Genomic DNA, 115,343 nt, shown 5'->3' with positions numbered 1-115,343 from the left:
CTCTATCAGCAAACTCAATCCATTTCTTAGGCTGATTTGCCTGATTGAAAAGGGTTAAACCCAGATCGTAAGGTACAACTTCATCCAATTTTCCATGCAACATTAAGACAGGAGCATGAATTTTTTGAATACGCGATAAAGAATCATACTTATCAATTACAGGCATGGGCACCCAGGAATAATGAAATCGAGCCATAGCAGTTAATGAGGTATAAGGGGATTGCAAAACTAAAGAGCAAACAGGAAACTCTGTTGCAATTTGCGTAGCTACCCCGGTCCCCAATGATTCCCCATAAAGCACAATATTTTTTTGAACACCCTGTTGATGTAAAAACTTAATTGCCGCGCGAGCATCCTGATATAATCCTGATTCAGTAGGCTTTCCTGGATTTCCCCCATACCCTCGATATTCAAGTAATAACACGCCAAAGCCTTCTGCAAGGAAATGACGAGCCAAATACATACGATAACCAATATGTCCTGCATTTCCATGTAAATAGAGTATCGTCGGTTTATTATCCACAGCGGGTTTATACCAAGAACTTAAAATCAATCCATCTGCAACAGGTATCTTAATGATTTGCATGTCTTCAGCCTGAAAATCGCGCAAATTTGGTTTTTCAGGAGACGGAAAATAAATGAAATGTCGTTGAAAAAAATACGCCAGAGTAACAATTAAAATAAAAAGAAAAAGAACCAGTAACAATTGTTTATGCATCATCTTATTTATCTTCATTCATTCGATTACTGTAAAAGGGATAATCAGTGTAACCTTTTGTACCCCCTCCTTGTCTACAGACCTTAGGTTTCATTCTAGATTATAGGTAAGATATTCCAGAACGTGGAGTTTATTACTTTCATAAGGAAATAATAATGTAACGCCATTCTCAACTTGTTATGGTTTGCCCAGTTCAAATTGAACTAAAGTGTTGACATTTTTTATTCTTAAAAGTGTACGATGAATGTGCCAACATCATGACCTGCGATGGGATTAAAAATCTTCGGTACACTATGTTATACTATGCACACATTAAACAAATAAAACCCAATTATCATGAGGTTGCCTCTAAAAGAACCTTTATCTGCCCGTTATCTGTACCTAAGCCCCGAGAACATAGTCTACATTTTCATGCCCATCGTCAGTGGCACGGCCATTGGTTTGGACAACACTTGCAAAGCGGTTTATGCATTACAAGAATTTTTTGACAAAGGCAGCAATTCAAATAAAAAAGCCAGCCTCAAGGTGGAGTTATTAGCCTACAAAGAGGCATTAGAAAGCGATATGAGCTTACTTGGAGCAACGTCTCCACTCATGCAACAAAAACAAGAAAGGCTAACTCAAATTGATGCGTATTTAACGCTGCTCGCTTCTGTGGAAAAACATCCGGAACTGAATTGCCTCAATACAGGATTTCCAAGCTATCCAAGACCATTAGAAGGCATGATGCAAGACAGAGCCACATCGAATTTGTACAGCATGGTGTTACACCCAAGTGAGCAAGATGGCTATCTTCGCACAGAAGGAACCAACCCTGTATTTCGTGTGGCGCACAAGAGCGTATCAAGAAACATAGAACACGCCGAATCCAATTTACAAAAAGCCCTTATCAAAGCGTACAGTCCATTAATCTTTACAGTACAGAATGTAAAAGCCGAAGTAAGGCATCAGGTATTAGCCCAATTTAAGGCACAAAATATGCCTTGTTCTGTTGACATCATAGCAAGCCTTCTACAAGAAACGATACAAAGACAAATGCATGTCACTGTTGATTTTAGTAAAACCGCTAAAGGTGAGCCAATCACCCAAGATTTCATAGCCAAGGCCATGCTCTTTGATAAAGAGACATCGCCTGAGGAGTACGTAGATGCCCTATTAGGCTTCTGTGCCAATGATTTGTTCACCACTGTCCCGATATCACCTTTTAAGTACCTAACCAATTTTGAGTCCTGGTCCATAGCCACCCAATTTTTATTAGGTCTGACCAACATCTATGCCGTGGTGCAAGGCAAAACCAGCCAGGACACGAATTTTGGGGAAATTCTGGATAAGCGCCCGGACTTAAGTACTGAATTAGCTCAAATCCTGGCTAAAGCGCAACAAGACAACGCAAACATCGAAGAGGCCTGTTTGTTATGGATTAATAAGCGGACTCACGAATTAAAATTAATGACTGCATTCACCCCTGAGGACCTCAAAACCATCAAACAAAACTTTGCGCAGCAATACGTCCAAATCAAAGACTCACCGCATTTTGATGAATTTTTCGTATTGGACACCGAAAAGGAAGGTGCCTTTGTCATGCATCAGGGGTCTATCTGCACCAGTTTTGCCAAGTTTGTGAGTTCTCCTTTATTGGATGTACCTCAAGAATTAATCCAACCTTTTGAGAAAGTACAGCAGCAAGCAAGCCGCCTGGGCGTCAACATCCCTCATAAAAACACTCTGATGCAAAATGAGGTGGAGATAAATACCTCCACCCTGGATAAGGCGGCATTACAGGCGCTATACGAACAAATAGACAGCTACAACGACCCAAAACTTAAAGAGAAACTTTTTGCTCAACTCAAAACAGAGCGCCCTGATTTCAAACCGCAAATCAACGTCAAGCAATTCTTACAGCATGTGGCCTATGGCCAACAAAATGAGGCCGAAAACCTACTCAAAAAAGATGCGGCACTGGCGCAAGAACTCCTCACCGCCCGAGACATCCCCTTCACCGACTACTCAGGCCGCACCTTTACATGCAGTGCCTACGAGTATGCTTGGTGGGCCAAAGACTCGCATATGCGCTTTATGCTTGAACGCTACATGGATGAGGGCAGCAAAAAAGAACTATTAAAGCGTGTGCAACAGATAGATGAGCCCATAGACACAGGAACACTGTTTAAAGCACCCAGAGGACTTGTCTATACGCAAAAGGGAAAAGAATACCGCAGTGCTCATTTTGATTTAACGCCTTTAAAGAGTGCATTAAGAACGTATATTAAGGCCTACGAGCAAAGTCCCAATACTACCAATGCAGATTGGGAAGCCCTTGACGCAGTCTGAATAAAGGTGGGCTTACCCCAACGAGAGGTACCTGCTCATGTTGCTCAGGAATATTGTCATCCCAAGCGGTCATTTGAAGATGTAGTCAAAAACTTAAGCCTATTGGATGCATCTAATCCAGCCAATCTGGAGCGACAGCTTAAGTTTTATAACTGGAATACCAATTCTTATGATGATTGGTTTCCGTTGGCGGCTTTTGGGGATTCCGGTTTGGGTTCTTCATTTGCGATATTACGCCAGGGGCGGCGTCCGTGCCGGGGCGGTGGCGGGTGCGGGGTATCGCCGCGCGTTGATTTATCGGCTATAGATGCCATCGATGGGGCGAGAACAAAAGACCTTAAACAGTCTCTTGAGCGTCTTGCGGTACCACCAAGCTCACAGGCACCCAACCCTCACGGTAGTTAACCCATAGCAGCTCTATTGCAATACCCGCTATGCGCGTATCATAACAACTATGAATGAATTGGGATAATAAGAATTGAGGGTTCCAGCTTTGACTCGTTCTCACCCACCACCGCAACCACGCGCTCAAATAGCTTCTGATTCGTGGGGTAGAAAACCCATCAATAACCATAAGCCGAACTTGTTCGCGCGCATTTCTAATTGTTCTTGCATGAGGAACAATGCAGATTTGCTCAGGATGGTTCTGGTTTGACGAGGTTAAACTGTTCTTACCCCCCCCCGGTTTGGCCAACTAATAAACACTCATTATCAGCAAATGATTCATTTGCTGCCAAACCATGACTATCCTGTGTGACTTTGGTGCTATCTGAAGCTTGTGTTTTCCAGATAGTTGATGCCTAAAAAATGAAAACCGCCCGCTATGTTGCCAATACGTGTTTTTTTACGGGATAGCTGCAGATGTCTTTCTTTTAAAATCGTCATCATCCGTCTTTTGCAACGTTCTAATTGGCGTTTGCTGTGGCATAAGATAATCAGGTCGTCCTGATACCGTAGATAGGTCACATCCATTGTATCAAATGCATCATCCAGCGGTTTTAAATACAGTGCACTAAGAAATTGGGACAAGGGGCCTCTGAGGGCTATGCCATTATCGGGTTTTTTATATCCCCTGGGTGTTTCAATAGGATTTCTGACAATCTGTTCCAGCATTGCCTGAACTTTGGTATCGGTGTAATAGCGTTTGATGTAGTCAATCAATACATGATGCTGTATGGATTTATAGTACGATTTGATGTCTGCCCGGATAATGTACTTGGGTTTTTCTGTTGCCAGTGGTTCTCGAATTCTTTGTGTCGCTAATTGAACTCCGGTTGGGCCATGCAAGTGATAACAGTTTGGGTTCATCACATAAGGAAATGTAGGTTTTAATTACTGAAGTAATAAATATTGCACTACTCTATCTGCCAAATAAAGCTGGTCGAGCATTTCGTCCTTGAAGTAATATCGCTTGAGAAACCTTGGCGTGTATGTACCCCCAATCAGTGATTGGATGCCTCGGGGCAGCAATTCATTGATTGAGCGGGCTAGAAGATGTACGTCATGGTTAGATGAAGCCATACGTTTTCTTCTGTGAATACTTTTAAAAAGCTTTTGGCCTACATGCAGCATCTGTGCAAAATCCCAACGTTTGTTCATGAGGTCCTTTGTTATTTTTTGTGCCGCTGTATGGGAACAAAGTAGCCTATTGAAGGACAAAGGCAATTCCAGTAACTTGCTGTTTGCAAAAAAGAAACCACAAGGAAAGGGCTATGTCAGTAGAAGATTTTATCATTGCTGTGTATTGTTTGGTAGATGATGTCATGAAAGAGCTATTAAAAGACAAAAATTTGCGGCAAAGGGGTTTTAATCCTGCACTAACAGATAGCGAGATGATCACAATGGAATTGGTTGCTGAGTATCAAAGAATTGATACAGATAAAGGTGCTTGGGAATACTTCTGTAACCATTGGCACGGCCTATTTCCAAATTTAGGTTCACGGGCAAATTTTGCAAGCATGCAGCAAACTTGTGGAACATGAAACAACAAATTCAAATAGCATTAGCAGGACAAGTGGGAGTCTTTAGTGACTCACTGCATATTTCAGATGGTTTCCCCGTACCAGTGTGTCATTTTAGACGAGCGAAATTTAGTCAGGTATTTTCCGGTGAGGCTACTTATGGTTATTGTGCATCTAAGGGGGAAACATACTATGGCTTTAAAGGTAACTTATTGATCAATTCAGAAGGTATCATTACAGGAATTACTCTGTCACAAGCTCATGTTGATGAACGGGAATCATTATGGGATTTAGTCGATGGGATACATGGAATGCTTATTGCGGACAAAGGATTAATCGGTGCTGATTTTCGAAATGAGTTGCGAGAATATTCAGGAATTGATTTACAAACTGCGGTACGTTCTAATATGGAAGAGAAACGAGCGAAAAACTTTATTAAGTGGTTAACATCTACCAGACGTCTTGTCGAAACAGTTATAGGGCAATTAGCAGATCGGTTCCAGATTGAAAAAGTACGAGCTCGTAAGCTTTGGTATTTAACCAATCGCATTGCAAGAAAGGTATTGGCGCATACAGTTTGTGTATGCATTAACAAAAAAATCGGTAACCCCCTCTTCAATTTGAGTTATTGGTCAAATCATAAAAGTTGAGAATGGCGTTAATGTATCATAATATCTTAGTTGCAATTGATGACAGTACATCAATGCAAGCCTTCCATGAAGCCGTTAATCTGAGCAAAGTGCATCAGGCAAAAAAATTCATAAACAATAAATCACACGATCTTCTAACTCAAAAGATGTCTTAAAATCCTGAGAGCACTGAATAAGATTTTTAATCATCCATTCACACTCTTCACTTCATTACTTGCATAGTGCAATTTGAAATTTTGAAGATCAGGGTTTCTTAATTTTAACTCTACTAAACCATCTCCCCATACATATTCTCCTTTGTTACCAAGTGGAATCTTGCCATTGACTCTTTCAGCAAGCCAAACATAATCACGTGCATCTTTCACATAAAATTCATAAAATTGCGGCTCGCAAGGATGAGTTAAGATTTGATCAATCCCTCTCCCAGTCATGACATCACCACATAAAAAAATATGGAATTGGGTAATACTGATAACATGATCATTCATCCTTAATTAATCTGTAAAGTAGTTCATTTTTTCTACTAATAGTCGTCGTAAATTAAAAAGCATGTGGGAATAAACGATGCCTATTTCGTGCTGAGAGTTGATTCTGTTCGCACGTTCTTTATTGCTCAAAATACAATTTTTTGGTTTTAGATTCATCCTGCGACAGTGATGCTTCAAGCTCAGCTTTTCTTTTTTTGCTATCGTCTAAAGTACTTAGCACTCCCAAGCCACTGCTAGATATAATTGGTGTGGTTGTTTTTTTTCTCCAATCAAAAACATCTCTTTTTAGATCCTTTTGTAAATCTTGAGAAATCTCAAATTTGACAAAATGATGAGAAGCTTTTTTACAATGATTTTCAAAGGCTCCGCGACAAAACTGATCTGTTAAATCCATTGTAAGGTACTCTGAAGGCTCATCTTGCAACTGATCAAGCCTTTCTTCATCCATCTTTTTGAACCAATTTTTTAATAACTCTTTATCTCCATCAAATTCTGGTGGATAAAAACCAAACTTATTATAAATGGCAAGTGCTTCTGCTGAGGGGCTAACTGCCATATTTTTCTGACTGCTATTTACGAAAAAATCCATAGCATGGACCATCATTAAATTACCAAGTCCTTTATGACGATATTTCTCACTTACAAATAAACTAAATAACTGAGATATTTTCCCTGGATCTTTAGTTAGTCTTAATTCAATAAAGCCAATGATTTTTCCATTGTCTCGCACAACAAGCATTAAATTACATCTATTGCTCTCATTATGTAACAATTTTCCATTCTTGTGAAATAACTGAATCGTTTCATCATCTAATTTTTCAACATCATTTTCAAAATAAATTTCCGCCATTGCATCTTCGTGCCGGACATAATTTAAAAAGTCAGATAAATCATTTTTATTAGGATAGTCAAGAACATAGGATTCGTTAGGAAGTGTATTAGTCGTACTCTCTACAGCTTGATACATGCATTAATGCCTATTACGGGTCGATAGCTTAATTATAATTACAAATGAACTAATATTCAACAATATGCGCATTTTTAGAAAACAAACAATCCTGAAGAGCGTAAAGCAGGAGCATATCATGAAATGGGGTACACCTTCGTGGCACTCTCCTTCTAACTACTTCATTAGTGACAAATTACTCTTCACCTAAAGGCTGTAAAGCACTTGTTTTATCAAAATGAATCATCCCATCAAATTGATAAGGCAAATGTGTAAAAAAATAATGGCTAAAACGTTCAGTCTCTGGAAGATAAACCACACCTATAGCCCGTTGTAAGCGGGGAATATTTAAATAATGCTCCAATTTTTCGTTACCTAATAAATTCAAGAAAAAATTCTTGTGTCTTAGATGATGAAATAACTCTTCATAACTTCCTGGCATACCCGGCCGTACATGCTTTTTCTCTCCAGGCCTTCCCCAATCGGATGCAGCCATTACGGTTCCTTCATAAGTAGAAAAACCAAGAGAATAAGAATGCTGACCATATTGCTCGCGTACTAATTGCCCCAAATTAAATTCATTACGCTCCCCCATCTCCGTAGCACGTGAATCCCCCAGATGTGAGTTATGCGCCCAAATAATAATTTTAGCCGGTTGATTGAATCGCATTTCCAAATGATCAGCGAGTACATTGAGTGTTTCCATCATATGACTATCCCGAATATTCCATGTAGAAACCCTTCCCTCTAACATGGAGCGGTAATAATTCTCCGCATTTTTTACCAAGCGGGCATTTTGAGTTGCAAAAAAATATTCATCTTCAACTGCGATTCCATCACGATGAAGGTACTCAAAAGCACGATGCTGTAATTCAACTAATTGAGCTACGGCCTCATGAACACAGGCCTTTTTAATTCCGGAATTAATTAGGTAACCATACATTTGCGGATCCTGATTTAAATGATCAAAACAGGCATAGCGCTGTGCAGCGCGTTGTGCAGCTTCAGGATCTATTTTATTTAAAAAATCAATTACTGCTTGCATGGACGAGTTTAAGCTGTATAAATCAAGACCATAAAATCCAATCTTTTGTACTGCAGGTAAATTATCATTGTGTTGACGTAACCAACTCAAGAATGGTGGAAGGGTTGAATTACGCCACATCCAGGTTGGAAACCGCTGAAAACCATCCAAAGCTTGCTCACTGCCAGTCACATTGCCTTCCCCTTGTAAATAACGATGAACACGATGTGCATCAGGCCAATCCCCTTCAATTGCAATAGCCATAAATCCATGCTCTTTAATAAGACGTTGCGATATTTCGATGCGTGTTTGATAAAATTCGTGGGTTCCATGAGTTGCTTCGCCAATCAACACAAATCGAGCATTCCCAATTTGTTTGAGTATTGCATCATAATCTTCATCATGAGGTTTAAATGAAACTATTGTACCGTTGAGTTCATCTATTAGCTTTTGCAAAGCATCCTTATTCATAAAAGCCTCCTTGCTATCCAGCACAATACTGGTCAAACCATTTTTTAGCTAAGTTTGAAACCTCATGTAATTTTCCAGGCTCCTCAAATAAATGAGTTGCTCCAGGAACTATTTCCAATTGTGTTGTACAACTCATTTGCGATATCGCTTGCTGATTGAGTCCAATCACCACTTCATCATCACCGCCCACAATAAGTAAAGTGGGCGTCTTGACCTGAGGCAAATAGTTTCCAGCCAAATCCGGCCTGCCGCCACGTGATACAATCGCATTGACTGAATTAGGCTCCTGTGTCGCAGCTACAAGTGCGGCGCCCCCGCCTGTACTCGACCCAAACAAACCGATTGGAAAATGAAATTCTACAAATTCTTTTGTACACCAATGAATTACATCAATTAGTCGAGAAGCCAATAAATGAATATCAAAACGATATTCACGAGTGACATTATCAATAACATCTTCTTGTGAAGTAAGCAGATCAAAGAGCAATGTTGCATATTTCCCTTCATTCAGGATGCTTGCCACATATTGATTGCGACTACTGAATCGACTGCTTCCACTTCCATGCACGAAAATTACCATTCCTTTCGCTTTTTCAGGTATAAATAAAAAACCGTTGAGATAAACATTTTTACTGGGAATAGAGACGGGATGTTCAATGTCTGGTGTATAGGTATTCATGACATTCCTTTTTTCCTGAGCCTATCATTCTTCCAAGTATAGACTTATTCCTGGAGTTATAGCCAAATCTTGGTCCTATTGCATAATTTAGCAACATGATTTTGGGATAGTTGCATAGTAAAAAAAGAGCCTATATGATTAAATTGCCTTAAAATCATATCAATTTGATGTGGTATAGGTTTACCCACTAAGCTTTAGGCAAGGGCGCAAGTGAATGAGGCGAAGGAGTGTATAGAGATAATATATGACTGAAACCGAGTGAGCTTCAACGCAGTATAAAAATTAGAGGGTACAGCTATATATGAATAACTTAGGGATAAGGAATTACAATGGGCAAAAAAAATCAGCAGACAACTTCAATTGAAGAAAGTAACAATTTTGGTATTCCTAAAGGGTTAGTTGCTCAAAGAAGAGAGGAGTTAATTGCCGCAAAAGAGCGGTCTCGTTTGAGAGCTGCATCTCTTAATACAATTTCTCTTAATGCAACGCCTCTTTATACGATACCTCCTGATACTAATGCTATATCTCATAATCCGATACCCCTTAATACAACACTTATTAACACGGCACCTTCGAGAAAATCATCTCTTACTCATCTTACCAAGATAAGACCAAAAATTGAACACAGAAACCCTTCGAAACGCAAATCAAACTCATTATCGCATGATTTTTTTAAGAAAAACGAGCCAAACGGTGAAGCAACGGATCTAGACTTAAATGGAGACTGGCTCAACACATTGAAGAAAACAATTAGCGGGGCATGGACTACTTACAAAAAATACTATGAACAGGGTATCAATACTCGTCAACCTAATGGATGGTTTAGTTGGTGGCGCCATGGAGATGAGGGACAAAAAAAAGCGGAAACGATTAAAAATAAAGCAGAGGCAAGTGACTATCCTGAGATGATTATGCTACAGATGGATAACTTTTTTGCGGCCCCTTCTACTCGATATGAAAACCACTCTTTTGCCTCTTATTTATTCGAAGAATTCAATCGCCTATTGCAAGGAGATAAATATAAGCCACAAGAAGGAACAACCTATGGGAAAGAGTACTGGTATGTAATTGCGGAACAATTGCGCCTATTAATGGCTAAAGAAGAATGTGAGCAAAGCTCATCTATACCAGAGCTGTGATATATAGTTTAAAAATTCAGGTAATAACTCAGTTCCCCATGTTAGGTTTATTCAAACATTTGGGATTAAAGTCCTGATAGGTCTGAGCATTTACAAAATAAGAGTGCTATTCATGCATAATAGAGATCCCTGGGCTTTAAATCTCCCCATTGATACCTTTTTCTTCGATTGTGACGGGACACTCTCCCTTATTGAGGGCATTAATGAGTTAGCGACAATGAATGGGGTTGCCCAACAAGTGCATCAAATTACTGAACGATGTATGGGACAAACCGGCATGACCCCTAATGATTATCACCAACGTTTGACCTATGTTCAACCTACACGAGAACAAATAGAAGAGCTGGCCGAGCGCTATAAGCGCAATATTGCCCCCGGAGCACAAGAACTCTTTCATTTATTGCATCATTTGAATAAAAAAATCTATATCATTTCAGCTGGGATAAAAATGGCCGTAGTCCCCTTTGCTCAGGATCTAGGAGTTCCCCCAAGTAATGTGCTTGCTGTGGAGATATATTTTGATGAACAAGGTAACTATCAAGAGTTTGATAGACAAAGCAACATGACTCAAGGTAATGGTAAAACAGTGGAAATTGCCTCAATTCTTAAACCAGGTGAACGCTCCTTACTGGTAGGTGATGGAGTAAGCGACTGGGAGGCTCGAGAGATAGTAACACGATTTATTGGTTTTGCTGGTTTAAATCCTAAAGAATGGGTGAAAAACCATTCTGATTTTTATATCACCAATACCAGCTTTTACTCAATAATCCCTTTGGGATTAACTCAGGATGAGTTAAAACAATTGCCCTCACAATATTATGCTTATTATGAGCAAGGACTTAAAGAAATTTATAATTCTGTTGTTTTGATCAAGGGAGATGCCCATGTTCACCATTCAAATTATTGATAATATATCACCTCAGAGCTTGAGCTTGTTTCACCCCGACGTTTATCAATTAGGTCTTAACCCCATCGACCCAGATGTTATTTTGGTGCGCTCGCATAAATTACATAATCATCTGTTTTCAAAAAACTTAAAAGCAGTAGCACGAGTTGGAACGGGTATTGATAATATTCCCATCGATGTGCTTACCAATATGGGTATCCCAGTATTTTATGCACCTGGAGCAAATGCCAATGCAGTAAAAGAGTTGGTGATGGCAGCCATGATAATGGGCTATAGACATCTCGATGAAACCCGCTCTTTCATTACTGAACTGTCAAAAGAAGATAGCCAACTATTTAATCGAGAAATTGAAACGAAAAAAAAGAAATTTGTTGGCCATGAAATTTCAGGTAAAACTTTAGGGGTTATAGGCTTAGGCAATATAGGCGTTAAAGTGGCTAACGCTGGATTAGCCTTAGGAATGAAAGTATTAGGTTTTGATACCAATATGACTCTGACGAATGCTCTTGCATTGATGCCCGGAGTTGAAAAAGTCATTGATATGAATGTATTGCTTGCCCACGCAGATATTATTACGCTGCATATTCCTTTAAATGCAGAAACCAACCATTTAATCAATGAAGAAAATATTACTCTAGTGAAATCCCATACTCTGTTACTGAATTTTTCACGTGAACAAATAGTAAGTGAAACAGCTATTTTACAGCAATTAAATAATCAGCAAATCATGGGTTATATCACAGATTTTCCAACAATTAATTTAGCTGATCACCCTAATGTTTTGAGCTTTCCTCATTTGGGGGCAAGTACTCAGGAAGCAGAGCAGACTGCAGCAGAAATGGTAATTCGCAATATTTGTAATTATCTAGAGCATGGAGTCATTGAGTATTCTGTTAATTTTCCAAATATCTCTCTTTCTACCACTCAAGTTCCTAATTGTTACCGTATACTGGTTATCAATAAAAACACCCCAGGATCCATAGGTAAAATCACACAGAACATATCAAAATTAAAATACAATATCGAACAAATGGAAAATAAATCACGTGGAATAATTGCCGTGAATCTTATTGATATACGCGGTCCTAAAGAGTTGCTGCCCCAGCTTTGTGAGCAATTAAAAGATATCTCCAATTTAATGGCTGTGCGGCTGATTTCGAATCATCAAAAACAATAGAGTACGTTTTTTTTGAAAAATTTTATTTTACGTCGTGGATGAGAACAGAATTCACCAAGGGCACTTCCATCAAAAAAATCTCTTAACGCCACTATAATTTATTGTTTTAAAAGCTAATGGATCTGTTTGAGTTAAAGTTTTGGTTGAGCATTTTTAAAAAGTTGCCAGACTAATAAAATACTTCTTGGCTAAATTTTATGCTTTTGATTGGCACTCTAGTTACTTGCCATCCTCCATCAAAAAACAAATGACACGGTAAATTTGAAAAACTTGTACGACACCATTTCATAGATAAAAATAATAGTAAAGGCTCACATTTTAACTGTGATAGAGTATAGTATGTAAAAATTTTATGCAGCAAAGGATAAGTAGATGTTTGGTCTGAACGACAAAGTAGGAAAATCTTTTTTTAAAAAAGCAAAGCCTGACGAGCTTTTTATTACCAGTCGCTTTTTTACTTTGCAAGGAGAAGGACCTTTTCGTGGCCATCCAGCCTATTTTATTCGTTTGGCCAAATGCAATTTGGCCTGTTCCTTTTGCGATACTTACTTTGATGTCGGTGAATGGAGAAGCTTTAACTCCTTACTCGAAGAAACAGATAGCGTCATTGCAGCGTTTTTTCAGCGTTGTAATCTTCCTACGCCTTCCTGGGCAAAAGGTCTGGCCAAAAAAATGGTTCTCGTAATTACAGGGGGAGAACCTTCATTACAACAAAATTTGTCGGCATTTTTAGAAAAAGCCAAGCCGTATTTCCAATACACCCAAATTGAATCGAATGGTATTACCCTCCTACCCAACCTTCCACAAAACATCACATTGGTAGTAAGCCCTAAATGTCTGGAAAAAGATGGAAAAGCCATTCGTTATTTGAAACCTAATACAAAAATACTTGAACGAGCTGATTGTTTGAAGTTTGTTATGTCAGCTCCCGAGGAAGATCGGTATATCCCTTATAGCGAAATACCCGCATGGGCCCATGAGTGGGCTGAAAAAACAAATAAACAGGTATTTGTGAGTCCTATGAATAGATATCAAAAAGAGCCTCAACGTGTTAGCGCGATCCGTGATAAAGGACGTGATCTTACTTTAGCAGAACGCTCTGAAATCAATGAAGTAGTCAGCTTCTGGGAAGCAGACCTTTTAGATATGGAAAAAAATCAACGTAATCATGAATATGCAGCAGAATATTGCATGAAATATGGATTTATTCTTAACTTACAAATCCATCTGTTTGCAAGCTTGCCATAGAGTTATTTGTCAGAGACAAAGTGGCTTTATGCCTGAAAATTCCTCACAAAATTTAGTCAGGAAAGCAGGTATTCTATATCCTACAGCGAGACCTAAAAGACTGTCATCCCTGCGCAGGAAGGGAGTCATTTAGAACGTAGGGGATAGTCTGTTTTCAAGTAAACAGCTACAAAAACTCCATTAGTCCGAGCTTACCATATCATGACCACAACATGTTGGTGATTTAATTTTTCCGCATCCATTAGGACATTTTGCGACTTGAACATTGCCACTCTCGATTTTAACAACATCACTAATCAGTAGTGCATTGCATTTGCTACATGTTAAGTTTTTCACTCCCATTCCACATTTATGACACTTGTATTCCATTATCTTTTTCTCCTTGTAAGAATTTAATCTGTTTCAACCTGCAATAAAGGTGCTGAAGATGTTGGTTAAATATAAGCACAAATTATGGACTTGTAAATTGCAGTTTATTAAGGGTTTACCTTAGTGCAGTACGCAATACCACAGCAATATGATTTTTTCATCAAATATTTGAATATCATACTCCATTAAAGAGGATGGGTTTCGCAAACACTCCCCTCCATCATAATGAAGTTTTTGGCCAAGTAGACAAGCGCTCATGAATATTTAGACACAAAAATCTTTGTATCAACCAAACAAAAACGAGACTATAGTTTATAGCACCTATTAAGCAGTCTTATAGCTTAATTCGCCTTAATCTAAGTGCATTAATAATTACCGAAACAGAACTTAATGCCATCGCGGTTGCGGCGATAATGGGACTCAGCAATAATCCTATCACTGGATACAACACTCCGGCAGCTAAGGGTACCCCTAACCCGTTATAAATAAAGGCAAAAAATAAATTCTGACGTATGTTGCTCATTGTTGCGCGGGATAGATGATGTGCTTTGACGATGCCGCGCAAATCACCATGCAGTAAAGTAATACCCGCACTCTCAATTGCAACGTCAGTTCCTGTACCCATTGCAATACCGATATCGGCGATTGCCAAAGCAGGGGCATCATTCACCCCATCCCCTGCCATTGCCACAATAAAACCCTTATCTTTCAACTCACTCACTATACGACGCTTATCCTCAGGCATAATTTCAGCAATCACATTTTTTATACCTAAACGACTTGCCACTGACTCTGCAGTTCTTTGACTGTCCCCAGTGAGCATATATACTTCAATCTCATTTTTTTGCAATTCGAGAATGGCATCAGGCGTACTCGATTTAATTGGATCTTCAACTGCCAGGATGCCAATGATTTCATCGTCGACAGCCACAAACATTACAGTTGCTCCCTGAGCTCGTAATTCATCAGCACTCTCGTCGAGTGATGTATTATTTGCCCCATATTCTTTCATTAATTGCCGATTCCCAAGTGCAACTTTTGAACCACTAACCTTACCTATAATACCTTTCCCTGCAATTGCTTTAAAATCCGTTGCTGTAGCAAATGACAGCTGTTTCTCTTTTGCTGCGGTCATGATTGCATTGGCAAGCGGATGCTCGCTCTGCTGTTCCAATGCAGCGGCTAAAGCAAGCAGTTCATCAGCTTCATATTCTTTTTCAGAAATAATTTGAGTTAGTTTTGGATGACCGAGCGTTAGAGTACCTGTTTTATCTACAACGAGTATTTTAACTTTCTCCATGAGTTCCAGTGCTTCGGCATTTTTAACTAGCACTCCATTCTGAGCACCTTTACCAACACCAACCATAATGGACATAGGTGTTGCCAAACCTAATGCACAAGGACAAGCAATAATCAGCACGGATACCGCCGCAAGCAAACCATAACTGAATGAAGGTTGTGGACCTAAGAAAAACCAGGCAATAAACGTCGCTACTGCAATCAAGATCACCGCGGGTACAAACCATCCTGAAACCGTATCGGCTAATCGTTGAATGGGGGCGCGACTTCGTTGTGCTTCACTCACCATTTGTACAATATGTGATAGCATGGTGTCACTACCCACATGCTCAGCTTTCATTATAAAACTGCCATTCTGGTTTATTGTAGCTCCAATCACTTTTGAGCCAGCCACTTTATTTATTGGCATTGATTCCCCAGTAACCATGGACTCATCCACATTACTGCCTCCTTCGAGTACCTCACCATCCACAGGAATTTTTTCGCCCGGACGTACACGAAGCATATCCCCTACCTGGACTTCATCCAGTGTTACGTCTTCTTCATTGCCATCCTGATCAATTCGACGGGCGCTTTCAGGAGCTAAATTCAATAAAGCACGAATAGCCCCGCCCGTTTGCTCTCGTGCTTTTAATTCCAGAACTTGTCCGAGCAAAACCAGAGTAGTGATGACTGCAGCTGCTTCAAAATAAACATTGATTACTCCTTGATTACGGAAAGCAGCAGGAAAGAGTCCAGGAAACAATAGAGCGATGGTACTATAAACCCAGGCGACCCCTATCCCCATAGCAATCAGTGTAAACATATTCAGTTGGCGGGTTTTCAGTGAAAGGAAGCCGCGCTGGAAAAAAGGCAAACCACACCATAAAACTACAGGAGTTGCTAATACAAACTGTATCCAAGCAGAGGTATTGGCCGAAATAAAATGGAACAGATGACCACCCATTTCCAATACAACTACCGGTATACTCAAAATCAATGCCAACCAAAACCGGTATTTCATGCTTTTGTATTCAGGATTTTCTTTTTCTGCGGAAACGGTTTCCGGTTCTAAAGCCATACCACAAATAGGGCAATTTCCTGAACCCGACTGACGAATCTCTGGATGCATAGGACATGTATAGATTCCAGTCGCAGTTCGATGATCATCCGAATGACTAGGAAGCTGTCTATGCATCTGATGATGTTGATGACAGGTATTATCCCCATTCATTGGTTCTGATGGCTTTTTTTTATTCTGTTCGTGATCACAATGCCCATGTTTCATAATTTACTAATCCCTATAGTTTCGTAACGTTACACGACCTGTCTTAGATTGAAATTGAAGGGTAATGGATTCTTTTCAATCCAGATCAACGCAATTAATAAACATATTATATAAAAATTATACTTTTTTTTCGAAGAAAGTCCACTCTTAATTGTCTATAGGATTGGCATGTTATTGAATTAATTCATCAACTGTATACTCATCACTTTCTAGTACCTTAGCAAGCATCTGATTAAATTCATGAGCAATTAAATCCTTGCACTGGGTTGTTACTGGTCCATTAATTGAAATTAAATACTCACCTTCCTGATTTTTTGAAAACAAAACCCATAAAGAGCGACTGTTTACCGGACGATCCTCGCTTCCAAAATGATTGGCATATTGAAATTTAAGATGTGTAACACTCATATCCCGTACTGCTTTACTGAAAAAAGAAGGGGTAATATTCACAAGAACTCTTAATCGCTCTGGCTTTTGCAGAGGTATATTTAATTTAAATAATTTATTAAATGTTCTTTTGAGTGACGTATTGAAACCTAGTGCTTCTGCCCAACTTAAGTACTTGAGATAAAAATCAATAATCACTGAATTAAGCTTGCTCTTTCTAAATTGCTTTGTTAACCAAAGCTTATTCCACCTATAAAACAAATAATGGCTCACTGTGAATCCCGAATCTTTAAACTCACTGTTTTTAATCACATGAGAACATTTTTGAAAAGAAGCTGTTTTTAATTGCTGCTCATCAATGGCCTTAATAAAATCAATGAAAGTATATTGATTATCTAAAGTAATATTGAGTCGTTTGTATTCTGAAAACAAACCGACAATAGAATTATATTGGCTGCCTTCTCTGCCACTATGAATCTGAATAAATGGTATTTTCTTTTGTCGACTGAGTTTGTAAAAAACAAGATGGCATGCAGCAATTAATCCAGTACTTACATTGATATTTTTAGCTCTATGCCATTCAATGAATTGTTCTGCTCGCTGCGAATCAATAGGATAATGAAATAAATATTTTTTTTGTCGCTCTATGGACATAAAGTATTTACGTCCGAGATACAGCATTTTAAAACCTTTATTATAATTCTGCCAAAATTTAATTTTATGTTTTAAATTCGCTGAATAAAGATGATTATTTTTTTTGACAAAGTTAAGAAATGAATCTTTTTCTGGTTCAAGAATCAATTGATTACCTTGAACCAGCGTTTCGTAGAATTTTTTAAATTGGCTTAATATAAGATCACATGAAGGGCCATCAACGATGATATGAGGAATAACCATATGCAATTCGTGCAGATCACTATTTATCTTATAAAGAGATACTCTGATGAGCGGCTGTTGTGTTAATGAAATCTCACTCATCATATTATTTTGAAACTCTTGATTGAGCATCTTCTCTTCGTTATTTAAGGAGAAGTCTTTATAGATTAATTCAAATTGACCTTTTTTCTTCAACACTTGAATTGGTACTTCCTTCTCGAAGCTCAACCAAAAAGCACTATTTTGTTTTACTACTGCATCAAATGCCTGAGCTACATAATCCTTATTCAACTTGCCTTGAATCTGTAACTGCGTTCCAATATTATACGGATATTCCTGTCTGTTGAGCACCCAAAAAACATATTGAAAATCACATAAAGGAACTTCTTCTCCAACTATGTTTATCGCTGCCTGATTTGCAGTTTTATGATCAAAATCAAATAAATTGTGTAATTCATTCGTGATGTTTTTAGCAATCTTGCTAATACTTGGCTCATTAATAAAATATTCTATTGATAAGTTCAGGGTGGGGCTTTGCAATTTATCATGAATGCGATTACGAATTTCTATAGCCATCAGTGAATCCAGGCCCAAAGAGAATAAACCATCATCCAACATAATCTGCTCTACATCATCTAACCCTAAAACATCTACGGCAATTTCACGTAAAACCTGACTCAGTATGGTGATACACTCTTCCTTGGTATGTTGGCGAAGAGAATTTAAAAAGTGCTGATCGGCTGGAAGTGTATGTTTCATAAGTTCCACTAACCATGCCTGTTTCGGTGAATACTTGAAATAAATATCCCAGTTAATAGAGCATACAGCAATTTGCGCCAACTGAACTCTTAACAAAACATCAAGAACATCAATGCTGTCCTTATCTAACAAAGTAAAGCCGCGTTGTTGAATTACCTGGCTCAGATTTGCAGTCATTCCCATTGAATGAAAAGGTCCCCAATTGATTGACAATGCGGGTAGTCCTTCGTGTTGACGCAGATAGGCTAATCCATCCAAAAATCCATTGGCTGCAACATAGTTTGCTTGTCCTCTAGCACCTAATACAGAAGCTGAAGATGAAAATAAAACAAACAGATCCAGTGGAATATTTTTGGTTAACTGATGCAGAATCAATGCACTTTCCATTTTTGCACTTAATACACTTTGCATCTCTTCGTCGTTTAAATTGATCAATAAACCATCTTGCACAATGCCGGCGAGATGAAATACACCTTGGAGCGCCTCGGAACTCTGTTCAATTTCTGTAATAATATGTTCCATTTGCTGATAATTACTGGCATCGGCCTGATAATGTTTAATGAATACGTGTTTTTTCCGAGCGAGATCAATCAGAGCTTTAGTATCCTCAGAGCATTCAGACCTACTCGTAATCACAATATGGTGTACTCCTCGGTGAATAAGGTACTCAATTAATGTTTTTGCCAAACCGCCTGTACCACCAGTGATCAGATAAGTTGCATCACTTTTAAATAACATCTCTTGTTGTGCAAGAGTTGCAGAGAGCTGTGTTTTCTTTAATCTGGGAATATAAATCACATCTCTGATGGCAAATTGATTCTCAACACAGTTGGCAGCAAACAAGTACTTTAAAATCTCTGATAAGGCACTGTGTGTACTCAAATCGATTGTATAGTTATTGGCAAGTTCAAGCTCATTGCTAAAGGTTTTCCAAAAAGCACATGCCATAGTGTGGTAAGGATTTACCTTATCTGAATTCTGAATCGCATATGCATTTTCTGTGACCAATATGAAGCAATTAGGTCGAGACTTAAACATTTTTTGACAACAATGGAATAACTCGTTAAGTTGACCCTGGCTGTATAAAAAAATTATATTTTTATTTTCAATATGTTCCAACTCATCCAGATCGCGTATCAGTCGATAATCCACATCACCCAATACTGTTTTTGCCTTATCCGGTTCATTTGATATCACAAACAACTCAGGCAACTGCTTTTGAGTGAATAAGTTCAACTTGAATGGGATCCAGCGAATTTGATACAGATGTTGGAGATAAGATTCATAAGGTATGAAATGACTTTGAGTCACTCTTCTTAGCTTCAACTTCTCAATTGTACCAATCAACAACCCTGAATTATCATAAAATTTAACATCAAAACACAGTTCACTCTCATGCTCTGAAATTCTTTGAGTTAAATGAACCCATACACTTCGTGGGGCTTCCTGAATTGTAGCCATCCGTGCAAATGTATAAGGTACATAAGTAGAATGTTCAACCTGATTGATTCTAAATAACAAAATACTTTGCATCACACCATCAAGCAAAATAGGAGGATAATAATAGCTAATGCTCTGACTGCTTTTAGTCATTACCTTCGATAGAACGCTGTCGGCATGAATATAACTCTCTTGCAACACTTGGAATTCCGCGCCATAAAATAGAGCCTGTCTTTTAAAATGTTCATAAATTTGTGATAAATCAAATCGACGTATAGAGGTCGATTTTAAATGATCAATATCAATAGATTCAGCTATTGAAGGTGATTGTGAATTAATTTCCATTTCAGAATACAATTGCCAATTATCATCTTGTTTTGCAAAAATATTGATTTTGTATTGCTCTTCATTTTTCGGTTTGACTTGAACCTGAAGCTCTTGACCTTGTTTCGGATAAAACGGCCGTTCAATATGAAATTTTTCAATAGAAAAAGTATTGCGCTTCAATACAAGTTTGGCGACCGCCAAACCTGACTCAATAAATGCTGTTGCAGGAAAAATAACCTTATTAAAAACAAAGTTCTGATTGATATAAGTTAAATTTTCTAAATCCAGCTTATTACTAAATAAAAATTCATTGCCAGGCAGTGAAAACATTTGTCCTAAAAGAGGATGCACAACATCTTCAGGTGTCCGAGTAGAAGTTTTTTTATCAATCCAAAATTCAATGGGATCAAATACATAATGAGGTATATTGACTTTGTTAAATTCAAGACCACTGTTTTTATAGTATAAGCTCCAATCAACCTGTTTTCCTTGCATATAGACTGCCAATACTGACTTAAGCGCGGGATCATTTTGTATCTCAAGTGTATTCATTTTTCCATGAGATAATGCAAACTGCCCTGTTCCTAATAGTTGGGATGCCTCTTGAGCATCGTGAGCAATTAAAGCCAATCTATAAGCATAGTGCTCGCGACAGGTGGCTGCAGTAAAACAAATATCTCCAAAATCATCAGACGCTGTTGCCAAATATTGTTGATAACTTTGAGCTAAATGTTCTAGGGCTGTTTGCGAATTCGCAGAGAGAATCAACAGTTGAATTTTAGAGGGTTTAGTTGGCTTGTGCTCTTCAAGTTTGGGAAACTCTTGTAAAAGAAGATGAGCATTAGTGCCACTAAAGCCAAAGGCATTAATACCGGCACATCTTAATTTGGAGTTGGTGTTCCAATCAATTTTTTGCTCAGCCAGGCGAGTATCTCCCAGATGAATATGGGGATTTAATTTCTTGAAATGAAGCAGCTTATAAATTTTTTTCTTTTGCAAACTGATAACCGTTTTAATGACACTTGCTACTCCAGCAGCACTTTCAAGATGGCCGATGTTGGTTTTGACTGCACCAACATATAAAGGATTATCCTGTGTACGCCCCCTTCCATAGATTTGATTGATTGCATAAACTTCTATCGGGTCACCCAAAGGTGTACCTGTTCCATGTGCTTCAATATAACTAATGTCATTACTGGATAAATCGGTTTGGCTTAAAGCCTTCTGCATCACCTCTTCCTGGCTTTTACCATTGGGGACGGTCAAACCCGCTGATTTCCCATCACTATTTACCGCGGAAGCTTTAATGACTGCTAAAATAGTGTCTTTATCGCGTAGTGCATCGGATAATCTTTTAAGAAAGAGTACGCCGCAGCCTTCTGCTCGCGCATATCCATCTGCTCGCTCATCGAATGTTTTGCAGTAACCATCTGGCGCTAAAGCTTTGGCTTTGCATAAAGTAATATTTGCTTCAGGCAATAACAGTACATTGACACCGCCAGCCAAGGCATAATCAATTTCTCGATTTTTTAAACTTTGACAAGCATAATGAATGGCAACCAGAGAAGAAGAACAGGCAGTATCTACACTAATTGAGGGGCCTTTAAAGTCAAAAGTATATGCTACACGACCAGGAATAAGATTGGACACATTTCCAGTAATCGAATAGATGCTGAGCTCTTCGTTAGAAAAACCGGACTTCTCCAGTTGCGCATAGTATTCATTGGGACCTACACCCGCAAAAACTCCCGTCAAACTACCTCGTAATGACTCAGGCAAATAATTTGCATTCTCTAATGCCTTATAGGAGCACTCTAAAAATATTCGTTGCTGAGGTTCCATCAATTTTGCTTCACGAGGACTAATACCAAAGAAGTTCGCATCGAAACATTTAATATTTTCGATTAATCCAAGCTTATTTATATAAGATTTTCCTGGAGCGTCCATATCAGGATCATAATATTTTCGATTATCCCATCGGTCGCTTGGAATATCCTTTATGCCACTTTTGCCTTCTTCAAGCAGTATTTCAAAAGCAGCAACATTGGGAGCATTAGGAAAAGTACAACTCATACCAATAATAGCAATTGAATCATCAGTCTTTTCTGCAACTGGTTTTGGCGATTGCTTGATAACTAAATGTTTATCCAATTCAGACTCTATATACCGGGCCAGTTTGTTAATTGATGGGTAATCAAAACCTATGGTGGCGGTCACTTTAATCATTGGTGCCAGCTTTTCTTTAAGTTTGGTTGCCATTTCAGTGATCATCAATGAATCAAAACCAAGTTCAAAAAATCCTTCATCTTCATCCAGATCCTCTGCATCGGTTAGTTCAAGGATCTCTTTACAAATAGCGCACACCATATCTTTGCAAGCTTGGAATCGATTCCCTTCGTCAGTATCCAGGTAATCATTAAGCCATGATGACAAATGCTTATCAGCAACTTGTTCTGTTATTGCCAGATCATCTGCTAAATATTTATGAAAAGCAGGTACAGGTTTAGGAACAAAATCGAGCATGAATTTGAGGTATTCCGGTGAAATAATGGCTGCATGGCTTAATTGATCATTGATAAGAATTTTAATAAATGTATGGCCTTGTTCATTACTGACTAAAGATTGTTTCAAACCTTGGTCTTGAGATCTTTTTTTAGCCATCCCAACCTCACCCCAAGGCCCCCACTCAATCGCGGTTCCAACTAAGCCCAAACGTTGACGCTCAGCAATTAAAGCATCTAAGAAACTGTTTGTACCACTGTAAACTGACTCTTTATTACTTCCAAAAACGGAAGAAATCGAAGAATAGACAACAAAGAAATCCAGATCGAAATTTTTACTTAACTCATGCAAATACCAACTGCCTTGGACTTTGGCAGAAAATAAATAATCTACATCCTCGTCTGTATGTTCCAATAATGGGGCTTTAATCGCTGTACCTGCTGCATGAATAATGCCTTTTAACAACCCATCAGCATTCAATTCAAGAAGCAAGTGACGTAATTTTTCTTTGTCAGTAACATCCAAGCTCACAGGGCTAACGGTTCTGCCAGTATAATTATATTGAATTTTTTTAATTGCTTCTTTTACTGCGGGTTTATCCACATTTCTGGAAGTGAGGATAACTTCTCTGGCACCTGCTGAAAGCAAAGCTTGTGCAGTGACTAAACCTAAACCACCGCAACCACCGGTAATTAGATACCGACCTTCACCATATAGAGAGCACCTCCTATCCAACAGTTTGGCTTTCTTCAACCTTGCAATGAAGCGTTTCCCTTTACGATAAGCAACTATATGTTCATAACATTGATCAAAGTTATGCCTGATTTCATCCACGATTTGCCCAGCATAGTCTTCATCTTCCGTTTTTTCCGTATCAATCAAAATGGTATTTAATTGCGGCAGCTCTAAAACCAAAGTTCGGCAAAATCCAATAAGCGGGCTATTACTCAGATTGAGTTCACCTGCAGCAAGTTCAGCGATTGCATTTACAGTAAGCACGATTAATTGCAATTTAATGGCTTTATTATCCAGTTCTTTAACCAGAGCTAATAATTTCTTGAGTGTTTTCTTTTGAAAATCGATGCTGGATTCAATATCTGTTGCTAAAGGGTACTCGAGTCCCATTGCAAAAATAATTCCATCCAGTTGTCCTAATGGATAGCTCTCACTGTCTAAAACAATATCTAATCCCTGAGCACTTAGCCGGGGAGCTAAATGTTGGGCTCCTATGAGTAGCCAATTATTACCCTGCGTTTTGCGATTATTTCGAGTGCAAAGTTGCTGCTGCCATTGCAATTGAAAACACCAATCTTTAGGTAAAGGGACATCTTTGAGTTTATCTTTCGACTCAAACCAATGTTCTTCACGAGCAAACTCATATAAAGGAAGTTTAACTTTTATAAACTGAGTATTGAGCGACTGATAAAAATCGTTCCAATTAATAATAAGTCCCGCTTGATATTCCTCCTGTAATTGCACCAATGATCTAGGTTGTTGCAAAGACATAGGATTATTTTTTTCTTTTTTAATCTGATAGATCGTATATTTATTCTTTTCAATAACTGCAGCGGCTTCTTTTGCTGTATGCGCCTTAATCGTTACTCGAAATAAGAAATGACTTCGGCAGGTTGCGGCGGTATAGCAGATATCTGCAAATTCCTCCAGCGTGTTCGCTAAATACTTTTGATAACTTGTCACAAGTAATTCAAGAGCAGTTTTACTTTTTGCTGAAAGTACTAATAAGGATTCTTGTGGTAATGTGCGTGTTTCTGTTTTTCTTATAGGTGGCGCTTCTTGTAATACGACATGCGCATTGGCCCCACTAAACCCGAATGAACTAACGCCAGCACATCGCAACCCCTCGCCTTTAGACCACTCCATAGTGCTCAAAGGAATAACTGTATTTTTTAACTCGATCGCAGGATTTAATTTTTTGAAATTAAGATGCTTAAATAATTGATGTGTTTGTAAGCTTAAAACGGCTTTAATTAAACCCGATACCCCCGAAGCACTTTCGGAATGGCCTATATTCGTTTTTACCGAGCTGATATACAGGGGCTTCTCTGCACTGTGATATTCACTAAAAATTTTAGTCAGCGTATTTACTTCGATTGGGTCAGCTAGTGGTGTGCCTGTGCCATGTGCTTCGATGTAATCAATATCCTCGGGCAATAATTTTGCTTTGGCAAGTGCGCTGCGAATTACTTCCTCTTGAGCAATACCATTAGGAACAGTAAAACCACCGCTTTTACCGTCACTATTAATTGAAGTGCCTTTGATTACCGCAAGAATCGTATCATTGTCTTTTAAAGCAGTACTTAACCGTTTTAAAACAACAACACCACATCCCTCGCTTCGTGCATAACCGTCAGCATCTTCACTAAATGTCTTACAGCGACTTTCGGGGGATAACATTCTGGCTTTTGAAAGTGTGATATTAGAATCTGGGGCCAACAAGATATTCACTCCCCCAGCGAGTGCCATATCACAATCGCCATTTTGCAAACTCAAACACGCATCATGAATAGCGGTCATCGATGAAGAACATGCTGTATCAATTGCTTGTATTGGTCCATGGAAATCAAATGCATAAGCCACTCGGCCAGGTATCGCATTTAGCACATTTCCCGTTGCAAAATAAATATTGAGATCATCTAAACTTACGCCAAGACCCGCTAATAATCGCGGATACTCATTCGTTCCGCAACCTACAAAAACCCCGGTTTTACTGTCTTTAATCGAAGTCAGAGGCAGATTTGCATCTTCCAGGGCGTGATAGCTTGTCTCCAGAAACACCCGTAATTGCGGCGACATGAGCTTGGCCTCACGGGGACTAATATTAAAAAAATCTGCATCAAAATTTTTTATATTTTCAATTAATCCAAGTTGTTTGATATAGAGTCGTCCCAAAGCATTCACATCAGGATCATAAAATTTCTCATTATCCCATCGCTCTAAAGGAATATCAGCCATACCGCTTTCGCCGCACTCCAATAAGGATAAAAACTCATTGATATTCTCTGCTTTGGGAAAACGACAACTCATTCCAATGATTGCAATGGGTTCATTGTTGAGTACATTGACTGTAGGTTGTCGATAAACCGGTTCTGGCATTTGGATTTGCTGTAGATGTCTGGCCAACTTGTCCAAAGTTAGAAAAGTGGGAATTGTCATTTTATAGGAAAACACTTTATAAATTCCCTGCTCAAGCTCAGCTAATGACTCTTGGTTGAACCCTAAGGAACCAAGATCTTGATGCTCCGTAATCTGTTTATTTTTTAAAAGAGATTTTATTTGCACGACTAGCTTTTCTTTGATTGCTTCTACTTGTTGCTCTTTTGTTTGTTGGCATAAAGTATCCAAAAAATTCTTCTTTCTGGCTTCATGCCAATAAGGCTTCCTATCAAAATAATAAAATGGTAAATCTGCTTGATTAAATGAAATACTGCTTGGGTCTATTTTGATATTAAATCCTGTCATATACACTTCATAAATCTGATGTGCATCAGCAGTTATTTTTTTTATCTCTTTTTTTACCGCGATTTTTTGCAACTCATATTCTTTAGACTCAATTTTTTTGATCAATGTTTCTTTATCTTGGGCCAAGATAGCACAGCGATATTTGTAATGATCACGACAATTGATAAGCGTATAACAGATATCATGCAAACTCGCAGAAGTTTCTCGAAGGTATAATACATAATTTGCCAACATTTGCCTTAATGAATACTCGCTATTGGCTGAAACGACAAAACATTTTTCTTGATGATCATTTAACGTTACTGGCATTAAGGTACTATTATCTGGTTCTTCAATAATGGCACTTACATTGGTACCGCTAAAGCCAAAATTAGATATTTGCACATATCTCTTTTTATCTTTGTGCTTTTTAAAAGTAACCGCTTGCACCGGAAAAAGTGCGGGAATACTTTCAGGATTTATGGATTTGTTCGGCTTGACATAATGCAAATTCGGGGGAATTGCTTCATGTTTCAAGGCACCAATTGCTTTAATTAGTGATGCAACTCCTGATGATGCGATACTATGTCCTATATTACTTTTTACTGCGCCGATAATTAGTGGTTTCTCTTGAGTATGATGGCCTTTGTGTATGTGTTGAATTGCATTAAATTCAACCGAATCACCAACAATCGTACCTGTCCCATGTGCTTCGATATAGTCAATATCACTAGGAGTTAAATGAGCTTTTGCCAGTACTTCCTGATGCATTGCAATTTGTGCTCTAATATTTGGAGCAACCAAAACAGTTCCATCATCCCCATCCTGATTCATGACAATACTTTTGAGCACCGCATGGATCATGTCTCGATCTTTTATGGCATCGCTTAAGCGTTTTACAATAACAACACCACAACCTTCACTACGAACAAAACCATCGGCATTCATATCAAAACTGCTGCATTGATCCTGAGCAGATAACATATTTGCTTTAGTTAAACCGATAAAGTTTTCAGGACAAAGATTAAGATGAACTCCACCGACAATTGCCATAGAACATTGCTTCGTTCTTAACGAAGTTGCCGCAAGATAAAGCGCAGCCAATGAAGAAGAACAGGCTGTATCCACAGCCATGCATGGTCCTTTTAAACTGAGGAAGTGTGAAAGTCTTCCTGCTGCGGCGCTACTGGCTGCGCCAATTTGGGTATATGCATTAAATTCAATATGGTCTTTATAATTGAGTTGACTGTAATCTTGGGCTGAAGTGCCATAGAATACCCCAGTATTTGAATCATTTAATGAGTTCAATGTGATATTGGCATGATTTAATGCACGAACTGCTACCTCTAAAAAAAGACGATGTTGCGGATCCATTTGTTTGGCTTCAACTGCAGAGATTTTAAAAAAGGAGGCATCGAATAATTGAGGATTATTTAAAAATCCCCCCTTACGACCAATTACTTTATCGGCTTTTTCGCGATCAGGATCGAAATATTCATCAACATCCCAGCGATTTTTGGGCACTTCCCTAATAGGCGAATGTCCTTTAAGCAACATCGCATAAAATGCCTCAGCATCCTCTACATCTGAATCAATTCCAGGAAACTGGCAACTCATTCCAATGATTGCAAGAGGCTCATTAAGAATCTCTCTTAAATTATTTTCCTGGTTTTTTTTCACCACTTAAAATACTCCTATACCACCAGAAGCAGTACACAAAGAAAAATAAAAATAACAATAATAAGGACTTATAACAAGACACTAAATTTTTTCATGATAGGGCAAACACATTTTATTAGACTTCTTCGAAAACTCGCTACAGAGCGAGAAATGCGAGGGGTAACGGAGCTCAGAACTGGGTATACACAAAGATTCGAACACCGTATCGACGAAGCAGTTCTCCTCTGGAGTGAAGTTCCCGAAGAAGTCTATTGATTGCTGTATATCAATTTCTTTTATATGCTTATTTAACATATCCCCACTATATTTATTTTATATGAAAAAAATAAGATCATGGCTCAAAACATTATTTACAAAGCGCCGCGAAATAGAGCACTATGACGCTCATACTTATTTAATAGCACAAAAAGATCCAATAGGACAAAAAAATACAGAATATACGATCAATTTTTATGAAAATTATTTTTCCTTAATTGCAGCGGGTGCGCGACTTAAGTTAGTAGAGGCAATGTTTAATCTCAATCTATTTTCTTTATTTGAAAATAAGAAATTTGTTTTAGAGCAAGAAATCATTGAAAAATTGGGATTAATGCCAATCAGAGCTCAAAAATGGCTGCATCTTCTCAGTTGTGAATATTTTTTAATAAAAGATAAGGTAAACGGAGAGACAGCTTATAAATTAACTGATGAATTTAACCAACTGATCCGCAGTGAAAGATGGTGGAATATGCAATTCTTTTTTAATAGCTGGAATGTGGCTGCTGAAGAAAATCTAACTGACGTATTACGCTATGGGAAGGTCAAAACAAGCGTTTCTTGGCCTCCCAAAAAAGATACAGAGGTCATTTGGTTGGAAGATTGGATGATGAATACAGCGGAGCAACCCATTCGTTGTATCTTAGAACACATCGATTTTAAAAAAGTCAAAGCCCTTTTAGATGTAGGTGGCGGAGATGGCACTATGGCATGTGCTTTTGTTACGGAGCATCCTCATCTAAAAGCCGCGGTTTATAACTTGCCTAAATCGGCTCAAATAGCAAGAAAAACTATTGCTGAAAAGAAAATAGAAGATCGAGTCACTGTCATTGAAGGTGATTTTATTAAAGAAGATATCTTTCCCACAGGGTTTGACTTAATTTTATTTACACGAGTTCTATTTGACTGGAATGAGCAGGTTGATAGAAAACTATTAAAAATGGCATATAAGGCTTTACCCAAAAATGGACTTGTTGGCATTTGTGAATTTTATAAAGAAGAGAATAACGATCGATGTCTTTCTGCGGAATACCGTTATCTTTTTCATGATGATTTTACCCCACACGTGATGAAAACTGCGGCAGATTATCGCCGTATCTTAAAAGAAATCGGTTTTACCATTATCCAGCCTAATTTTAAAGAAAAACCAGTTTTCTCTTATTGTTCACTCATATTGGCTCAAAAATAAATTATAACCAAATTATTAATGTAGCCTGGGTGAAGTGTAGCGGAACCCGGGATCTGGGACAAATTCTTCCCGCTTTCATCCAGACTACATTGTATTTTTTACTAATTGGCAAAATACATTCATCATCGCAATTTGCTCGACATTCGTAGGAATAGTTTCAAGCAAGAAAGGGGAATAAACAACAATTGCCAGACACTGAGCTCGTGAAACCGCAACGTTTATTCTGTTTTTATCAAAAAGAAAGTTAAGCCCTCGAGGAGATTCATCTGCATTGCTCGCACACATGCTCAAAAAAACAATGGGCGCTTCCTGTCCTTGAAATTTATCAACGCTTCCTACTTTAGCCTGTTCACCAAGTGCAATCTTCAATTTATTCACCTGATGATTGTATGGGGCAACAAAAAGGATGTCATCCCAACTGATTGCTTTATGCGAACCATTTTTTGCCTTAAAAGTCCTACCTAAAAGCTTCCTGGCTAATAATACAATTTGTTCTACTTCCTCATCGCTGGATTGCGTATTTCCCTCATGCATGACGGGTATAGATATAATTCCGGCTTCTTTATTCAGCACACCTTGATATCCCTTTGGAATGCTTATTACTTGATGTGCATTTTCAGGAGCAGTTTCCAGCTTTCCCTCATAAATCGCATCACTAATCAATTGATTTACCGCAGGATGCATTCTATAGGTAGTACCTAGAAAAACCCCCATAGAATCTGGAATTGTTGGTGTTGTGTGTAACAAGTATTCTAAGATAGATAAACCACTTTCTTCTGGATGGCTTCCTTGGGAGGGTTGACCCAACTGCATTTGATCACCCATGAGTATAATATTGCGGGTTGAACGACTCATGGCAATTAAGTTTGCAACACTGACTTGTCCTGCCTCATCAATAAAAAGATAATCAAAAGCACCAGCGAGTTCTTCTCTGGCAAATCCCCAAGCAGTAGCTCCTACAACACATCCCGGTTGAATAAAATCAACAATTTTTTTGTTTTCCAAAACTGTAATATTTAAAGCTTCAATTTCTCCATCTGTATTACGAGTGCATGCAAAATGTCCCTTAATTCCTTCCTTATGGCAATAGGCAACTGTACTCAGCAATAAGTTATTGATTGCTTTATGACTATTGGACGAGATACCTATTTTTTTTCCTCTCTGAATGAGCTCTGCAATTAAATGCTTTCCAGTGTAGGTTTTACCTGCACCGGGAGGACCTTGAAGAGTAAGATAACTATTATTTAAATTTAAAACAGCGCGAATAATTTCGGTTAATCGTTCTTCAGGATGATGACTTTGTGCAATCGCTAATCCTTGGGGATGATCTTTAATTCGCGGAGATGATTTGTTCAGAAAATCCAATATCGCAGTATGTTCAAGCACGCCTTGCTCAAATAATGCAGCCTGTTTTGCAATCGCATCAGGAATCGAATGAGGATCTACATATTCATTAGGAATTAAAGTAATTGGATCAGCCAATTCATTTTTCATTTGCAAAACAATAATCCCATGCTCCAAATCGCTGTCTTCTTCATAATAATTTGCTGTAACCGGCTTACCGTCTTCTGTTTCATTATCTAAAATGAAATATTGCTTGGCAGCCCCTTTAAACTCCTGTTCCGGATCGAAAAAATACTCATAGGCCATATTGCGTGATTTTGGCGAGGGTTTATAGGGTGGTTTAGCGGTTCGTCGGCAATAGGCCAAACAATCAATATCATCGAGTAGATCTTCTCCAGTTAGCCCCAAGCGCTCAAACATACGCCAAAACACGGGTTTCGCTTCACGTCGATGAAATTCTATAGACCATGCAAAAATCAAATGTATTTTGGCTAACTCTGTGTTTCCCTCAGATTTTAAACGTTCTGCTTGTGCCAATAATCGATCACGTAACTGAATACGCTCACCTAATCCTTCCTTAATCTCAAGTTCAACACGCTCTGTTTTACCTAAGTAATATATACCTTGTTCCTTTTGCCGCACTCTAAGCCAATCCACCAGCTCCTGAGTGGAATTACAATCATCCATATTATAAGCGCGGATGTCATTTAATATTTTGGACGTGTGCCAACTTGCTCCATCTGGATTTTCTCTCCAGTGTTCATAAACAACGACTGAGTCGCCTCCAGACCCCACTTCAGTATCTCGTTTCCCTCGATATAAATGCTCTATATTTTTGATGGAATAGCGTGGCTCGCCAATAATTAGAGATGTTTTAACAATTTTATATAAATCAACAAAAACTTCATTACGTAAGAGCTGATCAACTTCATCCTCACAAACACCATACCGTCCCATTAATTTGCGGCAAGCAGAAATTTCATAATTGGCATAATGATAAATATGCATTTTCGGATCTTCTTGCCAACGCTGATAAACCCACTTCACAAAAGCTTGAAAGCTCTCTTTTTCCTGCGCCGAATTATGAGCCCAAAAATCTTTATACTGGCGCTGGCCTTTTTCATCAAAATAAGCAATACCCCAAAGATATTCCAGCCCCCCTTCCTCAAGAGGAAAACCTTCAATATCAAAAAATATATCTAGCGATGATGGAGGAGGCAACAGCGCCAAACCTTGCTTTTGTCCCGGGACATGAGGGAGCACTTGATATAAGGGAACATCCTTACCGCTACTTTTCTTTTGGATTTTAGCTTGTGTTTGCAAACGTGCAAAACGTTCCGGTTTAATCCCTTTAACCCAGGAACAGTTTGCATGAGCCAATGCAGTCATGGTTTTAATTCCTGCTTGATGCAGTTTTTTAATTTGTCCGGAGGTAATGGTTGCAACCTGGCTCAAATGATCTTCTTTAGCCAATAACTCTTCAGCATAAGTACTCCATCTTCCCCAATTTTTAGATGCAGCGGGATCAGGACAGGCATTAGGATCAAAATTTTGATGTGCCACTAAAAACTGTTGTTTCAGATTTTGATAAAAATAAAAATAATCTGCAGTACGAAAGCGCCGATGCTCCTTATTGCCTAAAACTATCGTGATATATTCTGTTCTACTGCCCTGCATTGCTTCAAGCATTTCCGCATAGCAGCATAATTGCAGCAGAAAACCCGGTTTTACAGATCGGGCAAGCTTGGTATCCCAAACTTCATAGCAATAATCACCCAATCGACTTTTACCTGTTTTCTTTATTAGAAAATCAGCGTATCCCTGAAATGGAGGCAATTGCAAATGCGCCTGATAAATCACATCTACTCCATCATTCATAGCAGTTAGGGTTGCATCATAAGAATTGGGCTGTCGATGCAAATTGGCAACAGATAATCCTTGCTCTGCAAATAATGCCAAAAGTTCCAATTCGTGCTGGTTTCCCAAATGTTGCAATACATCAATTAATTCATCTTTTTCATCGGGTTCAGGCAATAAATCAGGGCGCACCACTGCAAGATGTTCTATCCAAGATACAAAAGGACTCTCCATAAATTGGGTAAGATCGGATGGCGAGAAAATTAATTGGCCGGATTTGATGTACATTTCACACAGATTTAATATTGGCTTCATCTAAAAGTATATCAAAACATTTGTTCTATGAAATAGATTAGCCTCTCTGATCCCAAGCCTACATGCAATGACAAATAATAAATTGAAATTAATATAAATTTTATTCATAATGCCAATTTTATTTATTAACTGGATACTAATAATGAAATTTGAAAGAATTGAAGCTTTTCTTAATAAGGCAGGGTTCATGTTTATAAATCAAGGAACAGGAGTTGGAGTAGTAGAAGGACGTCCTTCTTATCTATACCAAAAGAATATTACAGGAAGCAGATCGCAAATGATTCAGTTAGCTGTTTCAAGAGGAAATAAAGATGACATACACCTAATCTTTAGTAAAAACGTGCCTAAACAAGTTCGTGACTCACTATATAAGATTATCAATGAGAATACATTAGACAGCGAAAATGCAGTAAACATCAGCCTTTAAATACTTGGTTAAAATGAACTCCAGCAACGAGCCAGATGAAATAAAATCAAAAAATTTGCAAACAGACCTTATCCTTTAATACAAACAATGGGTGCTAGCCTTGCTACTTTTTGGCTTAAACCGGATGCTTGCGCGGCATCCACAACGAAATCGACATTCTTATACGCCTCAGGAGCTTCTTCTGCCACACCACGGTAGGAACTGCTGCGAATGAGAATCCCTTGTTGCGCCAGTTGCTTAATGATGTCACTACCACGCCATTTCTTGGTTGCTTGATGTCGGCTCATCGCACGTCCAGCACCATGACAGGCAGAGCCAAATGATTTATTTTCAGCACTCGCGGTACCTACCAGAATATAAGAAGCTGTTCCCATACTGCCGCCAATAATTACAGGTTGACCTACCTGTCTAAAATCTTTTGTTAATTGAGGGTGACCTGGGCCAAAAGCTCGTGTTGCACCTTTACGATGCACAAATAAACGCATTGTCTTACCATCTACCTGATGCGTTTCTTCTTTGCAGGTATTATGGGATACATCATAAATGAGTTTTATTTGGGTTCCTGGCATTTCACTCTGAAAAACTTCACGCATAAAATGGGTAATGATTTCACGATTTGCCAGAGCGCAATTTATTCCTGAGCGCATGGCACCTAAATAGCTTTCGCCCATTGGCGAACAAATAGGCGCACAAGCTAATTCACGGTCAACAAGTTGGATACCATGCTGCTGAGCATAAATTAACATGGAGCGCAAAAAATCAGTTCCTATTTGATGGCCTAAACCACGCGAACCGCAATGGATACTCACAACCACGTCGCCCTGTGCTAAACCAAATGTGGCAGCGGTTTTTTCACAATATATCTGGAGTACTTCTTGAATTTCCAAGTAATGATTACCTGAACCTAAAGTACCCATTTCATTTTTTTGTCGTTTTTTTGCATGTTCTGAAACATGCTCGGGTAATGCCCCTTCTACACGACCATTATCTTCAATTCGCTCCAAATCTTCCCGCTCACCATATCCTTGTTTTACAGCCCAGACAGCGCCGCTACGCAGCATATCATCCATTTGCTTCATGGTAAGGTTAATACGACTTTTGCTGCCTACGCCTGCTGGAATATGAGTAAACAGAGCATCCGCAAGTTGTTCCTTATAAGGTTCAATTTCTTCACGTTTAAGCCCTGTTGATAACAATCTTACTCCACATGAAATATCAAAACCAACACCGCCTGCTGAGACAACTCCTTCATTGTCAGGATCAAACGCCGCAACACCTCCGATAGGGAACCCATATCCCCAATGCGCATCAGGCATGGCAAACGAGCCCTGAACAATACCAGGTAAAGTTGCCACATTAGTGATTTGCTCATAGACTTTCATATCCATATTGAGTATTAATTCCTCTGAAGCAAAGAGTACCCCAGGTACGCGCATCTTCCCATGCTTGGGGATTTGCCATTCAAAATCACTCATTTTTTCTAAGCGGTTCAAGTCCATTGATTTTCTGCCTTCTCTCCTATGAGTTTATTATACATCAACCACGCATTGTGCGATCCAAATGCCATTGCCTTGATAAACTTTTAATTCGGTAAACGTAGCACCTTTGATCTCTACTGCCGGTTGATGCCGTTTGATATCCACTTGCTCTCCTGCAATTAGAGCAGTTAACCTCTTCTCCTTTATGGAAACTTCGAACTGGCTAAAAAGCATATTATAAATTGCCATGTTATAAATAATGGCATTTAACCAATCGACAAATAAAATCTCCTGATTCGGTGCCTCGCACGTTATATGAAGCGTCTTACAGGGTTGGATTGATTGCGAATTGGTAATCACATTGGTCAGAGCCAATGCCCCCATTGCAAAGGCCTCAGCTAAATTAAGTCCATACCCTCTTACCCCTATATCTGATTCATGAGAGAAATGCTCCCATTTTTTTTCTGCACTCATTACAGTCCTATTTTTTTACTTGAATAGCCATTTTTTTGACGTTATCACTCTAATGACTCATTAAAATGATGATATCTACCGCTTAGCATATACAGCGATAGAGAGAATAACCATTCCCATACCTATAGTTTGTCCTAACGTTAAACGTTCGCCAAGCAACATCCATGCTATGAGTACTGTAGCTAATGGCATCACAGCGGTTGATAATGAAGCCATTACACCATCCACTTTTTGACATCCAGAATTCCAAAAAACATAAAAAAGACCCGAGCTCAAACCTAAAATGATCAAAATAAGCCAATCTAAAGGCGAGGTGGTTAAACCTTTCCAGGCGCTAAAGATCAGGCTAAGTAGTAATAATAAAATAGCATTAATCGCATTGAGTAAAGAAGAAATGAGAAATACTGGAAGCGAATTTGTATGCATTTTACTTAAAATATAATAAGTTGCTTCGGGTAAAAGGGAAATTAAAACAAGCACATCCCCCCAAAATGAATGGCTCACTTGTGAGCCGCCGAGCCTATCGCATGCGATAACAATTAATCCCAGCGTAGCAAAACCCACACAAATGGCTTTTTTGCCTGAAATTTTTTCACCAAGAATAATCCAGGACATCATCGCGATGATTGCAGGTAAAGCACTGGTAATAATGCCAGCTACATTAGCATCAGTGTAATTTAATCCCCATAAAATAAGGAAATTAAACAACACTCCTGCAGAGATTGCCTGAGCACCAATAAAAAGCCAATCTTTTTGCTTTAGTTGTGAAAAATAATAACTAACCGATTTGCTTTTGGCAGGTGTGAGCCAATGTAAGGGTAATAAAATGAGGGCAGCCAAAGTAAACCGAAGCGTTAATAGAAACAGGACAGGAATTGAGGAAAGCACATACTTGGAAAAAACAATATTCACTCCTACCATAATTTGCGCGAGGATAAGAAAAAGCATGCCATGCAGAAAATAAGTGTTGGATTTTTTCATTATAAATCACTTCTCTAAATCGAAAAACGAATCAGTAGTGTATCAATTTTAAAATCAGTATCAGTTATCTATTTCACGTATTTTATTTGCTGATAACGCTTTTGCTCTCCATTGAGAAGGCGACTCACCAAATACTTTGCTAAATCGTCGACTAAATGCAGGTAAATTTTCATAACCCACTGCAAAAGCTATAGCTTCAATTGAACGATTTTTTGAAGACAGCAGTTGCTTAGCCCTGTGTAATTTTTTAAATCGCCAATACTCGGCCATGCTACACCCCAAAGCGTGTTTGAATCGACGTTGTAATTGACTTACGCTCAAATGACAGTGTTGTGCAACTTTACTTACATCTACAGCACCCGCAAAATACAAATCAATCCAGTTTTTTGCCTTAATTGCTATTGGATCCAACTCCGGCGAAAAAGATTTTGCAGCAAAATGAATAATTAATTGATTAATTAAAGAATCAGTGAAGAGATCTCCTTCTTTAGCTGCTAGATAATGATGTGTAAAATGTAAAAGTTTTTTAACGCTCGCCGTTAAATTAAAAGCATGTGATCTGCGATCTTCAACTAGATGATTTTGGGCGGTCATATCAATCACTAAAAAAAGATTTTCCTGACTTCCTGCAAAACAATGACGTTCATTAGATGCAATAAATACACCTACATGCTTATCAACAACACCCGAATAAAGACCTGATTCTAATTCCATGGAGCCTGCGAGAGGTAAAACCAATTGCGCAAAGTCATGAACATGACTGCAACTTTCGGTATGATAAGAACGAAGATCGATACGATTAGGAATCAATTTAACTACTCGCTCGGAAAACAATAGAAATAATCTAATTATACCACATGGAGTGAAGCATATTGCAGTTGGTTTCTCTCCTCTTTAATTTTGAAAAAACCTTTACAATTGATTAAAATAATCACATAATGGTCAATTATTTTTGTTCAAGGGAATTTTAAAGCAAACTATCCATTTAATCCTATTTTTGGAGGCCACTGTGCAAAAAAAAATTGATGTAACCAATCAACCTGTGTTTTCTTTAGATGCTTTATTTGCAGAGGAAGCAGAAGCTGCAGATATTCCCCAAGTCAGCTCCACAGCTGCCTCTGCCATGAAAATATTAATGCTACGCAATCAACAAAGTTATATCAATGAAATCAATAAATTGGCGGATATATGTGCTCAGTTACTAAAGCAAGGAACTTCTGTTGACTCAGTAGTACAAGCGATCAAATCGGGTATAGCCGATTCATATCAACAAACACTGGATAAAGTAACCAGTGAAATCGGACTAGGGCAATTTCAATTGAATCATACTAATCCTCAAACAGTTGCTGGACAGAGTTTGGAAAAACACGTTAAATCCATGAGACGCTATAAAGAAACCCCTTTAATCGACATTATGGAAGCCATTACTACGGATACCTTGGTGCAAGCAAGTGCAAAATTTGATGCTGATCTTGGGGATATCGACTTTTTAAACTTTAAATCTCGGCTTGTAACGTTATAAAGCGTTCAATTGTCTATCCTGAGTGTAACATCCGCGTAACCCAGGTTATACAGCGCTGAAAAACCAGGCCAGCTCTACTCCGACGTCCCGCAGGCTTGTCCGGGATCCAAAAGATCTGCACTAAAACACAGGATCCCAAAGAGTTTTATAATGCTTCGCTAGAAAATAGATAGGATTTTATAACTTTCTTGCCTTTCTTGTTATCCCTATTTTAGGCATAACCATTTTGTACGTTTTAGTTCGTATTTTTTGGATAAATGTGTGAAGCCTTAGATAATGCCCCATAGTTTTAGCTATGAGGCTATTTAGAACTATTTGGCTTGTTCAACTTTTATTGATCGCACACCTGATTTGGATTCTATTTTTTTAGGTAAATCAACCCAAAGCATTCCTTTTTTAAATGTTGCTTTTGCTTTAGCGAGATCAACGGTTGAAGGTAAAGAAATAGAACGTTCATATTTTCCATAGCTAATTTCTCGAGAAATAAATTTTTTACCTTCATTTTTTTTTGCACTGGACTTTTCACCACGAATAGTGAGTACATTGTCAGCTATAGACACTTTAACATCTTTTTCATCCATGCCAGGCATTTCTAACTGAACACAAAAATGCTCTTTATCCTCAACAACATCCATTGAAGGAGAAAGATCCAGCTTTTCAAATTGCCCTAAATTGAATTTAGATGTAGGTAAAAACTCATTAAAGTCTCTAAATAATCTATCTACTTCATTTTGCAGACTTAAAAAAGGATTTTGCGAACGATTAATTTGAATGAAAGATCCTTTAGAAGGAGATCCTTTCTTAAATTGAGTTACTTTGCTCATAATACACCTCCATATAATACTATGGGTATCTATAAATTTTGGTATATAAAAAGCCACTTTGTCAAATGAACGCATCTCATGGAAAAAGATAATATGAAGAGTGTCTACCTAAATCCACGCACCTATCGGACAAGCGGGTTTCGATAATGTAACCAGAGTAATAGAAAAGCAATCGCGGGTATTAGAATATCAGTCCAAAATACGGTACCCGCATTGCCTGGTTCGAAATTATGGGTAGCGATCATTTGGTAAAGATGAACGCCCGCAGCCCCCCACAAAAACATGGCAGGAACGATAATCGTTGCCGCACGAAAAGCAATTTTGCTTCTAAAACTAATTATCCCATTCACAGCAACTCCCAAACTTGCAAATCCAACCTCCATTTGAAACGGGCTTTGTGGCCAGCCTATAAATTGTGCTGTAAAATCACCGAAGAAGACATGCATTACAAAATTAAATAAATAGGCCACACCAATATTAAATAATAAAAACCAGGAAAATAGAATTTCAATAATCTTGGCTTTTTTTATCGGTCTTGAGCGCACCAACCATTCTATAAAAGAAAACAATAATCCTAAAATAAAGCAGGTCAATGTAAAATTACGAATTGCCAAAATAATTATGTTGGCCATAATCCATTCCATAGGTAAGAATCTGTTTTGTATATCAAATTACCTGAAAAAAATAGCAAATACAATGCATGATAATACAGCAAAGACTGAATCAATTAAAAGCTGCAATCTGGAACATACTAAAAAGCTACACGGTTGGGTTTAGTTTATTTTTTTCCTCGTTGATGAAATATAAAGTATAAACCTGGTAAAACCAGCAATGTTAAAAAAGTAGAAGAAATAATTCCACCAATAACTACAGTGGCTAAAGGTCTTTGCACCTCTGAACCAGTGCCTGTTGCCAATGCCATAGGCACAAACCCCAAAGAAGCAACCAATGCGGTCATCAGCACGGGTCTAAGTCTTGCCAAAGAACCGTGTAATACTGCATCTTTTAAATAGAATTTTTTCTGCTCGTATAACTTATTGATAAAGGTAATCATCACCAGACCATTTAAAACCGCCACCCCCGATAAAGCAATGAACCCCACCCCTGCAGAAATGGACAATGGAATACCGCGCAGGTACAAAGCAAATACGCCGCCAGTTAGCGCAAGAGGAATACCAGAAAAAACCAAAAGTGCATCACGGATATTACCTAAACTCATAAAGAGTAATAAAAAAATGCCTAATAAGGTAACAGGTACCACAATTTGTAAGCGTTGCGATGCAGATTGCAATTGTTCAAACTGGCCTCCCCAAGTAATCCAATAGCCACTAGGTAATTTAACATTTTGTTCAATGCGTTCTTTGGCTTCATTAACAAACGAATTTAAGTCTCGATTTCTCACATTTGCACTAACCACCACACGACGCTTGCCACTTTCACGACTAATTTGGTTCGGACTTTCACTTCGAATCGTTTCAGCTACTTCACTCAATGGGATGAAATGGAGTTCTCCATCCTTTGCCGGCGGTAAGGGAACAAACACATTTCTTAATACATCTGGGCTTGAACGCAAAGATTCTGGTAAGCGCACAATTAAATCAAATCGTTTATCTCCTTCAAAAAGCGCTCCTCCTTTCTTGCCTCCTGTTGCAATAACAATAGCATCTTGAACTGCACCTGCTTGCAAGCCATAACGAGCGAGTGTATCTCGATTTATTTCAATGGTAAGCAGAGGCAAACCGCTCACCTGCTCTACCTTCACATCAGCAGCACCTGGCACCTCTTTAAGTTGCGTGCTGATTGATTCAGCAATTTCTCTTAAGGTATTCATATCATCTCCAAATACCTTCACCGCTACATCGCTGCGAACTCCTGAAATTAATTCATTAAAACGCATTTGAATTGGTTGGGTAAATTCATAATTATTTCCTGGAATCTTTGTTACAGCCTGCTCGATTTCTTGCATAAGCTCTGGTTTGGTTTTTTTAGGATTAGGCCATTCCTTCCGTGGTCTAAGCATAATAAACGTATCAGCCACATTCGGCGGCATAGGATCAGTAGCCACTTCAGCCGTACCTAACTTGGAAAAAACGACGCTCACTTCAGGAAACTTTCTGATTCTTTGTTCGACTAAAACTTGCATAGCAATCGCCTGCGTTAGACTGGTTCCCGGGATACGCATAGCATGCATAGCAATATCACCCTCATCAAGGTTTGGAATAAATTCACCACCTAATCGAAAAGCAATCAGAAGACTGATGAGCACCAAAACTGCTGCCGCACAAATTATCCCATATCGAGCATGAAAACAATGACGCAAAACTCGTGCATATCCTAATGAAATACTATGCACTAACCTATTTTCTTTCTCTTGAATCCGACCTCTTAGAAAGATAGCCACTGCAGCCGGTACAAAAGTTAGAGCGAATAACATCGAAGCCATTAGGGCAATAATTACCGTTTCAGCCATAGGCAAAAACATTTTCCCTTCCACACCGGTTAAGGTTAAAATCGGAAGATAAACAACAGTAATAATGAACACGCCAAAAATACTGGGTCTGATAACTTCGGTCGCAGCATAGGTAATAACTTTTAAACGTTCTTCATGGGTTAAAATACGCTGTAATTCGTGCTGTTGCTGACCTAAATGTTTTATACAATTTTCAACAATAATTACAGCACCATCAACAATCAAACCAAAATCAAGCGCCCCTAAACTCATCAGATTAGCGCTGATTTGATTACTGACCATCCCCGTAATAGTGAGCAGCATCGATAAAGGAATAACCATAGCAGTAATCAAAGCTGCTCGAATGTTTCCCAAAAATAAAAATAGGATAACGCAAACGAGCAAAGCGCCTTCAAGTAAATTGTTCGTGACAGTGTTAATGGTGGCATGAACGAGCGCGGTTCGGTTGTAAACCGTAACGGCCTCAACCCCCTCAGGAAGAGATTTATTAATTTCCTTCATTTTAGCAGCAACACGCTCAGATACAGTGCGACTGTTTTCCCCCATTAGCATGAACACTGTACCTAAAACTATTTCCTTACCGTTTTCAGTAGCAGCCCCTGTACGCAACTCTTTCCCTAATGCTACTTCCGCCACATCACGGATATGAACAGGAGTGCCTTCAAAACTGGCAATGACAATATTTTCAATATCCGCTATATTGTGTACTCGCCCTGGAACACGTATGAGATTTTGCTCGCCATTGTGCTCAATATATCCTGCTCCCACATTATTATTGTTGCGCTGCAAAGCCTCAACTACATTATTTAAACTCAAACCATAGCGAACCAATTTGCTTGGATCAGGTGTAATATGAAATTGTTTTTCATAACCCCCTATCGTATTGACCTCCGCTACTCCCTCTTCATTACGTAATTGCGGTTTAATGATCCAATCTTGAAGCGTACGAAGTTCTGTAGAGTTATAGCGTTGTGTCACAGGAACATCCAGCTTATTCTTCACAACGTACATGAATATCTCACCAAGTCCTGTAGAAATAGGTCCTAATGTCATTTCTGCCTCTGCAGGGAGTTTATTTTTAACCTCTTGTAAACGTTCATTAATCAACTGACGTGCAAAATAAATATTCGTCCCATCTTTAAACACTACGGTAACTTGGGATAACCCATAACGTGATAAAGAACGGGTATAATCTAAATTTGGCAAACCACTCATTGCCAATTCAACGGGAAAAGTAATTCGCTGTTCTACCTCAAAAGGAGAATACCCTGAAGCTTGAGTATTAATTTGCACTTGGACATTCGTAATATCTGGTACAGCATCAATTGGGAGGCGCTGAAAATTATATACACCAAGCACTGCGATAATCAGCGTGAATAAAAGGACAAACCAACGATGTTTTAAAGAGAAGCGTATAATTTTTTCAAGCATCTTTGTCCTTAATCCTCATGACTTGCGCCTTCCTTCCCCAGTTCTGCTTTGATATAGAAACTGTTTTTACTGACATAGCGTTGTCCTGCATCAAGTCCCGAAATCACCTCTACCCACTGATCGTCCTTCTCCCCTAAAAGCACAGGAGTTGCCTCAAAAGAATCCCCTTGCTGAACAAAAACCACATCTTTTTTATTCATTTTCTGGATTGCAGACAGAAGAACAGTGACAGGAGCCATTTTCTTATTGATAATGATTGCTCCATTGATGTACATACCTGGCAACCAGGAGCGCTCTTCATTAGGAAGAATGGCGCGGGCTAAATTAGTCTGACTGTCTTCAATGCCTAAAGAAGAGATATAAGAAATGGTACTCAAGGATTTAGGTTTTCCTTCATCCCCTGTTACAATGACTTCCATTCCTTGTTTTACAAGAGGAGCATCTTTACGATACAAGGTAAAATCTGCCCATACGTTCGCTAAGTTCGCTACTTCGTAAATCGGTTTGGTACTTTGCGTCAATTCACCATTCGTAGCATTTTTTTGCACAATAGTTCCGGTAATCGGTGTGGTAATCGTGTAGTTTTGTAAACTTTCATTACTTTCTACCGTGGCTAATACTTCTCCTTTCGTGATCTCCTCACCAAGATTTTTAGTCAAGGACTTAATGATGCCAGGATAACGTGCATAAATCGGTGCCATTGTATCGTGGTTAGGAAGAATTTTTCCTACTACGTTTAATTGAGTCTTGATCTCATGACTTTGCGCTATTGCAGTGTGTATCTTTGCAGCATTAAGTACTGTTGTGCTAATTTGAACTCGCCCCTCGTACGAAGCATAATGCCAATGCATCTGCTTTCCTAAGTACCCTAATTGAACGGTAACATCAAAAGAGTGAGGCTCTTTAATCACTTCATTACTCTGCAAAAAATGTTTGGCGGGAATAAAGGAAATCATCTCTTTTTTATTATTGAGTCGTGTTAATAAAAGAGTTAACTGCACTTTATCTGGAGAAATAATCTTCCCATTCTCATAAAAATAAGCACGGAAATGGGGAGGCATTGCACGTTCAAATATTAAAAGCTCAAGACTCAGGCCACCTTTCTTAAATAAACGACCGCCGTGGGGCCCTTTTTCTAAAGTCTCTTGGTAACCTCCATCATCAGTCGCATGCGGATTCTTACCAGCCCAGAAAATCAAACTAAAACCAAATAAAAGAATAAATAATAATAGAAAAGAAACCCATGGCCTTGGAAATTTCATTTACTCTCCTTAGTGGGACGAAGTCCTAAAAGCCCGGTAAGCTGAATTAATGCTTTGTGATAATCTGCATGAGCTTGTTGATAGTGCCGTTCCTCTTCATACAATGTATTTAAGGCAAGAGATAACTCAATATAAGTGTATCGTCCCATTTGGTATCCATCTTCCGCAAGTTTTATTGATTTACGGGCTAAAGGTAAAAGTGATTCAGTAACTAAATTGGCTTCGTACTGACTTTGTTGCGCTTGTAAAAAAACATTATAGACATTTTGCCGTACATCAAGCCTCGTTCCTTGGTATGCATGCGCTGTTTGTGTAAATTGCGCCTCTGCGGTCAGTATCTTTCCCTGATTTCGATCAAAAACAGGAGCTTGCGCAAAAGCAGAAATTACTGCTGCATTGCTTCCATCATCGGAAAAATGGCGCCCTCCCAGTTGAATATTTAAATCAGGCCAAACTGATTTTTTAACTGCGGTAATCGTTGCCCGCTTTGCTCGAAGTTGCAGTTGCATTTGCATTAATTGCGGACTTTGAGGCAATTTTTTCAAGAGGAATGACCAATCTAATACGACATCAGGTAAACCTTTATCCACCAAAGGCCTATCGATTCTTAATCCATCACCTAATAAACGAGCAAGCTTTGCTCGTTGAGAAAGCGCATCGCGCATCGCTTTTTGTTCTTGAATACGCGCTTCACCTAAACGTCCTTGCGCTAATCGTAAATCCAATTCCGTACCCACCCCAGCTTTTACCCTCCGTTCGATCGCTGCGACAATATTTTCATTCAGATGGATTAACTTTTTAGTCACTTGATGCCATTGACCTACGTATAAAGCATCAACATAGGCCACACCAACCGATACATAAAGTGCTGCTTTTTGAACTTTAATCTGAGCCAAAGCTGCCAGATAATCTGCATGAGTTGCTTTTTTCAGATAAGCAAGACGATGTCCTAAAGGAATAGGCTGAGTTACAGATGCCGTGGTTTCTGCAGCCTCATAACTAGAATAGCTGCCTGAGCCGCCAAAATTTTCAGCGGTTAAAGTCAGTTGTGGGTTGGGGTAGAGTCCGCTTTGGATAAAATAACCACGCATTGCATGTGCTTTATCCACTTCTGCTTGCAAATCAGGATTATTACGATAGGCAATCTCTAATGCCTCTTTAAAAGTAAGGGGAGCAACTGCGAGTGCCTCATCACTCATGAAGCTCATCAATAAAACAATGATGAAACTAATATAACGCATTCCTTACCTTTAACTGTTCCATGATACTTTTCAAAAGTGTAACCTGATTCGCTGTCGTTTTATACTACCTCCTAGAATCCTTTAGAATCATTAATACGATTACTTTGTGATTAAATCCGCATCACTACTATTAAACTAGGATTTCAAATACACATGCAAACTATATTATCAAGAACGATTATTTTGGCTGACTTTTTTTCAGGAATTTTCATCAATTCAACATATGCACATTCACACCATGAAACAAGTTTCATTAGCTAGTGATTTCCAATTAGAAATTGGAAATCAATGTCATCCCTATTTTCCTTAATTTTATAAGTAAGACCACGATTGTTAAAAAAAGTATATGGAAATTAAAATTGCCAATTCCTAATTAAAAAATTCAGTAAGGTCTTTTTCAGAAAACTAGAAAAAAAGGTTCTACAGGATCTGTTTACAATTCGCTGTATTTTGGCCAAGAGGGTAGAATTGTAAAAAGACCCTGGAAATATTTTCATATGTGTAATATATCTCGAGGAATAATCGGAGTAATCTAATAAATGGAGTTGTTATGGATAATAAAAACATAGGGCCGTTGCTTGAAGCAATAGATGAACAAATAGATGGAATTGTAATTCATCTATTAAAAAAGTATTCTCAAAGACATGAATTTTCACTAAAGTTTGATGCTCATTTGCATGAAGAAAATGAAGCAGAAACTTTGACCTCATCGATTTAGTTCTTCTGCTAAGAAACCTTTTTGTCCTTTTGCTTGCTTAAATAAAACGGACTCTCCTGCTTTGGGTGTCTTAAAACCACCTTGAATGGAGCTGAAATGTACAAAATAATCCTGACCATCACTTTGGATAAATCCAAATCCTTTGCGTTCGTTAAACCATTATACAGTTCCTTTTATCTTTTCTGACATTGCCATTATTCCTTTATTAGCAGTTAAGAAGACTTGATGAAACTAATTTTTCAAACACTTCAAATGACCATAAGTCAAGGATAACTCATCTTAATTTCCAGATGTTTTTTATGCAATTGAGGGTTTTACTTATAACTAAGGGAAATGGGCATTAATAATGATAAATTGATAAGAAGTGATTTTTTTGTAGAAACTTTGAACTACAAATTTAAAAAAATCCGATGCTGAGTAAAGCATCGGATTTCAAAATAATTACCTTATTCTGCTGGTTCTGTTTGCAGTTCACAAGTAATTTTTGTGCAATCACGGCAATTTTTTAAGGCAAAATCAAATGCAGAATTTCCATTGTCTGCGTTTTTAGCCATTGTCTGATCAGCCTGCTCATCAGTCGAACCTGATGTCGGACTACTCGCATTGGTAGTGCATATCCACATGCCTGTATGCGTCGTTGCTGCTGGCTGAGCAGTAGTTGGGCTCGTAGTTTCTGGTTGAGTAGAAATAGCATTATCAGCCATTACCTGGCTTGATATCAAAAACATGCTGCTTAAAACAATCATTTTCATTATTCCTTTCATGATCTTCTCCTTGTTAGATAAACTTTTCAGGAAATATAAACAAACAAATCATATTATAGACAATTTTTTAAAAATAAAGTCAGATTTCTTGTAGCCCTGGACTAGTTTATTTTTGTGGATTCAATTTTAAAGCATCTCTTATTCGATATTTGAATAGGAGATGCTTTAATACCAATAGATTGTTTGAGCTAACATTATTACTGATTTCCAGCAGTAATACTTTTTCCATATTCCAGATAAGTTTTTGCTAAATAATCCTTTAAACCATCTGGAATTGCATCGTTCAGATCATTTTTGTTAATAAAATCAACTAACGTCTCATCTTTATCTTTTTCAACGTTTTTATTTTCAATAACTCTTTCTAATAATTTACCAAGCTTGCTTCCTTTATAAATCTTACCTTCTTTACCAAACATTTCTGTCTTAATAATTTTATCATGAACTAAACGTATTGCTTGGAGTCGAATCGACTCATTACACTGGGGATGTTTTGATATTTGATTTAAAAATTCAATTTCTTTGGTTCTATCGCTCTTTATAAACCGATTTTTAATCCATCGCCAAAACGGATTATGCGCATCATGATATGCTCTATCGTAGACTGCTTTGATATGAGGAATGACCTCATCAAGGCTTACTTTCTCTCCTTTATTGATATTTCTTAATTGATGGTCTGCTACTTCCAGTGCAACTGACTCTACAGTATTGTGATACGAATCAATATCTTTTTTAAGTTTTTCATGCAGCGTTTCTACCCTTATCATTATTGTCCTTTTCTGTTGTATGCGCATTTGTTCTGCTATATGCAATTGACATCCAGAAACAACCTGTAACGCTGTGTAATAATGCATGGCTCGTTCTTCAAATTTTTCCTTTGATGTATCGGTGCAATTTCCTTCCAATATTGCTTTTGCGGCATTTTCAAAGTGTAACTTGATTTCTCCAAACGCCCGTATTAGTTTTGTATACTCACCCTCCATTTCTCCTATCTCTTTTTTATCCTTCAAATCTGCACCTATTTTGTTGATAGGATTTTTTTCGGAGGAATCAAAGAATTGTTGTACTACCCTTTGTGGAGGTTTCATTTTTTCAAGAGAAGTTATTGTTTCTTGAATTTCGCTTTCTAATTTAGACAAGGCCATGTATTTTCTCCTCTTTGATTGGAATATCATCAAAACCCCACTGATATGCTTATTCAGTGAATAGAAAAGATAAAAACTGACAACGTTAATATTTTAATTATATGTTATTTTTTGTTTTTTAATAAAACATCATGAATCTTATTACATCTAAAAGATTGAATTTGGTGTGTCCCTTGCTTTTTCACCAGTATAAAACATTGCTGCTTAAGAATTGATTAACAAATCATTTTTCAGAAACAAAAGGAGGAATTTCGAGAATTAAAAGCAGGATTCAATCGAAGACAATAGTTAATATCAGTGCTAAGCAAAACCGCCAGTATGTGTCAAAGCAGTACATGATGCAACCGGCGTTACCCAAGAGACTATAACTGTAACTGGTTGCGCCGTAGTATCAATACAATTTCGGTACTGCAAGAGTTAGGATTTCTTTACCACATTGATGATTTAAGTCGTGATGAGCCATTTGCAGTAGTTCCCTATACCATTCGATGCAATAACATTGTACTCATCGAAGTGCGTCATTTTTCACCCGATGCGTTCCTGAGCACCTTGAAACATGAGTTTGATCAATTATATGCTGAAAGTGAATTTCGCCGACGCCAAATGTCAATTAGTACGCATGATCGTATTGGTGGCACACCGGCTGTCAGCGTGCTCGAGCAGTTTTTAGATTTTTTTATGATGCGCTCATTTTTTTCATAATCATAATAATCAATAGGACTAACAAAATAACCGGGGTAATAAAAAGCATCATTAACGGCCACAAATTAGAGCCTGCAAATAAAGCAAAAACAGTATAAATCAATAAAGGAATACTAATAAATAGAGGGATACAAGCGATTTTCTGCCAGGTTCCAGACCATTTCCATAGTACGATGAGCTGCAAAATCCAATAGATAGGAACGGACCAATAAAGGAGTTGTATGAATAAAATATCCCCTGTTGAAAGAGGTTGTTGCATTGCGGTCACGCTGGCCTGTTGCTGCTGATTCAGCTCATTGACCCAAGGCGCTTTTGGATGAGTCACATTGCTGCGATCATCCTGCCAAGTCACTGAAAGCGAAAGAGATTTAGTTTCTAAAGCCCGCCAATTGGCATTATATACAGTAACCTTCACCGAGTCGATTTCTGTTGCCTTATAATAAGATACCCAAGCAATAGCCTCCCCGTCTCCCGCCGGGTATGCTTGAGAAGGATTCATACGAGCATAGTTCTTGATCTCCTTTCCAAGGTAGGTCCCTATAGCCTGGAAGCGTAAGGGCTGCTCACTTTTATAACGAATAAGAACATAGAGTGCTTCATCTTGATGCAAGAGTGCAGGTGATTCTGGGCTTGTTTCACTTAATTCCACATCCAATGCAGCAGCTAATGTGGTATAGGATAACAAAAATCCGATTAGAAAAAAGAAACGTCTCCATGTCATGTGCATGTACCTGAATAAAATGAAACACTTAATCTCTTAGCTTGACGGCTATGGGCTCCTACCATGCTAAGAAAAATTGAATAACACTAAACCATTATTATCGTGACCGTTACTAATCCTGCAAAACCAATCCACAACGAATTTTTGCTTATGCAAAACGGGATCAAAGAAATCCACATGCAGTGTGGCAGTGTTATCTTCAAAAACACTTAAACGACCAGAGAATGTTAATAATTCTCCTGTGGGTTTCTTTATAAAAATTTTCATGGACGTAGTCACGGTATCGGTTAATTGATCATCAATATCCTCTTTACTATGGAAAAATTGGGTAAAATTAAATCGAGTTGTGGCCCCATTTAATCTTCTTTTTACTTGAGTCGAAAGTTCAGGACCTGTAACCTGACAGTTATCAAAATGAATAATCGCACGAACATCACTACCACTCTCAACAGCACGTACGAGGTCAGAAAAATCAGTGATATTATTCGTCAGTGAATTAGCATGACTTAAGGGAAACATCAAAAAAGTTGCAACTACAATTGATTGCCAAATTCTCATGAATGTCCTCCATAACTCTTTTCCTCATTTGGAGCTTCTCTAACCCGCAATAAATTGTATTGAGCTAATTAATTATCAGGCCCCAGATACCTTAATTGTAGAACGACTTATCATTTTTTCCATTTTTTGTCTATAACTTAAAAAAGCTTTAATGTTGGTTATTTACACAATATTGGGCAAGGGATCTAAGTTGCTTTCGTTTGCGGATTATGATTTGATTTAGTAAAGGAATAACTAATTCGTAAAATGGAATATGTACTCTATGTGCTTCTCTTAGCCTTTCTACTGATTGTAGTAATGCACCAGCTTAAGCTCATATCGTTGAATCGGTTAATCCCTGTTTTGTCAAAACAGAATGCTTTAGAGCATGAAGATTTATTGACTCTTTTTGATAAATTTAATTACAAACATGAAGACGGTGTTTGCCATGGCTTTACATTAACCTGGGCTCAAGAAGCAGCGCTTGGATTAGATTATCAATTTTATAATCGGCTCAATCTGATTAAGCGAGAAAAAAGGACATTACCCGATACGTTACAGGCTATTAGTGAAAAAATAAGAGCAAGTCAAACTCTATCCAGAAAAGAACAAAATCGAAATGAAATCAGACCTTTTCTTGAAGCTATATGCCTTGCTCAATCCCCCGATGATTATCATGAGATTTATGCGCAAGTGATTCAGCAATCTAATATTGATATTATCTACAAGATGATCCAACTTAATCTCTGCAGAAATCAAAACACCGTTAAGAACCTGTTTAGTAAAACAATAAGCTTGGCATCCTCTCAAAACGTAAAGGAATTTTTACAGCAACTGCATATTATCCTCCCCGCTAAAAGTCATGTTGCAGTGGTTTGCAGTAGTGAAGAACATACTGTGGGTTTTAAAAAGCATAAGGACAATACATGGTTATTCATGGATATCAATCACTTATATGAACAAAGTGAAGAATACCCTTATCAACTATTAACCAGCGAGGAGCTCTGTCCCATACTTTATAAATCTCTTTTTGAGTCCAGTAAGAGTTTGGTATTTCACTGCTCTTTCATTGCAAAGTCGGGAAAACGGAATCTAACACAGAAAATTCGGACAATTGATGATTTATATCCTATCAGTTCAGAAAGAATCCAAATCAGTAATTGTCGTGGCTATGGTGCGCTTGCTCTGGCAGTTCAGAATGATGATAGAAGTACAGTATGGAAAATACTACGATTACATAATAGATCACCGGTTATCAGCCAATCCGAATTAGAGCATGCACTTTTTTATGCGGCTGCCTGCAATCGGTCGAGCATTATGAATCAACTAATAAATATTCTAAAAATCGATATCAACAGACCTTGTAATCATGATGACTCTCCTCTGGGAGTGGCTTGCAGGTACGGCAATGAAAGTGTTGTGCAATTATTGCTTCGCGATGCCAATATTAGTGTAAATATGCAAAACTCCAAAGGAATGACTCCCTTAATGCTGGCCTGTAAATCATCTTATACACAAAAAAATCCAGCATTATTTAAGCTGCTTTTAGCAGCCAAAGCCAGTGTAACACTCATTAACGACAATGGTGCAACAGCGCTTGATATCGCAAAGAAACACGATAATCAGGCGGCATTGAATGTTATGGCGTCTTCTAGTTCCAAAACCACCCCTAAATCCACATCTGATTTATCACATGGCCACTCTTCTGAAACAATACCCACATCAGGTACCATTTTAAATCACTCTTTTTTTGATAAACCCGATAAGTCTACGGATAGGCCTGCCCAAGGAACGTTTCAAATTGCTAGAAATTCAAAAATTAAATGAAAGCCAGCTGGCAGTGTAATAGCAGCGAAGTAGTAATATCTGCTGAAAAAAGTTTTCAATTGATACTTAAGCATATTTTGCGTTATAACACAGAATGGATCAATTTAGCAGAGTCTTCATTATTTTTAGGCGACGCAACACACACAACTTATTTTCATTTTTAATGGCGAAAATACAAAATAGGAGAATGATAAGGATATGAATTCCAAAGAAAATAGATTCAAAAATACTGAAAAAAGATGTAAGTCCCAAAATAATTCAACAAGGATTTGAAGTAAAAGAAGTTTGCAAAAGCTCTTTATTTACAAGTTCAAGTCTTCACAAATACAAAAGGAAATAACCCTCATGAATGAGAGTAATAATCAAAAGCAACTGCGCTCAAATGAAGAGCTTATTAATTTCAGAAAAAAACACTTTTTACCTACCGCTGCTTTTTACCATAAAGAACCAATTCAGCTTGTCAAAGCACAAGATGCCTATGTATGGGACTCTGAAGGAAGGCGTTACCTTGATGCCATAGGCGGAATTGTTTGCATCTCAGCAGGACATAATCATCCCAAAATCAAAAAAGCACTTATTGAAGCAATAGAAAATGATGTAATTCAACACACAACCCTTCTTTATTTAAACCAGGCACCCGTTGAAACCGCGGAGTGTTTACTTGAAGAAGCACCCAATGGTATGGACAAAGTATCGTTTACTAACTCGGGTTCAGAGGCCAATGAACTTGCCATAATGGCAGCTCGTCATGCAACTGGAGAAACAATGGTAGTGAATGTGCGTCATTCTTATCATGGAGGAACTTCTGCTGCACTTGCCTCATGCGGCCATTCACTCTGGAGATTCAAAGGACAACCAGTTGCCGGTGTAACCTCTGCGCTTGAACCTTATTGTTACCGTTGTCCGTTTAATCAAAAGCCAGACAGCTGCGATTTATCTTGTGCAAAAAATGTTGAAACAACCATTCAGAATTCAACTCATGGAAAGATTGCTGCATTTATACTGGAACCTGTAATGGGAGTAGGTGGTTTTATTACACCTCCTGATGATTATTTTAGTGAAGTTACCCGTATTGTCCATAATTATGGCGGCAAATACATTAGTGATGAAGTACAAACAGGAGCTGGTCGTGGTGGTGGTGATCTGTTACTTACCAAAACCCTAAATATCGATGCCGATATGGTGACTATGGCTAAAGGATTTGGTAACGGCGCTCCAGTGGGGGCAGTTCTTATGAAAACTGAAGTAGCTGAAACAATGACAGGCAAAACGTATTTTAATACCTTTGCTGGTGACCCCTTACAAATGATTCAATCCAAGCTCACATTGGAAATTATTAAAGAAGAAGGGCTGGTTGAAAATGCACGTATCATGGGCGAACTACTCAAAGACGGATTCCTGCAACTTCAAAAGAAATATCCCCTCATTGGAGATGTTCGCGGTCGCGGTTTGCTTTTAGGGATTGAACTGGTCAAAGATCCAAAAACAAAAACACCCGCGTCTGATGAAACATTTCAATTAATGGATCTGTGTAAGGATAAAGGATTATTAGTTGGAAAAGGAGGTCAGTTTGGTAACGTCTTCCGAATAGCACCACCTTTGACAATTAATCGAGAACAAGTCAATTTCATCCTGGAAACACTCGAACAGTCCTTATCTGAACTGGAACGATTGCATACTCTATAACAAGCAATAACGATGTTGGGTCATTTTGACTCAACATAAAGTTAATTTTTCACGAAGGATTTTCAACCATTCCTGGGGTCTGCATGTACTTCACGTACTAATGCCAACCATGCTTTTGCAGCATCAGAAAGATACGCATTACGGCGCCAGGTCATAGCCATATTCCACTGAAACTCATCTCCTTCAAGTAAAGGAGAACAAACTTGGGGAGTTGAGCGTTCATGAGCGATCATTCGTGGAAAAAATGCAACACCAAGGCCTGCAGCAACAAGTTCGACCATAAAATCAATCTGACTGCTTTGGGCAACTACTTTGGGTTCGAAACCTGCTTGACGCCCCGCATCCAGTATCATTCGATATAAGGCAAAATCACGATTAAATAAGATGAATGGTGTATCTTTAAGCTCTAACAAGGAAATTGAGCGTCGAGTTGCCAAAGGATGACCCGACGCCAAAAGTGCAACAAGAGGTTCACTACGGATTAGTTGACAATTAAACTCTTCAGAACTTGATAATAATGTTCCAGCAAAATCTATTTCACCTGCTCGTAAACATTCCGCAAGCTTAACACTTCCATGTTCAATAAGCTCTACCTCTATACCTGGATAGCGCTGATTATATTGAGCAAAAAGAGGGGCAAATAAAGTGCTGCTCCCCACCGGAGCAATACCCAAACGCAGTTGTCCTTGCTTCAAACCGCGGATTGCATCAAGCTCTTTGAGAAGATCGTCACGATCAGCAAGTAGCTTAATGCCGCGGCGATAGACAATTTCACCCGCGGTAGTCGGTACATTCCGTTTCTTAAATCGCTCAATAAGAGGAACTCCCAGTTCATCTTCAAGCTGCTTTATCGCTTTACTTACTGTTGACTGAGTAGCAAAAAGAGTTTCCGCAGCTTTGGAAAAACTTCCTTGGCGCACAACCTCCACGAAAGCACGGAGTAGTTTAAATTCCATAATTATTCCATTTTAGAATGATTATTAGTCTATAAATTCATTTTATTCATATTGTAAAAAAGTGTAAACTTTATTGAAAAATGAGCAATCATAATGATCAAATATTTTACATCAAAAATTCAGCACAATTCGTTTCTCCAAGTTGGATTAGTATGTCTATTTTGGCTTACTAGTGAACTTATTGTTCACCTCCTAAGGCTTCCATTTTCTGGTGGAATCTTTGGTCTAGGAATGGTTTTGTTGCTTTTAGCAACAAAACGCCTAACACTGAATCTCATAAAAAATGGAGCTGAATTGATCCTTGGAGATATGTTGCTTTTTTTTATTCCAGCCACACTTGCGGTACTCGAGCATCATGAGCTTATCGGTCTCTTAGGCCTTAAAATTCTCTTTGTTATTTTGCTCAGCACACTATGTGTGATGCTTGTTACTGCAATTGTTGTGGATTATTTTTATCGGAGAAATAGTGCTAAGCCCCATTCTCTTTAAACCAGTAGGACAAGCAATTTTCTGGTCTTTCATAACGATAGGTCTGTATTTTATTACCAAAAAATTATATAGAAGGTGGGTATTTTGGTGGTTAATGCCACTTATTTTAACACCAGTAATTGTTGGTGGTCTTATTCTTTTGCTGCATGTAAGTTATCAAGATTATGTTCAGGGAACAAAATGGCTCGTTCAATTAATTGGACCAGTAACTGTCTCTTTCGCAATTCCCATTTATGAAAAACGTGCACTCATTCGCCAGCATTGGCGAGTACTTTTGATTGGTGTAATTGCCGGTAGTTTCACTGCAATCCTATCGAGTTGGTCATTAGCAATACTAGTAGGCCTTGATGAAAAGATACAATTAAGTCTGCTGCCCCGATCGATTAGCACACCCTTTGCTCTTGAAGTATCACACAGTATTGGCGGTCTCCCTGAACTGACGGCCATATTCGTAATTATCACAGGTATATTGGGAGCGATTATGGGAGAATCCATTATAAAACGCTTATCGTTTCTTTCAACCCTAGCTCGGGGTGCGCTTTTAGGTGCTGGAGCACATGCTGCAGGTACTGCACAAGCCCATAAAATAGGTCATGCTGAAGGAGCAATTGCGAGCCTAATCATGATCTTAGCGGGTCTTTTAAATGTGCTGCTTCTCCCTCTAGTGATCCATCTGCTGAAATAAAATGAATTATCAAGGGCGCATTTGCTTGATTTTGAAACTGCTTGATACTCTAAAAATGTGAACTGTGAAAATTTTTTTGACGAACAAGTCATTGATAGCAAAAAAAGTTTAAGTAGTGAGTAAAAATAGATTCCATTAATATGAAAAAAGTTTTAAATTCTATTTTCCTTTCATAATAAGAACTATTTCACTATGCGTTTAAGATTGCTTTTTCTATTATTATTTTTTGCTCATACTGCACTTGCAAGTCCATGGTTCACAGGACCTTTGCTCGCGCCAGCTGGAAAAACAATACCAGCAGGCCATATAAATTTTGAACCTTATGCATTCTATAGCGGCTATCCCAAAGGATTTAGAAATTTTGAAGTCATTCCTGTTTTAAGTGTGGGGATTCTCAGTTTTGTAGATTTACAAACTTCTCTGCCTTATGACTACAGTTGGGACGACAGGCAACATGGAAATGGCATTGGTGATTATAGTTTGGGTTTAGGGGCTCAAGTCCTGCGACAAAAAGAAAATTCATGGCTCCCTGATCTCCGTGTGGTGGTGCAAGAAGTTTTTCCCACGGGACGCTTTGAAAACCTGGATCCTCAAAGATTGGGTACCGATCAAACAGGTTTAGGCGCTTACCAAACCTATCTTGGCTTTAACTTCCAAAAATTGATTCAGCTCCATAATGGACGTTACTTACGAACACGTTTGAGTTTAGTTGGTGCGAAGTTTAGTGATATCACCGTTCATAACATGAGCGTTTTTGGCGGCACCTCCGGAACCAGAGGTAAAGTGAGGCTGGATAATAGTTACTCTGCTGATTTAGCATTTGAGTACACGCTAACGCAAAACTGGGTCCCCGTTTTTGAAGCGCTATTTGTACATAGTCCGGGAAGCCACTTCGATGGTAATCCAGGATTTACTCCAGGCGGAACTGTTGCAGGTATAGGAGGAAGAGCAAATGAACAGGTTTCTCTGGCCCCCGCCCTCGAATATAATTTTAATTCCAATATCGGTCTTATTGGCGGTGTTTGGTTTTCAGTAACCGGACCGCATGCAGCCAAATTCGTGACTGGAGCCCTCGCGCTGAATTGCTATTTTTAGATATCTTGAGCTCGACTGCTCCTTTTGCTTATGCAGCAGGAGCAGCCATTATTTGAGCGTTACTCTCATCTTCCGGTAACTCTTTAACAAGCCACTTATCTTTTAATTCTACTTCTCTATCAGTTTTTGCATCACTGAAAAATAAAGTCTTGCCTAAAGCTAAACGCCCCAGCCCTATACAAATCCCTACAAGAGCGAAGGCACTAATGACCATAGCTACATCAGCAGCGAAACGAAGTCTGTCATTGCGATGACTAAATTCAGTATTTGCAGTTTCAAGTATATCTTTAACTTGCTTTTGCAGTGAGTCGTCTGATAAACGTATATCTAAGGCTTTGCTATAAAATTGATTAACTGATTTATCATAGTCGCTATCATAATTTTCTCTTTTGCTTAGAGCAATTTTTTCGTCTCGGAATTTTTTTAAGGTTAACAAATCTTGAATTGATTCCGAAGTAAACTTTGTGTGTGCTTCTTTTTTTAGGATTGCCTGTTTTTTCTTTAAAATCGCTTGTTTCAGTGTTTCATCTTGAAGCACTGCTGCTATCAATTTGCTTTGCAGATCACTGTCAATAAGGTTATCAAGCACAGGCTCCAGTTCCTTTAGAAGTACATCCACAGATTGAGATGAAGATTCCGGTTCAATGGCCTTGCCATCAATAAGATTTTTATAAATCGCTTTGGCTCTTGTTATTCGTTTATGAACCTTTTTGGCACATTCAGAGGTGAGCTCGCTCTTTATGTTTTTAAAATCCCGAATGATGGTAGAGAACAACTCATCTTCAAATATGTGCTGCTTAGCATTTACACTAGGTGCTCGTTCTAAATGGCCATGTAATACATACAAATTTTCTTCTCTTTGTTTTGCTTCATGTTCATCCTTGAATTGTTCTTGTGATTCAACCGGCAGTTTTTCAAATAATTGATGGAAGACATTAAAATGTGCTCTCCTCTCACCAATTGTTTTTGATGCATTGATTTTCTCAAGATAAAACTGACATACACTCTCCTTGGCCCCAAGCAATTGAGGTGTATAATACTTTCGCTCATTTTCCGTAATCTTCTGATATTCTTGCTCCAATATTTGAAGTGCTGCGTATTTATCTACCTTATTTGCTAAATCTCCCAACTGTAATAAGAATTCTTGCAACAGTTCGAACTCGGTTTGAGCTTCTTTAATCGCTTCCTCAACCCCAAAAATAAAGGGGCATTCTTTCGATAAAAGTTGCATTTCCCCCAGAAGTCTCTCTTTAATGTGCAGCTCAGTACTCTCTTTAAACTGATTCACTGATTCCCAGAAACCGCGAATTTGATCCAATGTAGTAATTTTTTGCCCAACATTTTCTTTGCGCCTTTTGAAATCCTCTATTTCAGTTTCTAGTGCCTCTTTCATACTTTGCCATAATTCTTGATTACTCGTGATACGTTTCACCAAAATGCTCGGTGTTTTTGCATTCAACTCCTCCAGACATAGAGTAACAAGTTGCACACCTTTCATTGTTTTTAATGCTTCATCGCTGATGGGGTAGAAAAATGGACTTTCAAAAACTGCCTTAGGGGCTTCTTCTGAAATGTTGCAGTGATGTTTCGCTACCGCTTCACGTGCTTTTTCAAATCGCTCTACTGCCTCTTTCAATAAAGTTGCTGTACGACTCATATCTTCCCATGAAACTTTAAGTGTTTGCAGGTTTTTTAAAGTTCGAAGCATCGCAATCACATCAGATCCTGCTGTAAGAAGTGTGCTGACTTTGCCCCAATATGATTCAGGTAGTTGCTCCCTACATTGTGTATTAGGTCCTTCATAGGGTCTAAAACGGTGAGTACAAAGATCAGAAGTGTCTAAAGCAAATAAACGCCTCAGAATTGTACTCTCACGGTATTGCGCTATAAAAGCATGGCCATGGGCAAGCTCAGGATTTTCATCGGAGTACTTAACCAGGAGATTCTTGGTTTGCGACGGCTCGCGTTCCCAGAGATTAAGAATTTCCGCTTGCTGTGCTAAAAAATCCACATATTCATTAAATTGCTTCGCCAAATCATTTAAGTTTAATTCCGTGTAATCAATAAGATTGATTTGAGACAATGGTACAAGTATTTCTTGCCATCCTGATAGTACTTGGGGGAAAGAAACTCCTTCCCTTCCTGTTAAAGGGTTTTGCTTAGTAAGTGCTTTAGCTCGCTCTGTTGTTTGTCTCAATTTTTCAATAGAATCCGTATTAATGGAAACAGGAAAGTCACACATCACCCAACTTGATTCTAAATCAACTGGCTCTTTTGAAGCAAATGGGTTTTCTAGCTCCTTAATTTGCATGTCGAGTTGCAGAAGAAAAACTCGTAGTTCATTTTGTTCTTCTGTAGGAGGTTGCTCTTGGAAATATCTTTGAATTTCCAAGAGCTTTTCCAAGATAACTTTACTTTCTTCCTGCAAATCATCATATTGGTTTCTTAGTAAGAGCTCTTCATGTGTTTGATTCAGTTTCGGATCGATTTTAAGTTGTAATTCAAATAACTGTTGAATACGAATTATCGCCTTTCGGTACTCAGGTGGAATATTTCTTATTCCAATTATTTCTGCAATCTGTTCCTTAAAAAACTCATAACTCTCAATTTGGCCTTGTTGTAATTTTTTGATAGTAGCTAATAAATTAGACTGTAATGTGTAGAAGCGCAATTGACTCTCCGAATCCAACTCCTCTTCACTAATAAAAACTTGATAGACGCGTTTTAAATAACTTTGGAAATCAAGTGCAATATAACTTTTGTAGTCTTCTTTAGCTGGCTTTGCCGTAGAAGGCTTGGTTTTTAGCAGTAAATCTAACAGTTGCTCCTTATGCATTTCATCAGACAGTGCCCTCAATTGCTCTAGAAATTCTTTGATTTTCGGCCAATTTGCGTCGGTAACCTTGACTTGCATTGCCCCGTATTTATCCGGCGGAAAAACCCCTTTTTCCAATAAGAGTTTTGCTTGATAAACGGGATCACTAAAATATAAAGATCCTGCAGCAGTATAAATATCAGAAGCACCTGTCAATGAGTGTCCCTGACCAAATTGATCATGATTTTGTTGTACATCATCAGGATATTTTTCTGTCCCCCAAACAAACGCTAAGGGAGAAGCTGCCGGGGCTGATTGTTCCAACCCAAGCATGAGTAAGTTATCTTGGTCATTGCGGTGAAAATAAAAATGACCACTGCAGCCATTGGTTGATATTTTTTTACCATAAAAATTCTTTTGCCCTTCTCCCCCCATGGCGATGTTAATCCCAAAATCCAGGGCTAATTTGATCATTTCGGGCAATTGTCCTATTACCCCCAACAAAAAGCCCTTCCCTTCTACAATTTCTCCCTTTCCGCCGCGATACACATTATGAGTAGCTGAGCGAGCAAAAATTTTATTGTCTCCTCCGGGAACAGGGAAAAACTTTAATAATTCCTTTTTATTCGCTTCCGATAGTTCTTGATAATCAAGAATCACGCGGCTCGCATGAGATATATAATCAACAATGCTTAGAAGATTAGATGGGGCTTGTAATTCAGGAGATTTGGATAGATAAGGATGTACCCCGAAGTCACCGTAGGCCAAACAGGCCAGCAACAACTGGGTCATATTAACTGCATGATCATCTTTTGAATTATATATAAATGTTTTAGTCCATTGTTGGGCAACATTCACTTGATCTTGATCGATAGAGCAAGAAAGGATCTCGAATTTTTTATCACGCATTTTAAAAAATTAAATAAATTAAATTACCAATATGATATCAAATAAAACTTATGATATTGTTAACAAATGGCTGTTTTCCTAAAATCAGCTAGTTATTTATATATCGATTCTGTACTCAATCCGTTCAAAATTATTTGCTATAAGTAAAATTCCTATAAAAATCAAATAATAAAAAATTATGAGATACATGGAAAGAACACTTTAATTATTCTATTCTTAATATGCTTGAGTCACTCAAGCAGTTCATTTAAACATTTTATAAGGATAGTAATAATGGAAGCATGGAATAGTGTAATTTTTGTAAAAAGTAACAAATCGATGTCCGACATGAATGCAATGGCAAAATGGGAAGGCGTGGAAAAAATGTGGTCTACAACCGGTGAATGGGATTGGTGCATTAAGTTAGATCAAAAAATGTCCTCTCCTGAAAAAGCTGAGGCATTTGTTTCTCGCATGCGCGAAGGGCACTGGGCAACAGAAACCAAAACTAATTGGTGGAAAGAGGTTCCTGCAAAATAGTATCGTTAGTTCGGAGCAAAAATGCTCCGAGCTTATCGCATTCCTTGCCGTTCTTAATTTTACGTCAATAGGCTACTTATATTTTTCTTCTTTCTAAACGATGGGCTTCAAACCTTACTTATAAGTTACGCCCAATACTAATATTACTGTTTCAGTTTTATGCTATACATTTATATATGTAGGATATGGGTTTTGAGTACTATTATGTCAACTAATATAGAGAATTTAAAAGCGCTTATTGAAGAGGAGCGTAAAAAACTTGAAGAAGCTCAGCGTCTAGTAAAGCAAGCGATACTCAAAGCTATGGCCTCTCCTCCTAAAATCGAAGACCAAGAAGCCGCTGTAAAAGCCTTTGACACCGCCAACAAACAGGCTCATGACGTCTATCTAAAAATTGATGAATTGAATAAAGCTAAATCTGATGAAGCCTCTAAAAACTATCATGAAACCTGTAAAGTGAATAATGCTAAAGTAGAAAGCGGAGCCATAACTCCTGAAGAGTGCGAAAAGCTAAATGATGAAGCCTATGATGAGTATATGAGAATTAAAGAAGCAAATGATAAGGCTAGTATGGACGCCTATAAAGAATATCAAGAACTTTTTAATGAAAATGGTACGAAATTGAAGACAGTTCAAGAGCATTATCAAAAACATAATCCAAGCCCCCCTCCTGTAACGGCAACGGTCCAATCTGAAAAAGTTAGTGGCTTAGTCGCCGCTTACAAAGAACTTTATAAAGATGATGATGAATGGTATAAAAAACACGAACCAAAAATCGAAGGAAACAGGACAAGTTTAACCTTTAAATCAGATGAGGATGCACTCAATTTTGCTAAAAAATTAGCTGAGAATCAGAACTTTATCATGATTGATAAAGAAACAAATAAAGTTTTAGCTTATTCAAGGGATGGAAAGTTATTCAGAGGAGATAAAGAGTTAACAGAAGGTCCTTTACGACCGAGCAAAGAAGAGATGGAAAAACTTCCTACTTTAGATGAATATCAAAAGAAACAACAAACACCAAATCCTACAGATGATCCTCCATTATCTACCCCGCAATCCACAAAACCAGAACCCCCTGAGATACCAACTGTACAGCAGACAGAAGAATCTCCACAAGAAAAAGAAGACCTCGAAAAACAAAAAGGGATCAACCCTAACTTTTGACAAGATCTAAGCATATATTTTCTGGACTCATAATATGAATAATTCAATTTGAGCTCTAAAAAAGAGCTCTTTTCAATTTGAGTAGTGTCCAGGCCCAGCATTTCAACATGTTAAACTTGACGCATCTTGTAGTTGACGCTGCGAAGCTGAGATGGTTTCATCATGAGATTTCATTTTCGCAAGGTAAAACGCTCCGTGCTCTTCCAAATTAAATTGAGAGATTAATTGGTATTGCGGTTCTTCCAACATGCCTGGATACTTATTAATTTCCTTTTTAATTGTTTCTACGATTTTGATAAACAAACACTCATTTAATGTTGAACCCTCTTCTCCATTCATAAAGATCATGGCGAGTGCTTTTGAACCGCAATTTCCTTTTAAATAACCTTCTACTTCTGCTCTCCTGGAGGCTCCCCAAAGGCTTCCCCATATTTTCGATTCATATTTTCTTAATGAAGAATTGATCAAACTTCTAAATGATCTATCTGTTAAAGAATCGCTCCAATCATAAATAGTCTTATACAACATGGTGACATCTTCATCTTTATAAGGATGCGTAAACTGTTTGTCTTTCTTGTTTGCAAAACTTTTATCCTTACTCATAAATTCGACATTAGGAATAGGATATTCTTCCAATACAACAGGTGTAAGCCCCTCTACAAACTGAATGTGCAACGACTCATTTTTGGTTTCCAAGCTAACCGGTAAAACCTCTTCCATAACTTTTCCTGTACTCGTTATCTGCGCCTGGGAAGTTACCTCCTTAACCTGTAACTTAGGGCTGGAATCAACTGTACTGGATTTATCTATGGCCGTTTTATTCTTAATGAGTTTGTCCATTTCTTCTAAAAACTGCGTCACCTCAGTTAGTTGAAAATGGCGATTGTTATATTTTACATAATTTAGATATTTTTGTGCGATTTCTTTACAGCGCTCCGGGGAGTACTTTTCATCGCCCTCCACTCCTTTTATATACATCTGCCTCAGTGCCCTTGCTATTCTTGGTCCTCTCTGATGGCTTTCTCTAACAAATAGAGCAATTTCTTCAGGGTAATCTTTTTGGATTATTTCAATGGATTCTTTAGGCGAGAATATTGAATCAGGTATTTTAGAGGTCCAATGAGTGTTATTTTGATTATTTAATATCATTACTGGACTACCTGATTGAATAAAAGGACTACTGCCATTTCTATGAAGATGTAGCACAATTTCATTATCATAAAACGTATCAATAGTTCCTTTCTTATTACGTACCATGAGTTCACCCTGAATGGCTCGATGCAAGACAAAGAGTGTTTCTTCGGTGCCCCATACGGATTCATTTTGCAGATGATTTTTATATTGTTTAAGATGCTTATCATCATCGACTGAAAAAAACGTAACCGTTTCTTTTCTCAAGATATTATCTAAAAGATGTGCTTTTTGAGATTGAAGAGTACCTTCAGTTGGCCATTTACCTTTTGACTTGAGTTGTTGCTCTTTAATTGCCCACTCACGATTAAAATCCTCTCTGACTTGAAGAAATCTTGTTTTGGCGAATTCTTCCATCGCAGTGTTCATACCACTTACTCGATATATTTCTGCTTCAGTAAAATCGGTATGAGTAAACTCATGGTTGATAAGCTCTGACAACTCCGAATATTTAGTCTTAAACTGCAGCTTGAAATAATACTCTAAACCGTATTTAGACGCAGTAAATAAGGGCGTATCCTGAGGAGACGCTTTGAACTCATCCTTTGTATGTTCTGCTGCCAAATCTCTTGTTGCTCTTCCCAAGAGAGGTTCAATAATAGTTTTGATCTCATCAGAGGTAAATTCTTGATTTGGCTCCTTAGATAACAGGGTTCGCAAACTGACTTTATCATCCTCTTTAAGCTTTAACTTATTAAAGATATCTTCTGTCAGTTGAGGAGTATTTTTCGTTCGTAAAAAATACATTAAAGAAATGCTATATGCATAATACATGCAATTGCCTTCACCACTATTGTCTACATGAAACATAATAAGCTCCTTTTTTAATAAACCTCAATTCCTTAGAGATTCTTCGTGTGTCAATAGTTTTACTTACTTCTCTTTTTTAAAAAATTTTTATTGCTCTCTAATTTAACTATTAATTCAACAAGCTCAATAAATCATTGAGTTAGCTTTAGTATCAGAAGACAGTTTTTGCGGGGATGGAACAAAAGTATTGCATTATTGTAGTCCTTTAGTATTTATATGGCAATGATACCATCACTACTTTCATATCAGTATCCAATCAATAAGTATTATTTGCGAGCGAAGATGAAAGGGTAATTGATTAACTTAAATTTTACTTTTTCTGCAACGAGAGAAAAAGTACTATCTTGTTACACCTGAATTTAACAGAGCCATAAATTCATAAGAACTTACCTGGCGTGAGAAATAAGATCCCTGTCCATACAGACAACTATATTGCTTCAGACGAATCCTGTTATTGATAAAACACAATAAGTGAGGCAATGAAAATACTGCAAATAGAAATGCCTAATCCTATATGCGTATACTTGTTCACTTATTCTTTGAAAACAATTGAGCTTTTTGATAGTTTGTGATTTATATCCATGTAAGTAAATGGGTCATTTATCTCCATATACTAATTTTAGTACTTATTTCCAATTTTTAATCGAGGCTGTAATAGCAAGCGTAATCCAAGTAATCTTAAATTACGCTCGACTTCTTCTTAGAATAGAGCTCTTGCATAACCTGTAGATTTTGCTTTAATACAAGGCACAAAGGGTTCGCGGAGCGGAGTTTACATGGAGTAAATGAGCGCCGGAGAGCCATTTGTAACGCAGCAATAAAGTAGAAGATGCAGGTTATGCAAGAGCTCTAATGTGTCAAACTTCTATAGCTTCAGGCCAGACACTACACTGAACTTCTCCAATATGTTTTTTTTGCAACATAAGCATCACTAAACGAGATTGACCAATACCACCGCCAATTGTTTGAGGTAATGTACCGGATATCAATTTCTGGTGCCAATCAAAATCTAAACGATGCTGACAACCTGTTAATGCCAATTGATATTTTAATATGGCTTCGTCGACTCTAATACCCATAGAGGAAATTTCAAAAACATCTGCAATTATCGGGTTCCAAACTAAAATATCACCGTTTAAGCCGGTTAATCCTACTTCATTCACGGAACTCCAATCATCATAATCTGGGGCACGTAAATCATGAGGTCTTCCATCGGATAACGTACCTCCAATCCCGATTAAAAAAACAGCTCCATATTTTTTAGTGATAGCTCGCTCTCGTTCTTTAGGCGATAGATGAGGATATAAAGCGCGTAATTCTTCGCTATAAATAAAATGAATATATTGAGGAAGAAATGGGGTCAAACCATAAAAATCACTGGCCACATGTTCTGTTTTTTTTATTGCTTCATAGAGTTCAATGACTGTTTTTTTTAAATAGCTTAAACAACGATCTTTATAGTCTATGACACGCTCCCAATCCCATTGATCCACAAAAACTGAATGGGTTGCACTTAATACCTCTTCGTCGGGTCTTAAAGCGCTCATATGAGTATAAATGCCTTCTCCTGCTTGAAAAGCAAACTCTCCAAGTAATTTTCTTTTCCATTTAGCCAAAGAATGAACAACCTCAAAAGAATGATCGGGCATGGCTTTAACCTTCACAGAAACTGCTTGTTCTGTGCCAGATAAGTTATCCTGTACACCATCCCCAACACGAGCCAATAATGGTCCTTGCACTTCAATAAGACCTAATTTTTGTTCCAATTCACGGGAAAAAAAACTTTTAACAAAGCTTATTTGTTTTTGCTTTTCAATAAATGCCTGTTTCATCACATTACCTCAAAAATAAATGAACTTAACATTATATTGAATTTCAACATAAATTTTATTATAAATTTAAAATAAACATAGATAAGATAAACAATATATATTAAAATAGATTAATATTTAAATAAATTTTAAAAAATCACCATGAAAGACCCAGAAAATTATCCAATCGATAATCTTGACCGAAAAATACTGAACGCATTAATAAAAAATGCACGTACTGCTTATGCAGAACTTGCTAAAGCGTGCGCTGTAAGTCCTGCTACGATTCATGTACGTGTAGAAAAAATGCGGCAAGCAGGTATTATTGAGGGGGTACATGTACATATTAACCCCAAACGATTAGGATATGATGTCTGTTGTTTCATTGGCATTACTTTGAATCATGCGAAAGATTATCAAGCCGTCTTAAAGAAACTGGAAGATTTAGAAGAGGTCATCGAGGCTTATTACACTATTGGTCATCATTTTAATATTTTTATCAAAGTAATGTGCCAATCCATAGACACTTTACAGCAGTTATTAGTTAATAAAATTCAGCTTATTGATGAAATTCAATCAACAGAGACACTGATTTCACTGCAAAATCCGATCATACGCTCAGTTGTTCCTTAAGCTAAATTTATTTTCTATGCAAAAACTATCTCTAACATGGGTAATGAGCAATGAATCAATTTAAATTTCTTAAAACAATTCATTTTGAATATCAACTAAAACTATACGAATTACTGACCACATTCATCGAAAAAGAGATAGCTCATTTCGAATCAAAGAAAAATATCAATGAACTCACAATAGATGAAATGCATACTCTGGAGTTTTATAACCTAAGCTTGGAAACTCTAGTTGAATCTACCTTCCTGCAAATTTATGCCAAACTAGAAGAAGCCTTGTATTATGAATGTGAAACCCTGTTAATTAAAAAAAATGCAAGTATATTACGATTTGAACCTGCTCTGAACCAACAAGGATATACTATTGATAGCAAGCATTGGAAAATGTTAGTCAATATTTCTAAAATTCGTAATTGCCTCATACATGGAAATGGAAGATTAGATTCAGATCAATATGGAGTGGATACAAAAGAAACCATTCACTACCTTAACTCGGATGCAAATATCCCTCTAATTGAAATAATTCATTTAAGAGATCATAAAGAAGGAATTTCTAAAATTAAACTCAATAAGCCATTTCTTCACTATTGCTTTATTGAAATAAAAAGCTTTATCCATTCTCAAAAATAGAGGTTTTATATTATTAGACATCTCAAGTATCGCAATGAACCTCTATCCAAACTCAATAAATTTGATAAATTAAAATTCAATTTGATCAAATAATAATCCAGTACTACAATAAAGTTGCACTTCAACGACAGGAGGTCATTATGAATCAAACATTTAGGTTCGTGGGAATTGCTGCAACTATATTGGGTCTAGGTAGCTGTACCACAACAGCTGTGAACTCACCCGGATACCGTGCCAATTATGTCTATTCTTCTGGTTACACTCCTCCAGGATATACGACTAATTATTATAGGGTAGGTAGTTATAGTCAACCTAACTATCAAACGAAATATAGAAAAAGTCAGATAAATTATCAAAATGGCCAACCTAACCACCAAAAAAAATATAGAAAAAGCCAGATAAATTATCAAAATGGCCAACCTAACTACCAAACGAAATATAGGAAAAGCCAGATAAACTATCAAAATGATCAGGCAGGTTATCAATAAGATGATGATCTAAATTTACTAATAAGAAATTAACCCCATATACGTCATTCCTAAATATGGGGTTAGGGTGTTCTGTTTTTAAATATTATCAGATTAGATTAATTTTTACATCGTTAAGACTGTCATTAACAGAAGCTATTTTTGGTTTTTCTGAAGTTTTAGAGGCATAGATACTTCGAGACAGTAATGGCGATTTTATTGGTTTAACTGATGATGGCAACTTAAATGCTGCTTCTTTATCAAGCATGATTGTAACATTTTTATGCGCATATAAAGCTGTTGCCGGAATATCTTGGTTCGGTGAAGAAGCCAGATTAACAGCCGCAATAATATCTGCCTTTGTTGTACCTGACGCGAGCAAATAACACGCCTTACTGTGTTGTAAAATCGTTCCAATTCCCATTGTTATTGCATGGGTTGGCACTTCATCTTTTGAATTAAAAAATCGTTTATTCGCCTCGCGAGTCTTATCATCTAACTTTATTAATCGTGTTTTAGAATCAAATGAGGATCCTGGTTCATTAAAGCCAATATGACCATTCACGCCCAAACCTAAAATTTGAATGTCTATTCCACCAACTTCATGAATCTTGTCTTCATATTCTTTCGCATGCTGTTCAATTGACTGAAGTGGAACAGTTCCATCAAGCATATGAATATTCTCTTTTTTGATATTAACATGATCAAAAAAATGATGATGCATGTAGTGATTATAAGATTGATCATGTGTTGCTTCTAAACCTAAATACTCATCTAAATTAAATGTGATAACTAATGAAAAATCTAAGTTTTCCTCTTTATGCAAACGAACTAATTCTTTATATAAAGGTTCAGGAGTACTCCCTGTTGCCAGTCCCAAAACGGTAGGCTTTTTTTCCTTATTATTTTCCATTATTTTCATTTGAATAGCTCGAGCAGCTTTACCTGCCATACCTTCAGATGTTTCCCTAACAATAATGCGGCTAAACATAAATATTTTCTCCGAGAATTCGAGGTGTTATATACGATATAAAAAAAAGTTCAGAATAAAGAAGATCAATATTAATTAAAAAGATAATATGAAGCACTCCATTCATCTCATTCCCATATTTTGTTACAATTACAATGGTGCAGGATGCCAATGAAATCATAAAAAATTTGATTTATCTACGAGCGATTTTAGCCAATTTAACAGCGAAACTCTAGGGCATTTCCTGAGGGGGTCCCGTTCTAAATATGTATTTAGAGCTCAGACCGGAAATAGATTAAGCTCCCAGAAATTGTTATGTGGAGCTCATCCCTACGAGGGTTTTAAATGCTAATTAAAAATATGTATGTCTATAACGATGCCGGGATTAAAGAATTAAAGCACGTGCAAGTTACCAAAACAGGGACAAGGATAATTTTCAATATTGATGACGATTTATCCTCTTTTCATGAGGATAAAATTATTGATTCTAAAGGCAGCTATTTCTTCATGCCAGGAATGTTAGATTCTCATGTTCATGGTCAAGGTGGTATTGATTTCGCTGATTTAGGCAATGAAATGAGTGATGAGGGATTGGAGCATATTGTCAAAGCACTAGGAAAAACAGGACTTTCTTATGCGTTAGCAACTTTAGTATCTATGCCTATCCCAGCCTTAAAAAAATCACTAACAAAAATTAATGATTTTATGCGGAAACAAGAACAGAATCCAACTCCAGGCTGCACTCAGATCCTTGGTGTGCATTTAGAAGGTCCTTTTATCTCAAAGAGTTGTAAAGGCGCTCATGCTGAAGAGGTACTGCAAGATAATATTTGTATGGAAAAATTTAGGGATATTATTGATGCAGCACCTCATATAAAACACTGGAAAATAACAATTGCGCCTGACTTACTGGGTGCAGAAGATTTTATTAAACAGATAGAATCACTTGAACAAGAAGGTATTTTTGTAAAAATATTTATTGGCCACTGCAATCCAGATGATAAGGAAATCATTAGCCGCGCTATTGCAGCAGGCGCTTGTGGATTTACCCACCTAGGCAATGGTTGTCAAGAATCGTGTAGCAGAGAAACACGACCTCTTACTTTAAGTGACGCAAAAAGCCATTTGGTACAATGGATACTCGAAAATCCTGAGCATTGTCCTCCTGGTGTGGAACTCATTACTGATGGTGTACATTTATCCCCCACATTTATTTCGCTCATACAGAATGCAGTTAAAAATAAAATTATTCTTGTAACCGATGCTTTAGGTCCCACGGGTTGTCAAGATGGGGTCTATAAATTAGGGGGTTTGGATATTCGTAAAGAGCAGAATAGTTTCTATTTGGCAGATAATAAAGGTAATTTTCTGATGAAAGAAAGCAAACTCCCATCTGGAGAAAAATGCTCTGTAAAAACACTTGCAGGCAGTGCAGCCCCATTATCTTTTTGCGCGCAAAAATATTTTGAATCGATGCTTGATGAACCCCTAGAAAGCCGTATGGATTTTATGTATGCAGCACTTATCACTAATCCCAGAATGACCTCCTTATCTAAGGAAACGAGCCAAAATTTACCTGATAATAAAAATTTCTCTATTTTTAATAATAGCGGACAACTTATTTTGAGTTCATGTCATGGTAAAGTAATTGAGCATCAGCAATTACAATGGCAGATGTCAGGTATGCTCAATTATGGATTTTTATCGAGACCCTCTACTGTTGAAAACAACAATTGCCCCGAACGAGAAAGAAGTTACACCTATTAGTTAGAATCCTAGATTCAAAAAAGACTGTTCGTTTTTACTCACTAGAATAATCAGGCTAACCCAAGAAACACCTTGGGTTAGACTCATTCCATACTAGGTCTGTAAAAGACCACTTTCAGAACCACCTACACTAAAGGTAGCTGCTTGGACAGCACCGGGAATAGAAGAAATACTTGGCAAAAAGAGTGTCCAGGTCATTCCGTTATTCAAACTTTGATAGGTTAAAGGTAATATATTGCCCATTGAATTATTATAATACCCTACTGCAGAACATATATTATTTTTACATGAAACCCCAGTTAGTTCGGCATCCTGGAAGCCTGCGGGAATCCCGCTTGTAGGAGGAAGTACAGCTTCTGACCAAGTCACACCATTATCTGCACTGAAATAACTCACAGGTAATCGTTGCCCAGTACCGTCGGCAGTTTCTCTAGTGTAATACCCTACTGCAGAACAACGAGTCCCTGCACAACTTACGCTATTTAGAAACGCTCCTCTGTTTCCAGGGGGCAAGGCATTTGTCGAAAGAAACCTTACTAAAGACCAAGTAAGTCCGCCATTTGCACTGGTATAACTTATAGGTAATGTTGAGGAACCAGACTGATCTGCTGGATTAGGGGACTCACCTACAGCGCTGCAATTCGTTCCAACACAGCTTACACTCATCAACTTGGCACCACCTACATATCCAGCTGGGAAATTAAAAGTACTTGGTCTGATTGCTTCGGACCATGTAACACCATTATTCGCACTATAATAACTCACAGGTTGTCGACCTGTAACATCATTATAAAAACCAACCGCAGAACAATTCGTTCCTACGCAACTAATTGAGCCAAGTCTCGCACCCTGATTTCCTGGTGGAAGAGCTGTAGTTGAAAGAAAAGTAGGCTGAGACCAAGTGACTCCATTATTAGAACTCCAATAACTCAGTGGAAAACGATTCCCAGTAACACTGTCTTCCCATGTTCCTCCACTCACACAATTGCTGCCTACACAACTCACAGTAACAATTCGAATATCATTACTTGTGGCAAGAGGGCCTGTTCGTAGAAAGAAGTTAGGCACAGACCAGCTTGCTCCTCTATTTGAGCTTGAATAGGAAAACGGTACAATGGTCTCTTGTTCTGTGAGAGCAAAACCAACGGCAGTACAGAGATTTCCATTACACGCAACTCCAATAAGTGTTACTTGATTACCGGAAAAACCAACAGGTGGTGGTAATACTGGAGTGGGCCAGGTGGCACCATTATTACTACTTGTATAAACGAGTGGAAATCCTCTACTAAGAGTTGCATAGCCTCCCACTGCAACAGAAATTTGAGTTTCAGGTGGAGGTGGAACATTTGTTACATTTACATTTAACGAATTAGCTTGTGTTGGACCGGCGCAGGTTTTACCTCCGGGAAAACATGCAAATAAATGATGATGTGGATCAGGATCATCACGCCTAACCTCTCCGGTTATTTTCAATTTTAAGGTACAGCTTTGATTAATAGAGCCATATGGTCCTAAATTAAAAAAGAGGGGGCAAACAGTCGGGTCTGTTGGCTCAAGTACTTGAATTACATTGGGAGGAAACCACTTAATAAAGTTATTATCACGCATTGATAAGGTGTTGTTCGTCACGGTATAAGCAGCATTCACACTTCCTCCCTGATGAACGATGGTAGGCAAGGTACCTTGAGGAGTAATATTGAAAGGCAAAGCAAAACTGGTCATTGAAGCGACAACCCCCAAAAAACCAACCGCACACAAATGATATTTATCGTTCATTGTTCATCCTTTGATAGTCTAATACAATGCTTAAAAAATAAGCTGCTCGAAAAGCACATCTTTTAATTCAAATACAGATGCCCAAAGCCCAAGACACTATCATTGAGTAAGAAGAATGAATTAAATCATTTGAAATGATAATTTAGATCACACTCAAAACGCCAATCATGTCCCTAAAGTCTAAGCATCTGAAGTAATTTCGTACTTTTTGGAGACTCCATAAAACCAAGCTAAGTTTTATATCTCCTTTAAATCACAAAAGTGATTTGTCCTAATACTTCATTAGTATATAAATGAGATTGTGATAAATTATTAAATGTTGGAACTCCGTCGATTGAAGCATTTCCAAGCTCCACTTTACCAAAGTCAGAAAATCGATAGCCTACACCTACACGAACATGATTTGTCACCTCATAATCTACACCCGCCCCTACTCTGTAGGAAAAAGAGGTACGCGTCTCATTGTTAAATTGATTACTAAAGGTACTAAATTGCGGTACAATATTGACAGTGTAATTTGTTGCGGCATTCGAGCTAACCCCGATCCCTCCTGAAATGTATGGATGGAAAATCAGCGATTGATACATCAAGTTATATAACAGTTTGTTTTCAAATAATACTTGGTGTACCTGTATATCATAGTTATATGAAAATGAATCCAGTGTTAATACATCCGTTGCACCTTGTGTCACAACACCTTGAGGATGAAACTCCATGGGTTGATAATAACTAAATCCTGTTTGTAAAAACCAACTCGGGTTTAATAGAATTTCTACTCCAAGAGAAACACCGTATATAAATTTAGATTGATCCGTATTGCCAGCATCATAACTAAAAAACTCGTCTTGAATGGGATCGACAACAGGAATAAATTGCGACCTACCTGCATCGTCAGTAAATGCAGCACCTAATGATACCGTTGCAAAGGGACGCCAACTCATTGAAAACCAATCTACTTTCTTTTCAATTTGATCTTTCCAGACAGCGTGTTTTTTTACTACTGATGTAGCTGCACTGCTTGGTTGAACACTAATTAAAGTTAATCCCAAAATAGCTAATGCAAATCCATATTTACTCTTTAACAATTTCTTCATCCTTAAAAAAATAACCACATGAAAAAAGTGCTTTTAAGCAAAACTTCTTCTGATAAAAGCAATGGCGAATTAATTTAACAAAAATTTCTAAAGAATTATAGATTTATTTATTAAATATTAAATAAATCTTTTATTAATGACAAAGTAAAGTGAATAAGTAGTGGACTGTATTTTATAAAATTTGGAATATAAGGATCGAATATTAATTCACAACCCTATTTAGACTGTTGGTTTTAAATATACCAAGCATAGAATGCCAGCAGTCAGTGCTGTGATGCAGCATAAAATAATGGGGGTAATGAGTGACAAAACAATCAGAAAACCGCCAACAAAACAAATAATAGCATCACCTAAAGTGCGCAAGCTTAATTGTACACCCATGACTTCGCCCTGAATTGCGGTATGAGACATGTTTGAGATGTGAATCGTCATAGTTGTTGTAACAGTAGTGATACTAAATCCAATAAACGTGAAAAATAAAAATAGGGTTGAGGGATATTGAACAGCAACCATCGCTGCAAAAATCAGAGCAGTGATTATCATAGCCAAGATTATCATTTTATGAATAGGCATATGCTTTAAAAGATGATGCGGAAGCCATGCGGCACCTAAAGCAAGAGCAGCTGACAGTGCAGCATTATAAATCGCGATCATACCTGGAGACATCAACCATTTTCCGGCAAGATAAACCGGGCCAAATTCGTAAAACATATCTACTGCGAAGGTAAACAGCGTGCTGATGATGAGCAAATGGATTAGATGAGGATGATTTTGAAATAAGAGCTTGAATTGTCGGATAATATTGATTTGGCCCAATATGGATTTTCTTTCTGGTTTAGATAGAGTTTTATGTTCTGGTAATTTCCACCAGGCAAGGCACAGTGTAGTGATTGAAGCAAATGCTGCAAAAGCAAAAGGGAACGTCCATGAAAACCAGGGAACAATATTTGGATTTGACAATAAACCACCAATGATTGGTCCAATGATATAACCAATGCCAGCCATGCTATTAATTCTTCCAAAGCTTACAAACTTGTTAATGGTAGTTAATTCTGATGCTAATGCCCTGGCAACAGCAAAAGTTCCTTCCATGAATCCTGTTAAAAAGCGGCTGAATAATAAAAGCCAAAAACTGTTGTTCCAAAATGCTATAACAGTCAACAAATATCCTAGAATGCTTCCTACTAAACTGATAACCAATATTTTTTTGCGACCATACAAATCAGAATTTTTCCCTAGAATAGGAGAACCAATAAATTGCCCTAAAGGAAAAATTGCAAGGGTTAACCCCAGCAAAATACGTCTGTTTGTTTCACTCCATTCTGGGGAAATAATTAACTGATCAGTAGATTGTAAAAACAACGGTGGAAGAATGGGGTAAGCAATAGATGAACCAATAAAACTAATTAAGACAATGAGTAAAATAATCCAGAGCTGTTTCTTTTCTTGAGTTGTTTGTGTGTACCTATTCATTCTTGGCCCTTAAGATCATGAAACGGAGCCGACTTAAGAGAACGATTTTACCCAAAAAACACACATCATGTCAAATTTTTCATCAAAAACCATCTTTTTCTCAATAAAGCGATATTTATTTTGTGCCACATGAGTTTTTAAGTTGGTTAACCTGACATTTTCTGCAATGAAGTCAGTATTCGATCAAAATTATCCATTCTCAACACACTCACTTTCAAGTGACGTTTTAAATTGCTCTACCCATGCATTATCCACATAATTTGGGAGCACTATATTTTCCGTTAATCTCACTGTTTCTGCAAAATGCTTATATAAATAAGGACGATAATAAACAAGGTTGGGAACCTCCATGCCAATTTCTTTAGCTTTTTCATCATTTACTCGCACTCGTAATATATCTTTAAAATGAGTGTTTGCCTCAAATTGCAACATCTCTTCATCAGACATCACCCCACCCTGGAAGAAAAGCGTTTTCTTGCTTGCTGCAGATAAACGCTCAAAATAATCTTTTTTCTTTCCTGCCAGATAGCGTTTGGCATTCACATGATAGCCAATGAGTAATGCAACTTTTGCAGAAAATCCTAGGTCATATGCTAATTTCGCACCGATCCATTCATGATGCACTACCCCTAAATCTGCCATCTTATTTTGCTTGGTATCCGAAGCAAAATGCCCTATATCATGAAATAAGCACGCAAGAATAACCTCCTGGCTATGGCCTGCTTGCTCGGCAAAATAAGCGCACTGTAACGCATGTTCTAATTGCGAAACAGACTCTCCAATGTAATCCATGTCTTTGGAGAAGCACAAACGCTGTAAAGCCCTGTCAATTTTTTGATCGATATGATTCACAGTCTTCATTGCATCATTTCACTAATAGGATTAGCGACATTATAAATAGCAGCGCCTGCTGAGTAATCTTTGTTGGGATCGCGGTCACAATCTGGAGGAAATTTTTCCCGTTTATCCTGGTAATAAGCTTCACGCTTCATCCCTCCTTCAGAAAATTTACTAAAGGTAATAAATATCGCTCGACGCGGTTTATTGCTACGGTTTGCCTCAGAATAATGGGGTAAATAAGAATCAAATAAAATGATGTCCCCTGTTTTACATTCAATTGGAGTCCACTGGAGAGTTTCTGAAACTTCCTTTTTAATCGAACCATCCGCTTCTTGAGGAAGAACTACAGGCTTATTAGCTCCTCCTTTAACTACTTGTAAGCAACCGTTTTCTAAAGTGCACTCATCGATTGCCACCATCATGGTTATGTGAAATCGTTGGTTAAAGCTAATAAAAGCGGGAGCGTCTTGATGCGGTTTAAAACCTCCTCCACCCGGAAATTTATAGTTAATTTTTTCTTTGAAAATAGCTGCCTGTTCTCCCATTAATGAGGAAACTAAATTTAAAGTACGTGAGCTATTAGCCACCTCATACATCCCTTTATGATAATCAATAAAATTTTCAACGCGACAAAGCTGGCGCTCGCCCTGAGCATTTTTTTCAAAATACTTCATCCACTTTCCTGGTGTTTCAGGCCAAGATGTTAATTCATCACACCAGGTTTGCAGATGTTGCTTCAGATCAATAAAGAGAAAATCTCGCAAAATTATAAATCCCTGTTTTTGCCAAAAACTTTTTTGCTCTTCACTCAATTGATAATCCATGATTTCCCCTTTTAAGACGTTGATAGCAATGTATTCTCAGAAATTGAATCCGAAAGAATAGTTAATTTATCTTCTTCCCGTTCTAACCATTTTGTTAACAACCAACCAAGCAAAAGAGTACTGGCAAGAATCGTTAAAGTCAGATAGATACCCAAGTGAGTCTGGAGAATAGGTAAGAATACCGTTCCAATAAACGCACCAAATTTTCCAGTCCCAGCTGCCAATCCATGTCCGGTAGCTTTAAATTCAGGATTATAAAGTTTTGCAGGCAGCAGATAAGTTGAAATTCCCGGGCCAAAATTTATAAAAAAATTGAACAAGATGAATCCGATAAAAATAATGCTGGTACTTGAGAACAGATAGCTTATGCTAAGGAATAATAATCCCACAAACGAAAATAGAAATCCTGTTTTCTGCAATTTAATCAATGATACGTGATTTACAAAAAAAATGACTGAAAAAGCACCTAGGGAAACAAAAATATTTACCACGAAAGTGCTTTTTAAAACCTCAGTTTGCGCACTCAGGAAATTTGCCTCACTTGAAAGATTAAATGCTTGTAAGACGTAAGGAGTGAATAGTCCTATTCCGTAATACGATATATCTAATAAAAACCAGCAAAGACAAAGACAAACAGTAACTCTTATCATTCTTGGCGAGAATATAAATTGATAATGAGTGAAAACAGCGCGTCTTGAGCGTGGTTTTAATCGATGATGAACTTGCCATAAAAAACTCTCCGGCAGCTTAGCTCTAAATAACAATCCTACAATTGCAGGAATTGCTCCTGAAGCAAACATCCATCGCCAAACGTCAAGTTGTGGGTGCAGTTTAAATAAAAGCCAGGCTACAATGACACCTACTGGTGAAGCAAGACAATTGATAAACATAGCGGTTGCGATAAATTGGGCACTTTTACGAGGAGGAATCATTTCAGCTAAATAGGCTGCACAGATAGGATAATCAGCACCCACGCCAAAACCGAGTAAAAATCGAAAAACACAAAGTGAGGTTATATTCCAGGCAAAAGCAGAACAAATAGCAATAAGCACAAAAAACACAAGATTTATAATGAGCATACTTTTCCTGCCCAACATATCTGCTATGCGTCCGACAATGATTGCACCAAATACCGCGCCAAGAGGAGCAGCAGCTTGAGTGAGGCCAATCATAAGCGAGGAGGGATGATATAAAGCATTAATAAAAGGCTCGGCTACAGAAGCAATATATAAATCATAACCATCAATGAACAAACCCAGTGCACAGACTATCCAGACATGAAGAGCAAGGGATTTATTATTATTTTCGTCCATGAAAATCTCTTATAATATAAAGGGTATTTGCCACTTTATTGCGACATTAAGCACATGATTTTTAACATAACCGCGATACAAAAACAAACAAGTTTTATCATCAATAACTCAAAAAACAATGACTGTTCTACCCATCTCTGAAGAACGAACTTACAAAAGATATCTATAATTAAAATAATGAGACTTAGACAAAAGCAAAGAAATAAATATTTTTTAACTCTGAAAAAGGAAAGATAAAATGTTAACTGCGGCTTTTATTTTTTTAGTGATAGCAATTGTTTCAGGATACATTGGATATAAAGGCACAGATCCCGCATTAACAAATAATGCAAAAATTATATTTTATATTTCTCTAATTATTTTTCTCATGTTACTACTTATTTATTTCTTTTCTCCATCCCCACCAGTTCAAAATGAAATAAAAAACCCCCTTTTATAGACATTTTATAGGTAACGATTAATTGAAAATTATTTTTTCTCTTGCCAAGAAAAGAAGGACATTTTTAGTTCGCTTCGGGTGGAGTTACCCAATCAGAAACCCTCTATTACATATAATTTGTTATCGATGTATTTTTTAAATAAAACTTAATGATCTTAAAAAAGAAAGCCCAATAGTTGAGTAACTATACAGCCATATTTAGAACTAAAGTCAAAAATTTTTGCTTTTCTTCATTAGGATGAAATTAATTCCATATTTAGAGCGACTGAATAAAATTTAATTTACTATAATTAAATTAGCACAATTAGATGAGAGAAATATCATGTATGCCAAATATGCGCTTCCTCCTGTTGTGTTATATGAAAGTCATGCCGATAGAGCAACAAGCGAATTTCTTATCAAACAACTGCCTCATTTAAAAAAAGCGGGCTACACCACGATTTGTGTCGATGGCATGGAGCCAGGAGCATCCCTGGAGCAAAATATTTCCATGTCGAAAATGCTTGTTGCCATGCAAGCAAAAAGACTGGAGCAAATGCCGAGTACTCATCCTCAATATGCACAAGAGGCTGAAAAATTAAGAAGCGTGGTTGCTAAGCTGGAGCTTTTCGAAGCAATGAGCGACCAAGGTTTCAAACTTGGCGGAATTGATTTACCGGTTTCTGAGCAGCTTAAAGAGAAAAGTCTGAATTCCGAAAGAAGAGAAAAAACACTTACTGATAATACCTTAAAAGAAGTCAGGAAAAATGATGGAGGGGTTGTGGTCCTTCTGGGATTTGGTCATTGTATATTCCAACAAATGATTAAACAATACGCTGAAAATCCAGATCAATTTCTCTGGTTCCATGTACACAATCCAGCTAATGAAACCTCAGCTCACAGAGAATTGGTTACGGCCTATGAAAAAAAGGTTATGGTGCTTACTTCCCTCTAGGAATTAATATTTTTCAAAGCTCCAATCCAAAGTTAGGTACCGCTTTATGGGATCAAATAAGTGCTCGTTGTTATAGTTACGAATCAGAGGAGCTTAACACATCGACCGCATCCATGTTGAAATCGCTAATTGGCCCAGAAGTTTCAGCCCGTTTGCGCAAAGACGGCCAACATCGTGTAGATGCACTTATACCTCTCGAAAAAGTTGAGCAAACACGCCGGGTAAAATCTTCAGATTTCTTGATGAGTCTAAATAAAACCTTAGGTAAGGTTACCTATGAAGTGACAAACGTCGAGAAAAATGATCAGGTGGTTATTCGTGGTATTAATGAGCCCGAAGTAGCGGAACAAATTAGTAAATTACCAACAAAAATGTGACATTAATTTCTTGAAACGTTAGCACTGATGACTTATCTGCTAACGTTTTCAATAAAGTAATTTGCTTCTGAAAATCAATGACAATTTCAAAACGTACCTGGCAGTGATTTTTACAATAAACTATTACAGCGATAGCTTTTTCTTTATAGTTAAAATGCTCCATATAAATTATGCTAAAAACGCAATTACCAATGGAGAGAAAAGATGAAAAAACAATTAGTGCACCAAATCGTTAAGGCCAAAATATCTAAAGGCATGATGCGCTGCAAATGCTGCCGCTATTCCTAAGGTTCTGTTAGCCATAGACTATTTGTGAGAATGACCATGAAAAAGCTACCCAATCTTAGCCTATTACTGGAATACAAAAACCCGTTAGTTATAGAGCGATTTAAGCAGAATTTTCCTGGTTTTTCTGATTCTGCAGAACAGCTGTTTACCGACATGCTCAAATATCTATGGCTCAGTGTAAAACACGAACATGATTTAAAAGCCAACCCTAATAATCCAGAACTGCAATTCATTCCTGTGATGCATGAAGAAATGAGACCTATCGATAATATGTGGCATGAATTTATTCTGATTACCTTAGATTACCATGAATTCTGTAATCACTACTTTGGTGAATATTTGCATCATGTTCCCAATATGCGTGAAAAACTGAAGTTTACTGAAGAAGATTTCACCAACCAATTAGAGTTGTTTTTGAATTACATTTACGAACAGTTAGATGAAGAAACCTTAATCCGCTGGTTTAGTGAACACCTAGAAGAAAACACTCTTTCAGATGTTGCTTAACCATCTAGTGCTGCAAGTTTTTGCACGAGTCACGGATTGTTTGCACCATAACCTGTAACGCTTTAACTTGCCTTTGTTCCGGTCGATACGCTAAATAAATTTCATCATGAAAAATGGGCGTATTCGGGACTTGGGAAAGCAGCGACTGATGATGAGTATGCACTACTGAACGCGGTAAAATACCCATGCCACAACCCGCTGCAGTCAAACTGGCAATTACATCCAGATTTGAGGTAGGCAATAAACGATATTCCTTGATGCCCATTACCTCCAAATCTTTAAGTAGCTTTTGTGTTTGCAATAAATCGACATCGCATAATAAGGTTAAAATTTTTTGTTCTTCCATGAAGTTTTTATCTTTAGGTTGCCAAAAGCCCACTTCATCATCGTAAAGCTTTTGCAGAATCAAATCTCTATGCCTCACCGGATTAACAATAATACCAATGTCAATGGAAAAATTAATAATTCCTTCTAGAATTTTGCGTGATAAATCATGTTTCAGGGTAATTCTTATTTGAGGGTATTGCTCAAGTAATTTGGGCATAAATAAAGGCAAAACATATTGAGCAACAGAAGGATGACAACCAAGAACAAAATCCCCTTGGATTTCATCAACACTCGCCAGACTTTCAGCACGAGCGGTTTCCCATAAATGAATCAATTGTTTGGCATGGGTATAAAATTGCGCTCCCGATTTAGTTAATTTCAACCCATTTTTTATGCGAATAAAGAGACTGGTACCAATTGCATTTTCAAGTCGTTTGACTGCACTACTTAAAGACGGTTGACTAATCCCCAGGCGTTCAGAAGCACGCGACAAATTCAACGTTTGACACACTTCAATAAAATAATACAAATCATTTGAGGAAGGCAGCATGATAACCATCTTAAGAAAGCAATAAGAGCGTGTCAAGGAAATGTTTCCATGTACATGAACACACTAAAATATATTTTGGGAAACAAGCATAGGCTGGTAGATGAAGCGAAACCCGAGTTTCAGACCTAGACCTATAAACCTGAACCTGTCACTTGAGCACATCTCTTCTACGCCCCACGGCTTGCCGCGGAACGTCGAAATAGAGCTGGACAGAGTTTTTAGCGATGTATAGAAGATTCAGAGACCTGCACTCAGGCTTGCTATTAAAAACCACCATAAAAAAACAAATTTACACCATTATGCATAAAAAAGTTACGACAATTCGGAATACTTTAATCAATTTGAAGTATAATTACTTATTTTTTGATAACAAGGACTCAATATGGTAAAAGTATTAGCATTCGACGTATCAGAGACATTACAAACTGGTTCAGAACATGATGACAATGGCCTAGGGCAACCAATGCGTATAGGGAGTGAAGTTATTCCAGGAGCATATTCGGTAATGGTTGGAGGACAAAAGACGGCAGAATTACTTCAGCGTGCTCAAAGAGAAGGCATTCCCATCGTTTTAGTGACAAATTATGGAGCGGATTTAGATAAAGAGGTAATTCAACGCACCCTGGATTTCTTTCAACGCTATGGAGTAAATATTCCACCTGAAAATTATATGGGTCCACAAAAAGGTACCGATGGCAGCAAAGTGCCAAGATTAGAAGAAATTAGCAAACGATTTAATGTAAACAAAGAAGCAATATATTTTTTTGATGATTCCTTTCATAATGTATCAGATGCAAGAGCACATGGGTTTAAGGCAATTCAAGTAAAATCTCCAGAAGATTTACAAAACGGCATTACCGAAGTGCTCGATGCACCCTCAGCAAGACAGAAAGCAGAAAAAAAACCCTCCATTCCAGGAAGCAAATCCAGTTTCTTTACTAATGAATGGGAAGAGTTTGATACGGAGTTTAAAGCTTATATTTCTGAAACAACACGTCCAGTACGTGTAAAGTTTTTTAACCATGTAACAACCAACGAATATTGGAGTATAATGGGAAAAAAAGAGAAACAAGTTATTCTCCAGGATTACCTCCATAAAAAATCAAGAATATATGATTCATTAGATATTGAATTTAGGTCTTATTTATCAGAAGAAACTCAAGATATTCGCCATAAAATGGCTCCTAAGCCAACCACTGAAGATTTTTAGAATGGATTAGATGAGAAAACTAAAGATCAATACTTTCAAAAATATGAGCAAGCAATTGGAGCCATGCTTTATAAATAAAAATCACAACTTATCAAATGCTTTCTGGAATATTCCAGAAAGCATTTTTATCTCATCTTAGACAAACAACTGTTTCGAGGCAGGATTCCTGTCGGTTTATTTACTAACGTACTCTCTAACATTTGTGATACAATTGCCCTGAAAATAAACACTTTGAAATGAAAACAATACCATTTTCCCCTTCACTAGTCCCAATAAATAAAGGAAGCCGCATGAGTTTTAAGTCGTTAGGTTTAATCGAACCCTTACTTCAAGCGATTAACGAATTAAGTTATAAAGAACCCTCTCCTATTCAAACTCAAGCCATTCCTCAGATATTATCAGGTCGAGACGTTCTGGCTTCGGCACAAACGGGAACAGGTAAAACAGCAAGTTTCGTATTACCTATTTTACAAAAACTCAGCTCCAAACCCCGAGCTCAAAGTAATAGAACGCGTACGCTCATTCTAACTCCAACACGTGAATTAGCCAGTCAAGTACATGAAAGCATCATTCAATACGGACGCTATCTATCGCTCCGCTCTGCGGTAGTTTTCGGCGGAGTAAAAATTAATCCTCAAATGATGAAATTACGTTCTGGGGTTGAGCTGCTAGTCGCTACACCGGGACGTTTATTGGATTTGCATCAGCAACGTGCCATACAATTCGATGAAGTTGATACGCTGGTTCTGGATGAAGCTGACAGAATGCTGGATATGGGCTTCATTCATGACATGAAACGAATTATTCAATGGTTACCAAAAAACCGGCAAAATCTTATGTTTTCAGCTACGTTTACTGATGAAATTCGTAATCTTGTAAAAACCATTCTAAACCAACCTGTAGAAATTGATGTTACCCCTCGAAATACAACCGTAGTTAAAATCAAACAAACAGTACATCCAGTTGATAAAAGCCGAAAAGCAGCTTTACTATGTCATTTAATTCATAAAAATAAATGGGGTCAGACTTTAGTGTTTTCAAAAACCAAACATGGCGCAAATAAATTAGTCAAACAATTGACTGAAGCTCAAATTCATGCTGCCGCTATCCATGGCAATAAATCACAATCCCAGCGAACTAAAGCTTTATCCGAATTTAAGTCTGGAGAGTTGCATATTTTAGTTGCTACAGACATTGCTGCTCGAGGAATTGATATTGATCAATTACCCTGTGTGGTCAATTTTGATTTACCGCAAGTGGCTGAAGATTACATCCATCGTATCGGGCGAACCGGACGCGCTGGTGCATCAGGATTAGCCATTTCCTTAGTAAGTGCTGACGAGTCAAATCAATTACACGCTATAGAAAAATTAATTCAACGCAAGTTAAACCGTATTGAAATCGAGGATTTTGAACCCATGCACAATGTCCCTCAGGTCATCGTTTCAAAGCCCCAAACACACTCCTTTAATATGAAAACAACTTCAACATACAATAAACCCAATAGAAAACCATTTACAAAAAGCTCAAGAAAAAAGAACTCTAAAACTTAGGGCTGAGTGAAGATCCATAGGACACGAAACTCGGGTTTCATTTGCTTCACCCTGGCTTGCGTTTACCGTCACAGATAGCAACTGCATTTGCACCATATGCTTCAAATCTAGATTAGTAAACCAAGATATTGCCATTATTAGCACAGATTCCTGAGGCTTTCTTGCCCTTGCTTTTTTGACACATGTCAGCAGAAATGCCCTTTTTTATATTTCTGCTATTCTTCTTTAAGATATAATAAATTTTCAAGGAATGATCAATTATGAAACTTTTACCCATTGCCGCTGTTCTATTGACAACTTCCTCACTTAGCTTTGCTGCATCTCTTTCTTCAATGAGTAAATCGGAAGTAACAGACGCCTTAAGTGATAAAACCGTCACAACAATATCAGCCGCTACACTCAACGATAAAGTGATTGCCAATAGTTTTACCGGCTACTTTGATAAAGAGGGTAAAATGATGGGAGGATTTGCGCAACAAACCGAGGGTGCCCCACAAAATGATAAAGGAACTTGGCTCGTAAAAGATGATGGGAGTGTTTGCATGACTTGGGAGCACTGGTTTAATGGAAAAGAAGAGTGTGTTTATTTTTATAAGCTTAATAACGGATTACTGGTTGTAGGAGCTGATCAAAATTTTGAGAGTGTCATCTTAAATTCTGAGATCAAATCAGGTAATCAAACCTCAACCAATTCTCAAAACCAGTAAATAAATTATATTCTCTGATTGTCGCTTTAGCAGCAATCAGAGAATCAATTTCAGCCATTGGCCATAAAATTTACCAACGTCTCCAGATCCAATTATTGTAACTGATACCATGCAGTAATTTTCTCCTTTTTTGCCTTAAACCGTATATAATCGGCAACTTCATTCACATAATAGTAAATGAAGCTCTTGTGCTATGCCGGAATACTGAGGGAAAACATCATTGTACTGAACGGGCTCATTATGAAATTTTTTAAACAGTTATATGTGCAGGTTATTGCGGGAATTATTATTGGTATCATTCTGGGTATTGTTGCTCCAACGATAGCTATTTCATTCAAACCCTTTGCAGATTTATTTATCAAACTAATAAAAATGATGATAACCCCCATCATTTTTTTAACACTTGTTTCCGGTATTGCTGCAATGAGTGACTTAAAAACGGTGGGAAAGATTGGAGGTATATCACTGATTTATTTTTTATTAACAACGATTTGTGCCCTAACTTTGGGGCTGGTTGTTGCGAATATATTCCATCCTGGTACCGGAATGAATATAGACCCGTCCGCTTTAAATATATCCGAAGCACGTTCATATCTTGGTAAAACAGAGCAAATAAACAATGTTTCGGATTTTGTTCTAAATATTATTCCGGAAACATTTTTTAGCGCATTTGTTCATGGGGAAATTCTGCAAGTGTTGTTTGTTGCGATCATATTTGCATTGGGTTTGATGTCTTATGGAAGCAAAGGAAAATTCATCTTAGAAGGCTTCGAGCATCTCACAAAAGTATTTTTTAATATAATTCATGCGATGATGCATTATGCTCCAATGGCAGCTTTTGCTGCGATGGCGTATACAGTAGGTCAATATGGCGCTCATTCTTTACTTGGATTGACTGAATTACTGATTTGTTTTTATTTAACTTGCATTGTATTTATCGTGATCCTGCTCGGCAGCATACTCTATTTTGCTTTAGGCTTAAATGTATTTAAAGTGATCCAGTATTTTAAAACTGAAATTTTTATTGTTTTTGCTACCTCATCCTCTGAAACAGTAATGCCTAATTTACTGGAAAAATTAATTGACTTAGGCTGTGATAAATCCGTGGTCGATTTGGTAATACCAACAGGTTATTCTTTTAACTTAGATGGGACTGCCATTTATCTTACCCTTGCAGCTTTATTTATTGCACAGGCAACCAACTCTGATTTAACGCTTCATCAGCAAATCTTTTTATTACTTATCATGATCATCAGTTCAAAAGGAGCTGCCGGTGTTACAGGCAGCGGTTTTATTATATTAGCCAGTTCTTTAGCAGCTATAGGCACAATTCCTGTTGCAGGAGTGGTCATAATTCTTGGAGTGGATCGTTTTATGTCCTCAGGGAGGTCCTTAACCAATATGATTGGCAATGCCATTGCTGTATTGATTATTTCAAAATGGCAAAAATCGATTAATATGAAGCGAGTTCACCAAAAACTTGTATAACGACAAGCCTGGTTGGTTGCAACCAGGATACACCATCAAGTTAGAGTATTTGTGCGTTGTATTTCTGGAGCTTGTGATTTTTGAGGAAATACCACTGATTTCGATAATCCAAAAAAGGTTCCGTTATAACCTGAATTCGTCATAACGGGTTCCATTCCTGTTTTCATTAACCTTAAGAATGTATCATAAGCTGCCTCAACATTGTTGAGCTTGGTTGCAACCTGAACACGAGGTACTTGAGAACTTGATGCTTCATCTATTTTTGTCTGGCTTGTGCTTAAGTCAATTGTGAGTGAGAGTTCCTCAAATGATGCCATCAAAGGATTTAAAGCGATCAAAGCTGATAAACTATCCCAAAATTGTAATTTACCATAGAATAATTTCTCTCCCATCCCCCGTAATAAGGACGTTAACATATCTTTGACCAATTTCAACGCGGGCAATGTTTCCTTATCTAATCGTGCATAAAACGCTCGAGTCATAGGCATTTGACAAGTAATATCGACAGGAACAAGCCATATAGGAAGATTGAGAGTGGTAAAAACACGTTCCGCGGCTTTTGGATCTGCATAAATATTCCATTCTGCCTTTGTATTTTCTGTATCAGGAATCAGATCTGAAATATTTCCTGGCACTTTTACAGCCCCTCCCATAATGACTATTTTTTCAATTTTTTCTATGCAATCAGGATGAGCAGATATCACTTGAGCAATGTTGGTTAATGGTCCAGTAGCTACTATAGTTATTTTTTCATCACTGGACATTAAAGTGTCAAATATTAATTTAACGGCGGAATCTGTAACTTGAGAATCAGTCACTATTGGCACATCGGTATCATTTAAAATGGTATCTGCTTCCTTAGTAATATATTCAGGAAAGCGAGTACCATGATGATCCATTGCTGAATTAACACCATATGCAACAGGGATCTTTACCGAAGGTTTTAACATGCGACATACTCGCTCCATGTTTTCAGCACCGATTTTAGTAGTCGATTCTCCATAGGTTACTGTAACGGCAACTACATCAGCATTAAGCAGCAATAAACACAATGCCATTATATCTTCATAGGCAGCATCACCATCATGTATTACTTTCATTGCAAATCCTTATTATTTTAAACATCGTGTATGCTATGTTAAATTCATAAAAATTTCGTCTCCAACAGCAGGTTTGTCTTAAAAGCCTGATTCTTTAGAAGCGCTTAATATTAATTTTTTTGCTCCTGCTCTTGAGGATCGAGCATCTAAAAGATGCAAAACAGAACGCATCTCTCGGGTCACTCCATAGTGTTTTTTTAGAGAAATCAAGGTACTCCACCCCCACCAATTTGCTGTAAAGCGACGATCGTATGGATTGCTTATATCTTTTCGCCGCAAGAGTTGTTTCGTACGCTCATTCCAATAAAACAGGGGTGAAATATCCATACTGTGTTCGTCTTTGTTTTCATCTGCTTCAGGAAGCGAAGCAAGGTGAGAATGGTAATCGTTGATTATGCCATTGTAAAAAGTGTTAAAAACTTCATCGGCGGATTGTTGTAACACACGTGCTAGTTTGTTTCGACTCTCTTCATTGGCAGGATTAAAATAAGAAAAATCACCATAGACCACCCAATGCTCCTGATTTGTATTATGCACATGTAAGCCTTCTTGATTTTCTTCATTGTGCATATAGCTTGCTAATAATGAACCCAGCAGTGAGGGATAAACCTCTCGAGCAAGTTGTATCCGCGGAGTGCGCAGATGGCCGGCAGCAAAGTGATCCGACAAAAAATGGCAGGCAAAAGCATCCATTGCATAGGCTAACTCCAAATCCTGCCTTAAACCTGTTTCCCTCGCTTTTAATGCTTGCGACAACGCAGCTTGATGCCCGCTTAAATAAGCAATTTGCGCATTCGGGATGAAATGATCATAATTTTCCATAGCTAATTTCAAATAACGCCCAGGAAACATCCACCAATTCCAAGAGAGACAACCACCACCCGTAATGCAGTTAACTTGTCGACCTACTTCATTGCCAATGCGTTGATAAATGACTTCGGGTGCCTCACCCTGTTGCATGCCTGTTTGGATCGTTTGTAGCTCCTGCTCAATGACGTGATTGAGTTGATTGACTTCACCTACAGCGCGAACCTCTTTAGCAAATGAATAAAAGACATTCAGAAAGCGCTGTTGTTGTTCTTTGGGAGTTTTTCCTAAACTGATAGACTGACCAACAATACCGCATAAATCGCCCAAACTTAAAATATTCCCATAAGTCAGCTTAAGGCCATTGAGCAAATGCAGTAGACCATTTGTTTCAGGCGGTTTGTTTGGTTCAAATAAAAGCGCTACCTGTTGCCCTGCTGCTAAATGCTCCGACAGAGCAAAACCATGATCAAGCTTTTTTGAGTCTGCAGGCAAATGCTCTAAATAGGATGACTCGTCCTGTTGTCTTGCCAAGTGTTCTGCAGCTGAAAAAGAAAACGGCGACAACTGCGCAGCATAACTATTTAATGAATACGCTGCCGCGAAAGCCAAAATGAGTCTTAAAGTCTTTATAAACAACCCTGTCGGTTTAAAAGGCTTCCATTCCATGAAGCAATGTCCTAATCATTTATAACGCAGGATGTTACTATAACTTTAAATTGCCATCATTTCCAAGCAACATTATTCTTGCGTATCAGGAGTACTATTTGAATTATTTGGCGTTGCTTTTGGCATCTCTATAGTTGTTTCAGGAGCTTCTATAGTCGTTTTAGGCGCCTCTATAGTTGTACTCGGGGTCTCTTTAATTACCGCAGGAATTGTGGCTGTTGGACTACCAAGATTCTCACTGAAGAAATGATATGCTACAACAGCAACAAGAATAGCAATCACAACTATAGCAACAATTGCAACACTGCTACTTGAATCATTTCTAGCCATTATAATCTCCCTATAGTTATAATCCGTAGCAATTTAAGTGTAAATTTATTGCTCAATCTTAATAAGTATAGGATAAAAAACCAGGCTGAATTTACGTTATTAAATTTCCCAGAAAAAAACAGCCTGGATGAAGGTCTGAAAGACCTGCTGGATTGATACCACCTGTGGCTCAAAAAAACCTGGACCATCGTTTATGCTGTTGTTTCTTTAGGAGTTAGCCCCATCCCCCCCCGAAAATTGATGGCTATAAAAATCTGTTTTCTCCTCTACAGCCTAATGCTTAATAGTATGAAGGAGAAAATGGTGTAGGATTAAACTTTCGCTCTTCTTGCACTTTATCCTCATCTCTACTTTGTTCAACTTCTTGGACCGGTTGATTTGAATGCGCTTCCTGTTTTTGAGATTGAATCGTTTTTGGTGCAGGTTCTTGTTTGGGTGGCGTCAGATGAAACATTTTTTGTGTACTATCACTAAAAGCAGTAACTTCTTCTATAGATTGAGACACTTTTGGTGATTGTTCTTGATAACTCATTCCGCGAATACATCGTACCTTTTGCAAAGCTTCCCAATTTTCTTCCCAGCCAGTAGCAAAACCATATTTCTCTTTAAACCACCTCATAGCATGCTCTAATTGAAAGTAGGGTTTGATTAGCGTCTCTGCAAGAATATGCCCATTCCCTTCATCCGGACCTTTTGCAAAAAAAACTGTTGCTTTCCTTTTTTGTAAATCGCCGGTTAAATCGATTGCAACCCACCCTCTCCATGGTCCCATATCACCCGTCTTAAACGCAGTAAGTGGTTTGCCATTTTCATCTACTTCGAGTTGAAAGCCCAAACATTCGGCTACATATTTTAAATCCCTATGATCTGACACCGTTTCTTTCGCCCAAGGATCCTGCGTCATAAGAATTTGAGGATTAAAAGCATAGTGCAATGTTTCATCGTTCATCCAAGCTTGCACAAATAGCGCGTAATCTTCCGCAGTAGTTGTTAAGCTATTCGCTGCACAAGGTGAAGGTATTATCTCACGTATATTTGATAAATGAGTGAGTACCGTAAGCATCCATTTTTCCTTTAATTGGATGAGTTCAGAAGTATTTCTTGGAAAATCCCTCGGTAATTTATGCCAGGGAATCATACCATGCCATGGCATAATACTATCCCCACCTAGCACTGCATATTCCAGATCTTTTTTAGTAGCTTTAAGATAAATTTTTCCTGGCTCGTATGTTGTTTTATCAGATATCAACTGTAGTTCGTATTTAGGATAGAAGCTGCTATGGTTCATATGCAAAGGTTTAAAAATATATTCCTTAGCTAACTCTTCAAGAGTTGAGTTAGTCATTTTTTCAATCACTTTTTGTAAATAAAATAAGGGGAGTCCTGAATACCTATAATATTCTTGGCCAGGTTCAAATTGATGATTCACTTCCCCTTTTCGATTTAAATCAAATCCCGTTTTATGAGCAAGAATCATAGCTGGTGTAAATGCATTAATGCGTTCTCTATCTTTTTCATTATTTTTCCATGTAAAACCATGCTGTTGACAAAAATCCTTAAACGGCAAAATGTCATTAAGCCTCCTCATATCTAAAGAGAGTTCACCAGCTTCTGCAAGCTTTAATACAAGATATGTAAATACGGGCTTACTCAGTGATGCGGCTCCAAACACCGTATCTTTATCCACATCGCCATAATTATGGGTGACAGGAGAGCCACTCCCCGTCACTGTAGACACACTTACTTTTTCTATATTGGCTTTCTTTATAATCCGTTCCACCTCAGACTCTGTGCTGTTGGATCTAAAGGCCAATGAACTTAAATCCTCTATAAGCGAAGCCGCTAATTTGACAACTTTTGCTTTCATACTGTTCTCCTACGATATTACCGTTTAATAAATCCATTATATCGAGATACAAATCGTTAATTGTATAAACATTGTATAGATTGGGTATATTTAGATAGAAAGTTGGAGGTGTGAAATAATCTATCTCTCAGTACCTTTAAATATTCTTTACTTAAAAATCATATGGTTTTATGAAACGTATACTTAGGATTAGGGAATTCCAGGCCAGCATGACTACACTAATATTAAACTGCATAGAAATATAAACGATGAACATCAATATATTGTTGGTTGAAGATAACTCCAAGTTAGTCAAGTATTTAAAAAAAATGCTTACTGATGAAGGATATCATGTAGCTACAGAGTCTCGAGGCGATAGCGCTTCCTATCGTATCATTAGAGAACAACCCGATTTAGTGATTCTTGATGTCATGTTGCCAGAGATGAATGGTGAGCAAATTTGTGAAACGGTACGGGATGCATATCGCGGTAAAATATTGATGCTTACTGCTTTGAACACAGAGCAAAATGAGGTAACCAGCCTTAAACTTGGTGCAGATGACTATGTTACAAAACCGGTTAAAGAAGAGGTATTAAAAGCACGAATTGTTGCGCTTTTAAGAAGGCCCAACTTAATCGCAGAATCTAAAAAAATTCAATTTAATCAATTGATTATTGACTTAATAAAAAAAAGTGTCAGTTATTGTGGAAAATCCCTTGATTTAAGCCCAAGTGAATATGAACTACTTGCTCTATTAGCAAAGAATGCCGATACTGTTTTAAGCAGAGATAATATCGATTATGCGTTACGTGGTAGAGAATATGATGGTGTAGACAGGAGTATTGACCTTAAGATATCACGATTAAGGAAGATATTAGGTGATGATATTGATAATCCTTATCGAATTAAAACGATTTATGGAAAAGGATATTTATTTTTATCAGATTCATGGAAGGATAAATGATAAAATTATATCTAAAAACAATTTCCGCTTCTTTATTCATATTATTTTTCATCCTATTAGGTTTTTATCTTTCCTTTACTTACTCCATACGAATAAGCGCCCAAAAAGTTCATGACATTTTAGGGATAGGTAATTTTTCAGTCCTCGAACATATAGTACTCAAAGCAAACGAATCACAATGGAATACACCAATTTCGAGTTCTAATGCGGAATTAAAAAAATTATTCCCGCAAAACACTAATGCCGCACAAGTGTTTGATATGAATTCCCTACCCTTTACAGCGAAAGACAAAGAACAATTGCTTGCGGGTAGTATTGTTTATAAAGAAGAACAGAATCTTATGTTTTTAACCTATAGTCTTCATGATGTTTATGCCTACAAGCGTATTGACAAGAGCCCTTATGTTTTGAAAATACAAGTAGGGACATCGATGAATGAGATTATTCAAAGTTCAACCTATTTGATGAGAACGCTTATTTTAGATACGTTAAATACTCTCCCGATGAGCAAATGGAATGAAGCATTAGATAAACTCCAGATTCAGTATCAAATTCCTTTAACGCTCACCTCTATGAACAGTACAAATATTGCTTATAAAACAAAAAATAAATTAATGAATGGCGAGGTAGATTATAACATCCCCTCTAATGAGAAACCAATAACAACCATTTATTTTAAAATTCCTGACAGTGACAAAATAATAAGCGTAGGCCCTTTAAACTATCCCTATTTTTCACTTCAATTATCAAAAATTCAAATATACTTTGTTATAACAATAACAATTTTAGCTGTTTTGGCAGTGGCAGCTCTCACCTGGTTATTCAGCAGAAACAGCGCAAAAATACATAAATTAACGCAAGAATACAGCCAAGGTCATTTTAACTATGATGTGAGCCTAAGTCGCTTTTCAACTTTGAGAGGTGTCTATGAAAATGTTGTTGTTATGGGTAACAAAATAAATTTACTCATCCAATCACAACAAAATATGGCACGATTTGTTGCCCACGAAGTTCGCACTCCTTTATACACCATACAATTGGCTCTTGATTCGTTAAAAAAACTTAAAGCTCAGTCTCGTGAAGAGCAAGAACATTTTGAAAGCATTGAAGAAGACATACACGATTTGAATCGGTTGATTCACACTTTTTTACTCTACTCTCAAAGTACGACACACGAACTTAAAATAAATAAGACACTACTCAATATACGTAAGTGGCTTGAGAATTTATTAAAAACACATCAATCCTATGAGGTAAACGTGCTATTTAATTACCAACAAAGTGATAATGAATTGCTTTTTTTTGATCCAAAACTCTTATATCACGCGGTAAATAATCTCATCAGTAATGCACTGAAACACGCTCATAAACAGATACTAATCTGTTTGGAATATCAAAATAAATCAGTAATTATTCGCATAGAAGATGATGGTCCAGGTGTTCCTGAATGTGATAGAGGAGAAATTGTGGAACCCTTTACAACATTAAGTTCAAGTGACACAACAGAAAAACATATTGGGCTTGGTTTATCAATTACGAAATCCATATTGAGTTTACATGAAGGGATGCTTTCCATAGGTGATTCGAAGACATTAAAAGGAGCAAGTTTTAGTCTTATTTTGCCAAGAATAACTTGATATAATCTAGCATTAGCTTTATTGAAAACATACATCGGATTAACTATGATTAAATAATTATCATAAACAGCAAGGATCTTGATATGCCAAACAGTATTGTTCCCTTCCGCGTAGATTTTGAGAAAAATGGTAGTTCTGTTTCATCCAGGGATCAGGCGATTCAAATCCTGGATGAAGTAGCTAGATTACATGCTAATGGAGCTAAAACGGTTGGGATCACCTATTCTGCCAATCAAGATCAAACAGATAAAATTACAGATACTTACAAAAAAGGAAGTTGGAAAACAGGTACAAATGGAGCGAACCAGGCAGCTGTAATATCCCAAATCGAGCAACTACTCACTGAGCCAAAATACCAACATTTACAGAGCGTATACCGGACAGTTCCTATTACCACGATGAAATACGACAGCAAAGGAAAAGCAGTGCCCACAGATGACACTTCAGTAAAACAAAGCCTTAGCCATGCTTCTCAATTTATGGAGGGTGGAGGCGTGTTACTAGGCTGGACTAATCAAAAAACTCCTCAAGGAAGTTTGGCAATTGGTGGCGGTGTGGCGGCTGGTGTGCAAACATCAAGCCAAAAGCAAATGATTAACAACTGGATAAAGAGCAATCTCCCACCATCCACTTTAGAGGAGGATATACCATTAACATCTCCTAAGAAAACAGTAACTGATACCTCTCAGATGGAAATGCTTGAAAAAGAAGAAGTTGCACGTAAGAAAAAGAGTACTAGTATTCAAAGTGAACAAACTGAAGCTTTGCTTGAGGCCTATAAAAAACATTGTGGGGAAAAATGGTTTAAAGATAACCCGCCTCAGAAAGATAAAGAGGGTCGATTAAACCTATCTTTTAAATCGGATGAAGATATGGCTGACTTTTTTAAAAAACAAGCAGATTTAGGGAAAAGTTTTATTATGATTGATGACAAAACCAATAAAGTCATCGCTTTTTCTAATGGTGATGGAAAGCTCTATAGACCAGGAAAAGAGGGCCCGCAAGAAATTACAGGTAAGTCTATAATGCCCAAAGAAAGTGAAATGAAAGATCTTCCCGGGCTTGATAATTTCAAAATGCCTTCAAAAGAAACAACACAAGAGCCATCCGTTACTAAATCTCAGCATACGTAACCTGAAGTGAATTAGTTTAGACTTAATCTGCCACAACTACTTGAAAAAGTGAGAGTTTCCGGTTTTGATAGAAGTGCGAACTTTAAACAAAACCAAAAGGAAAACTCTCATGATAGATAATACTGTTAAAATCATTAAACATAAAGTTGGTCTTCTAAATCTTGCAGAAGAATTGGGTAATGTATCAAAAGCCTGCAAGGTAATGGGTTTATCGAGAGATACATTTTATCGTTATAAATCAGCAGTAGATGAAGGTGGGGTTGAGGCTTTATTTGATCAAAGTAGAAGGAAACCGAATGTTAAAAATCGAGTAGATGAATCTATTGAAGAAGCTGTACGAGAATATGCTATAGCATACCCAGCCCATGGTCAGCAACGCACTAGCAATGAATTACGTAAACAAGGCATCTTCGTTTCTGGTAGTGGAGTTCGCAGTGTTTGGCTAAGGCACCAATTAGCTAATTTTAAAGACGGCCTGAAAGCCCTTGAATCAAAAGTAGCAGCTGAGGGTATCATTCTGACAGAGGCTCAAATTATTGCTTTAGAGAAGAAGAAGTTTGATGACGAAGCTTGCGGTGAAATAGAAACAGCTCACCCGGGTTACTTAGGGTCCCAAGATACTTTTTATGTTGGCACATTAAAAGGTGTTGGCCGTGTCTATCAGCAAACCTTTGTAGACACCTATAGTAAAGTGGCTTTTGCCAAGCTTTATACAACTAAAACACCCATTACCTCAGCAGATATTCTTAATGACAAGGTCTTACCCTTCTTTGAGCTGCAAGGATTGCCTATGCTGCGCATTTTAACCGATAGAGGCACAGAGTATTGTGGTAAGGTAGAGCAACATGATTATCAGTTATATTTAGCTATTAACAATATTGACCATACGAGAACAAAAGCAAACTCACCGCAAACTAATGGGATCTGTGAACGCTTCCATAAAACCATTTTACAGGAGTTTTATCAGGTTATCCTGCCCCAAAGTAAATCGATATTCCCTTGGGAAGTCCTTGCTGTATTCAAATACCTTTAAAATTAATTGATAAGTATTTCGATATACAGATAATTCAGTATACAAAGCCACAGCAACACCTCTTTTTTGCACCAGACCGCTGCGCGGTCTGGGTAATGGTTAAATTGGTTAATAGTTAAAAAGCCCGGACACAACGAACTAGAAAGTTGCCGTCCTTAAAGTCAGGGAGCTGAAAGCCGAAGCTGAAGTTCTGGATCCACGCATCGATAGCGTCGAACTCGGTAGAGCCCCAGTAGTCGCCCGGACTGAACCCACCGACCATATCTTTCTGCAGAAACAATTGATTCAGCTCAAATTTTGAGGGTAAATACCAATCAGCGTAACAGGTATCGCCTGCTGTACCTGGGTCAGTACAGGCAGTTATACCATCAGCTTGTATCCGATAATCTGCGCAAACTTTTGCGGCAAAATTATTAGACCCGTCCGGAATTTGAATCGCCATGATTTGTGCGTTATTCTTTATGCCGGCAAAAATACCATCACTTCTGCTCGTTCCTGTAAGCAAACTATTGGTATTTTTCCATGCTATAGCATTGCCCCCATTATTATCCTCTCCTGCCGCAATCAACCCATGCTGACCGGTAGAATCAACGTAAAAGACAATGCCGCCCATGGCCTGCTGGCCTATGGTGTACGTGCCAGGGCCGTCAATCCACTGGGTATCGAAATCATCATTCGATGTTTTTGCAAGAATTTGTCCAGTCGTACCACCGGCAGCAACCCCGGGACCTGGGTCACCCTGTGCACCAGGAGCACCAGGAGCACCAGCTGGACCCTGCTGGCCTTGTGGTCCTTGTGGACCTGCAGGCCCCTGTTTTCCAGCAGGAATGGCAGCAATCTGTGATTGCAATATTTTTACTTGAGTATCTACGTATTCTTTTGAGGCTGGATTGGCAGCAGAATAAGCAGTACCGGCTATAGTGAAGGCTAACCCTAAAGCGATAATGTATTGTTTCTTCTTCATAAATTAATTCTCCATCCTAGATGTTATACAGCGACCATCAAACCAAGCAGCACGCCATTTTGGATGGGGATATTGGATACTCGTCCAGTGGCACTGTCAGCATTGAAGCGAAAGTCAGGGTTGCTGCCAAAAACGCCCTGATAAGATAAACTCAAGCTTGCCCGTTCACTGATGGCACACCCCAAACCCGCTTGTACTTCCCCGGCAATTTGCGATTTATCGTTAATACTGTCACGGTCATTAAACTGCCAGCGGCGATAGGCAATCCCACCTTTCAATTGGGCAAAAACAGGGGTCGTGCCGAACGAATTGCTTTTTAAAGTCGCTAACAAATCAAGCATCGGCTTTACCGTCGTTTGAATCGGAAGACCGCCAAGTGCATCAACGGCTGCTTGTGAAGGGAAATATCGCATGGTGTTGCCGTTTTGCACGCCCATTTCCAAGCCCCAGGTCAGAGAATGACCGGTGTATACATCTCGGCCAATGGCAAAGCGACCCACAGCAGTTTGACCATCGCCTCGGTACATATCCTCATACACCGTATAGCCAAGACTGCCCGTCAACGACCAGGGATGTGATACTGGACCACCAGTGCCACCCATGCTGCCAGCCACCACAGGTAACGCCATGCACCCTAGCGACAAACCAAGAAAGCGAGAGCTTCCTCTTTTTAAAAAGCCAGCAGGGCCTTGATGAACTATTGTGGGTTGATAACAGAAAGCCGCTGTTTTAAAAAACTTACTATGCAGAACATTAATTAGTGAAGAAAATAAACCTTGATAGATTGATTGATTGAAAATATCAGAGTCAACACCTGTCCTGACCATACTCCTTCTCCTAAGCTTTTTCCTCAGGTAATTCATTACGCCTCCTTCGTCAAAGTCAATATTCCAACCCATCTAAGATAGATGAGTCAGCGTCCAAACCATAATATAATATGGCCCCTAAAAAAGTGGCTCTACACCAACAAAGGGGGCACTTTAATCAAATTAGTCTAGACTAATTCCTTGATTTTGCGATCAAAAAGGAGATTAAAGTGCCTTGCTAATTTATATCTTATGACTTAACTTTGGAAGATTTATAACATCTAAGATTCTGAACTAGAACACCGATAATCTTAACGTCAATACCATCACTTACCTTAATATTTGGCCAATTATCATTTAGTGTTAGCAGTTCAAATTCCGCCGAAGTATAAGATAATTTTTTATACTGACAGATGATCGTTTCTGGCTTACCACTGATTTTAACTGCTACAAAATCACCCGGTTCTGGCAAAACAGAAGGCTCAATCACCAATACATCATTGACTCTAATTTCAGGCATCATACTGTCATCTGTTATTTTCAAAGCAAATGCATCTTCCGAGCTGCAATTAGTACGGTTATATCAAATGATTCTTGAAATACATGCTCAAGAAAAACAGTTTAAAAAATATTTACCTCTTCCTAAAGGCTTTCGACAACTCAGTGCATCAATGGAGTGATAAATCGTGAAATGGGTAAAATTAAAAAAATATTGTCAAGATACTGGAGATACCACAAATGCGGTGCATTCTAAACGTAAGCGAGGGATGTGGTTAGATGGCTTACATTGCAAGTTAGGCCCAGATGGTAACTTATGGATTAATTTGGTGGAGGTTGAAAAATGGGTGGAATTCGGCGATCAAGCGACACTCCAAAAACTCCAGCAGGCGTAGAGATAAGACGTTGGAGTTCAGGGAAAACCACTCTTAGGATCAGTTTTTACTATAGGGGTGTACAGTGTCGAGAAACATTAAAGCTAGAAGTCACCCCTAGCAATATCAAATATGCTGAAAGATTACGTTGTGAAATACTCAACACTATTGAACGGGGTACATTTTCATATGCAGATTATTTCCCACAATCAAATTTGGCGAGAAGATTTGGACATGTAAAAACTAATATAACAATTGGTGAACTACTCAGAGATTTTTTAGACCAAATAAAAGCAACCCGTGAGCATAGTACATATATCGGATACAAAAAGGTCTGTGAGGCGCACCTTATTCCTTATTTTGGAGAGGTTGCATTACAAGATTTAAAACCAGCTTATATTCGAGAATGGATACGTGGTTTGCAAGTTACCTCAAAAACCGTCAGCAATCTTCTCATTCCTCTACGAGCGATTATTGAACAAGCACTTAATGATGAGTACATCAAGAGTAACCCGCTAGATAAAATTGTCATTTCTAAGTTGTTAAGCAAACAAACCAGCAAAAGTAATTTCAAAGTAGACCCATTTGATAAAAATGAGGTCAAAGCTATTTTAGATGCAACGCATCATAAACAGATCAGGAATCTCTTTCAGTTTGCTTTTTTTACAGGATTAAGAACATCCGAGCTTATAGCTCTTGAATGGGAAGACATTGATTTAGCTCATGGGATAATTAATGTTGCCAGAGCAGTAGTTAAAAAACAGGTCAAGGGAACTAAAACCATTGCAGGCAAGCGTCAGGTAATGTTACTTCCTCCCGCTATTGAAGCACTTAACGCACAAATGAAGTATACATTTGATAATGGGAAAAGGGTATTTCATAATCCGCGCACGAATCAACCATGGGAAACCGATCACCAAATCCGACGCACTGCTTGGGTTCATACCATGAAAAAAGCTGGAGTTCGTTACAGAAATCCCTATCAAACAAGACATACTTATGCCTCCATGATGCTATCATGTGGAGAAAATATAATGTGGGTTGCAAGCCAGATGGGGCATGTTGATACCGAAATGGTGATGAAAACTTATGGTAAGTGGATTCCTAATGACGAATCGAAAAAGGGATATCGCCCAGTCAACAATTGGGAAACCTATATTAGTTCTGAATAAAAAATCTAAGAAAGATTACGCGCTAGATACTAAGCAGCTATAAGCGTTAAATTTGCAATTAACAAATGTCAGCATATTTTTCACTATGTGCGAACCTTATTTAGGTTCTAAATATAAATTGCTCCTAGAGTTATACATCATGAAGCATTTAACCAAGTATTAAGCTCGTATTTTTCACCCGTGATCCTTGTTATATTTGCTTGTGCCACTGCGACCCCTACGGTAGTCAATTTAAGGTGACCTAAATTAGTCGTATTCCAACTAGTATTCAAGGTTAATAGTATAGGGGAAATAGATGCCAATAATTCCAAAATTTCTTCTTCTGTATATACGTAATTATCCTGTAGCTTTTTTAATATTTGAATTTTCTCAGTATCCAAACCTAATTTCCGACCACTCTCCTCTAAAACAGTGTGGTTTAAAGCGTTTATTTGAAATTTTTTATTGTTTCTTAAACAAGGTATTATAAGTTGTTTAAATTGTTCTGTTGTTAATGGTAATTCTTTAATTTCGTCTAAATCAAAACCTTTAGATAGAACTCCGCCATAATTAGCTTTTAAATGATCAGTAAACTTGGAGCCAATAAAAGGGATGTTACCACATCCCACATATTCAATATGTCTAAAGTCATATAGTCCCCCTTTAAAATCCTCACAAAAAGGTAAAAAAGTTTTCAAGTAATTTTCAAAAGATATTACGTTAATAATGACTTTTGCAGATTCAGCGCTTAAAAAAACTAAGCTGATAATATTAAGTTGTTGCTTAGTAAGCTTATTAGCAACTTGTATAGCTTCATTTAAAACAATTTTTTTAAAATCATGATCCTCGGATTTAAACCTATCTATTAACAAATTTGTTAATAAATTTAATAAATCGACCTTACCAGAACGGGCATACTCTTTTTGGGAAGTATAAATTGCAAACTGAAGGTCAGGATCTTTTGCTGCATCCAGATTAATTTGACTTTCACTTTTCAATGCAACAATTAAATTAGCAGTGAACTCATCCAACCGTTGTCTTATTGTATTCTCAGCCTCATGTTGAAGGATCAAAAAATTTTCTCGAAATAAATCGTTGCAAATTTGCTTTACATCATCATAGTCAAGACCATTATTTATGGTTATATTCCCCTGAGCCAGGAAATTAGTAGATTCTTTTCCAGATTTCTGGATTTGTTTATTTTTCCCTTTTGGAATCATTTTTGATAATAATGTCTTTGCCAGCTTGAACATTTATTGATCCCTTACCAGATTTTTGTTTTTGAATGAGTTGATTTTTCGAATTATTAAACCACAACCAACCAATTAAAGCCGGAACTAATCCACTAAATAATGCTCCTATTATCCACTCATATTTTTCCATAAATTACCTTACTAAAAATGTATTAGATAAAATAAATTAAGCTTCAAAAAATTTTGAAAATTATAGAAAGTATTAGGGTTCTGACTGTTGATTAGTATGCCTCGCCAATTGGGAAATAAACCCTTTGAAAACCCGCGATAAATCCTGAGGTAAAAAAAATATTATAAATCAAGTAGTTAATTGGTGGAGGCGGCGGGAATCGAACCCGCGTCCGCAAATCCTCTGCCTTCAGCTCTACATGCGTAGCCGTGTCTTTTGATTTAACTGTGCATTCTCCGACGGGCAGGATACTACACAGCGATTCCCTGAGTTTCGCATCTTAATCCGGGAGAGATTAGGACACTAGCTTATCTCTTATGACCGTTGATTCGATACCGATAAGCGGGCTCGGTCGAACGGGATACTGGGTTTATTGGCCAGTACACAGTGATGGTTTAACTAAAGTGCTTATTAGGCAGCAATAGCTTCCCCACCAGCAAAGTTTTCATCGTTTGCATTTATATTTAGTTTGAGTCTTTTTTACGAGAGTTCTCATTCTCGGCATGCACCTCTGGTTTTGCAACCCACGTCGAAGCCAGGTCGCCCCCTTGTACACTTTAAGTATAACATAAAATATGTGCAGATTAGCAGCTTTCTTTTGAAAATTGAGTGTAATTCCCTGGGTTATGGGGCTTTGCCTTGACCCAGGGTTTGCTTTAGCCTTGAATACCGTTGTGGCGTAACAACGCATCAACCGTTGCCGGGCGACCTCTGAACTCTTTATAGGCTACAGCAGCTTTTTTCGAACTGCCTACTTCCAAAATGTAATGCAGGAAATCATGTCCGGTTTTGGGATTTAATACCCCTTCTTCTTCAAAACGGGAAAACGCGTCGCTGGATAAAACTTCTGCCCAACTGTAACTGTAATAACCTGCAGCGTATCCGCCCCCAAATATATGACTAAAGCTCTGCGGGAAACGATTGTAGTGGACAACAGGAATCACACAGGTTTTAGAACGTACGTCAGCGAGGATATTTTCAACTAAAGAATCTTGCTTAGGTGCATACTCTTGATGAATACGAAAATCGAATATAGAAAATTCCATCTGTCGTAACATCGCCATTGCCGATTGGAAATTTTTTGCGGCAATCAACCGTTCAAAAAGAGTCGCAGGAAGCGGCTCACCGCTATCTACATGCGCAGTCAAAACATCCAAACCGCTTTTTTCCCAACACCAATTTTCAAAAAATTGACTGGGTAACTCTACAGCATCCCACTCTACCCCATTAATTCCTGATGCGCCCAGATAATCGACCTGAGTTAAAATATGATGCAGGCAATGACCAAATTCGTGGAATAAAGTCACCACTTCTTCATGCGATAACATCGCGGGCTTATTGGCAGATGCTTTGGCAAAATTACAGGTCAAGGTTGCGATAGGTAACTGTACTTTACCATCCTCCAGTCTTCTGCGGCTTTGTAATGAATCCATCCATGCACCACTGTGTTTGTTCGGTCTGGCAAATAAATCGGTAAACACATAACCACGAACAGTGTTGTGTTCATCGACCACACAATAACATTGTACGTCTTTATGCCAAATATCAACGCCTTTGATTGCTTCAATGGACATGCCATAAAGTTTTTTAACAAGATCGAATAAACCCTGCATGACCTTAGGTTGAGGAAAATAGGGACGTAAATCTTCCTGCGACAGGGTAAATAACGCTTGTCTTCGTTTTTCAGACAAATATGCTACGTCCCAAGGTTTTACGGGTTTAAGCTTAAACTTTTCCGCAGCAAATTGTTCCAACTGCTTGAACTCCGTTGTTGCTTGCGTGTGGATACGCTTAACCAAATCATCCATAAAATCCCTGACTTGACCGGTTGACTCCGCCATTTTTGTCGCCAGTGACAATTCTGCATAGTTATTAAACCCTAAAAGTCTGGCTTTTTCATGGCGTAATGCCAAAATTTCCTGAATCAAAGGTGTATTGTCATAGGTTCCAGCATTAGGACCTTGATCTGAAGCTCGGGTAATATAGGCGTGGTACATTTCTTCACGTAACGCACGGTCTTCAGCATAAGTCATCACCGCTTGATAACAAGGGTATTCCAAGGTCAGTACATGCCCGTCAAGACCTTTTTCTGCAGCAACTTCTTTGGCGGTATTCAAAGCATGTTCCGGTAGTCCTGCCAGACGAACTGGATCTTTAATATGTAAGGTGAATGCTTGGGTCGCATCTAAAATATTGTGTTCAAATTTATTCGTGAGCTCATCAAGGCGTGCCTGAATTGCTTCAAACCGCTTTTTATCCTCCTTATCAAGCGCAACACCTGATAATTCAAAATCGCGCAAACTATCAGTTATCAGTTTTTGTTGTACTTGATTTAAGGAATGGGTATCTATAGATTTAATCGCTTCATACAATTCATGATTATGGCCCATAGCTGATTCATAAGCAGAGAGCAGTGGCAAACATGTGTCATAACATTTGCGAAGTTCAGGCGAATCCATAACTCCATGCAAATGAGACATGGGCGACCAAAAACGCTCCAGTTCGTCCGCCATATCGTCCAGCGGGTACATTAGGTTTTCCCAGGTATAATGGGTATTTTCTTTGAGTAACAGTTCAACCTGCTCCAAATGCTTTTTTAACATCGCATCGAGATGAGATTGAAAGTGATTGACATCAATACGGCTAAATTGGGGTAATCCTACTTGTGATGACATGCTTTACCTTTAAAATAGAGACAAGAGCTAAAGCATAGCATTCAATTCATAAAGCCTCTATACCTCAATGAAATCATCGATGATAGGCGATTATCGGGAAATTAAATACAACATAGTCCAGTATCTAAACCCATATCTTCTTCCTCTACAGTGGGTAGCTCCTTGGTGCTAAAAAGGCCTAGCTTGGATAATGCGGAGGAGCGATCTAGGGTATCCCTAGGTCGCCTCTTGGTTACTTCTTCGGTAAGGCTAAAATTAATAATACAAATTGTAACCAGGATAAGTGCCCCAATGAACGGCAAAATTGGATTCACAGCAAATACGGGAAGAGCCATACACATCCCTAAAAAAATAAAAACCGTAGTCGCAACATGTGAGCCTAAACGAAACTGTTCTAAAGCGATTTCCTTATCTATGGTTTCAAGGTGATCCCTTATTTGTTTCTGTTCTTTCCTACTCCCTGCACTATCGAGCATGGCTTCATATTGGGATCTAAGCTCATTTAAGCGGCTTAACTCAATATAAGCTCGGGTAATAGCCCAAAGGACATCAAAAGCGAACACAGCAAGGGATACGTAAAATGCAAAAGGAGCTAATGCTCCGGTCAAATAAAACGTATTGATCAGACCCGAACCAACCCAAACAATATCATTTCCAAATTCAAAATAGCGTCTTTTTATTTGTGCACTAAAGCGCACCTCCCAACCCAATGACTTTTCGTGCTCATCCATCCACCATCCAGGAATGGTATGCTTAAATAAAGAATAGAAATTTACCACCAGGCGCGGTAACCAAAAAAACCAGGCCAGGTGCATAAGAAACGGATCCATCGCTGTATCTATGATTTTTATAAAACGAAGGTATGATTGGGATTTTGTATGCACCAAAGCAAGAAGATCCAATGCACGTTTTGAACGAACAATGAGAAGACGCCATAAATTGATGTCCAGGATGGTATTGCGTAATTCTTGAGTGAAGGAAAAATTTCCAGGGAGTTCTTTAGGCTTTGGGGGGAAGCTGGGAATAAGTTCTGCCAATAATTCACGGTACAAATTTTGTTGCGCGCGTAAGCGAAGCACTTCTCTTGGTATGTCCATGTAATATTGATAGATGCGCTCCAAAAGTTCGGCCATCATCAATGCGGCAATCAATTGTTCGCGTAGTTCTTCCCGATCTATGGGTTTTGAGGAGAGGAATTTAGCTCTGAGTTGTTGTCTTAAAAAGCTGTATTCCAGGTTCATCACCAAATGCATGGGGATTATTTTACGATAAAAATCTGCCCCTAATTTTTTAATACTTTCGGCAAATGTCCAATGCAAAGGATTTTCAGCTTGAACAAGAGAGAGTTCAGGAAAAGTTTCATGCAAATGTCGAATTATTGGGGTCATGATGTCCTAAAATAAATTTTTTGGGATATCAAATAGACAATATTATATTAATCATTTGCTTACTGTCTATAAATAACTTTAAAAGTAAAAAAATAGACCTGATTATATATAAATCTGCACAAAAAGAAAATTTATGAGCTATTTAAATTTTCTTTTTGCTTCTATGTGTAAGCAATTGTCAATAATGAGCGTGATGTTTTCACCTCCAAGCCCCCTATAATACTCCTTAATTCGATCTATACTATAGTTAAGATTAATTTACATTTTTAGCCGCTCATAAAACAGGAAAACGGGTCAAAATATGGTCTTTTTGAAAAAAAATAGTCAAAAGTGAACTTGTTTCTTGATGATTTATGTCTTCTGAGCGACAATAGCACACCTAATTAAGTGCACAAGAGAACCCATGAATCTTTCCAAAGAATTAGCTAATGCTATTCGCATGTTAAGTGTAGACGCAGTAGAACAAGCCCAATCAGGACATCCAGGAATGCCGCTAGGCATGGCTGATATTGCCACCGTTTTATGGAAAAAGTTTTTAAAACACAATCCGAAAAATCCTCATTGGTTTAACCGCGATCGTTTTGTATTATCCAATGGACATGGTTCCATGCTGCTTTATTCATTGCTGCATTTGACCGGATACAACCTCTCATTAGATGATCTGAAACATTTTCGTCAACTCAATTCGAAAACGCCTGGACACCCAGAGTTTGGCCATACTCCTGGGGTAGAAACCACTACCGGTCCTTTAGGGCAAGGCTTAGCCAATGCAGTAGGTATGGCTTTGGCAGAATGCGTTCTAGCAACTCACTTCAATCATGATGATTTGCCTCTTGTGGATCACTATACCTATGCATTTACTGGTGATGGTTGTCTCATGGAAGGCATTTCTCATGAAGCGTGTTCACTAGCAGGTACTTTAGGTTTAGGAAAACTGATTGTTTTCTATGATGACAATGGAATTTCCATTGATGGTAAGGTTGAATCTTGGTTTACTGATGATACAGCACAACGTTTTAGAGCATATCAATGGCAAGTCATCGAGGCAATTGACGGCCACGATATGGATGCAATTGAGCAAGCTATTCTTAAAGCACAAGCCAATACCTCGCAACCCACGTTGATTATCTGTAAAACAATAATCGGACTAGGAACCTCCGTAGCCGGTAGTGAAAAAGCCCATGGTTCTGCATTAGGTGCGAAAGACGTTGCCAATGTACGCGAATTTTTTAAATGGAACCATGAACCTTTTGTTATTCCCGATGCCCTTTATCAACAGTGGAATCATGCCGAGCAAGGGGAAAAAGAAGAGCAACAATGGTTAATGCTTTTGAATGAATACCAACAGCACTATCCCCAAGAACATTATGAATTCTTACGCCGCATCAATGGCGATCTTCCTGATGATTGGCAAAGCCAAATCCATACATTTTTTGAGCAGTGTCGCAGCAATGACAAAGCCATTGCGACACGTAAGGCATCCCAACAATGCATCGAACATTTTGCTCGTATGCTGCCTGAAATGCTTGGCGGTTCCGCAGATTTAACCGGTTCCAATAATACCGATTGGTCTGGCAGCAAGGCCATTACTGGCGAAGATTATACAGGGAATTACCTGTATTATGGCGTGCGTGAATTTGGGATGGCTGCAATCATGAATGGTATCGCAGTCCATGGAGGATTTATTCCTTATGGCGGAACATTCCTCGTTTTTGCCGACTATGCACGTAATGCGGTACGATTAAGTGCTTTAATGAAACAACGCGTTATTTATGTCTTTACCCATGACTCAATTGGTTTAGGTGAAGACGGTCCAACACATCAACCGGTTGAGCATGCGTCCATGTTACGGATGACTCCGGGCATGAGTGTGTGGCGTCCTGCAGATTTAATGGAAACAGCCGTTGCATGGAAATTCGCTTTGGAGCATCATAATGGCCCAACATCTTTACTGCTTTCAAGACAAAATTTACCTGCATTGCCTCATAGTGCAACCGCAGCAGAATTAATTAAAAAAGGAGGTTATACCATTATGGATTGCGATGGTACTCCTGATGCCATCTTGATTGCAACGGGCTCAGAAGTTCAGTTGGCACTTGCTGCTGCAGAACAAGTGAAAACACGTGGACTTCAAGTGAGAGTAGTTTCCATGCCTTGTGTAGAACGATTTCTGGAGCAAGACCAAAGTTATAAAAATGAGGTATTGCCCCAAAACATTCACACGCGTATCGCAATTGAAGCAGCCAGTTCGGCTTATTGGTATCAATTTGTTGGCTTACACGGTGCAGTAATTGGTCTAGATCGTTTTGGCGTATCGGCCCCAGCAAATCAAGCATATCAATATCTGGATATTACGGTAGAACGAATCATTAAAACTTTGGAAAAATTAGTACAAAAACATTAAAAACATTATTAAAGAATTTGTAGCTGGTGCAGCGAAGCGTAACCCGGGGAAAACAACATCTTCGGATTAGCGCCTCACCTCCACCAAGCTACGATTGTGCACTTAACTTGAGATAAGTAACTCATTACTAAAATTGGAGAGAAGTAATATGACAATACGTGTCGCGATTAATGGCTACGGTCGCATTGGCCGTTGTATCTTAAGGGCAATTTTTGAATCCAAAAAACAAAATGAATTTGAAATCGTTGCGATCAATGACTTATCCGCTATTGAAACCACAGCACATCTGACCCGCTATGACACAACACATGGCCGCTTCACTTCTGATGTGAAAGTTGAAGGCGACATGTTAGTGATTGATGGCCATGGAATCAAAATCATTGCGGAGCGTAATCCTCTGAATCTACCCTGGAAAGAATTAAATATTGATTTGGTTTTAGAGTGTACCGGTTTCTTTACCGAGCGAGAAAAAGCAATGCAACACATTACTGCTGGTGCGAAAAAAGTATTGATTTCCGCTCCAGGCAAAAATGTGGATGCAACCATCGTTTATGGAGTGAATCATCACACACTTAAAGCATCCGATCTCATCGTTTCTAATGCTTCATGCACCACCAATTGCTTGGCACCTGTTGTGAAGCCATTAAATGATGCTTTAGGTATTGAATACGGTTTATTGAATACTGTTCATGCCTATACCAATGATCAAATGCTTTTGGATGGAAGCCATGAAGATTTACGCCGTGCTCGTGCAGCAGCTCACTCCATTATCCCAACAAAAACAGGGGCAGCAGCAGCTGTAGGATTGGTATTACCTGAGTTAGCAGGAAAACTTGATGGTTTTGCAATGCGTGTTCCAGTTTTGAATGTTTCTGTGATTGATTTTACCTTTACCGCAATGCGTGAAACCACCGCACATGAAGTTAATGACATTGTACGCAAAGCAAAAAGCCGCATCTTACAAATCAATGATGATCCTTTAGTATCCTGCGATTTTAATCATAACCCAGCATCTTCTATTTTTGATACCACGCAAACCAAGGTGTTTGGCAATCTCGTGAAAATTGTCGCCTGGTATGATAATGAATGGGGCTTTTCTAATCGCATGCTGGATACAGCACAGCACATGATGACTTGCTAAAACCCCCAGTTTGGAGATAACTGATGAATCTGATACAAATGAGCGATGTAGACCTATCTGGAAAACGGGTGCTAATTCGCGAAGATCTGAATGTTCCAATCAAAGATGGAATTATTACCAGTGATCAACGATTACAGGCAGCGCTACCCACTTTGAAAGCTGCCCTGGATGCTGGCGGTGCAGTTATGGTCTTATCTCATTTAGGTCGCCCTGAAGAAGGAAAAATAGAGCGACGTTTTTCCATGGCACCCATTGCAGAATACTTGCAAGAAAACTTGAACTATCCTGTTCATTTCGTAAGTGATTATCTCAATGGTGTGGACGTTAAACCAGGTGAATTAGTGGTTTGCGAGAACGTACGCTTTAATGTCGGTGAAAAAAATAATGACGAGCAGCTGTCAAGAAAACTTGCCAGCCTCTGTGATGTTTTTATTATGGATGCTTTTGGTACAGCCCATAGAGCACAAGCCTCTACGCACGGTGTAGCTCAGTATGCATCCGTTGCCGTTGCAGGACCCTTGTTGATTCGCGAACTGGATACTTTAGAAAAAGCACTTGCTGCCCCCCAAAAACCAATTGTTGCAATTGTTGGTGGTGCCAAAGTCTCTACGAAGCTCAGTTTGTTACGCCAGTTAGTCACCCTTGTTGATTATTTAATCCCTGGAGGTGGAATTGCAAATACCTTCCTCAAAGCACAAGGATTTGAAATCGGCGTCTCCCTTTATGAAGAAGAGTTGCTGCAAGAAGCACGTGATATTCTCCAGTTTGCTAAAGAAAAAGGGTGTCACATTCCTTTACCAAGTGATGTTGTTGTAGGCAAATCCTTTAGCGAGCATTGCCCTGCCTATAATAAGTCGCTGCAAAATGTTGCCTCTGACGACATGATTCTCGACATTGGTCCCACGACGGTGAGTGAGTATGTCGATATTATTAACGAGGCCAAAACCATCATTTGGAATGGGCCGGTTGGTGTTTTTGAATTTGCACAATTTGCCTTTGGAACACGTGCATTGGCTATTGCTATTGCTGAAAGCGATGCGTTTTCAATTGCTGGTGGCGGCGATACGCTTGCAGCGATTGATCTCTATGATCTGAATCAGCAAATTTCTTATGTTTCCACAGGAGGTGGGGCATTCCTTGAGTGTTTGGAAGGAAAGACCTTGCCAGCTGTTGCCATTTTGCAGGAGCGAGCAAAAGATGTTAAGACAAACTAAAATCGTTGCCACATTAGGACCATCCAGTAGTGATCCGGCAATACTTCGTGCCATGTTGACTGCAGGTGTTGATGTGGTACGCATCAATTTTTCCCATGCAGATGCCTCTGCGTTACAGCTCATTGCTTTGGTGCGCGGAATTGCTGAGGAATTAAATCTGCCATTAGCAGTAATGGCTGATTTACAAGGACCTAAAATCCGCATTGGGCGCTTCAAAAATAAATCCATCACTTTGATTGAAGGGCAAGCTTTTACTTTGGATTGCACCTCTGAACTGTTAGGTGATACTAATGAAGTGTCTGTGGCTTACCCAAGTCTGTCTCGTGAACTGGTTCCAGGAGATCATTTACTGCTTAATGATGGTTTAGTTGAATTAGAGGTTAAGAGCATTGCTAACTCCAAAATTCACTGTACTGTCATTGAAGGCGGTGTCTTAAGTGATCTGAAAGGACTAAACAGAAAAGGCGGTGGATTAGCAGCGAGAACCATGACGGACAAAGACAAGTGCGATTTACACACCGCCATTGAAGCAGAGGTCGATTACATCAGTTTATCCTTTGTAAAAGATGCCGAAGACATTCGCCATACCCGCGCACTCATCACTCAATTTGGCAAAAAAATACCTGTTATTGCAAAAATTGAGCGCACCGAAGCGTTAGAATACCTCACCGAAATTATTCAGGAAGCGGATGCAATTATGGTTGCTCGCGGCGATTTAGGTGTTGAAATAGGCGCTGCGGAAGTACCCGCAATTCAAAAACACATCATTGGTGAAGCACGTCGATTAGACAAGGTAGTGATTACAGCAACACAAATGATGGAATCGATGATTAACAATCCTCAACCCACTCGGGCAGAAGTTTCTGATGTTGCCAATGCTATATTGGATGGAACAGACGCGGTAATGTTGTCTGCAGAAACAGCCAGTGGCCAGTTTCCAGTAAAAGTTCTGAGCATGGTTAATAAGATTTGCTTAAGCGCTGAAAAACATGCCAGCTTTTACTATCACAGTACTGATCAAACCTGTCATTATCAACGTGCGGATCAAGCAATTGCTATGGCAACAATGCACGCAGCCAATCATTTCCCCATTAAGGCAATTATTACCTTAACTGAATCAGGTGATACCGCTTTATGGATATCACGACAACAAAGCACGGTTCCCATTATCGCTGTATCGGCTAATAAGCGAACTATAGGTCGTTTGTGCCTTGCTCATAATGTTTTTCCGGTATTCATGAATTATTATCCATTCGCTGCCGAAACGTTGAGTCAACAAGTGCTTGAGGAATTAATAAAGTCAGGTCATTTGGAGAAAAAAGGGTTTGTTCTATTAACTCGCGGTCGAGTAATTGGTACGGCAGGTGGTACAAACAGTATGGAGATTATTCGGGTTTAAATCTAATCTATATAAGTTCGCTGTGGGTTAGAAACCCCGTATACGCGTTCCGATATAAAACTATTCATTTTGCGGGTGTAGTTCAATGGTAGAACCTCAGCTTCCCAAGCTGATGACGTGGGTTCGATTCCCATCACCCGCTCAATTATCCAATTATTTTCAAATCAATACTTTCTCTCATTAAAATTAATTAATAAATATGCCTATAATTTATATTAATTGATTTTTTTAGGAACACCCATGTCTGCATCGGAAACTGAAATAATCGATATTCTTGAGCAAGCAAAGGTTATACCTATGCTTAAGGAGTATTTACGTTTTAACAACTTTAATTTGGAAGTTGAAGATGGCGGTATTTGTGCTGGATTGGCCGCTGTTTTTTGTAAATATGCTTTGGAAGAAAGGGAAGAAAAATTCTTTGCCATGTTGGATCTCCTTCATAAAAAAGGTCTGGATATTAAAAATCAAAAAAACCAAGGTGATCAATCTGAAGATTTAAGTCAACTGAACAGCTTTATCGCAGAAATTTTATTAGCATTCTTACCGCAAAAATTTAATACAAAACTTAGTCAAGATGACAATGGGAAACTCGTAAAAATTCTAATTGAAAATGAAAAAGAATCTAAAATTAAAGAAACAAAAAGCATGACGCTTCAATATAACCTTGGATTAACCGCTTCTCCTAGTGTTTGGACACAAATATTTAAAAAATTTAAAAATATTGATGGCTGTGCAATGACCATAACATCGCCAACCCATTCGATTGCAGTGTTCATGAAGGATGGTAAGTTTAGAGTCTATGACCCAAGTTATAATAAACGAGAAATCTGTAATAGTGAAAAAGAATTAACGAATCTTTTTAAGTACGATATTTCCTGAAGGCGATAAAGCAGCCTCTTTACTACCGTTAGCAGTGAATTTCTATTCCCACCCTGGAAAATCAGCGAATCCTATGTTTCCCAGTAAAAAATGGATCGTTAAACATCTTGGTGAGGAAAAAGTTAATAAAGCTGTCCGAATCAATAATCATGATTTTGATTCGCTAGCCATGGCTGCCTTACAAAATGATACAGAATTAATGGGTCTTTTATTTGAAAAAGGTGCTAACAATCCTGATGTGGCCCTGCAGTTAGCAGCCCGAGATAACCGCTTGAAAGCTCTTAATATGTTGTTAGAAGAATCATATAGAAAACTTTTAAAAGATTCTGAAAAAACAATGGTGGAATCCTGCCGGCTCGCCTTAGAATTTGGACGAACAGAAGCATTTATAATCCTTACCACGGATCATGAAATCAATGTGCATTTTAAAAAACATCTCGAAGAAGTTAAATCTCAAGCAGAAATACTAAAAAGAGTAGTTAAATCAGGAAGTTGGGAGTGTTTAGAAAAATTAATTTATTACTACGAGAATAATATTCCAAATCTTAATTTACATGAGTTAATTAGCGAGGATATTATCGAAACCGCTCAAAAAATAGGCAACAAACAGTGCTTAGAAATATTAAGTCAAAAAAGTGGGAAAGAAATACCTGCCGCCAATGCTATAGAATTTCCGAAAACCATCGAAAATACAAATCTTTTAGTAACAGGCTTTCGCTCATTCGTGGAGTTCCTGGCTTATTTATTTAATAAATTATTAAAGCAAGCCGCAACGTCACATAATTTCTTTAAGTCAGATATAGCAGCAACCGAAGAAAGCGAAGCGCTGGTAAAACCCAAAAGCGATCCGCCTTTACCTTAGCGACTTGCTAAATGAATCAATTAACTATTCAATAATTTCTTCTTTTTTCTCATTCCGAGACAATCCCAGTTTCTCTTTCAAACGTGCTACAACATCTGGATCATATTGTTTTGTGGTTTTATGCTTCACCACTACAGCCGTTGTCTTAGCCGGTTGAGCAGGTGCTGAAGTATTATACGTTGAAGAGCGCAGCGGATAAGTAGGAAAATAATCTTCTGCAGGGGGTGATTGATTCATTATTTTCGCTTGAAAACTTGAGTTTTGCTGATTCGAACTGGATTGAGTCGGCGTTTTTTCTACTTGAACTTTACGAGCGTTTCTTACACTTTTTTCAACACGCTTTTTAATCTTGACTGCTGCATGTTCTGCTTCCTCTTCACTTACCGCACCGATTTCATTACCGTGCAAGTCAACACGCATTTCGCGCAGTTTTAGGCATGCCAAATAATCAAGTCGTCGCGTAAATAAAACCACTGCTTCCCTTAATTTACTTTTAGAAATACCTACTTCTTCTGCCTTATCTGCATAAAGCAAAATATCATCCATAATCCCCACTTTTAACGGGCGGATTCGTAACGAATTATCAAATGCTGCAGGAAAATTTGCAGCGAGCCATAACAATGCGTCTGTTCGTGCTTTTTTAGATCTATTTTTTTGAGCTTTATTAATAACGGCAGTGCGTGGGTGCAGCTCTTGTCTTCTCATTAGAGTACCCTTGTTAGATATTAAATGTCATATCCGGAAATGCAATCATTCACATTAATGAATGAGCGCACAATGTACAATGTTTAATGATTGTTTGCAAGCACTCTGAACAGTGCTCAGAAATTGCACATAAAAACTAAAAATCAAAGTAGAAAAATAAGCGCTGATAGTCCTATAATAAAAACAAGATTTCTTTAATCTGCACTGATGTTATATTATTTACGTTGATATGTCTCGTCAGATATATCATTGGAAGACGTATGGAGCACATATGACAAATTTCATAAACAAATTATTTATGCTATTTCTTGCTGTATTTTTTCCATGGATCGTGTTCCTAATGAATGATAATCCTGGAGCAGCATTTGTTTCCTTAGCCTTACAAGCTACGGTGATTGGATGGCCTTTTGCAACCATTTGGGCATGGCGAACACACTACCCCCCCTCAAAAGAAAAAAAATAAACTTATTTCATAAAGGAGAACTATGTTAACTCGCGTTATTATTAATGGTTCTAAAGGAAAAATGGGCGCTCTAGCCTGCGAAACCCTGCAAAACCATAAAGAATTTGAATTAGTTGCACAAATTGGCAAAGAAGATAATTTAGCACAAGCCATCAAAGACACTAAAGCTCAAATTGTTATTGATCTGACTCGTGCAGATTGTGTTTATCAAAATAGCCTCACAATTATCAATCACGGTGCACATCCTGTTATTGGAACATCTGGACTCCTTCCTGACCAAATTAACGAATTAACTGCTTTATGTAAGAGCAGCCGCCTGGGTGGAGTTATTGTACCTAATTTCTCTATAAGCGCGGTTTTGATGATGCTCTTTGCCGCCAAAGCTGCTGAATACTTTCCTGAGGTAGAAATTATTGAAGCACATCATCAACAAAAGCTGGATGCACCTTCCGGAACTGCTTTAAAAACTGCTGAAATGATTGCTGCGGCACGAAAAAATCCTAAAAATCAATTGAATCTCAAAGAATTAATTCCTGGTGCACGCGGAGGAGTACACTGTGAAGTCAATATTCATTCCTTGCGCCTACCTGGTGTTATTGCTCGCCAACAAGTCATTTTTGGCAGTGTAGGTGAAACACTAACCATTACGGATGACTGCATTGACCGACGAAGTTTTATGCCTGGGATTGTTTTGTCATGTCAGAAAGTAACGGGATTATCTACACTGGTCTATGGACTTGAGCATTTACTCTGATTAAAAAATCCCTAAAGCTTCTCAAGCTGTAGTTGGGTGAAGCAAAACGCAATCCCGGAAATTAGTTTAATATTGACTCCCCTATTTCTTCGCGCTTTGCCTCATTCTAACGTTCCCTTATAAACTATTCACCTCCTGAAGATATGACTCTTTGGACTTAGTAAACAAATCGCGCCATTCTTTTATTGTCTTTTCAACCAACACAGGATAAGTGTCATTATTTGGTCTTAAAAATGCGCGTAAACGACCATAAACTGAATTAGTAGCCTCGGTACGGCTTTCGTCTGACTCAGGCCGCTCTAGTGCAATTTGGAATATTTTTTCAATCCGGGCAATATTATCTTTTCCAGAGGAAGGGCTCAGCATTAAATCAAGAATTTTCAATATCCCATCAGGACTAGTCGGCAGCTCAGGAAAGAACACTGCAGACCAACGGGAACCCGAGTCTATTGGAGTAAACAGGCCTTTCTCATTAATTAATGGATGTAAGGCATCATAAAGCCGATTACAATTTGTTTTACCTAATTGTCGCGCGGCCAAACGACAAATCAGTGTATTTCCAGGCAGTAAATATTCTTTTACTTTTTTAGAGCCGCCAATAAAAATATTTTTCACTTCGTTATCGGTTGCAATCCGGTCATCCTCTTTAAGCGCTCGCTCATTATCCAGACGCTTGATAATTTCAGTGGCTATATCTTCTGGTAAATACCAATCAGGAGTTTTTATTCCTTCGGATCCTGGCGCATTCTGCCCTGCATGTTCATGCTGATGACGACTCATATAAAGATCAACGACCAAGGAAACAAAACGGATGCGATTTTTTTTATCCGAAAGTTCATC

90 protein-coding genes, 1 tRNA gene, 1 other RNA gene and 3 pseudogenes (2 of these 95 running past the window's edge) are annotated in these 115,343 nt (G+C 38.1%); 45 read left to right on the top strand and 50 right to left on the bottom strand.

The features are described from left to right. A protein-coding gene (locus tag Ltuc_RS02465; RefSeq protein ID WP_058521573.1) for an alpha/beta hydrolase crosses the window boundary here: on the bottom strand, nucleotides 1-718 show its 5' portion. Its footprint begins 95 nt before the window's first position; 718 of the gene's 813 nt are visible here — the first part of the coding sequence; its start codon is at nucleotides 716-718; the stop codon falls past the left edge of the window. Between the two features lie 336 nt (nucleotides 719-1,054). On the opposite strand from Ltuc_RS02465, the gene Ltuc_RS02460 reads away from it, so the two are divergent. Both Ltuc_RS02460 and Ltuc_RS15640 read left to right on the top strand, forming a co-directional pair. Continuing rightward, on the top strand, nucleotides 1,055-3,049 hold the full coding sequence (locus tag Ltuc_RS02460; RefSeq protein ID WP_238584058.1) for a SidC: 1,995 nt from the start codon (nucleotides 1,055-1,057) through the stop codon (nucleotides 3,047-3,049). 6 nt (nucleotides 3,050-3,055) lie between these two features. Further along, entirely contained in the window at nucleotides 3,056-3,454 is a 399-nt protein-coding gene (locus Ltuc_RS15640) for a hypothetical protein (protein ID WP_238584057.1), read from the top strand. A gap of 360 nt (nucleotides 3,455-3,814) precedes the next feature. Here Ltuc_RS15640 and Ltuc_RS15635 read toward each other — a convergent pair whose 3' ends face one another. Continuing rightward, the gene (locus Ltuc_RS15635; protein WP_238584128.1) at nucleotides 3,815-4,357 is read right to left on the bottom strand and encodes a reverse transcriptase/maturase family protein; all 543 of its coding nucleotides are present in this window, start codon (nucleotides 4,355-4,357) and stop codon (nucleotides 3,815-3,817) included. A gap of 24 nt (nucleotides 4,358-4,381) precedes the next feature. Then, on the bottom strand, nucleotides 4,382-4,648 hold the full coding sequence (locus Ltuc_RS15630) for a hypothetical protein (RefSeq protein ID WP_238584056.1): 267 nt from the start codon (nucleotides 4,646-4,648) through the stop codon (nucleotides 4,382-4,384). Nucleotides 4,649-4,761: 113 nt separating this feature from the next. On the opposite strand from Ltuc_RS15630, the pseudogene Ltuc_RS02450 reads away from it, so the two are divergent. Continuing rightward, nucleotides 4,762-5,653 (top strand): annotated as a pseudogene (locus tag Ltuc_RS02450) (IS982 family transposase). Between the two features lie 192 nt (nucleotides 5,654-5,845). Here Ltuc_RS02450 and Ltuc_RS15620 read toward each other — a convergent pair. From Ltuc_RS15620 to Ltuc_RS02430, 4 genes are all read right to left on the bottom strand, one after another. Continuing rightward, nucleotides 5,846-6,148, bottom strand: coding sequence for a hypothetical protein (locus Ltuc_RS15620; RefSeq protein WP_058519769.1), 303 nt, complete (start codon nucleotides 6,146-6,148; stop codon nucleotides 5,846-5,848). A gap of 118 nt (nucleotides 6,149-6,266) precedes the next feature. Continuing rightward, a complete protein-coding gene (locus Ltuc_RS02440; protein WP_058519768.1) occupies nucleotides 6,267-7,115 on the bottom strand; it encodes a GNAT family N-acetyltransferase in 849 nt (282 codons plus the stop codon). 175 nt (nucleotides 7,116-7,290) lie between these two features. Then, nucleotides 7,291-8,589, bottom strand: coding sequence for an erythromycin esterase family protein (locus Ltuc_RS02435; protein ID WP_058519767.1), 1,299 nt, complete (start codon nucleotides 8,587-8,589; stop codon nucleotides 7,291-7,293). 13 nt (nucleotides 8,590-8,602) lie between these two features. Beyond that, nucleotides 8,603-9,268 (bottom strand): dienelactone hydrolase family protein, encoded by a 666-nt coding sequence (locus tag Ltuc_RS02430; RefSeq protein WP_058519766.1) that lies wholly within the window; start codon nucleotides 9,266-9,268, stop codon nucleotides 8,603-8,605. A 329-nt stretch (nucleotides 9,269-9,597) separates the two neighbouring features. Between Ltuc_RS02430 and Ltuc_RS02425 the strand changes: the two genes are divergently transcribed. The 4 genes from Ltuc_RS02425 (at nucleotide 9,598) to Ltuc_RS02410 (ending at nucleotide 13,739) form a co-directional block, all read left to right on the top strand. Beyond that, a complete protein-coding gene (locus tag Ltuc_RS02425) occupies nucleotides 9,598-10,407 on the top strand; it encodes a hypothetical protein (RefSeq protein ID WP_058519765.1) in 810 nt (269 codons plus the stop codon). Between the two features lie 112 nt (nucleotides 10,408-10,519). Continuing rightward, nucleotides 10,520-11,314, top strand: a complete 795-nt coding sequence (locus Ltuc_RS02420; protein WP_058519764.1) for an HAD-IB family phosphatase — start codon at nucleotides 10,520-10,522, stop codon at nucleotides 11,312-11,314. Then, complete coding sequence (locus Ltuc_RS02415) at nucleotides 11,292-12,491, top strand: 3-phosphoglycerate dehydrogenase family protein (RefSeq protein WP_058519763.1); 1,200 nt, start codon at nucleotides 11,292-11,294, stop codon at nucleotides 12,489-12,491. Before Ltuc_RS02420 ends, Ltuc_RS02415 begins: the two co-directional genes overlap by 23 nt. A gap of 372 nt (nucleotides 12,492-12,863) precedes the next feature. Beyond that, complete coding sequence (locus Ltuc_RS02410; protein ID WP_058519762.1) at nucleotides 12,864-13,739, top strand: 7-carboxy-7-deazaguanine synthase QueE; 876 nt, start codon at nucleotides 12,864-12,866, stop codon at nucleotides 13,737-13,739. A 703-nt stretch (nucleotides 13,740-14,442) separates the two neighbouring features. Here the strand turns inward: Ltuc_RS02410 and Ltuc_RS02400 are convergent. Then, the gene (locus tag Ltuc_RS02400; protein ID WP_058519760.1) at nucleotides 14,443-16,674 is read right to left on the bottom strand and encodes a copper-transporting P-type ATPase; all 2,232 of its coding nucleotides are present in this window, start codon (nucleotides 16,672-16,674) and stop codon (nucleotides 14,443-14,445) included. A gap of 171 nt (nucleotides 16,675-16,845) precedes the next feature. Continuing rightward, on the bottom strand, nucleotides 16,846-28,107 hold the full coding sequence (locus Ltuc_RS02395) for an SDR family NAD(P)-dependent oxidoreductase (protein WP_058519759.1): 11,262 nt from the start codon (nucleotides 28,105-28,107) through the stop codon (nucleotides 16,846-16,848). Nucleotides 28,108-28,420: 313 nt separating this feature from the next. Between Ltuc_RS02395 and Ltuc_RS02390 the strand changes: the two genes are divergently transcribed. Beyond that, complete coding sequence (locus Ltuc_RS02390; RefSeq protein WP_083498028.1) at nucleotides 28,421-29,548, top strand: methyltransferase; 1,128 nt, start codon at nucleotides 28,421-28,423, stop codon at nucleotides 29,546-29,548. Nucleotides 29,549-29,632: 84 nt separating this feature from the next. Here Ltuc_RS02390 and Ltuc_RS02385 read toward each other — a convergent pair whose 3' ends face one another. Next, the gene (locus tag Ltuc_RS02385; RefSeq protein WP_058521571.1) at nucleotides 29,633-33,037 is read right to left on the bottom strand and encodes a TM0106 family RecB-like putative nuclease; all 3,405 of its coding nucleotides are present in this window, start codon (nucleotides 33,035-33,037) and stop codon (nucleotides 29,633-29,635) included. Between the two features lie 169 nt (nucleotides 33,038-33,206). Between Ltuc_RS02385 and Ltuc_RS02380 the strand changes: the two genes are divergently transcribed. Next, complete coding sequence (locus Ltuc_RS02380) at nucleotides 33,207-33,491, top strand: hypothetical protein (protein ID WP_058519758.1); 285 nt, start codon at nucleotides 33,207-33,209, stop codon at nucleotides 33,489-33,491. Nucleotides 33,492-33,559: 68 nt separating this feature from the next. Here the strand turns inward: Ltuc_RS02380 and Ltuc_RS02375 are convergent, their stop codons facing one another. The 4 genes from Ltuc_RS02375 to Ltuc_RS02360 form a co-directional block, all read right to left on the bottom strand. Beyond that, on the bottom strand, nucleotides 33,560-34,990 hold the full coding sequence (locus Ltuc_RS02375) for an RtcB family protein (RefSeq protein ID WP_058519757.1): 1,431 nt from the start codon (nucleotides 34,988-34,990) through the stop codon (nucleotides 33,560-33,562). A 30-nt stretch (nucleotides 34,991-35,020) separates the two neighbouring features. Beyond that, nucleotides 35,021-35,443 carry an archease gene (locus Ltuc_RS02370; protein WP_058519756.1) on the bottom strand — a complete coding sequence of 141 codons (423 nt, stop codon included), beginning with the start codon at nucleotides 35,441-35,443 and terminating at the stop codon, nucleotides 35,021-35,023. 75 nt (nucleotides 35,444-35,518) lie between these two features. Continuing rightward, nucleotides 35,519-36,424 carry a DMT family transporter gene (locus tag Ltuc_RS02365; RefSeq protein ID WP_058519755.1) on the bottom strand — a complete coding sequence of 302 codons (906 nt, stop codon included), beginning with the start codon at nucleotides 36,422-36,424 and terminating at the stop codon, nucleotides 35,519-35,521. 60 nt (nucleotides 36,425-36,484) lie between these two features. After that, nucleotides 36,485-37,234 carry a helix-turn-helix domain-containing protein gene (locus Ltuc_RS02360; RefSeq protein ID WP_058521570.1) on the bottom strand — a complete coding sequence of 250 codons (750 nt, stop codon included), beginning with the start codon at nucleotides 37,232-37,234 and terminating at the stop codon, nucleotides 36,485-36,487. A 199-nt stretch (nucleotides 37,235-37,433) separates the two neighbouring features. On the opposite strand from Ltuc_RS02360, the gene Ltuc_RS02355 reads away from it, so the two are divergent. Beyond that, entirely contained in the window at nucleotides 37,434-37,946 is a 513-nt protein-coding gene (locus tag Ltuc_RS02355; RefSeq protein ID WP_058519754.1) for a hypothetical protein, read from the top strand. Between the two features lie 311 nt (nucleotides 37,947-38,257). On the opposite strand, the gene Ltuc_RS02350 is transcribed toward Ltuc_RS02355, so the two are convergent. From Ltuc_RS02350 to Ltuc_RS02330, 5 genes are all read right to left on the bottom strand, one after another. Beyond that, complete coding sequence (locus Ltuc_RS02350) at nucleotides 38,258-38,770, bottom strand: Hsp20/alpha crystallin family protein (RefSeq protein WP_058519753.1); 513 nt, start codon at nucleotides 38,768-38,770, stop codon at nucleotides 38,258-38,260. Between the two features lie 122 nt (nucleotides 38,771-38,892). Next, nucleotides 38,893-39,402, bottom strand: a complete 510-nt coding sequence (locus tag Ltuc_RS02345; protein ID WP_058519752.1) for a DUF6790 family protein — start codon at nucleotides 39,400-39,402, stop codon at nucleotides 38,893-38,895. A gap of 146 nt (nucleotides 39,403-39,548) precedes the next feature. Continuing rightward, complete coding sequence (locus tag Ltuc_RS02340; protein WP_058519751.1) at nucleotides 39,549-42,671, bottom strand: CusA/CzcA family heavy metal efflux RND transporter; 3,123 nt, start codon at nucleotides 42,669-42,671, stop codon at nucleotides 39,549-39,551. Between the two features lie 8 nt (nucleotides 42,672-42,679). After that, a complete protein-coding gene (locus Ltuc_RS02335; RefSeq protein ID WP_058519750.1) occupies nucleotides 42,680-43,933 on the bottom strand; it encodes an efflux RND transporter periplasmic adaptor subunit in 1,254 nt (417 codons plus the stop codon). Next, nucleotides 43,930-45,174: a TolC family protein gene (locus Ltuc_RS02330; RefSeq protein ID WP_058519749.1), complete on the bottom strand. Its 1,245-nt coding sequence runs from the start codon at nucleotides 45,172-45,174 to the stop codon at nucleotides 43,930-43,932. The genes Ltuc_RS02335 and Ltuc_RS02330 overlap by 4 nt, the downstream gene beginning before the upstream one ends. A 550-nt stretch (nucleotides 45,175-45,724) precedes the next feature. Here Ltuc_RS02330 and Ltuc_RS15490 point away from each other — a divergent pair. Then, nucleotides 45,725-45,892 carry a hypothetical protein gene (locus Ltuc_RS15490; RefSeq protein WP_165480979.1) on the top strand — a complete coding sequence of 56 codons (168 nt, stop codon included), beginning with the start codon at nucleotides 45,725-45,727 and terminating at the stop codon, nucleotides 45,890-45,892. Here Ltuc_RS15490 and Ltuc_RS14885 read toward each other — a convergent pair. The 3 genes and pseudogenes from Ltuc_RS14885 to Ltuc_RS02320 all read right to left on the bottom strand — a co-directional run bounded on the left by Ltuc_RS14885 (nucleotide 45,881) and on the right by Ltuc_RS02320 (nucleotide 47,792). Then, nucleotides 45,881-46,081 (bottom strand): annotated as a pseudogene (locus Ltuc_RS14885) (cold shock domain-containing protein). The gene Ltuc_RS15490 and the pseudogene Ltuc_RS14885 overlap by 12 nt on opposite strands. A 257-nt stretch (nucleotides 46,082-46,338) precedes the next feature. Then, the gene (locus tag Ltuc_RS02325) at nucleotides 46,339-46,656 is read right to left on the bottom strand and encodes a hypothetical protein (RefSeq protein ID WP_058519748.1); all 318 of its coding nucleotides are present in this window, start codon (nucleotides 46,654-46,656) and stop codon (nucleotides 46,339-46,341) included. 197 nt (nucleotides 46,657-46,853) lie between these two features. Beyond that, nucleotides 46,854-47,792 (bottom strand): hypothetical protein, encoded by a 939-nt coding sequence (locus Ltuc_RS02320; RefSeq protein WP_133138243.1) that lies wholly within the window; start codon nucleotides 47,790-47,792, stop codon nucleotides 46,854-46,856. Between the two features lie 384 nt (nucleotides 47,793-48,176). On the opposite strand from Ltuc_RS02320, the gene Ltuc_RS02315 reads away from it, so the two are divergent. Beyond that, a complete protein-coding gene (locus Ltuc_RS02315) occupies nucleotides 48,177-48,500 on the top strand; it encodes a polysaccharide deacetylase family protein (protein WP_058519746.1) in 324 nt (107 codons plus the stop codon). On the opposite strand, the gene Ltuc_RS02310 is transcribed toward Ltuc_RS02315, so the two are convergent. After that, nucleotides 48,475-49,221: a hypothetical protein gene (locus tag Ltuc_RS02310; RefSeq protein WP_133138242.1), complete on the bottom strand. Its 747-nt coding sequence runs from the start codon at nucleotides 49,219-49,221 to the stop codon at nucleotides 48,475-48,477. The two genes, Ltuc_RS02315 and Ltuc_RS02310, sit on opposite strands and share 26 nt — an antisense overlap. Before the next feature lie 66 nt (nucleotides 49,222-49,287). Continuing rightward, nucleotides 49,288-49,779, bottom strand: a complete 492-nt coding sequence (locus Ltuc_RS02305; protein WP_058519744.1) for a hypothetical protein — start codon at nucleotides 49,777-49,779, stop codon at nucleotides 49,288-49,290. A gap of 297 nt (nucleotides 49,780-50,076) precedes the next feature. Here Ltuc_RS02305 and ankG point away from each other — a divergent pair, with 297 nt between their 5' ends. Together ankG and Ltuc_RS02295 are read left to right on the top strand one after the other, a co-directional pair. Next, a complete protein-coding gene (ankG, locus tag Ltuc_RS02300) occupies nucleotides 50,077-51,585 on the top strand; it encodes a Dot/Icm T4SS effector AnkG/AnkZ/LegA7 (protein WP_238584053.1) in 1,509 nt (502 codons plus the stop codon). Between the two features lie 345 nt (nucleotides 51,586-51,930). Then, nucleotides 51,931-53,271, top strand: a complete 1,341-nt coding sequence (locus tag Ltuc_RS02295; protein WP_058519743.1) for an aspartate aminotransferase family protein — start codon at nucleotides 51,931-51,933, stop codon at nucleotides 53,269-53,271. Between the two features lie 62 nt (nucleotides 53,272-53,333). On the opposite strand, the gene Ltuc_RS02290 is transcribed toward Ltuc_RS02295, so the two are convergent. Continuing rightward, nucleotides 53,334-54,227, bottom strand: a complete 894-nt coding sequence (locus Ltuc_RS02290; protein ID WP_058519742.1) for a LysR family transcriptional regulator — start codon at nucleotides 54,225-54,227, stop codon at nucleotides 53,334-53,336. A 93-nt stretch (nucleotides 54,228-54,320) separates the two neighbouring features. Between Ltuc_RS02290 and Ltuc_RS02285 the strand changes: the two genes are divergently transcribed. The 3 genes from Ltuc_RS02285 (at nucleotide 54,321) to Ltuc_RS02275 (ending at nucleotide 56,496) form a co-directional block, all read left to right on the top strand. Next, nucleotides 54,321-54,716: a CidA/LrgA family protein gene (locus Ltuc_RS02285; RefSeq protein WP_058519741.1), complete on the top strand. Its 396-nt coding sequence runs from the start codon at nucleotides 54,321-54,323 to the stop codon at nucleotides 54,714-54,716. Next, nucleotides 54,694-55,401: an LrgB family protein gene (locus Ltuc_RS02280; protein WP_058519740.1), complete on the top strand. Its 708-nt coding sequence runs from the start codon at nucleotides 54,694-54,696 to the stop codon at nucleotides 55,399-55,401. The genes Ltuc_RS02285 and Ltuc_RS02280 overlap by 23 nt, the downstream gene beginning before the upstream one ends. 192 nt (nucleotides 55,402-55,593) lie before the next feature. Then, on the top strand, nucleotides 55,594-56,496 hold the full coding sequence (locus Ltuc_RS02275) for a hypothetical protein (protein ID WP_058519739.1): 903 nt from the start codon (nucleotides 55,594-55,596) through the stop codon (nucleotides 56,494-56,496). A gap of 28 nt (nucleotides 56,497-56,524) precedes the next feature. On the opposite strand, the gene Ltuc_RS02270 is transcribed toward Ltuc_RS02275, so the two are convergent. Continuing rightward, the gene (locus tag Ltuc_RS02270; RefSeq protein ID WP_058519738.1) at nucleotides 56,525-60,220 is read right to left on the bottom strand and encodes a LepB GTPase-activating domain-containing protein; all 3,696 of its coding nucleotides are present in this window, start codon (nucleotides 60,218-60,220) and stop codon (nucleotides 56,525-56,527) included. 273 nt (nucleotides 60,221-60,493) lie between these two features. Between Ltuc_RS02270 and Ltuc_RS02265 the strand changes: the two genes are divergently transcribed. Further along, nucleotides 60,494-60,739 (top strand): hypothetical protein, encoded by a 246-nt coding sequence (locus Ltuc_RS02265; protein WP_058519737.1) that lies wholly within the window; start codon nucleotides 60,494-60,496, stop codon nucleotides 60,737-60,739. A 204-nt stretch (nucleotides 60,740-60,943) separates the two neighbouring features. Beyond that, entirely contained in the window at nucleotides 60,944-61,906 is a 963-nt protein-coding gene (locus Ltuc_RS02260; RefSeq protein ID WP_058519736.1) for a hypothetical protein, read from the top strand. Between the two features lie 102 nt (nucleotides 61,907-62,008). On the opposite strand, the gene Ltuc_RS15770 is transcribed toward Ltuc_RS02260, so the two are convergent. Together Ltuc_RS15770 and asnA are read right to left on the bottom strand one after the other, a co-directional pair. Further along, on the bottom strand, nucleotides 62,009-63,907 hold the full coding sequence (locus Ltuc_RS15770) for a hypothetical protein (RefSeq protein ID WP_058519735.1): 1,899 nt from the start codon (nucleotides 63,905-63,907) through the stop codon (nucleotides 62,009-62,011). 857 nt (nucleotides 63,908-64,764) lie between these two features. After that, entirely contained in the window at nucleotides 64,765-65,739 is a 975-nt protein-coding gene (gene asnA, locus Ltuc_RS02250) for an aspartate--ammonia ligase (RefSeq protein ID WP_058519734.1), read from the bottom strand. A gap of 141 nt (nucleotides 65,740-65,880) precedes the next feature. Between asnA and asnC the strand changes: the two genes are divergently transcribed. From asnC to Ltuc_RS02235, 3 genes are all read left to right on the top strand, one after another. Further along, entirely contained in the window at nucleotides 65,881-66,351 is a 471-nt protein-coding gene (asnC, locus tag Ltuc_RS02245; RefSeq protein ID WP_058519733.1) for a transcriptional regulator AsnC, read from the top strand. Between the two features lie 50 nt (nucleotides 66,352-66,401). After that, nucleotides 66,402-66,980, top strand: coding sequence for a hypothetical protein (locus Ltuc_RS02240; RefSeq protein ID WP_058519732.1), 579 nt, complete (start codon nucleotides 66,402-66,404; stop codon nucleotides 66,978-66,980). Nucleotides 66,981-67,120: 140 nt separating this feature from the next. After that, nucleotides 67,121-67,468 (top strand): hypothetical protein, encoded by a 348-nt coding sequence (locus Ltuc_RS02235; RefSeq protein ID WP_058519731.1) that lies wholly within the window; start codon nucleotides 67,121-67,123, stop codon nucleotides 67,466-67,468. A gap of 88 nt (nucleotides 67,469-67,556) precedes the next feature. Here the strand turns inward: Ltuc_RS02235 and nagB are convergent, their stop codons facing one another. Next, the gene (gene nagB, locus Ltuc_RS02230; RefSeq protein WP_058519730.1) at nucleotides 67,557-68,438 is read right to left on the bottom strand and encodes a glucosamine-6-phosphate deaminase; all 882 of its coding nucleotides are present in this window, start codon (nucleotides 68,436-68,438) and stop codon (nucleotides 67,557-67,559) included. Nucleotides 68,439-68,762: 324 nt separating this feature from the next. Here nagB and Ltuc_RS02225 point away from each other — a divergent pair, with 324 nt between their 5' ends. Beyond that, nucleotides 68,763-70,184, top strand: coding sequence for a hypothetical protein (locus tag Ltuc_RS02225; RefSeq protein ID WP_058519729.1), 1,422 nt, complete (start codon nucleotides 68,763-68,765; stop codon nucleotides 70,182-70,184). Between the two features lie 93 nt (nucleotides 70,185-70,277). Here the strand turns inward: Ltuc_RS02225 and Ltuc_RS02220 are convergent, their stop codons facing one another. The 6 genes from Ltuc_RS02220 to Ltuc_RS02195 all read right to left on the bottom strand — a co-directional run bounded on the left by Ltuc_RS02220 (nucleotide 70,278) and on the right by Ltuc_RS02195 (nucleotide 77,504). After that, nucleotides 70,278-71,960, bottom strand: a complete 1,683-nt coding sequence (locus tag Ltuc_RS02220; RefSeq protein WP_058519728.1) for a sialidase family protein — start codon at nucleotides 71,958-71,960, stop codon at nucleotides 70,278-70,280. Between the two features lie 248 nt (nucleotides 71,961-72,208). Next, nucleotides 72,209-73,054 (bottom strand): outer membrane beta-barrel protein, encoded by an 846-nt coding sequence (locus Ltuc_RS02215; RefSeq protein WP_083498027.1) that lies wholly within the window; start codon nucleotides 73,052-73,054, stop codon nucleotides 72,209-72,211. Nucleotides 73,055-73,273: 219 nt separating this feature from the next. Beyond that, complete coding sequence (locus tag Ltuc_RS02210; protein WP_058519726.1) at nucleotides 73,274-74,527, bottom strand: MFS transporter; 1,254 nt, start codon at nucleotides 74,525-74,527, stop codon at nucleotides 73,274-73,276. Between the two features lie 189 nt (nucleotides 74,528-74,716). Further along, nucleotides 74,717-75,388 carry an HD domain-containing protein gene (locus Ltuc_RS02205; RefSeq protein WP_058519725.1) on the bottom strand — a complete coding sequence of 224 codons (672 nt, stop codon included), beginning with the start codon at nucleotides 75,386-75,388 and terminating at the stop codon, nucleotides 74,717-74,719. Continuing rightward, nucleotides 75,385-76,191, bottom strand: a complete 807-nt coding sequence (locus Ltuc_RS02200; protein ID WP_058519724.1) for a phytanoyl-CoA dioxygenase family protein — start codon at nucleotides 76,189-76,191, stop codon at nucleotides 75,385-75,387. Before Ltuc_RS02200 ends, Ltuc_RS02205 begins: the two co-directional genes overlap by 4 nt. 11 nt (nucleotides 76,192-76,202) lie before the next feature. Beyond that, nucleotides 76,203-77,504 carry an MFS transporter gene (locus tag Ltuc_RS02195; RefSeq protein ID WP_058519723.1) on the bottom strand — a complete coding sequence of 434 codons (1,302 nt, stop codon included), beginning with the start codon at nucleotides 77,502-77,504 and terminating at the stop codon, nucleotides 76,203-76,205. A 238-nt stretch (nucleotides 77,505-77,742) separates the two neighbouring features. On the opposite strand from Ltuc_RS02195, the gene Ltuc_RS02190 reads away from it, so the two are divergent. The 4 genes from Ltuc_RS02190 (at nucleotide 77,743) to Ltuc_RS02175 (ending at nucleotide 80,049) form a co-directional block, all read left to right on the top strand. Next, a complete protein-coding gene (locus Ltuc_RS02190) occupies nucleotides 77,743-77,943 on the top strand; it encodes a DUF1328 family protein (protein ID WP_058519722.1) in 201 nt (66 codons plus the stop codon). Between the two features lie 322 nt (nucleotides 77,944-78,265). Next, the gene (locus Ltuc_RS15765) at nucleotides 78,266-78,877 is read left to right on the top strand and encodes a TraB/GumN family protein (protein ID WP_274519401.1); all 612 of its coding nucleotides are present in this window, start codon (nucleotides 78,266-78,268) and stop codon (nucleotides 78,875-78,877) included. 113 nt (nucleotides 78,878-78,990) lie between these two features. Continuing rightward, nucleotides 78,991-79,254, top strand: coding sequence for a hypothetical protein (locus Ltuc_RS15760; RefSeq protein WP_274519400.1), 264 nt, complete (start codon nucleotides 78,991-78,993; stop codon nucleotides 79,252-79,254). Nucleotides 79,255-79,578: 324 nt separating this feature from the next. Then, nucleotides 79,579-80,049: a glycine-rich domain-containing protein gene (locus Ltuc_RS02175; protein ID WP_058519720.1), complete on the top strand. Its 471-nt coding sequence runs from the start codon at nucleotides 79,579-79,581 to the stop codon at nucleotides 80,047-80,049. A 4-nt stretch (nucleotides 80,050-80,053) separates the two neighbouring features. Here the strand turns inward: Ltuc_RS02175 and Ltuc_RS02170 are convergent, their stop codons facing one another. After that, complete coding sequence (locus tag Ltuc_RS02170) at nucleotides 80,054-80,926, bottom strand: LysR family transcriptional regulator (RefSeq protein ID WP_058519719.1); 873 nt, start codon at nucleotides 80,924-80,926, stop codon at nucleotides 80,054-80,056. A 382-nt stretch (nucleotides 80,927-81,308) separates the two neighbouring features. Between Ltuc_RS02170 and Ltuc_RS02165 the strand changes: the two genes are divergently transcribed. From Ltuc_RS02165 to dctA, 4 genes are all read left to right on the top strand, one after another. Beyond that, complete coding sequence (locus Ltuc_RS02165; protein WP_058519718.1) at nucleotides 81,309-82,136, top strand: HAD family hydrolase; 828 nt, start codon at nucleotides 81,309-81,311, stop codon at nucleotides 82,134-82,136. A 290-nt stretch (nucleotides 82,137-82,426) separates the two neighbouring features. Further along, nucleotides 82,427-83,689, top strand: a complete 1,263-nt coding sequence (locus Ltuc_RS02160) for a DEAD/DEAH box helicase (protein ID WP_058519717.1) — start codon at nucleotides 82,427-82,429, stop codon at nucleotides 83,687-83,689. 260 nt (nucleotides 83,690-83,949) lie between these two features. Then, nucleotides 83,950-84,396, top strand: coding sequence for a hypothetical protein (locus Ltuc_RS02155; RefSeq protein ID WP_058519716.1), 447 nt, complete (start codon nucleotides 83,950-83,952; stop codon nucleotides 84,394-84,396). A gap of 240 nt (nucleotides 84,397-84,636) precedes the next feature. Continuing rightward, nucleotides 84,637-85,884 carry a C4-dicarboxylate transporter DctA gene (gene dctA, locus Ltuc_RS02150; RefSeq protein ID WP_058519715.1) on the top strand — a complete coding sequence of 416 codons (1,248 nt, stop codon included), beginning with the start codon at nucleotides 84,637-84,639 and terminating at the stop codon, nucleotides 85,882-85,884. Nucleotides 85,885-85,919: 35 nt separating this feature from the next. On the opposite strand, the gene Ltuc_RS02145 is transcribed toward dctA, so the two are convergent. The 4 genes from Ltuc_RS02145 to Ltuc_RS02130 form a co-directional block, all read right to left on the bottom strand. Next, entirely contained in the window at nucleotides 85,920-86,984 is a 1,065-nt protein-coding gene (locus Ltuc_RS02145) for a nucleoside hydrolase (protein ID WP_058519714.1), read from the bottom strand. Between the two features lie 78 nt (nucleotides 86,985-87,062). After that, on the bottom strand, nucleotides 87,063-88,460 hold the full coding sequence (locus Ltuc_RS02140; protein ID WP_065236202.1) for a hypothetical protein: 1,398 nt from the start codon (nucleotides 88,458-88,460) through the stop codon (nucleotides 87,063-87,065). Between the two features lie 72 nt (nucleotides 88,461-88,532). Continuing rightward, entirely contained in the window at nucleotides 88,533-88,790 is a 258-nt protein-coding gene (locus Ltuc_RS02135) for a hypothetical protein (RefSeq protein WP_058519713.1), read from the bottom strand. Between the two features lie 280 nt (nucleotides 88,791-89,070). Further along, nucleotides 89,071-90,657 carry a serine hydrolase domain-containing protein gene (locus tag Ltuc_RS02130; RefSeq protein ID WP_058519712.1) on the bottom strand — a complete coding sequence of 529 codons (1,587 nt, stop codon included), beginning with the start codon at nucleotides 90,655-90,657 and terminating at the stop codon, nucleotides 89,071-89,073. A gap of 248 nt (nucleotides 90,658-90,905) precedes the next feature. On the opposite strand from Ltuc_RS02130, the gene Ltuc_RS02125 reads away from it, so the two are divergent. The 4 genes and pseudogenes from Ltuc_RS02125 to Ltuc_RS02110 all read left to right on the top strand — a co-directional run. Beyond that, nucleotides 90,906-91,601, top strand: a complete 696-nt coding sequence (locus Ltuc_RS02125) for a response regulator (RefSeq protein WP_058519711.1) — start codon at nucleotides 90,906-90,908, stop codon at nucleotides 91,599-91,601. After that, the gene (locus tag Ltuc_RS02120) at nucleotides 91,598-93,238 is read left to right on the top strand and encodes an ATP-binding protein (protein WP_058519710.1); all 1,641 of its coding nucleotides are present in this window, start codon (nucleotides 91,598-91,600) and stop codon (nucleotides 93,236-93,238) included. Before Ltuc_RS02125 ends, Ltuc_RS02120 begins: the two co-directional genes overlap by 4 nt. 83 nt (nucleotides 93,239-93,321) lie before the next feature. After that, nucleotides 93,322-94,371 carry a hypothetical protein gene (locus Ltuc_RS02115; RefSeq protein ID WP_058519709.1) on the top strand — a complete coding sequence of 350 codons (1,050 nt, stop codon included), beginning with the start codon at nucleotides 93,322-93,324 and terminating at the stop codon, nucleotides 94,369-94,371. A 109-nt stretch (nucleotides 94,372-94,480) separates the two neighbouring features. Further along, nucleotides 94,481-95,341: pseudogene (locus Ltuc_RS02110) on the top strand (IS481 family transposase); the annotation flags it as partial. A 178-nt stretch (nucleotides 95,342-95,519) separates the two neighbouring features. On the opposite strand, the gene Ltuc_RS02105 reads toward Ltuc_RS02110, so the two are convergent. The 3 genes from Ltuc_RS02105 to Ltuc_RS14875 form a co-directional block, all read right to left on the bottom strand. Further along, nucleotides 95,520-96,368, bottom strand: coding sequence for an Lcl C-terminal domain-containing protein (locus tag Ltuc_RS02105; RefSeq protein ID WP_058519708.1), 849 nt, complete (start codon nucleotides 96,366-96,368; stop codon nucleotides 95,520-95,522). Between the two features lie 23 nt (nucleotides 96,369-96,391). After that, nucleotides 96,392-97,195 carry a hypothetical protein gene (locus tag Ltuc_RS02100; RefSeq protein WP_058519707.1) on the bottom strand — a complete coding sequence of 268 codons (804 nt, stop codon included), beginning with the start codon at nucleotides 97,193-97,195 and terminating at the stop codon, nucleotides 96,392-96,394. A gap of 229 nt (nucleotides 97,196-97,424) precedes the next feature. After that, nucleotides 97,425-97,697, bottom strand: a complete 273-nt coding sequence (locus Ltuc_RS14875; RefSeq protein ID WP_338011329.1) for a LexA family protein — start codon at nucleotides 97,695-97,697, stop codon at nucleotides 97,425-97,427. A 318-nt stretch (nucleotides 97,698-98,015) separates the two neighbouring features. On the opposite strand from Ltuc_RS14875, the gene Ltuc_RS02085 reads away from it, so the two are divergent. Beyond that, on the top strand, nucleotides 98,016-99,218 hold the full coding sequence (locus Ltuc_RS02085) for a tyrosine-type recombinase/integrase (RefSeq protein WP_058519704.1): 1,203 nt from the start codon (nucleotides 98,016-98,018) through the stop codon (nucleotides 99,216-99,218). A gap of 137 nt (nucleotides 99,219-99,355) precedes the next feature. Here Ltuc_RS02085 and Ltuc_RS02080 read toward each other — a convergent pair whose 3' ends face one another. The 5 genes from Ltuc_RS02080 to Ltuc_RS02065 all read right to left on the bottom strand — a co-directional run bounded on the left by Ltuc_RS02080 (nucleotide 99,356) and on the right by Ltuc_RS02065 (nucleotide 104,682). After that, a complete protein-coding gene (locus Ltuc_RS02080) occupies nucleotides 99,356-100,450 on the bottom strand; it encodes an LPO_1073/Vpar_1526 family protein (RefSeq protein WP_133138373.1) in 1,095 nt (364 codons plus the stop codon). Then, nucleotides 100,395-100,580: a hypothetical protein gene (locus tag Ltuc_RS02075; RefSeq protein WP_058519702.1), complete on the bottom strand. Its 186-nt coding sequence runs from the start codon at nucleotides 100,578-100,580 to the stop codon at nucleotides 100,395-100,397. The genes Ltuc_RS02080 and Ltuc_RS02075 overlap by 56 nt, the downstream gene beginning before the upstream one ends. Nucleotides 100,581-100,761: 181 nt before the next feature. Continuing rightward, nucleotides 100,762-101,167, bottom strand: a transfer-messenger RNA (tmRNA) gene (gene ssrA / locus Ltuc_RS14825). A 108-nt stretch (nucleotides 101,168-101,275) separates the two neighbouring features. After that, nucleotides 101,276-103,294 (bottom strand): M3 family metallopeptidase, encoded by a 2,019-nt coding sequence (locus Ltuc_RS02070; RefSeq protein WP_058519701.1) that lies wholly within the window; start codon nucleotides 103,292-103,294, stop codon nucleotides 101,276-101,278. A gap of 101 nt (nucleotides 103,295-103,395) precedes the next feature. After that, nucleotides 103,396-104,682 (bottom strand): hypothetical protein, encoded by a 1,287-nt coding sequence (locus Ltuc_RS02065; protein WP_058519700.1) that lies wholly within the window; start codon nucleotides 104,680-104,682, stop codon nucleotides 103,396-103,398. A 403-nt stretch (nucleotides 104,683-105,085) separates the two neighbouring features. Between Ltuc_RS02065 and tkt the strand changes: the two genes are divergently transcribed. The 7 genes from tkt (at nucleotide 105,086) to Ltuc_RS02030 (ending at nucleotide 112,581) form a co-directional block, all read left to right on the top strand. Next, the gene (gene tkt, locus Ltuc_RS02060) at nucleotides 105,086-107,086 is read left to right on the top strand and encodes a transketolase (RefSeq protein WP_058519699.1); all 2,001 of its coding nucleotides are present in this window, start codon (nucleotides 105,086-105,088) and stop codon (nucleotides 107,084-107,086) included. Nucleotides 107,087-107,234: 148 nt separating this feature from the next. Continuing rightward, nucleotides 107,235-108,227, top strand: a complete 993-nt coding sequence (gene gap, locus Ltuc_RS02055) for a type I glyceraldehyde-3-phosphate dehydrogenase (RefSeq protein WP_058519698.1) — start codon at nucleotides 107,235-107,237, stop codon at nucleotides 108,225-108,227. 23 nt (nucleotides 108,228-108,250) lie between these two features. Next, nucleotides 108,251-109,441 (top strand): phosphoglycerate kinase, encoded by a 1,191-nt coding sequence (locus Ltuc_RS02050; protein ID WP_058519697.1) that lies wholly within the window; start codon nucleotides 108,251-108,253, stop codon nucleotides 109,439-109,441. Beyond that, the gene (gene pyk, locus Ltuc_RS02045) at nucleotides 109,425-110,840 is read left to right on the top strand and encodes a pyruvate kinase (RefSeq protein ID WP_058519696.1); all 1,416 of its coding nucleotides are present in this window, start codon (nucleotides 109,425-109,427) and stop codon (nucleotides 110,838-110,840) included. Before Ltuc_RS02050 ends, pyk begins: the two co-directional genes overlap by 17 nt. Nucleotides 110,841-110,911: 71 nt before the next feature. Continuing rightward, nucleotides 110,912-110,982: transfer RNA gene (locus Ltuc_RS02040), tRNA-Gly, on the top strand. A gap of 98 nt (nucleotides 110,983-111,080) precedes the next feature. After that, nucleotides 111,081-111,719: a hypothetical protein gene (locus Ltuc_RS02035; protein WP_058519695.1), complete on the top strand. Its 639-nt coding sequence runs from the start codon at nucleotides 111,081-111,083 to the stop codon at nucleotides 111,717-111,719. A gap of 169 nt (nucleotides 111,720-111,888) precedes the next feature. Continuing rightward, the gene (locus tag Ltuc_RS02030) at nucleotides 111,889-112,581 is read left to right on the top strand and encodes a hypothetical protein (protein WP_133138374.1); all 693 of its coding nucleotides are present in this window, start codon (nucleotides 111,889-111,891) and stop codon (nucleotides 112,579-112,581) included. Between the two features lie 24 nt (nucleotides 112,582-112,605). Here the strand turns inward: Ltuc_RS02030 and Ltuc_RS02025 are convergent, their stop codons facing one another. Continuing rightward, nucleotides 112,606-113,286 (bottom strand): ProQ/FinO family protein, encoded by a 681-nt coding sequence (locus Ltuc_RS02025; protein WP_058519693.1) that lies wholly within the window; start codon nucleotides 113,284-113,286, stop codon nucleotides 112,606-112,608. A 271-nt stretch (nucleotides 113,287-113,557) separates the two neighbouring features. Between Ltuc_RS02025 and Ltuc_RS02020 the strand changes: the two genes are divergently transcribed. After that, nucleotides 113,558-113,749, top strand: coding sequence for a hypothetical protein (locus Ltuc_RS02020; protein ID WP_058519692.1), 192 nt, complete (start codon nucleotides 113,558-113,560; stop codon nucleotides 113,747-113,749). Nucleotides 113,750-113,771: 22 nt separating this feature from the next. Continuing rightward, the gene (gene dapB, locus Ltuc_RS02015) at nucleotides 113,772-114,503 is read left to right on the top strand and encodes a 4-hydroxy-tetrahydrodipicolinate reductase (protein ID WP_058519691.1); all 732 of its coding nucleotides are present in this window, start codon (nucleotides 113,772-113,774) and stop codon (nucleotides 114,501-114,503) included. Nucleotides 114,504-114,620: 117 nt separating this feature from the next. On the opposite strand, the gene Ltuc_RS02010 is transcribed toward dapB, so the two are convergent. Beyond that, nucleotides 114,621-115,343, bottom strand: partial view of a hypothetical protein gene (locus Ltuc_RS02010; protein WP_058519690.1) — the end only. It continues 1,737 nt past the right edge of the window; the window shows 723 of its 2,460 coding nt (coding positions 1,738-2,460); its start codon lies off the right edge, out of view; it ends in the stop codon at nucleotides 114,621-114,623.

It is taken from the genome of Legionella tucsonensis (genome assembly GCF_001468035.1).
GTDB classification, from domain to species: domain Bacteria; phylum Pseudomonadota; class Gammaproteobacteria; order Legionellales; family Legionellaceae; genus Legionella; species Legionella tucsonensis.
Note: the sequence above shows the minus strand (reverse complement) of the source record. Positions and strands in the feature narration are given on the sequence as shown.

Bases quoted from the DNA above. Each gene is read 5' to 3' on its own strand.
- Ltuc_RS02075 (WP_058519702.1), bottom strand. From the start codon at position 100,580: ATGGAAAAATATGAGTGGATAATAGGAGCATTATTTAGTGGATTAGTT.
- pyk (WP_058519696.1), top strand. From the start codon at position 109,425: ATGTTAAGACAAACTAAAATCGTTGCCACATTAGGACCATCCAGTAGT.
- dapB (WP_058519691.1), top strand. From the start codon at position 113,772: ATGTTAACTCGCGTTATTATTAATGGTTCTAAAGGAAAAATGGGCGCT.
- ankG (WP_238584053.1), top strand. From the start codon at position 50,077: ATGCACCAGCTTAAGCTCATATCGTTGAATCGGTTAATCCCTGTTTTG.
- asnC (WP_058519733.1), top strand. From the start codon at position 65,881: ATGAAAGACCCAGAAAATTATCCAATCGATAATCTTGACCGAAAAATA.
- Ltuc_RS02340 (WP_058519751.1), bottom strand. From the start codon at position 42,671: ATGCTTGAAAAAATTATACGCTTCTCTTTAAAACATCGTTGGTTTGTC.
- Ltuc_RS02275 (WP_058519739.1), top strand. From the start codon at position 55,594: ATGCGTTTAAGATTGCTTTTTCTATTATTATTTTTTGCTCATACTGCA.
- Ltuc_RS02100 (WP_058519707.1), bottom strand. From the start codon at position 97,195: ATGGTCAGGACAGGTGTTGACTCTGATATTTTCAATCAATCAATCTAT.
- Ltuc_RS02235 (WP_058519731.1), top strand. From the start codon at position 67,121: ATGAATCAAACATTTAGGTTCGTGGGAATTGCTGCAACTATATTGGGT.
- Ltuc_RS02140 (WP_065236202.1), bottom strand. From the start codon at position 88,460: ATGGAATGGAAGCCTTTTAAACCGACAGGGTTGTTTATAAAGACTTTA.
- Ltuc_RS02265 (WP_058519737.1), top strand. From the start codon at position 60,494: ATGGAAGCATGGAATAGTGTAATTTTTGTAAAAAGTAACAAATCGATG.
- Ltuc_RS02460 (WP_238584058.1), top strand. From the start codon at position 1,055: ATGAGGTTGCCTCTAAAAGAACCTTTATCTGCCCGTTATCTGTACCTA.
- Ltuc_RS02085 (WP_058519704.1), top strand. From the start codon at position 98,016: ATGGGTGGAATTCGGCGATCAAGCGACACTCCAAAAACTCCAGCAGGC.
- Ltuc_RS02030 (WP_133138374.1), top strand. From the start codon at position 111,889: ATGGCTGCCTTACAAAATGATACAGAATTAATGGGTCTTTTATTTGAA.
- Ltuc_RS02430 (WP_058519766.1), bottom strand. From the start codon at position 9,268: ATGAATACCTATACACCAGACATTGAACATCCCGTCTCTATTCCCAGT.
- Ltuc_RS02295 (WP_058519743.1), top strand. From the start codon at position 51,931: ATGAATGAGAGTAATAATCAAAAGCAACTGCGCTCAAATGAAGAGCTT.
- Ltuc_RS02170 (WP_058519719.1), bottom strand. From the start codon at position 80,926: ATGCTGCCTTCCTCAAATGATTTGTATTATTTTATTGAAGTGTGTCAA.
- Ltuc_RS02290 (WP_058519742.1), bottom strand. From the start codon at position 54,227: ATGGAATTTAAACTACTCCGTGCTTTCGTGGAGGTTGTGCGCCAAGGA.
- Ltuc_RS02190 (WP_058519722.1), top strand. From the start codon at position 77,743: ATGTTAACTGCGGCTTTTATTTTTTTAGTGATAGCAATTGTTTCAGGA.
- Ltuc_RS02200 (WP_058519724.1), bottom strand. From the start codon at position 76,191: ATGGATTATCAATTGAGTGAAGAGCAAAAAAGTTTTTGGCAAAAACAG.
- Ltuc_RS02260 (WP_058519736.1), top strand. From the start codon at position 60,944: ATGTCAACTAATATAGAGAATTTAAAAGCGCTTATTGAAGAGGAGCGT.
- Ltuc_RS02195 (WP_058519723.1), bottom strand. From the start codon at position 77,504: ATGGACGAAAATAATAATAAATCCCTTGCTCTTCATGTCTGGATAGTC.
- Ltuc_RS02375 (WP_058519757.1), bottom strand. From the start codon at position 34,990: ATGGACTTGAACCGCTTAGAAAAAATGAGTGATTTTGAATGGCAAATC.
- Ltuc_RS14875 (WP_338011329.1), bottom strand. From the start codon at position 97,697: ATGATGCCTGAAATTAGAGTCAATGATGTATTGGTGATTGAGCCTTCT.
- tkt (WP_058519699.1), top strand. From the start codon at position 105,086: ATGAATCTTTCCAAAGAATTAGCTAATGCTATTCGCATGTTAAGTGTA.
- Ltuc_RS02160 (WP_058519717.1), top strand. From the start codon at position 82,427: ATGAGTTTTAAGTCGTTAGGTTTAATCGAACCCTTACTTCAAGCGATT.
- Ltuc_RS02420 (WP_058519764.1), top strand. From the start codon at position 10,520: ATGCATAATAGAGATCCCTGGGCTTTAAATCTCCCCATTGATACCTTT.
- Ltuc_RS02335 (WP_058519750.1), bottom strand. From the start codon at position 43,933: ATGAAATTTCCAAGGCCATGGGTTTCTTTTCTATTATTATTTATTCTT.
- Ltuc_RS02205 (WP_058519725.1), bottom strand. From the start codon at position 75,388: ATGAAGACTGTGAATCATATCGATCAAAAAATTGACAGGGCTTTACAG.
- Ltuc_RS02070 (WP_058519701.1), bottom strand. From the start codon at position 103,294: ATGTCATCACAAGTAGGATTACCCCAATTTAGCCGTATTGATGTCAAT.
- Ltuc_RS02330 (WP_058519749.1), bottom strand. From the start codon at position 45,174: ATGCGTTATATTAGTTTCATCATTGTTTTATTGATGAGCTTCATGAGT.
- Ltuc_RS02215 (WP_083498027.1), bottom strand. From the start codon at position 73,054: ATGAAGAAATTGTTAAAGAGTAAATATGGATTTGCATTAGCTATTTTG.
- Ltuc_RS02220 (WP_058519728.1), bottom strand. From the start codon at position 71,960: ATGAACGATAAATATCATTTGTGTGCGGTTGGTTTTTTGGGGGTTGTC.
- Ltuc_RS02365 (WP_058519755.1), bottom strand. From the start codon at position 36,424: ATGAAAAAATCCAACACTTATTTTCTGCATGGCATGCTTTTTCTTATC.
- Ltuc_RS02155 (WP_058519716.1), top strand. From the start codon at position 83,950: ATGAAACTTTTACCCATTGCCGCTGTTCTATTGACAACTTCCTCACTT.
- Ltuc_RS02310 (WP_133138242.1), bottom strand. From the start codon at position 49,221: ATGACATGGAGACGTTTCTTTTTTCTAATCGGATTTTTGTTATCCTAT.
- Ltuc_RS15760 (WP_274519400.1), top strand. From the start codon at position 78,991: ATGTTGAAATCGCTAATTGGCCCAGAAGTTTCAGCCCGTTTGCGCAAA.
- dctA (WP_058519715.1), top strand. From the start codon at position 84,637: ATGAAATTTTTTAAACAGTTATATGTGCAGGTTATTGCGGGAATTATT.
- Ltuc_RS02210 (WP_058519726.1), bottom strand. From the start codon at position 74,527: ATGAATAGGTACACACAAACAACTCAAGAAAAGAAACAGCTCTGGATT.
- Ltuc_RS02325 (WP_058519748.1), bottom strand. From the start codon at position 46,656: ATGAAAGGAATAATGAAAATGATTGTTTTAAGCAGCATGTTTTTGATA.
- Ltuc_RS02410 (WP_058519762.1), top strand. From the start codon at position 12,864: ATGTTTGGTCTGAACGACAAAGTAGGAAAATCTTTTTTTAAAAAAGCA.
- Ltuc_RS15770 (WP_058519735.1), bottom strand. From the start codon at position 63,907: ATGTTTCATGTAGACAATAGTGGTGAAGGCAATTGCATGTATTATGCA.
- Ltuc_RS02345 (WP_058519752.1), bottom strand. From the start codon at position 39,402: ATGGCCAACATAATTATTTTGGCAATTCGTAATTTTACATTGACCTGC.
- Ltuc_RS02125 (WP_058519711.1), top strand. From the start codon at position 90,906: ATGAACATCAATATATTGTTGGTTGAAGATAACTCCAAGTTAGTCAAG.
- Ltuc_RS15630 (WP_238584056.1), bottom strand. From the start codon at position 4,648: ATGAACAAACGTTGGGATTTTGCACAGATGCTGCATGTAGGCCAAAAG.
- Ltuc_RS02390 (WP_083498028.1), top strand. From the start codon at position 28,421: ATGAAAAAAATAAGATCATGGCTCAAAACATTATTTACAAAGCGCCGC.
- Ltuc_RS02035 (WP_058519695.1), top strand. From the start codon at position 111,081: ATGTCTGCATCGGAAACTGAAATAATCGATATTCTTGAGCAAGCAAAG.
- Ltuc_RS02065 (WP_058519700.1), bottom strand. From the start codon at position 104,682: ATGACCCCAATAATTCGACATTTGCATGAAACTTTTCCTGAACTCTCT.
- Ltuc_RS02225 (WP_058519729.1), top strand. From the start codon at position 68,763: ATGCTAATTAAAAATATGTATGTCTATAACGATGCCGGGATTAAAGAA.
- Ltuc_RS02120 (WP_058519710.1), top strand. From the start codon at position 91,598: ATGATAAAATTATATCTAAAAACAATTTCCGCTTCTTTATTCATATTA.
- Ltuc_RS02130 (WP_058519712.1), bottom strand. From the start codon at position 90,657: ATGAAAGCAAAAGTTGTCAAATTAGCGGCTTCGCTTATAGAGGATTTA.
- Ltuc_RS02165 (WP_058519718.1), top strand. From the start codon at position 81,309: ATGGTAAAAGTATTAGCATTCGACGTATCAGAGACATTACAAACTGGT.
- Ltuc_RS02370 (WP_058519756.1), bottom strand. From the start codon at position 35,443: ATGAGTGCAGAAAAAAAATGGGAGCATTTCTCTCATGAATCAGATATA.
- Ltuc_RS02350 (WP_058519753.1), bottom strand. From the start codon at position 38,770: ATGAGCAAAGTAACTCAATTTAAGAAAGGATCTCCTTCTAAAGGATCT.
- Ltuc_RS02305 (WP_058519744.1), bottom strand. From the start codon at position 49,779: ATGAGAATTTGGCAATCAATTGTAGTTGCAACTTTTTTGATGTTTCCC.
- Ltuc_RS02385 (WP_058521571.1), bottom strand. From the start codon at position 33,037: ATGTACATCAAATCCGGCCAATTAATTTTCTCGCCATCCGATCTTACC.
- Ltuc_RS02285 (WP_058519741.1), top strand. From the start codon at position 54,321: ATGATCAAATATTTTACATCAAAAATTCAGCACAATTCGTTTCTCCAA.
- Ltuc_RS02440 (WP_058519768.1), bottom strand. From the start codon at position 7,115: ATGTATCAAGCTGTAGAGAGTACGACTAATACACTTCCTAACGAATCC.
- Ltuc_RS02270 (WP_058519738.1), bottom strand. From the start codon at position 60,220: ATGCGTGATAAAAAATTCGAGATCCTTTCTTGCTCTATCGATCAAGAT.
- asnA (WP_058519734.1), bottom strand. From the start codon at position 65,739: ATGAAACAGGCATTTATTGAAAAGCAAAAACAAATAAGCTTTGTTAAA.
- Ltuc_RS15620 (WP_058519769.1), bottom strand. From the start codon at position 6,148: ATGAATGATCATGTTATCAGTATTACCCAATTCCATATTTTTTTATGT.
- Ltuc_RS02135 (WP_058519713.1), bottom strand. From the start codon at position 88,790: ATGGCTAGAAATGATTCAAGTAGCAGTGTTGCAATTGTTGCTATAGTT.
- Ltuc_RS02105 (WP_058519708.1), bottom strand. From the start codon at position 96,368: ATGAAGAAGAAACAATACATTATCGCTTTAGGGTTAGCCTTCACTATA.
- Ltuc_RS02425 (WP_058519765.1), top strand. From the start codon at position 9,598: ATGGGCAAAAAAAATCAGCAGACAACTTCAATTGAAGAAAGTAACAAT.
- Ltuc_RS15635 (WP_238584128.1), bottom strand. From the start codon at position 4,357: ATGAACCCAAACTGTTATCACTTGCATGGCCCAACCGGAGTTCAATTA.
- Ltuc_RS02080 (WP_133138373.1), bottom strand. From the start codon at position 100,450: ATGTTCAAGCTGGCAAAGACATTATTATCAAAAATGATTCCAAAAGGG.
- gap (WP_058519698.1), top strand. From the start codon at position 107,235: ATGACAATACGTGTCGCGATTAATGGCTACGGTCGCATTGGCCGTTGT.
- Ltuc_RS02175 (WP_058519720.1), top strand. From the start codon at position 79,579: ATGAAAAAGCTACCCAATCTTAGCCTATTACTGGAATACAAAAACCCG.
- Ltuc_RS02020 (WP_058519692.1), top strand. From the start codon at position 113,558: ATGACAAATTTCATAAACAAATTATTTATGCTATTTCTTGCTGTATTT.
- Ltuc_RS02400 (WP_058519760.1), bottom strand. From the start codon at position 16,674: ATGAAACATGGGCATTGTGATCACGAACAGAATAAAAAAAAGCCATCA.
- Ltuc_RS02025 (WP_058519693.1), bottom strand. From the start codon at position 113,286: ATGAGAAGACAAGAGCTGCACCCACGCACTGCCGTTATTAATAAAGCT.
- Ltuc_RS02415 (WP_058519763.1), top strand. From the start codon at position 11,292: ATGTTCACCATTCAAATTATTGATAATATATCACCTCAGAGCTTGAGC.
- Ltuc_RS02050 (WP_058519697.1), top strand. From the start codon at position 108,251: ATGAATCTGATACAAATGAGCGATGTAGACCTATCTGGAAAACGGGTG.
- Ltuc_RS02380 (WP_058519758.1), top strand. From the start codon at position 33,207: ATGAAATTTGAAAGAATTGAAGCTTTTCTTAATAAGGCAGGGTTCATG.
- nagB (WP_058519730.1), bottom strand. From the start codon at position 68,438: ATGTTTAGCCGCATTATTGTTAGGGAAACATCTGAAGGTATGGCAGGT.
- Ltuc_RS15765 (WP_274519401.1), top strand. From the start codon at position 78,266: ATGTATGCCAAATATGCGCTTCCTCCTGTTGTGTTATATGAAAGTCAT.
- Ltuc_RS15490 (WP_165480979.1), top strand. From the start codon at position 45,725: ATGGATAATAAAAACATAGGGCCGTTGCTTGAAGCAATAGATGAACAA.
- Ltuc_RS02145 (WP_058519714.1), bottom strand. From the start codon at position 86,984: ATGAAAGTAATACATGATGGTGATGCTGCCTATGAAGATATAATGGCA.
- Ltuc_RS02435 (WP_058519767.1), bottom strand. From the start codon at position 8,589: ATGAATAAGGATGCTTTGCAAAAGCTAATAGATGAACTCAACGGTACA.
- Ltuc_RS02240 (WP_058519732.1), top strand. From the start codon at position 66,402: ATGAATCAATTTAAATTTCTTAAAACAATTCATTTTGAATATCAACTA.
- Ltuc_RS02115 (WP_058519709.1), top strand. From the start codon at position 93,322: ATGCCAAACAGTATTGTTCCCTTCCGCGTAGATTTTGAGAAAAATGGT.